The 115,343-nt window shown below is 39.2% G+C and carries 105 protein-coding genes, 2 tRNA genes, 3 rRNA genes, 1 pseudogene and 1 riboswitch (2 of these 112 only partly in view); of the genes and pseudogenes, 45 read left to right on the top strand and 66 right to left on the bottom strand.

Annotated features, from left to right (window positions below; translation table 11 throughout):
- The 6 genes from BEN71_RS15740 to BEN71_RS15765 all read right to left on the bottom strand — a co-directional run.
- Positions 1–647: the 5' portion of a hypothetical protein gene (locus BEN71_RS15740; protein WP_152033050.1), read on the bottom strand. It extends 205 nt beyond the left edge of the window; only the first 647 of its 852 coding nucleotides appear in the window; the start codon lies at positions 645–647; its stop codon lies off the left edge, out of view.
- 135 nt (positions 648–782) lie between these two features.
- A 5S ribosomal RNA gene (rrf, locus tag BEN71_RS15745) occupies positions 783–897 on the bottom strand.
- A 182-nt stretch (positions 898–1,079) separates the two neighbouring features.
- Positions 1,080–3,971: ribosomal RNA gene (locus tag BEN71_RS15750) — 23S ribosomal RNA — on the bottom strand.
- Positions 3,972–4,308: 337 nt separating this feature from the next.
- Positions 4,309–4,384 (bottom strand) — tRNA-Ala (locus BEN71_RS15755).
- A 61-nt stretch (positions 4,385–4,445) separates the two neighbouring features.
- Positions 4,446–4,522, bottom strand: a tRNA-Ile gene (locus tag BEN71_RS15760).
- Positions 4,523–4,581: 59 nt separating this feature from the next.
- Positions 4,582–6,120 (bottom strand): 16S ribosomal RNA (locus tag BEN71_RS15765).
- The 16S, 23S and 5S rRNA genes sit together here with 2 tRNA genes alongside, the layout of an rRNA operon.
- 552 nt (positions 6,121–6,672) lie before the next feature.
- Here BEN71_RS15765 and BEN71_RS15775 point away from each other — a divergent pair.
- The 7 genes from BEN71_RS15775 (at position 6,673) to BEN71_RS15805 (ending at position 12,098) form a co-directional block, all read left to right on the top strand.
- Positions 6,673–7,632, top strand: a complete 960-nt coding sequence (locus BEN71_RS15775) for an MlaA family lipoprotein (protein ID WP_068973327.1) — start codon at positions 6,673–6,675, stop codon at positions 7,630–7,632.
- A 124-nt stretch (positions 7,633–7,756) separates the two neighbouring features.
- The gene (gigA, locus tag BEN71_RS15780) at positions 7,757–8,725 is read left to right on the top strand and encodes an RsbU family protein phosphatase GigA (RefSeq protein ID WP_068973326.1); all 969 of its coding nucleotides are present in this window, start codon (positions 7,757–7,759) and stop codon (positions 8,723–8,725) included.
- A gap of 113 nt (positions 8,726–8,838) precedes the next feature.
- Positions 8,839–9,363, top strand: coding sequence for an anti-anti-sigma factor GigB (gene gigB, locus BEN71_RS15785; protein ID WP_068973325.1), 525 nt, complete (start codon positions 8,839–8,841; stop codon positions 9,361–9,363).
- A gap of 36 nt (positions 9,364–9,399) precedes the next feature.
- Positions 9,400–10,224, top strand: a complete 825-nt coding sequence (locus BEN71_RS15790; RefSeq protein ID WP_068973324.1) for a carbon-nitrogen hydrolase family protein — start codon at positions 9,400–9,402, stop codon at positions 10,222–10,224.
- A gap of 99 nt (positions 10,225–10,323) precedes the next feature.
- A complete protein-coding gene (locus tag BEN71_RS15795) occupies positions 10,324–10,911 on the top strand; it encodes a hypothetical protein (RefSeq protein WP_068973323.1) in 588 nt (195 codons plus the stop codon).
- A 99-nt stretch (positions 10,912–11,010) separates the two neighbouring features.
- Positions 11,011–11,436 carry an organic hydroperoxide resistance protein gene (locus BEN71_RS15800; RefSeq protein WP_068973322.1) on the top strand — a complete coding sequence of 142 codons (426 nt, stop codon included), beginning with the start codon at positions 11,011–11,013 and terminating at the stop codon, positions 11,434–11,436.
- Between the two features lie 212 nt (positions 11,437–11,648).
- Positions 11,649–12,098, top strand: coding sequence for a hypothetical protein (locus tag BEN71_RS15805; RefSeq protein ID WP_068973321.1), 450 nt, complete (start codon positions 11,649–11,651; stop codon positions 12,096–12,098).
- 267 nt (positions 12,099–12,365) lie between these two features.
- Here the strand turns inward: BEN71_RS15805 and BEN71_RS15810 are convergent, their stop codons facing one another.
- From BEN71_RS15810 to gspE, 3 genes are all read right to left on the bottom strand, one after another.
- Entirely contained in the window at positions 12,366–12,809 is a 444-nt protein-coding gene (locus BEN71_RS15810; RefSeq protein WP_068973320.1) for a hypothetical protein, read from the bottom strand.
- A gap of 55 nt (positions 12,810–12,864) precedes the next feature.
- Complete coding sequence (locus BEN71_RS15815; RefSeq protein WP_227542621.1) at positions 12,865–13,482, bottom strand: hypothetical protein; 618 nt, start codon at positions 13,480–13,482, stop codon at positions 12,865–12,867.
- Positions 13,483–13,678: 196 nt separating this feature from the next.
- Positions 13,679–15,166, bottom strand: coding sequence for a type II secretion system ATPase GspE (gspE, locus tag BEN71_RS15820; protein WP_068973318.1), 1,488 nt, complete (start codon positions 15,164–15,166; stop codon positions 13,679–13,681).
- 134 nt (positions 15,167–15,300) lie between these two features.
- Here gspE and BEN71_RS15825 point away from each other — a divergent pair, with 134 nt between their 5' ends.
- The 4 genes from BEN71_RS15825 (at position 15,301) to BEN71_RS15840 (ending at position 18,758) form a co-directional block, all read left to right on the top strand.
- The gene (locus BEN71_RS15825; RefSeq protein ID WP_068973317.1) at positions 15,301–16,122 is read left to right on the top strand and encodes a hypothetical protein; all 822 of its coding nucleotides are present in this window, start codon (positions 15,301–15,303) and stop codon (positions 16,120–16,122) included.
- Between the two features lie 15 nt (positions 16,123–16,137).
- Positions 16,138–17,073: a mechanosensitive ion channel family protein gene (locus BEN71_RS15830; protein ID WP_068973316.1), complete on the top strand. Its 936-nt coding sequence runs from the start codon at positions 16,138–16,140 to the stop codon at positions 17,071–17,073.
- A gap of 517 nt (positions 17,074–17,590) precedes the next feature.
- Positions 17,591–18,037 carry a VOC family protein gene (locus BEN71_RS15835; protein ID WP_068973315.1) on the top strand — a complete coding sequence of 149 codons (447 nt, stop codon included), beginning with the start codon at positions 17,591–17,593 and terminating at the stop codon, positions 18,035–18,037.
- Positions 18,038–18,137: 100 nt separating this feature from the next.
- A complete protein-coding gene (locus BEN71_RS15840; protein ID WP_068973314.1) occupies positions 18,138–18,758 on the top strand; it encodes a rhomboid family intramembrane serine protease in 621 nt (206 codons plus the stop codon).
- Between the two features lie 66 nt (positions 18,759–18,824).
- Here BEN71_RS15840 and BEN71_RS15845 read toward each other — a convergent pair whose 3' ends face one another.
- The 8 genes from BEN71_RS15845 to BEN71_RS15880 form a co-directional block, all read right to left on the bottom strand.
- Positions 18,825–19,178, bottom strand: coding sequence for a DMT family transporter (locus BEN71_RS15845; protein ID WP_068973313.1), 354 nt, complete (start codon positions 19,176–19,178; stop codon positions 18,825–18,827).
- A 186-nt stretch (positions 19,179–19,364) separates the two neighbouring features.
- Positions 19,365–20,231 (bottom strand): 4,5-DOPA-extradiol-dioxygenase, encoded by an 867-nt coding sequence (gene ygiD, locus BEN71_RS15850; protein ID WP_068973312.1) that lies wholly within the window; start codon positions 20,229–20,231, stop codon positions 19,365–19,367.
- Between the two features lie 165 nt (positions 20,232–20,396).
- The gene (locus tag BEN71_RS15855) at positions 20,397–21,383 is read right to left on the bottom strand and encodes a diaminopimelate dehydrogenase (RefSeq protein ID WP_068973311.1); all 987 of its coding nucleotides are present in this window, start codon (positions 21,381–21,383) and stop codon (positions 20,397–20,399) included.
- A gap of 278 nt (positions 21,384–21,661) precedes the next feature.
- Positions 21,662–22,147 (bottom strand): DUF934 domain-containing protein, encoded by a 486-nt coding sequence (locus tag BEN71_RS15860; protein ID WP_068973310.1) that lies wholly within the window; start codon positions 22,145–22,147, stop codon positions 21,662–21,664.
- Entirely contained in the window at positions 22,140–23,783 is a 1,644-nt protein-coding gene (locus BEN71_RS15865; protein WP_068973309.1) for a nitrite/sulfite reductase, read from the bottom strand. Before BEN71_RS15865 ends, BEN71_RS15860 begins: the two co-directional genes overlap by 8 nt.
- 228 nt (positions 23,784–24,011) lie before the next feature.
- A complete protein-coding gene (locus BEN71_RS15870; protein ID WP_068973330.1) occupies positions 24,012–24,521 on the bottom strand; it encodes a DUF1543 domain-containing protein in 510 nt (169 codons plus the stop codon).
- 324 nt (positions 24,522–24,845) lie between these two features.
- Positions 24,846–26,072 (bottom strand): tryptophan synthase subunit beta, encoded by a 1,227-nt coding sequence (trpB, locus tag BEN71_RS15875; RefSeq protein ID WP_068973308.1) that lies wholly within the window; start codon positions 26,070–26,072, stop codon positions 24,846–24,848.
- A complete protein-coding gene (locus BEN71_RS15880) occupies positions 26,056–26,706 on the bottom strand; it encodes a phosphoribosylanthranilate isomerase (RefSeq protein ID WP_068973307.1) in 651 nt (216 codons plus the stop codon). Before BEN71_RS15880 ends, trpB begins: the two co-directional genes overlap by 17 nt.
- Positions 26,707–26,849: 143 nt before the next feature.
- Positions 26,850–27,071, top strand: a riboswitch (cobalamin riboswitch).
- A 24-nt stretch (positions 27,072–27,095) separates the two neighbouring features.
- Here BEN71_RS15880 and BEN71_RS15885 point away from each other — a divergent pair.
- The 6 genes from BEN71_RS15885 to BEN71_RS15910 all read left to right on the top strand — a co-directional run bounded on the left by BEN71_RS15885 (position 27,096) and on the right by BEN71_RS15910 (position 34,080).
- Positions 27,096–28,988, top strand: coding sequence for a TonB-dependent receptor plug domain-containing protein (locus BEN71_RS15885; protein WP_068973306.1), 1,893 nt, complete (start codon positions 27,096–27,098; stop codon positions 28,986–28,988).
- A gap of 103 nt (positions 28,989–29,091) precedes the next feature.
- Positions 29,092–29,670, top strand: a complete 579-nt coding sequence (locus BEN71_RS15890; protein ID WP_068973305.1) for a cob(I)yrinic acid a,c-diamide adenosyltransferase — start codon at positions 29,092–29,094, stop codon at positions 29,668–29,670.
- 179 nt (positions 29,671–29,849) lie between these two features.
- Positions 29,850–30,572 carry a glycerophosphodiester phosphodiesterase gene (locus BEN71_RS15895; protein WP_068973304.1) on the top strand — a complete coding sequence of 241 codons (723 nt, stop codon included), beginning with the start codon at positions 29,850–29,852 and terminating at the stop codon, positions 30,570–30,572.
- A 309-nt stretch (positions 30,573–30,881) separates the two neighbouring features.
- The gene (locus BEN71_RS15900) at positions 30,882–32,045 is read left to right on the top strand and encodes an acyl-CoA desaturase (protein ID WP_068973303.1); all 1,164 of its coding nucleotides are present in this window, start codon (positions 30,882–30,884) and stop codon (positions 32,043–32,045) included.
- Positions 32,046–32,226: 181 nt separating this feature from the next.
- Positions 32,227–32,556: a DHCW motif cupin fold protein gene (locus BEN71_RS15905; RefSeq protein ID WP_068973302.1), complete on the top strand. Its 330-nt coding sequence runs from the start codon at positions 32,227–32,229 to the stop codon at positions 32,554–32,556.
- A gap of 81 nt (positions 32,557–32,637) precedes the next feature.
- On the top strand, positions 32,638–34,080 hold the full coding sequence (locus tag BEN71_RS15910) for a protein adenylyltransferase SelO (RefSeq protein ID WP_068973301.1): 1,443 nt from the start codon (positions 32,638–32,640) through the stop codon (positions 34,078–34,080).
- Between the two features lie 62 nt (positions 34,081–34,142).
- Here the strand turns inward: BEN71_RS15910 and BEN71_RS19260 are convergent, their stop codons facing one another.
- Together BEN71_RS19260 and BEN71_RS15920 are read right to left on the bottom strand one after the other, a co-directional pair.
- A complete protein-coding gene (locus tag BEN71_RS19260; protein WP_068973300.1) occupies positions 34,143–35,216 on the bottom strand; it encodes a porin family protein in 1,074 nt (357 codons plus the stop codon).
- 49 nt (positions 35,217–35,265) lie between these two features.
- A complete protein-coding gene (locus tag BEN71_RS15920) occupies positions 35,266–36,675 on the bottom strand; it encodes a hypothetical protein (RefSeq protein ID WP_068973299.1) in 1,410 nt (469 codons plus the stop codon).
- Between the two features lie 516 nt (positions 36,676–37,191).
- Between BEN71_RS15920 and BEN71_RS15925 the strand changes: the two genes are divergently transcribed.
- The gene (locus BEN71_RS15925; RefSeq protein ID WP_068973298.1) at positions 37,192–37,791 is read left to right on the top strand and encodes a L,D-transpeptidase family protein; all 600 of its coding nucleotides are present in this window, start codon (positions 37,192–37,194) and stop codon (positions 37,789–37,791) included.
- Between the two features lie 27 nt (positions 37,792–37,818).
- Positions 37,819–38,196: an MmcQ/YjbR family DNA-binding protein gene (locus BEN71_RS15930; protein ID WP_068973297.1), complete on the top strand. Its 378-nt coding sequence runs from the start codon at positions 37,819–37,821 to the stop codon at positions 38,194–38,196.
- 175 nt (positions 38,197–38,371) lie between these two features.
- Here BEN71_RS15930 and BEN71_RS15935 read toward each other — a convergent pair whose 3' ends face one another.
- Both BEN71_RS15935 and baeS read right to left on the bottom strand, forming a co-directional pair.
- On the bottom strand, positions 38,372–39,058 hold the full coding sequence (locus tag BEN71_RS15935; RefSeq protein WP_068973296.1) for a response regulator: 687 nt from the start codon (positions 39,056–39,058) through the stop codon (positions 38,372–38,374).
- Positions 39,059–39,073: 15 nt separating this feature from the next.
- A complete protein-coding gene (gene baeS, locus BEN71_RS15940) occupies positions 39,074–40,813 on the bottom strand; it encodes a sensor histidine kinase efflux regulator BaeS (protein WP_068973295.1) in 1,740 nt (579 codons plus the stop codon).
- 136 nt (positions 40,814–40,949) lie between these two features.
- Between baeS and BEN71_RS15945 the strand changes: the two genes are divergently transcribed.
- Positions 40,950–41,621 (top strand): hypothetical protein, encoded by a 672-nt coding sequence (locus BEN71_RS15945; protein ID WP_068973294.1) that lies wholly within the window; start codon positions 40,950–40,952, stop codon positions 41,619–41,621.
- Between the two features lie 75 nt (positions 41,622–41,696).
- On the opposite strand, the gene yjgA is transcribed toward BEN71_RS15945, so the two are convergent.
- The 9 genes from yjgA to mazG form a co-directional block, all read right to left on the bottom strand.
- A complete protein-coding gene (gene yjgA / locus BEN71_RS15950) occupies positions 41,697–42,236 on the bottom strand; it encodes a ribosome biogenesis factor YjgA (RefSeq protein WP_068973293.1) in 540 nt (179 codons plus the stop codon).
- A 2-nt stretch (positions 42,237–42,238) separates the two neighbouring features.
- Positions 42,239–42,508: an HPr family phosphocarrier protein gene (locus BEN71_RS15955; protein WP_004725933.1), complete on the bottom strand. Its 270-nt coding sequence runs from the start codon at positions 42,506–42,508 to the stop codon at positions 42,239–42,241.
- A complete protein-coding gene (gene rapZ / locus BEN71_RS15960; RefSeq protein ID WP_068973292.1) occupies positions 42,505–43,356 on the bottom strand; it encodes an RNase adapter RapZ in 852 nt (283 codons plus the stop codon). Before rapZ ends, BEN71_RS15955 begins: the two co-directional genes overlap by 4 nt.
- Positions 43,357–43,411: 55 nt before the next feature.
- On the bottom strand, positions 43,412–44,257 hold the full coding sequence (panC, locus tag BEN71_RS15965; protein ID WP_068973291.1) for a pantoate--beta-alanine ligase: 846 nt from the start codon (positions 44,255–44,257) through the stop codon (positions 43,412–43,414).
- A 2-nt stretch (positions 44,258–44,259) separates the two neighbouring features.
- Positions 44,260–45,069 carry a 3-methyl-2-oxobutanoate hydroxymethyltransferase gene (gene panB / locus BEN71_RS15970; RefSeq protein ID WP_068973290.1) on the bottom strand — a complete coding sequence of 270 codons (810 nt, stop codon included), beginning with the start codon at positions 45,067–45,069 and terminating at the stop codon, positions 44,260–44,262.
- Between the two features lie 60 nt (positions 45,070–45,129).
- Entirely contained in the window at positions 45,130–45,615 is a 486-nt protein-coding gene (gene folK, locus BEN71_RS15975) for a 2-amino-4-hydroxy-6-hydroxymethyldihydropteridine diphosphokinase (RefSeq protein WP_068973289.1), read from the bottom strand.
- Entirely contained in the window at positions 45,612–47,096 is a 1,485-nt protein-coding gene (gene pcnB / locus BEN71_RS15980) for a polynucleotide adenylyltransferase PcnB (protein ID WP_068973288.1), read from the bottom strand. Before pcnB ends, folK begins: the two co-directional genes overlap by 4 nt.
- A 192-nt stretch (positions 47,097–47,288) precedes the next feature.
- The gene (locus BEN71_RS15985) at positions 47,289–47,753 is read right to left on the bottom strand and encodes a ComEA family DNA-binding protein (protein ID WP_068973287.1); all 465 of its coding nucleotides are present in this window, start codon (positions 47,751–47,753) and stop codon (positions 47,289–47,291) included.
- Positions 47,728–48,540, bottom strand: a complete 813-nt coding sequence (mazG, locus tag BEN71_RS15990; RefSeq protein ID WP_068973286.1) for a nucleoside triphosphate pyrophosphohydrolase — start codon at positions 48,538–48,540, stop codon at positions 47,728–47,730. Before mazG ends, BEN71_RS15985 begins: the two co-directional genes overlap by 26 nt.
- Positions 48,541–48,646: 106 nt before the next feature.
- Between mazG and BEN71_RS15995 the strand changes: the two genes are divergently transcribed.
- Complete coding sequence (locus BEN71_RS15995; RefSeq protein ID WP_068973329.1) at positions 48,647–49,420, top strand: SDR family oxidoreductase; 774 nt, start codon at positions 48,647–48,649, stop codon at positions 49,418–49,420.
- Between the two features lie 148 nt (positions 49,421–49,568).
- Positions 49,569–49,991: a hypothetical protein gene (locus BEN71_RS16000; RefSeq protein ID WP_068973285.1), complete on the top strand. Its 423-nt coding sequence runs from the start codon at positions 49,569–49,571 to the stop codon at positions 49,989–49,991.
- 96 nt (positions 49,992–50,087) lie between these two features.
- On the opposite strand, the gene BEN71_RS16005 is transcribed toward BEN71_RS16000, so the two are convergent.
- From BEN71_RS16005 to cysM, 4 genes are all read right to left on the bottom strand, one after another.
- Complete coding sequence (locus BEN71_RS16005) at positions 50,088–52,394, bottom strand: RelA/SpoT family protein (RefSeq protein WP_068973284.1); 2,307 nt, start codon at positions 52,392–52,394, stop codon at positions 50,088–50,090.
- Positions 52,395–52,421: 27 nt separating this feature from the next.
- Positions 52,422–53,843, bottom strand: a complete 1,422-nt coding sequence (rlmD, locus tag BEN71_RS16010; protein ID WP_068973283.1) for a 23S rRNA (uracil(1939)-C(5))-methyltransferase RlmD — start codon at positions 53,841–53,843, stop codon at positions 52,422–52,424.
- Positions 53,844–53,851: 8 nt separating this feature from the next.
- The gene (locus tag BEN71_RS16015) at positions 53,852–54,673 is read right to left on the bottom strand and encodes a 3'-5' exonuclease (RefSeq protein WP_068973282.1); all 822 of its coding nucleotides are present in this window, start codon (positions 54,671–54,673) and stop codon (positions 53,852–53,854) included.
- A gap of 82 nt (positions 54,674–54,755) precedes the next feature.
- Positions 54,756–55,670, bottom strand: a complete 915-nt coding sequence (gene cysM / locus BEN71_RS16020) for a cysteine synthase CysM (RefSeq protein ID WP_068973281.1) — start codon at positions 55,668–55,670, stop codon at positions 54,756–54,758.
- A gap of 313 nt (positions 55,671–55,983) precedes the next feature.
- Between cysM and BEN71_RS16025 the strand changes: the two genes are divergently transcribed.
- The 5 genes from BEN71_RS16025 to rsfS all read left to right on the top strand — a co-directional run bounded on the left by BEN71_RS16025 (position 55,984) and on the right by rsfS (position 62,445).
- Positions 55,984–58,791 (top strand): GacS-like sensor histidine kinase, encoded by a 2,808-nt coding sequence (locus BEN71_RS16025; RefSeq protein ID WP_068973280.1) that lies wholly within the window; start codon positions 55,984–55,986, stop codon positions 58,789–58,791.
- Positions 58,792–58,950: 159 nt separating this feature from the next.
- Complete coding sequence (locus tag BEN71_RS16030) at positions 58,951–59,739, top strand: crotonase/enoyl-CoA hydratase family protein (protein ID WP_068973279.1); 789 nt, start codon at positions 58,951–58,953, stop codon at positions 59,737–59,739.
- A 432-nt stretch (positions 59,740–60,171) separates the two neighbouring features.
- The gene (locus BEN71_RS16035; RefSeq protein WP_068973278.1) at positions 60,172–61,041 is read left to right on the top strand and encodes an NAD(P)-dependent oxidoreductase; all 870 of its coding nucleotides are present in this window, start codon (positions 60,172–60,174) and stop codon (positions 61,039–61,041) included.
- A gap of 105 nt (positions 61,042–61,146) precedes the next feature.
- Entirely contained in the window at positions 61,147–61,941 is a 795-nt protein-coding gene (locus BEN71_RS16040; protein ID WP_068973277.1) for a hydroxypyruvate isomerase family protein, read from the top strand.
- Between the two features lie 102 nt (positions 61,942–62,043).
- Entirely contained in the window at positions 62,044–62,445 is a 402-nt protein-coding gene (rsfS, locus tag BEN71_RS16045) for a ribosome silencing factor (RefSeq protein ID WP_068973276.1), read from the top strand.
- A gap of 62 nt (positions 62,446–62,507) precedes the next feature.
- Here rsfS and BEN71_RS16050 read toward each other — a convergent pair whose 3' ends face one another.
- The 19 genes from BEN71_RS16050 to BEN71_RS16140 all read right to left on the bottom strand — a co-directional run bounded on the left by BEN71_RS16050 (position 62,508) and on the right by BEN71_RS16140 (position 82,102).
- Positions 62,508–63,728, bottom strand: coding sequence for an ammonium transporter (locus BEN71_RS16050; protein ID WP_068973275.1), 1,221 nt, complete (start codon positions 63,726–63,728; stop codon positions 62,508–62,510).
- Between the two features lie 267 nt (positions 63,729–63,995).
- Positions 63,996–64,640 (bottom strand): 4'-phosphopantetheinyl transferase family protein, encoded by a 645-nt coding sequence (locus BEN71_RS16055; protein WP_068973274.1) that lies wholly within the window; start codon positions 64,638–64,640, stop codon positions 63,996–63,998.
- A gap of 83 nt (positions 64,641–64,723) precedes the next feature.
- Positions 64,724–66,133: a ribosome biogenesis GTPase Der gene (gene der / locus BEN71_RS16060; RefSeq protein ID WP_068973273.1), complete on the bottom strand. Its 1,410-nt coding sequence runs from the start codon at positions 66,131–66,133 to the stop codon at positions 64,724–64,726.
- Positions 66,134–66,335: 202 nt separating this feature from the next.
- Entirely contained in the window at positions 66,336–67,484 is a 1,149-nt protein-coding gene (gene bamB, locus BEN71_RS16065) for an outer membrane protein assembly factor BamB (protein ID WP_068973272.1), read from the bottom strand.
- Positions 67,484–68,227 (bottom strand): YfgM family protein, encoded by a 744-nt coding sequence (locus BEN71_RS16070; RefSeq protein ID WP_068973271.1) that lies wholly within the window; start codon positions 68,225–68,227, stop codon positions 67,484–67,486. Before BEN71_RS16070 ends, bamB begins: the two co-directional genes overlap by 1 nt.
- Before the next feature lie 54 nt (positions 68,228–68,281).
- Positions 68,282–69,577, bottom strand: coding sequence for a histidine--tRNA ligase (gene hisS / locus BEN71_RS16075; protein ID WP_068973270.1), 1,296 nt, complete (start codon positions 69,575–69,577; stop codon positions 68,282–68,284).
- 3 nt (positions 69,578–69,580) lie between these two features.
- On the bottom strand, positions 69,581–70,699 hold the full coding sequence (ispG, locus tag BEN71_RS16080) for a flavodoxin-dependent (E)-4-hydroxy-3-methylbut-2-enyl-diphosphate synthase (protein WP_068973269.1): 1,119 nt from the start codon (positions 70,697–70,699) through the stop codon (positions 69,581–69,583).
- 21 nt (positions 70,700–70,720) lie between these two features.
- Complete coding sequence (locus tag BEN71_RS16085; protein WP_068973268.1) at positions 70,721–71,512, bottom strand: helix-turn-helix domain-containing protein; 792 nt, start codon at positions 71,510–71,512, stop codon at positions 70,721–70,723.
- On the bottom strand, positions 71,503–72,306 hold the full coding sequence (pilW, locus tag BEN71_RS16090; RefSeq protein ID WP_068973267.1) for a type IV pilus biogenesis/stability protein PilW: 804 nt from the start codon (positions 72,304–72,306) through the stop codon (positions 71,503–71,505). The genes BEN71_RS16085 and pilW overlap by 10 nt, the downstream gene beginning before the upstream one ends.
- Before the next feature lie 59 nt (positions 72,307–72,365).
- Positions 72,366–73,616 (bottom strand): 23S rRNA (adenine(2503)-C(2))-methyltransferase RlmN, encoded by a 1,251-nt coding sequence (rlmN, locus tag BEN71_RS16095; protein WP_068973266.1) that lies wholly within the window; start codon positions 73,614–73,616, stop codon positions 72,366–72,368.
- Positions 73,617–73,796: 180 nt separating this feature from the next.
- The gene (gene ndk / locus BEN71_RS16100) at positions 73,797–74,228 is read right to left on the bottom strand and encodes a nucleoside-diphosphate kinase (protein WP_016166212.1); all 432 of its coding nucleotides are present in this window, start codon (positions 74,226–74,228) and stop codon (positions 73,797–73,799) included.
- Between the two features lie 132 nt (positions 74,229–74,360).
- Positions 74,361–74,561, bottom strand: coding sequence for a Fe-S cluster assembly protein IscX (gene iscX / locus BEN71_RS16105; protein ID WP_068973265.1), 201 nt, complete (start codon positions 74,559–74,561; stop codon positions 74,361–74,363).
- A 226-nt stretch (positions 74,562–74,787) separates the two neighbouring features.
- Positions 74,788–75,339 (bottom strand): phosphatase PAP2 family protein, encoded by a 552-nt coding sequence (locus tag BEN71_RS16110; protein ID WP_068973264.1) that lies wholly within the window; start codon positions 75,337–75,339, stop codon positions 74,788–74,790.
- Between the two features lie 30 nt (positions 75,340–75,369).
- Positions 75,370–76,656, bottom strand: a complete 1,287-nt coding sequence (locus BEN71_RS16115) for a glycosyltransferase family 4 protein (RefSeq protein WP_068973263.1) — start codon at positions 76,654–76,656, stop codon at positions 75,370–75,372.
- An 89-nt stretch (positions 76,657–76,745) separates the two neighbouring features.
- Complete coding sequence (locus tag BEN71_RS16120; RefSeq protein WP_068973262.1) at positions 76,746–77,573, bottom strand: XAC2610-related protein; 828 nt, start codon at positions 77,571–77,573, stop codon at positions 76,746–76,748.
- Between the two features lie 185 nt (positions 77,574–77,758).
- Positions 77,759–78,163 (bottom strand): hypothetical protein, encoded by a 405-nt coding sequence (locus BEN71_RS16125; RefSeq protein WP_068973261.1) that lies wholly within the window; start codon positions 78,161–78,163, stop codon positions 77,759–77,761.
- A 554-nt stretch (positions 78,164–78,717) separates the two neighbouring features.
- Positions 78,718–79,734: a ketol-acid reductoisomerase gene (gene ilvC, locus BEN71_RS16130; RefSeq protein WP_068973260.1), complete on the bottom strand. Its 1,017-nt coding sequence runs from the start codon at positions 79,732–79,734 to the stop codon at positions 78,718–78,720.
- 152 nt (positions 79,735–79,886) lie between these two features.
- A complete protein-coding gene (ilvN, locus tag BEN71_RS16135) occupies positions 79,887–80,378 on the bottom strand; it encodes an acetolactate synthase small subunit (protein WP_068973259.1) in 492 nt (163 codons plus the stop codon).
- Entirely contained in the window at positions 80,375–82,102 is a 1,728-nt protein-coding gene (locus BEN71_RS16140; protein ID WP_068973258.1) for an acetolactate synthase 3 large subunit, read from the bottom strand. The genes ilvN and BEN71_RS16140 overlap by 4 nt, the downstream gene beginning before the upstream one ends.
- Positions 82,103–82,687: 585 nt before the next feature.
- On the opposite strand from BEN71_RS16140, the gene BEN71_RS16145 reads away from it, so the two are divergent.
- The 9 genes and pseudogenes from BEN71_RS16145 to BEN71_RS16185 all read left to right on the top strand — a co-directional run bounded on the left by BEN71_RS16145 (position 82,688) and on the right by BEN71_RS16185 (position 94,639).
- Positions 82,688–83,053: a DUF4124 domain-containing protein gene (locus tag BEN71_RS16145; RefSeq protein WP_068973328.1), complete on the top strand. Its 366-nt coding sequence runs from the start codon at positions 82,688–82,690 to the stop codon at positions 83,051–83,053.
- Positions 83,054–83,189: 136 nt separating this feature from the next.
- Positions 83,190–85,811, top strand: a complete 2,622-nt coding sequence (leuS, locus tag BEN71_RS16150; RefSeq protein WP_068973257.1) for a leucine--tRNA ligase — start codon at positions 83,190–83,192, stop codon at positions 85,809–85,811.
- A 225-nt stretch (positions 85,812–86,036) separates the two neighbouring features.
- Positions 86,037–86,570 carry an LPS-assembly lipoprotein LptE gene (locus tag BEN71_RS16155; RefSeq protein WP_068973256.1) on the top strand — a complete coding sequence of 178 codons (534 nt, stop codon included), beginning with the start codon at positions 86,037–86,039 and terminating at the stop codon, positions 86,568–86,570.
- A gap of 20 nt (positions 86,571–86,590) precedes the next feature.
- Entirely contained in the window at positions 86,591–87,583 is a 993-nt protein-coding gene (gene holA / locus BEN71_RS16160; protein WP_068973255.1) for a DNA polymerase III subunit delta, read from the top strand.
- A gap of 130 nt (positions 87,584–87,713) precedes the next feature.
- A complete protein-coding gene (locus BEN71_RS16165) occupies positions 87,714–89,066 on the top strand; it encodes a MacA family efflux pump subunit (RefSeq protein WP_068973254.1) in 1,353 nt (450 codons plus the stop codon).
- Positions 89,067–89,068: 2 nt separating this feature from the next.
- Positions 89,069–91,060 carry a MacB family efflux pump subunit gene (locus BEN71_RS16170; protein WP_068973253.1) on the top strand — a complete coding sequence of 664 codons (1,992 nt, stop codon included), beginning with the start codon at positions 89,069–89,071 and terminating at the stop codon, positions 91,058–91,060.
- A gap of 21 nt (positions 91,061–91,081) precedes the next feature.
- Positions 91,082–92,485 carry an efflux transporter outer membrane subunit gene (locus BEN71_RS16175; RefSeq protein WP_068973252.1) on the top strand — a complete coding sequence of 468 codons (1,404 nt, stop codon included), beginning with the start codon at positions 91,082–91,084 and terminating at the stop codon, positions 92,483–92,485.
- 127 nt (positions 92,486–92,612) lie between these two features.
- A pseudogene (locus BEN71_RS19555) lies at positions 92,613–93,570 on the top strand (formylglycine-generating enzyme family protein).
- Between the two features lie 112 nt (positions 93,571–93,682).
- Complete coding sequence (locus BEN71_RS16185) at positions 93,683–94,639, top strand: formylglycine-generating enzyme family protein (protein ID WP_068973251.1); 957 nt, start codon at positions 93,683–93,685, stop codon at positions 94,637–94,639.
- A 26-nt stretch (positions 94,640–94,665) separates the two neighbouring features.
- On the opposite strand, the gene BEN71_RS16190 is transcribed toward BEN71_RS16185, so the two are convergent.
- From BEN71_RS16190 to orn, 8 genes are all read right to left on the bottom strand, one after another.
- Positions 94,666–96,762 carry a hypothetical protein gene (locus BEN71_RS16190; RefSeq protein ID WP_068973250.1) on the bottom strand — a complete coding sequence of 699 codons (2,097 nt, stop codon included), beginning with the start codon at positions 96,760–96,762 and terminating at the stop codon, positions 94,666–94,668.
- Positions 96,743–97,902, bottom strand: a protein-coding gene (locus tag BEN71_RS16195; RefSeq protein ID WP_117276768.1) for an IS3 family transposase whose coding sequence is annotated in 2 segments (ribosomal slippage) — positions 96,743–97,668 and positions 97,668–97,902 — 1,161 coding nt in all. Because the reading frame shifts where the segments join, the coding sequence is not laid out codon by codon here. The genes BEN71_RS16190 and BEN71_RS16195 overlap by 20 nt, the downstream gene beginning before the upstream one ends.
- 35 nt (positions 97,903–97,937) lie before the next feature.
- Positions 97,938–98,969, bottom strand: a complete 1,032-nt coding sequence (locus BEN71_RS16200; protein ID WP_068976003.1) for a hypothetical protein — start codon at positions 98,967–98,969, stop codon at positions 97,938–97,940.
- A 10-nt stretch (positions 98,970–98,979) separates the two neighbouring features.
- Positions 98,980–99,195 carry a hypothetical protein gene (locus BEN71_RS16205; protein ID WP_100249711.1) on the bottom strand — a complete coding sequence of 72 codons (216 nt, stop codon included), beginning with the start codon at positions 99,193–99,195 and terminating at the stop codon, positions 98,980–98,982.
- 51 nt (positions 99,196–99,246) lie between these two features.
- Positions 99,247–101,790: a type VI secretion system Vgr family protein gene (locus BEN71_RS16210; RefSeq protein WP_171405001.1), complete on the bottom strand. Its 2,544-nt coding sequence runs from the start codon at positions 101,788–101,790 to the stop codon at positions 99,247–99,249.
- A gap of 165 nt (positions 101,791–101,955) precedes the next feature.
- A complete protein-coding gene (locus BEN71_RS16215) occupies positions 101,956–102,759 on the bottom strand; it encodes an enoyl-ACP reductase FabI (protein WP_068973634.1) in 804 nt (267 codons plus the stop codon).
- Between the two features lie 152 nt (positions 102,760–102,911).
- Complete coding sequence (locus tag BEN71_RS16220; RefSeq protein WP_068973633.1) at positions 102,912–103,646, bottom strand: Bax inhibitor-1/YccA family protein; 735 nt, start codon at positions 103,644–103,646, stop codon at positions 102,912–102,914.
- A gap of 211 nt (positions 103,647–103,857) precedes the next feature.
- On the bottom strand, positions 103,858–104,415 hold the full coding sequence (gene orn, locus BEN71_RS16225; RefSeq protein ID WP_068973632.1) for an oligoribonuclease: 558 nt from the start codon (positions 104,413–104,415) through the stop codon (positions 103,858–103,860).
- A 122-nt stretch (positions 104,416–104,537) separates the two neighbouring features.
- Between orn and rsgA the strand changes: the two genes are divergently transcribed.
- From rsgA to secB, 4 genes are all read left to right on the top strand, one after another.
- The gene (rsgA, locus tag BEN71_RS16230; protein WP_068973631.1) at positions 104,538–105,596 is read left to right on the top strand and encodes a ribosome small subunit-dependent GTPase A; all 1,059 of its coding nucleotides are present in this window, start codon (positions 104,538–104,540) and stop codon (positions 105,594–105,596) included.
- A gap of 91 nt (positions 105,597–105,687) precedes the next feature.
- Complete coding sequence (locus BEN71_RS16235) at positions 105,688–106,098, top strand: rhodanese-like domain-containing protein (RefSeq protein ID WP_068973630.1); 411 nt, start codon at positions 105,688–105,690, stop codon at positions 106,096–106,098.
- A gap of 16 nt (positions 106,099–106,114) precedes the next feature.
- Positions 106,115–106,372 carry a glutaredoxin 3 gene (gene grxC / locus BEN71_RS16240; protein WP_068973629.1) on the top strand — a complete coding sequence of 86 codons (258 nt, stop codon included), beginning with the start codon at positions 106,115–106,117 and terminating at the stop codon, positions 106,370–106,372.
- Between the two features lie 44 nt (positions 106,373–106,416).
- On the top strand, positions 106,417–106,875 hold the full coding sequence (secB, locus tag BEN71_RS16245) for a protein-export chaperone SecB (RefSeq protein WP_068973628.1): 459 nt from the start codon (positions 106,417–106,419) through the stop codon (positions 106,873–106,875).
- A gap of 35 nt (positions 106,876–106,910) precedes the next feature.
- On the opposite strand, the gene BEN71_RS16250 is transcribed toward secB, so the two are convergent.
- The 4 genes from BEN71_RS16250 to coaBC all read right to left on the bottom strand — a co-directional run bounded on the left by BEN71_RS16250 (position 106,911) and on the right by coaBC (position 110,335).
- The gene (locus BEN71_RS16250; RefSeq protein ID WP_068973643.1) at positions 106,911–107,516 is read right to left on the bottom strand and encodes an alpha-ketoglutarate-dependent dioxygenase AlkB family protein; all 606 of its coding nucleotides are present in this window, start codon (positions 107,514–107,516) and stop codon (positions 106,911–106,913) included.
- A 43-nt stretch (positions 107,517–107,559) separates the two neighbouring features.
- Positions 107,560–108,399 (bottom strand): bifunctional transcriptional activator/DNA repair enzyme AdaA, encoded by an 840-nt coding sequence (locus tag BEN71_RS16255; protein WP_068973642.1) that lies wholly within the window; start codon positions 108,397–108,399, stop codon positions 107,560–107,562.
- Between the two features lie 164 nt (positions 108,400–108,563).
- Positions 108,564–108,938, bottom strand: coding sequence for a cytochrome b562 (locus BEN71_RS16260; protein ID WP_068973627.1), 375 nt, complete (start codon positions 108,936–108,938; stop codon positions 108,564–108,566).
- 131 nt (positions 108,939–109,069) lie between these two features.
- The gene (coaBC, locus tag BEN71_RS16265; protein ID WP_068973626.1) at positions 109,070–110,335 is read right to left on the bottom strand and encodes a bifunctional phosphopantothenoylcysteine decarboxylase/phosphopantothenate--cysteine ligase CoaBC; all 1,266 of its coding nucleotides are present in this window, start codon (positions 110,333–110,335) and stop codon (positions 109,070–109,072) included.
- A gap of 114 nt (positions 110,336–110,449) precedes the next feature.
- On the opposite strand from coaBC, the gene radC reads away from it, so the two are divergent.
- From radC to BEN71_RS16280, 3 genes are read left to right on the top strand one after another with little or no spacing between them, the layout of a single operon-like run.
- Entirely contained in the window at positions 110,450–111,196 is a 747-nt protein-coding gene (gene radC / locus BEN71_RS16270; protein WP_068973625.1) for a RadC family protein, read from the top strand.
- Between the two features lie 39 nt (positions 111,197–111,235).
- Positions 111,236–112,147 (top strand): bestrophin family protein, encoded by a 912-nt coding sequence (locus BEN71_RS16275; protein WP_068973624.1) that lies wholly within the window; start codon positions 111,236–111,238, stop codon positions 112,145–112,147.
- A 36-nt stretch (positions 112,148–112,183) separates the two neighbouring features.
- Positions 112,184–112,471: an antibiotic biosynthesis monooxygenase family protein gene (locus BEN71_RS16280; protein ID WP_068973623.1), complete on the top strand. Its 288-nt coding sequence runs from the start codon at positions 112,184–112,186 to the stop codon at positions 112,469–112,471.
- A gap of 43 nt (positions 112,472–112,514) precedes the next feature.
- On the opposite strand, the gene BEN71_RS16285 is transcribed toward BEN71_RS16280, so the two are convergent.
- Positions 112,515–113,396 (bottom strand): energy transducer TonB, encoded by an 882-nt coding sequence (locus BEN71_RS16285; RefSeq protein WP_068973622.1) that lies wholly within the window; start codon positions 113,394–113,396, stop codon positions 112,515–112,517.
- 229 nt (positions 113,397–113,625) lie between these two features.
- Between BEN71_RS16285 and BEN71_RS16290 the strand changes: the two genes are divergently transcribed.
- Both BEN71_RS16290 and BEN71_RS16295 read left to right on the top strand, forming a co-directional pair.
- The gene (locus tag BEN71_RS16290) at positions 113,626–114,315 is read left to right on the top strand and encodes a hypothetical protein (protein ID WP_068973621.1); all 690 of its coding nucleotides are present in this window, start codon (positions 113,626–113,628) and stop codon (positions 114,313–114,315) included.
- Positions 114,316–114,764: 449 nt separating this feature from the next.
- Positions 114,765–115,343, top strand: partial view of a DUF3108 domain-containing protein gene (locus BEN71_RS16295; protein ID WP_086322757.1) — the 5' portion only. Its footprint extends 129 nt past the window's final position; the window shows 579 of its 708 coding nt (coding positions 1–579); it begins with the start codon at positions 114,765–114,767; its stop codon lies beyond the right edge, outside the window.

A 115,343-nucleotide genomic window follows, 5' to 3' on the forward strand; every position in this document is an offset into this window, starting at 1 on the left:
TTAGGATAAAACTTATAAACACTTCCAATTATTTCAGTATATGAGCCTAAATAATATTCGTCTTTAATGGCACTTAAATAATCTTTTGTTCCTGAATCAAAAGCGGCTATCGTTTCCCTGCCTAGCAATGGTGAACCAATACTTATCCCTTCAACGCCACCAACAGTATCTATTCTATTAACAATATTTGCCACTTCAGTATGAATAGCACCTATGAATATTTTTTTATTATCATCTTTTTCTTTCTTCAATCTTTCAATTACATCTCCAGTATAATAACCAACTATTCCTGAAATAACGTAATCGAAAGCTTTCTTTAAAATATCATTGTCTGCAATTAAAGGTACTAAAGCGAACAAATCAGAACCTTTCTTTCGCGAACCAAGCTGTAACGCCAGTTTTTCTCTTATTTCTCGTTTAGGATAGGAACCTTTATAAAGTTTATTTTCTTGTGCTAAATGTGCCTTATGAATAATTCTCTGAATTGCCAATAAGCTTTCTGATAGATCGTAAATGCTCACACCATGTTGCTCTAGGTCACTTCCAGTAAATTTTACGCTTAATAAGCTTTTTTCGAATTGTTCATTTGAGTACCAATCCACATCATCACTCCATAAAATAAAATTAGAATATAAATCAATCAGCAATTTAACACTTTATATAATAGTAAGCCCTTTTACAGGATTTTTTAATACTTTAATCAAATTTAAAATATTTATACTTTTCACCCTACAATAAAAAGCACCCCCAACCATTTCTAGTTGAGGGTGTTTAAATTTAAAAGCTGGCGATGACTTACTCTCACATGGGTAACCCCACACTACCATCAGCGCTAAGAGGTTTCACTTCTGAGTTCGGGAAGGGATCAGGTGGTTCACTCTTGCTATTGTCGCCAGCAAACTGTTTATGGATACTTGCTTAGTCTTACGTGTATGCTAAGGTTTTTTCCAAATGAGTTATTAACAGGATAATTTGAGTTGGTAATTGTATCTAGCTTTTGAACTAAATCAAGGTCAATCATTACTGATTGTTTGGTTTTGAATCGATTGATGCATACAACACAACTGTTTGGGTGTTGTATAGTCAAGCCTCACGAGCAATTAGTATTGGTCAGCTTCACATGTCACCATGCTTCCACATCCAACCTATCAACGTCGTAGTCTTCAACGGCTCTTTAGAGGACATAAAGTCCTAGGGAAATCTTATCTTGAGGTAGGCTTCCCGCTTAGATGCTTTCAGCGGTTATCCCTTCCGAACATAGCTACCCGGCGATGCGACTGGCGTCACAACCGGTACACCAGAGGTTCGTCCACTCTGGTCCTCTCGTACTAGGAGCAGATCCTCTCAAATTTCCAACGCCCACGGTAGATAGGGACCGAACTGTCTCACGACGTTCTAAACCCAGCTCGCGTACCTCTTTAAATGGCGAACAGCCATACCCTTGGGACCTGCTTCAGCCCCAGGATGAGATGAGCCGACATCGAGGTGCCAAACACCGCCGTCGATATGAACTCTTGGGCGGTATCAGCCTGTTATCCCCAGAGTACCTTTTATCCGTTGAGCGATGGCCCTTCCATACAGAACCACCGGATCACTAAGACCTACTTTCGTACCTGCTCGACTTGTGGGTCTCGCAGTTAAGCGCGCTTTTGCCTTTATACTCTACGCGTGATTTCCGACCACGCTGAGCGCACCTTCGTACTCCTCCGTTACTCTTTAGGAGGAGACCGCCCCAGTCAAACTACCCACCAGACATGGTCCTCGTCCCGGATAACGGGACAGAGTTAGAACCTCAATATTACCAGGGTGGTATTTCAAGGACGGCTCCATGGCAACTAGCGTCGCCACTTCAAAGCCTCCCACCTATCCTACACAAGTAAGATCAAAGTTCAATGTCAAGCTGCAGTAAAGGTTCACGGGGTCTTTCCGTCTAGCCGCGGGTACACCGCATCTTCACGGCGATTTCGATTTCACTGAGCCTCTGCTGGAGACAGCGCCCCCATCATTATGCCATTCGTGCAGGTCGGAACTTACCCGACAAGGAATTTCGCTACCTTAGGACCGTTATAGTTACGGCCGCCGTTTACTGGGGCTTCGATCAAGAGCTTCGCTTACGCTAACCCCATCAATTAACCTTCCAGCACCGGGCAGGCATCACACCCTATACGTCCACTTTCGTGTTTGCAGAGTGCTATGTTTTTAATAAACAGTTGCAGGGGCCTGGTTTCTGTGGCTGTCGTCAGCTCAGGAAGCAAGTTCCATCACCAACAACAGCGTACCTTCTCCCGAAGTTACGGTACCATTTTGCCTAGTTCCTTCAGCAGAGTTCTCTCAAGCGCTTTGGTCTACTCGACCTGACCACCTGTGTCGGTTTCGGGTACGATTCCTGTGTAACTGAAGCTTAGAGACTTTTCTTGGAAGTATGGTATCAGCCACTTCGCTAGTAAACTAGCTTGCTATCAGTTCTCAGCATAGAGCACCCCGGATTTGCCTAAGATGCATGCCTACTACCTTTCACCTGGACAACCAACGCCAGGCTGACTTAACCTTCTCCGTCCTCTCATCGCATTACACAGAAGTATTGGAATATTAACCAATTTCCCATCGACTACGCCTCTCGGCCTCGCCTTAGGGGTCGACTCACCCAGCCCCGATTAACGTTGGACTGGAACCCTTGGTCTTTCAGCGAACGGGTTTTTCACCCGTTTTGTCGTTACTCACGTCAGCATTCGCACTTCTGATACCTCCAGCATGCTTCTCAACACACCTTCATCGGCTTACAGAACGCTCCCCTACCACTTACACTTACGTGTAAATCCGCAGCTTCGGTACTATATTTTAGCCCCGTTACATCTTCCGCGCAGGCCGACTCGACTAGTGAGCTATTACGCTTTCTTTAAAGGGTGGCTGCTTCTAAGCCAACCTCCTAGCTGTCTATGCCTTCCCACATCGTTTCCCACTTAATATAGATTTTGGGACCTTAGCTGGCGGTCTGGATTGTTTTCCTCTTGACTACGGACGTTAGCACCCGCAGTCTGTCTCCCGGATAGTACTCATTGGTATTCGGAGTTTGCATCGGTTTGGTAAGTCGGGATGACCCCCTAGCCGAAACAGTGCTCTACCCCCAATGGTATTCGTCCGAGGCGCTACCTAAATAGCTTTCGGGGAGAACCAGCTATCACCGAGTTTGATTAGCCTTTCACCCCTATCCACAAGTCATCCCCTGGCTTTTCAACGACAGTGGGTTCGGTCCTCCAGTTAGTGTTACCCAACCTTCAACCTGCTCATGGATAGATCACCCGGTTTCGGGTCTATACCCAGCAACTATGCGCCCTATTAAGACTCGATTTCTCTACGGCTCCCCTATACGGTTAACCTTGCTACTGAATATAAGTCGCTGACCCATTATACAAAAGGTACGCAGTCACCGAACAAGTCGGCTCCCACTGCTTGTATGCATGCGGTTTCAGGATCTATTTCACTCCCCTCACAGGGGTTCTTTTCGCCTTTCCCTCACGGTACTGGTTCACTATCGGTCAGTCAGGAGTATTTAGCCTTGGAGGATGGTCCCCCCATATTCAGACAAGGTTTCACGTGCCTCGCCCTACTCGTCATCATTATATGTGCCCTTTCGTGTACGGGACTATCACCCTCTACGGTAGCACTTCCCAGAGCTTTCCGCTAAAACACATATAACTTAATGGGCTGATCCCCGTTCGCTCGCCGCTACTGAGGGAATCTCAATTGATTTCTTTTCCTAAGGGTACTGAGATGTTTCACTTCCCCTCGTTTGCCTCGTAACACTATGTATTCATGTTACGATACCTATCTTATGATAAGTGGGTTCCCCCATTCAGAAATCTCCGGATCACAGGATATTTGCCGCCTCCCCGAAGCTTATCGCAGGCTATTACGTCTTTCATCGCCTCTGACTGCCAAGGCATCCACCACATGCACTTAATTACTTGACTATACAACCCCAAACAGTCGCTCATCCCTACAAGTAGGATAATCAACATTACAGTTTGAAGTACTGTGCAACTAAGCACTGTACAGCTTCAATCTAAATTCATATACCAAAACGCTTGATTCAGTTTAATCGCTAGTAACTCATTTCATTTAACTTTCACAATTGCTTGTTAGGTTAATTAAAACGAGTATGAACAATTTATTTCAACTCAAATATATTCTGTTAATGATTAACTACCATCTCGTCGATGCGTAGTAAACTGTGATAAATCACAGAACTTAATAAGCTTATACTTACTAAATTCTATAATCTATTTAGCCCGTACTCTTTAAAATACGTGGTGGAGACTAGGAGAGTCGAACTCCTGACCTCCTGCGTGCAAAGCAGGCGCTCTACCAACTAAGCTAAGTCCCCAGCTTAAGACCAATATATCTAATTTTCTGTATTCAGCATTTTCATGCTTCGTTAGTCAGAATGGTGGGTCTGACAAGACTTGAACTTGTGACCCCACGCTTATCAAGCGTGTGCTCTAACCAACTGAGCTACAGACCCTCAGATACATCAATGAAGAACAACTTGTTGTGGATTCTTACCAATCGTCAATCTTTCGTTAAGGAGGTGATCCAGCCGCAGGTTCCCCTACGGCTACCTTGTTACGACTTCACCCCAGTCATCGGCCACACCGTGGTAAGCGTCCTCCTTACGGTTAGACTACCTACTTCTGGTGCAACAAACTCCCATGGTGTGACGGGCGGTGTGTACAAGGCCCGGGAACGTATTCACCGCGGCATTCTGATCCGCGATTACTAGCGATTCCGACTTCATGGAGTCGAGTTGCAGACTCCAATCCGGACTACGATCGGCTTTTTGAGATTAGCATCACATCGCTGTGTAGCAACCCTTTGTACCGACCATTGTAGCACGTGTGTAGCCCTGGTCGTAAGGGCCATGATGACTTGACGTCGTCCCCGCCTTCCTCCAGTTTGTCACTGGCAGTATCCTTAAAGTTCCCACCCGAAGTGCTGGCAAATAAGGAAAAGGGTTGCGCTCGTTGCGGGACTTAACCCAACATCTCACGACACGAGCTGACGACAGCCATGCAGCACCTGTATGTAGATTCCCGAAGGCACCAATCCATCTCTGGAAAGTTTCTACTATGTCAAGACCAGGTAAGGTTCTTCGCGTTGCATCGAATTAAACCACATGCTCCACCGCTTGTGCGGGCCCCCGTCAATTCATTTGAGTTTTAGTCTTGCGACCGTACTCCCCAGGCGGTCTACTTATCGCGTTAGCTGCGCCACTAAAGCCTCAAAGGCCCCAACGGCTAGTAGACATCGTTTACGGCATGGACTACCAGGGTATCTAATCCTGTTTGCTCCCCATGCTTTCGTACCTCAGCGTCAGTATTAGGCCAGATGGCTGCCTTCGCCATCGGTATTCCTCCAGATCTCTACGCATTTCACCGCTACACCTGGAATTCTACCATCCTCTCCCATACTCTAGCTTCCCAGTATCGAATGCAATTCCCAAGTTAAGCTCGGGGATTTCACATCCGACTTAAAAAGCCGCCTACGCACGCTTTACGCCCAGTAAATCCGATTAACGCTCGCACCCTCTGTATTACCGCGGCTGCTGGCACAGAGTTAGCCGGTGCTTATTCTGCGAGTAACGTCCAAGCATCTTGGGTATTAACCAAGAGCTCCTCCTCCTCGCTTAAAGTGCTTTACAACCATAAGGCCTTCTTCACACACGCGGCATGGCTGGATCAGGGTTCCCCCCATTGTCCAATATTCCCCACTGCTGCCTCCCGTAGGAGTCTGGGCCGTGTCTCAGTCCCAGTGTGGCGGATCATCCTCTCAGACCCGCTACAGATCGTCGCCTTGGTAGGCCTTTACCCCACCAACTAGCTAATCCGACTTAGGCTCATCTATTAGCGCAAGGTCACAAGTGATCCCCTGCTTTCTCCCGTAGGACGTATGCGGTATTAGCGTTCCTTTCGAAACGTTGTCCCCCACTAATAGGCAGATTCCTAAGTATTACTCACCCGTCCGCCGCTAGGTCAGTTACCGAAGCAACTCCCCCCGCTCGACTTGCATGTGTTAAGCCTGCCGCCAGCGTTCAATCTGAGCCATGATCAAACTCTTCAGTTAAAATCATTAGTGACTTAAGGTCACAATTCTGGCTCATCAATTTTCTGACAAATTCTCTCAAATAAACTTCGAGTAATTTAAACCAATCAATCAATGATAATATTTCGATCAATCAATCAGTAAAAATCCACACAAGTTGTTCTTCATATTCTCTTAATGATCTTCTCAATGCTTCGTCAGCATCAAGCTAGGTCGGCTATATTACTCCGAATCTCTTCAAAGTCAACCAGTAATTCAAATTATTTTAAACTTTCTCTCTAAAACCCAACCCAATCAATCTTAACTAAGTCACTGTTTTATCAGAAGTTTTAATCTTCATCACCGCCGATGGATGTGCATTCTACAGTATTTCAGGTCAGACGCAACCCCTTTTAGAATTTATTTTTAAAAAAGTGTGTTGTCTGTTTATTTTTCACTCATAAATCATATTTATTCACATTTTTTGATCAAATTTGTTCTAATACAAATCGAATAACTCTTGTTAGAATATAATTAGCCGTCTTTAATTTGATTATTGACTCATTTTATTTTCAAAATACTTCAAGGAATCGTATGCGTCCTTATCATACACTTTGGGCTTGTTTACTCAGCATTGGCTTAACGAGCCATGTATTTGCTCAAGAAGAGTCATCTACTCAAGAAAATGCAAACAATGCTTTGTCTACAGCGTCTGTTTCGGATGATAAGCCTGCTATAGATGACACAACTACTACAGCAACGTCAAAACATCCGAGATTGACAGCCTTAAAAGAACTTAAGCATGTTACTAAAAATGATCTCAAGGTAAATGCAAATGCGGCTCAACCTGATGCTGTAAAAGACCCATTACAACCCTTAAACCGTGAAGTTTATGCATTTAACGATATGTTAGATCGTAATATTTTCAGACCTATTGCGGTTCAATATAAAGAGAAGACTCCAGAAGATGTTCGCTCTTCTTATAGTTTATTCCGTAAAAATCTAAGTGAACCATGGAATGCAGTAAACCAACTCGCTCAAGGTCGATTTAGTCGTGCAGCAAAATCTTTAGGTCGCTTTACAATTAATACAGTTACTTCTTTAGGTATGGCTGATCCAGCGACACGTCTAGGTTTAGCGACTGAAGAAGAAAGCTTAGGTATGACTTTAGGGTATTATGGTGTTCCAAGTGGTCCTTATTTGATGCTTCCTATTTTAGGACCAAGTACCATTCGTCACGTCGGTGACTATGTTGCCGAAGGTTATGCAAATCCAATTACTTATCCAATGGATGACAATGGTCAAACAGGTTTAATCTGGGGAAATCGTGTTTTAGGCGGTATCAATACACGTGCTAAACTTCTCGATGTTGAAAGCGTATTACAAGGTGATCGCTATGCAGCAATTCGTGACATCTATTTACAACGTTTGGCTTTCCAAATTGCTGAGAAGAAAGGCAAAGGTGAGGAAGCTGTTGCCTTTGTAGATGACGAAGACGAAAGTGATGACGTTACGAGTCCAGATGATAGTACTGACTCTAACACTCAGCAATAAGCTTAATATTTTGTTAAACTTCATTGCTAGTCATTCTTATCGTTTTGCTAGCAATGTCGTGTCATCTATAGTAAATCTATTAAATCACGCTGTTTATCCCCATTAAAGGTCATTCATTTCATTCATGTATTTCATTCAGCCAAGTCGCCAAATTTCAAATCTTGAACAAGTGTTAAATACACTTCCGAGTTTGCAAATGATTACGATTGAAGATATTCATCTTTATGACCCGACCCGAATTGCGATCGCCGATGTGCATGACTTTTTACAACATCAATGGGCACTGCCCACTATTGTTATTGCGCAAGAAAATGAAGGTGCTGAATTGTCTCAAGCATGGGAATTGGGTGCTTTAGCGGGTTGGATTTGGACAAAGCTACCCATCAATCTTGAGGGTTCGCTTTTAAAAATCGATGCGCAATATAAGCGTAACCAAGACAGTCGTGATCTTCCCTCTGCTGCTGAATTACAAAAGAAACTATTACCCAACCCAATTGAACTACAAAATTATAAGGTTGAGACGTTATTTCAACCTTCTGCATATTTGTCTGGTGATTGGTACGATTATTGGAAAATTAGCGATAAAGAAATCATGTTCTATCTCGCTGATGTTTCAGGGCATGGTGTGACCAGTTCTTTACTGACCTCTTGGATGGCGGCATTTCATGGTCGCTCTAAAACACCGAGAGAATTAATCAAAAAACTCAATGGCATGCTCGTTCAAGAAAATATTGAAAAGCACATCACTATGGTTGCTGGTATTCTAAACTTAGAAACCCATGCTTTAAAATGGTCGAGTGCAGGACACTATCCTCCACCGATTATTTTGGAACCGAATCAAGCTCCTCGCGTTTTAAACACCAGTAGTTTCCCCCTCGGTCTCACAGAAGACCTTGAAGTTGAAGAATTCCAATGTACATTAACCAAACATGCTCGGTTTATTATTTGTTCAGATGGTGCGCTTGAACCTTATAAAGGTGGTTTGAACGAACAGTTCGCACAATTGGTCTATGATTTGCAAAATCAATCATTCCGCGCGCCAGATCACGTCGCAGATGATATTGCCATCCTCAGTCTCCGAAGAATGAATTAACTTTACAATCAATCACATATAATAAATTAGACTAATAAGCTATACGCAAATGCTTGAGTATAGAGTTGCGCTATGTGATAATTTTCCTATCCTTCTCTGCAAATGGCATTTATATGTCAACAGGTCATGTTGAATATGCAAGCTTGGATGGAACGCATATCTTCAAACTCATTGGTGAAGTGCGAGCCCAATCTTGTATAAGCTTAGACAAACTTTTGGCGAGGATTGAACAGCAAAAAAACGTCACTGGCGCAATTGTTGATTTAACCCAAACCACATTTATAGACAGTACAGTTCTTGGAATACTTGCCAAGCTTGGCTTAAAGCTGAAACAAGTACACCACATCCAAGCCGTGATGCTGTCCACAAATCCAGATATTACCACTCTAGCCAATAGCATGGGCTTGGGGCAGGTTTTTGTCATTTTAAATTATTGTGGCGACCCTCAGGTCTGCACCAAAGCTTTGATTGACGACAATGTGAATCATAGCACCATGTTGTGTACCGTTCTCGATGCACACAAAACGCTGATGAAGCTCAATGAAAACAACCAAAATATGTTTGAGCCATTGGTTAAACAACTTGAGAAACAGCAAGATACGATGGATTGTGTATCTTCAGATCAGCAAAACGCTTAATCTTTCCAAGTTTGTCATCATTTAAAGGGATTGCACATGACTTTACTTTCTGTTGTTCAAATGAATTCTCAAAATGACATTGAAGCAAACTTCAGTGTGATTGAGTCGTTGATACAACAAAGTAAAGCAGATGGCGCATCGTTGATTGTTTTTCCTGAAAATTTTGTCTGTTTCGCGGCAGGTAAACAGCGTGAAACGGCTGCTCGTTTTGAAGAAATTCAACAGCGTCTGGAAAATTTAGCTCATCAATATCAAATTTGGATTGTTGCAGGGACTTTGCCTTGCCCTTTCCGCCCTGATGGTTCGATCATTGAAGATGGTCGGGTGCGTACCGTCAGCTTATGTATCAGCCCTGAACGTACCGAAGCACGTTATGACAAAATTCATTTGTTTGATGTGCAAGTTGGTGATGCTGTAGGTGGTTATCAGGAATCTAAGTTTTTTGAGCCTGGTACAGACGTGGTTGTTGCGAAAACACCGTTTGGCAATATCGGTTTGATGGTCTGTTATGACTTACGTTTTCCTGAACTTGCTTTAACACTACGTGCTCAAGGTGCAAATATCCTAACTGCGCCTGCTGCTTTTACTTATACCACGGGTGAAATGCATTGGCAGTTGCTTCTTCAAGCACGTGCGATGGACAGTCAATGTCAAGTTTTGGGCGCTGCTCAACAAGGTTGGCATGGTGAAAAGCGTCAAACTTGGGGACATGCAGGTGCGAGCAATAGTCGTGGGCAAATTTTACAAATTACTGATCAAGAAGGTGCACAACTTTTAACTGTGCCTTTTGATTTAGCAGAACAAGAAGTGATTCGTGCGTCTATGCCCTTGATGCAGCATCGTAAGCTGGTTAATTTTTAGTTTAATTCTCAATATTACTTCTAAGAAATTACATCTATTGAATGGCATGAATATTTCGTTTCTAATAGCTTAATTTTTCAATATAAATCAAACAAAATAATGCGCAAAATTCTACTCTTAACTGCCCTATTCTCAGCATTCATCCATAATCCCGTTTTGGCAAAAGATAATCCGCAATATATTAAAGCCAAGCAAAACTTTGAGAAAGAATGTGTTCGTGGACTCGCAACACCTGTTTTACTCAAAAATAAAGTACAAAAACACAGTTTTCAAATTCAATATACAACGGATGATTTTCCGTTAATCTACGGTTTAGAAACAGCGCAATTAGAAAATGGTCAATCCATTCGGCTTGAAAATGTCGGATGTGAATCTTATGGTTTCGACATTCAGTTGATTTTAAATGCACAAAACATTGAAAAAGATCATAAACTTTGTCAAAGCTGTTTAATTCAAGAGTTAAAGCGAATTGCTGTATATTTTCAAACAGATGATCGTGGTTTTTATCTTTATGGAATTAAAGCCTTAGAACAACAATTCTCAAAATATAAAACGTTTAAGGTCAATGCAGAATACCAACTCAAAGGTTCTGAAGAAATGCCTCAAACTTTTTCTTTTGGTAGAATTACAAAACAAAAAAATGGACAATATCTGGTGAGTTTTTTAAATAGCGTAGGTCCGCTTTAAGGCGCAACAATATCTCGCCTAAATTTACAAAAACACTGCTTAGTCTTTCAACATTTTCAGACAGGATAATATTTTCAATAAAACATAAAGGGAAGAATGATGTCTTTAGAAAAAGCTGTTTATACCGCACATGCCAAAGCAACAGGTGGTCGCGATGGTCGTGCAACCTCTTCGGATAATATTTTAGATGTAAAATTGGCAGTGCCAACAGAAATGGGCGGTGCGGGTGGTGGAACAAACCCTGAACAGCTTTTTGCTGCGGGTTATTCTGCATGTTTCTTGGGTGCGATGAAGTTTGTTGCCAACCGTGATCATTTAAAGATTACACCTGATGCTTATATCGAAGGTGAAGTCGGGATTGGTCCAATTCCAACTGGTTTTGGGATTGAAGTGAAGTTAAATATTCATTTGGAAGGCTTGGAGCAAGCTGAAGCACAGAAGTTGGTAGATGCTGCTCATATCGTTTGCCCCTATTCAAATGCAACGCGTGGCAATATTGATGTGACGTTAAATGTGATTGTTTGATTTTTTAAGAAATAATTGGTCAAAAGCCGATTTTTGTAATCGGCTTTTGCAGATAAAGGATGTTTCCTAATTTACTAACAAATTGAAAAATAAAAACTATTTAATTATGATTTCGCATAACGCCCATTATGTTAAAATGACAGACGGCTTTAACAATATCAGTAAATGGTAAACTGCTGATCAAATAATTTTTATTAAGAAATATGTAAAAAATGAATTTTTATTATAGTCATAATGATGGTTTAACCATATTTAATAGTATTCGTGATCGTAAAGATGTACGAAAAGCTGTTGGTATAAATTATAGAGTACTTCCAAAGACCGAATATAATCAAAATTCAGTTGATTCCTTTGGAAAGCTAAGCATAAAGTGTTGGTATGACAAAAAGAATAGACTAACGGAAGTAGAGCTTCACGATTTAGATGCAATGTTTTATTTATTTAATAAACAAGTTTTAGGAATTTCCTATAAAGAATTAACAGCAATATTAAATGAAAATAATATTTGTGTGGTTAAAGATGAAGAGGGGCTAGGAGTTAATATTTTAAAAGATACTATTCGGTTTTACATTCCTGAAATCGAAGAGGAGAGAGATTTTGCTAAAGTTGAATCAATTTGGCTAAAAATTCCCAAATTATTAGATTGTGAAAACAATTGCTAATGTGATCAATTAAAAAGAAATTTAGTCTGATTGAACTTAAGATTTCCTAAAATTAACATAATACACCTTATGCGAAATGGCTATGATTTCTTATTTTAAATCATAACCTTATCACATAGCAAAATACCTAATCTTCACAGGTTAGACTTTTTTATAGATTTTTCACGTTTCGCTCATAGTATTCAACCATTGTTCCACGAATTTAAATAGGTATTTTAAACAATACTCAATCTACAATTGTTAAAAATTCAATAGTTTTGACAAAATTCAACAATCATAACTATCAGCAAAAATCATTACACCTAAACCACTAAATTTCCGAATCATTTCAACCTCATGATAATCAAAATAAGCACCTCTCTCAAAAAATATCTCTTTTTTATAATCAATATTATTTTCTGAATTTAATACTGTTATCAGTTCAGTTGAACCAGAACCTTTTGCTGGCAATGTATTTATTATTTCTAAATGATGTATTTCCGCTAACTTTAATATTCGACAAGCGCTCTTTCCCGCAAAACCTATTTCACCTCGATCATCATTCCGCCAAAGTATATTTTTACATACATAATTTTGATTCACCCAAGAAGGTCGAGATTTCAAAGAAGGATCTTCAATATAGTCATATTTATAAATTTGATAAAAACTTCTGAGAGCAAGAACTTTTAATTGATATCCATCAACGTCAACTAGATCTATCTTTAAATCCATGTATGCTCTCCAATACTAGCTTGTTAATACTAAATTTATCTCAAACACTTGCCCTTTATAACTTACAAGGATTTGGAAACTTTTGAACAAACTGAGTATCCGTTTCGTCATAACCATAATTCAAAAATAGATTACCTTTTTGATCAAAGTAGGACTTCCTTTGAAAATCACGATAAGGAGCAAAGCTATAAATATCAATTTTCTTAAAAATTTCAGAATTTAAATTAGCCAATGTATTCACTTTATTTGATTTAAGTTGACGAGCTGTCAATTTATATTTGTGCGTATCCGTTTCGATAAGACAATTAGTCTTAGGATCTATCGCAACAAATTCATCAGTAACGTCATCTTGTTTACTATTTCGACCGATAAAATTTGTCACCTGACAAGGACTACCACAAGAAGATTTCACTTTAAAATAATCTTGATTCACTTGCTCGATCCATGATTCTTTAACATCTTTAAAGTATTTTTCTTTTTTACCATCCACTTCTCGAATCACATCACAATGAAATCCTGAGTCATCAGGACACTGCTGATATACTTTAAATGTATCAGTCTTGGCAAAACTTTGTTGAGAAAAAAGAAAGACGATTCCCAATAAATTCAAAAACACAAAATTATTTCTCATAATTAAATTTCTCATTATTCTTTTATGATCCATGCCCACCATGACATGAGCGCCCTTCCTTATATTTAGATGCTATGCGAAAACACTTATTTCGAGCACCTTCAGCATTCCCTTTATAACTTACTAAACACTTCTGATAACACTGTTCCTGATTAGGCTCTGCAAACGTTGCTTGGGGCTGGACTTTACGATAACAGCCCATAAGTGCAAAAGACAAAATAAATGAATAATTTACTCATCACTCCGTAGCTTCATTAGTCACACGTAAAACTTCTTCCATTGTAGTTTTACCTGCCAAAACCTTACGCAAACCATCGTCACGAATCGAACCTGCATCACGGCGCGCATATTCCTCAAGCTCATACTCCGCAGCATTACCATGAATCAAACGACGCATTTGCTCGTCTATAGGGACAATTTCATAAATCGCAGTACGACCTGTAAATCCAGTATGCGAACAATGATCACAACCATTTGGCACGGGAAGTTTTAAATCTATTGCATTTGAAACAGGTTTAAATACTTCTTTTTCAAAATCATCCGCTTCACGCCACGTATGACAATGCGAACAAAGCGTTCTCACCAAACGCTGTGCAATCACACCAATCAACGAACTGGATAATAAGAACGGTTCAATACCCATATCTTTTAAACGTGTCACCGCACCAATCGCAGTATTGGTATGCAGTGTTGATAACACCAAGTGACCTGTAAGCGAAGCCTGAACTGCAATTTCCGCAGTTTCAAGATCACGAATCTCACCGACCATCACCACATCAGGATCTTGACGTAGCATAGCTTTCAATGCACGTGCAAAGGTCATATCCACTTTGGTATTGACCTGTGTCTGTCCAATCCCTTCAAGTTGATACTCAATCGGGTCTTCAGCAGTGAGAATATTTTTAGAACCATCATTCAGATCAGAAAGTGCTGCATAAAGTGTTGTGGTTTTACCCGAACCTGTAGGACCTGTAACGAGAATAATTCCATGCGGACGATGCACCAAAGTGGTTAAACGATCATAATCACTTTGCATCAATCCCAAATGGGTCATGTTCAAACGCCCTGCTTGCTTATCCAACAAACGCATCACCACACGCTCACCATGTGACGATGGCAAAGTCGATACACGGACATCCACTTCACGCCCTGCAAGCCTTAGAGAAATACGACCATCTTGCGGTACTCGTTTTTCGGCAATATCCAGTTTTGCCATAACTTTAATACGTGACACCAACAAAGGTGCAAGCTCACGGCGTGGCTGTACGATCTCACGTAATTGACCATCAACACGCAAACGTACCGATAATTTCTTTTCAAAAGCTTCAATATGAATATCAGACGCACCGACACGGATCGCTTCTGATAATAAGGCATTGATCAAACGCACAATCGGTGCATCATCTTCCTGATCCATCAAATCTTCAGTTTCAGGCACTTGATCTGCAAGACTCAACAAATCTGGATGATCTTCCAAACCTGCGGCAACTTGCTGAGATTCCCCAGTTTCCCCTGCATAACTAGAACTGAGCATTTGATTAAATTCAGTTTCAGAACATAACTGATGTTGCGCAACGCGTCCTAAATAGCGACGTGCTTCCTGTATTGCAATTTGTGCGGTATCCTGACGACGAACAATAAAAACTTGATCGCCCTCATAGCGCAATAACACGCCATGTCGTTTTGCAAAACTATAGGGTATTTGTAATTGTTTAAGGACTTGCATTACAACTTATATTAATGATTTAAATTGCTTTGAGTGTACTCTATGCGCATGACAGCGTGAAGTCTGTTTTTTAAAGAATTGATGATTTGCAAAGCCTATTTTTTAATGATCATTTATGTACGGGATAAACACATTTGTCAAAGAAGAATGAACATCTAGAACCTGAACTTCCCGACCTCAAGTGGTGGGGAGAACAACAGTTTGAACTGCATCAATCTAAGGCATGGCAGTTTGGCTCTATGATTATGCGCATGACGCGTGGCTTGCAAGAGTGGCGTTTAGAATATTATCGTCCACAGTTTCAATATGACTATGAACAACAATGGCATTGCATCCATGATGTGAATTTTGGTTTTCCTGAACCCTTACATGTAGAACGCTATATGTTCAGAGAAACGCACAAGACCTTTCAACTGATGCCGCGTTTAGCCGATCGTTCTGTAGTGATTCGTCCTGTAGACCCAATTTATATTCCCGCAGGGCAAAGAGGCACACTCTATATCAGTACACCGCTTTGGGTTTCAGGCTTTGTTCAAGCGCAAAAAGAGCCACTGTTTGATATTCCAGTGATTCAACCTAAAGACACATGGTTCGGTCCCGATCATCGTTTTGGTGAAATGTGCTATGCCACATCTGTGGATGGACGTACTGAATTAAACTTATTACGTCCTCGTGCTTTTCGTGCTGTGACGCCGATTGATTTTCACAATGTCAGTAATCATCAACTTCGTTTTGATCGTATGAATGTGCCTGTTCCTGCCTTGCCACTTTTCTATAGTGAAAGCACGGGGCGTTTATGGACATCACAAATCAAAGTCATTTATGAGGGGAATGATCGCCCTGCACGAGTAAAAATTGAAAATCGCACCCCACCACTGGCAGGTGAAGTGGTCTATGTTCATCCGCCTCGTTCACCAGGTGGTGCATTGTTTAATATGTTTGATTCATTTTTCTAATGGGATGAGGTAAATATGGCTGATTCCAACATCCCCAAAGACATCGCTCAAAGCCTAAAAGGCATTTTTACCAATATCAATGTCGATCGTTTAAGCGAAATTGCGGTTGCACTGGTTCTCGGTTTTGTCGGTTTTATACTGGCTCGTGTGGTATCCAATACCTTTATCCGAACCATCGGTGTACGTTTTAATGCACATCAACGCTTGGTTTGGCGACGCGGTATTTTTTACTTTATTTTCATGATTTTTGTCATGGCAAGCTTAAAAGAAGCTGGCTTTAAACTCAGTGTCTTTTTAGGTGCAGCAGGGATTTTAACGGTTGCCTTGGGTTTTGCCTCGCAGACTTCTGCTTCCAACTTGATCAGCGGACTATTCTTGATTGGTGAAGGTTCCTTTGAAATTGGCGATACTATTCAGATCACCCTGATTCGTGGACATACCATTGAGGGTGAAGTCATCTCGATTGATTTACTTTCAGTCAAACTGCTGACCATGGACAATGTCTATGTCCGTCTCCCCAATGAGCAATTGATCCGAGCACCTGTACATAACCTATCTAAATTTCCAATACGGCGACTTTCCATCACAGTTGCAATTAATTTTACCGAAGACATTAATAAAGTCCGTGAAGTTTTAATCGAACTCGCCAATGATTATTCACTGGTACTCGCTGACCCTAAACCACGTGTCACCGTGTCTTCCTTTGCTGAATCCTCTATTGAGATTCTTTTTGCACTATGGTGTAAACAAAGTAACTATCTACAAGTCAAAGATGAAATTCATGAATTGATTCAAAATCGTTTTGTGGAAAATCAGATCGAAATCCCTGTACCAAAAATTGGTTTTGTAGATCGCCCTGAAGCCCAAAGCCCTTCTCGCAATGAAGACTTAGATGAATATGCCAATGCGCAAGACTTAAAGCTCGAAAAGAAACAAGATAAATCTTTGTAATTAATGTTACCAAGTAGCATCAAAATCGAATTTTACACCTCGAAAAAGTTAGATACGCGGAAACGTCATCCGCAACGTGTTTGAGGCATGAGCCAGTTATGGCGCAAGATCTATAAGTTAATGTTTCTGCGATGTATTAATCAAGAGGTGGTGGTCGACGAGTTTTGCGGTGAGGATCCTCAAAATATATTTTGAGTCCGCAAGATGGTTTCCTTGCGCAGTTTCACTGCTCATTTTGCCAAAACAAAAGTAAGGCGAGCCGCAGGCTAGTCCGAAAATCAAAACTTTTCCATGTAAGACTCTGCTAAGGAGAATTAAAAAAATTTTAAATATAGATGACTCTTTTCAACCACGTAACATTAGATTGTAATTCAAATTTTCAACAGCAATTACTGTTGTGCTCATTGAGTGCAATAAAAAATAGCTAAAATGATTCAATAAACAACAAAATTTTCATCAAGCTTTAAGTATTCAACTGCTAAATTAATCAGATCTAAGTAACAAAATGGATTTGATCATGCAACTCAATCATTACTTAAACTTTCAAGGAACAGCCGAAGCCGCATTTAACTTTTATAAATCTGTCTTTGGCGGAGAGTTCAGCTACTTGACTCGTTATGGCGAACTGCCACAAGAAGATGGCGTGACATTTTCCGAGCAAGAAAAAAATTATATCTTACATATTTCACTACCGATCAATGATTTCACGGTGCTGATGGCTTCCGATGTGAATGATCAATTTTGTGCACCTAACAGCATTTTTAGCCAAGGGACAAATCACTACATTTCGATCAACTTAGAACCACATGAGGAAAAAGAAGCGCGACGTTTGTATGCAGAACTGTCTGTCAATGGACAAATTGAAATGCCTTTGGACAATACATTTTGGGGTGCGCTGTATGGTGCGTTCACAGATCAATTCGGGATTAAATGGATGATCAACTGCCAACTCAGTGAAGCATAAACTTGGTATCACGATTAATACATTCTGCAATATAGCCTATTGAATTACATTAAGATCGGTTATATTGCATCCAATCTATAATGAATGTGTTTATAACAATATGATCACAGGTCTTACTCATACCGTTCTGATTATTCTCATCACCATTGGGATTTCAATGGTGGCATGGCAACAACGCAATGTGATGAATCGTTTGATTTTCAATATTTCAGCGATTAAACATGGTCAATATGATCGCTTTTTGACACATGGCTTTATTCATAATGATGGTATGCATTTATTTTTTAACATGTTTACCCTGTATTTCTTTGGGCGAAATGTTGAGTTCTTTTTCCGTGGTTATCTGAGTGGTATGGGCTTTGTCCTATTCTATTGTAGTGCCATTATTATTGCGGCAATTCCAAGTTATTTGCATAACCGTAATCTCAACTCCTATCGTAGTTTAGGTGCTTCAGGTGCGGTCAATGCCGTCTTATTCAGTGCGGTGTTGTTTAATCCTTGGGGTATTCTTTACCTTTATTTCATCCCGATTCCTGCAATTATTTTTGCCACGATTTATCTCTGTTATAGCTTCTATGCCATACGTTCAGGACGCTCACCGTTGATTGACCATCGTGCGCATATTGCAGGTGCTGTGTATGGCTTCTTATTTCCTATGATTTTAGAACCATCACTTGGCACAGCATTTTTCTATAAATTTTTAAATACACCGTTATTTTAAATGCGCCTCAATTTTCAATAAGTACGGCAATGTTTGATGTTTAAGTATTTGAAGTAATCATTCGGCTTAAACATCAATATTGGAAAACTGCGCAATAATGGTTAATCCGATAGTAATAAAAGCAATCCCCACCCAACCTGCCAAATCAATATTCTGTCCAAGAAATGCTTTGGCTAAAAGTGCTGTCGCAATCACGCCCAATCCAGACCATAAAACGTAGAGAATCCCCGCTTGCATAAATTTCAAAGCATAGGCTGCACAGGCAAATGAAATAATATATAAAACCAAAGCAATCCCTTGATCTAGCTTATTGACCAAACCATTGCCTTTAGCAGAATAGAAAGTCGATAACACATCCGTTGCTATCGCGATCAGTAACCAGAACACCCCAGGATTAATTTTTGCAAACAATTCAGACATTATCTTTATAGTTCAAATTTTAGTGGCTGAAGTTTAGCTTGAGTTTGATATAAGGAATAGTACGATCATCATTTTCAATAAAATAAAGTCGTCGCAAAAGACTCAGCAAGAATCATAGTTCAATTAAAAAACAAAAAGGCGAATTATTATTCACCTTTTCAATCATTAATTTTTAGGTATTGAAAATTAACGCTGATCCAATCTAAAAGAAGTCATGGTCAATGAACCACCAACTGCACGATCATTGAAAATCGACAATTCATCCTTCTCTTCTTGTAAACCTAATGCATACAGCATTGGATAATAATGATCAGGTGTTGGAATCGACAATAAGAAATCTTGCCCTTGTTTATCCCAATCAATCAATGCCTGGTGATTATGATCGAGTAAAAAATTCTTCATTTTGGCATCGGCTTCTAAAGCCCAGTCATAACCAAACTCATCATTGATTTTATCGAATGCAACCTGTCTCAGGTTATGTACCATATTGCCACTTGCAACGATCAATACACCTTTACGACGTAATTGAGCAAGTTCTTTAGCCAAATCATAGTGATATTGCGCACCTTGGCTATAGTCAATACTGAGTTGTACCACTGGAATATTGGCATCTGGAAATACATGACAAAGTACTGCCCAAGTCCCGTGGTCTAGCCCCCAATCATGATCATGATGCACATGAATACTTTGAATGGCTTCTGTGGTCGCTTCAACCAACGCTTGATTACCCGATGCAGGATATTGCATATCGAACAGCGCTTGCGGAAAACCTCCAAAATCATGAATGGTTTTCGGCTGTTGCATTGCAGTCACTGCTGTTCCACCCTGCGTGAGCCAGTGTGCTGAAATACACAAGATCGCAGTGGGTTGAGTTTCCATTTCAGCACCAATGCTATTCCATGAACGGGTAAAGTCATTGCTTTGAATAGCATTCATCGGTGAGCCATGTCCAAGAAACAGCACAGGCATCACTTCCGTATTGGGCAGCGTTGCATTCCAACCTTTCAGTAAGGACAAATCACCTGTTGTTTGATGTAACATTTCATTCACCATGAAAATAGACTTTGCTTTATTATGCAAAGATTCTAATCATGAACATAGCTACTTTTACAACATACAACATTGCAAAAATAGAACGATGGCTGAGAAATAGAATGACGCTGAGGTAATAAAAAGCCGAATTTTCATTCGGCTTTCTGTTCAGTTTTCAATGATGTCTTAGAGTAATTCTTTACGTAATTGCTCAGGCGATTTCATTGACAATAAGCCTGGTGCAACATCAAATGCTGTTTTCGCACCATACTGTTGCATCTGATTCAAGCGATAACATGCACGTGCATACGCCACTAAAACACTCGCTGTAAATTCAGGATTACTGTCAAGTTTTAATGAAAATTCAATCACTTGATTCTGTTCATCACTGGTATTTCCACTACGAATCACAAAACCACCATGTGGCATTTTTTGGTGATCTTTTTTCAATGTTTCTTCATCAATGAAATTTACAGTGGTGTTGTAATCTGCAAAATAATCAGGCATGGTCACGATCGCTTGCTCAACCGCTTTTGCATCTGCACCCTCTGCAAGAACGACATAACATTCACGTTGATGCTTTTCTTTGGTTGTCAACGTTGGACGTGCGCCACTACGAACTTTTTCAATCGCATCCGTCGATGGAATGGTGTATTGCACACCAGCTTTCACACCCTCTACACGGCGAATCGCATCCGAGTGACCTTGGCTTAAACCTTTACCCCAAAAAGTATAAGTTTCGCCATCAGGTAACAATGCTTCACCAAATAAACGGTTGATTGAGAACATGCCTGGATCCCAACCAATCGAAATCATCGCAGTTTTCTTATTTGCTAATGCAGGTGCATCCACCGCCGCAAAATATTCAGGAATACGTGCATGGGTATCAAAACTATCTACGGTATTGAATTGGCTTGCCAAGATTGGACCTTGCTGTGGCAAATCATCTTTCGAGCCACCACATAAAATTAATACATCAATTTTATCTTGGAAATCACTTAGCGAATCCATTGCATAAACTTGAGTTTCAGCAAAGCATGGAGAAACTGTTGCAGGATCACGACGGCTGAAAATGCCGACCAATTGTAAATCAGGATTTTTTTGAATCGCAGTTTCAACACCACGCCCAAGGTTGCCATAACCCGCAATACCGACACGAATAGAATTTTGCATAAAAACAAGGTCACTTTTAAATAAAAACTAAAAATAAAAGGGCTAGAAATAAAAGACTAAAAATAAAAGTGAATGCCTAAGATTTTAAATTAGATATTCACTTTTATTTTGAATATTCCGAAAACGATAAACCTATAGTCTTAAACTTAGGTGACCTTATTCTACATGACTATGCACTAAAATAGAGCATTGTTAACTCTATAAAATATATAAATTTATGATCAATTTTTAAAAATAAAAAAGCCTGCTTAATGCAGGCTCTTGAGTGTCAAATAGGCTTAAGCACCCGTTTGATAACTTGCTTGTGCAACCGCAGTCGACGCTTGGTAAGGGTTGGTAAAATCACCCAAACCTGCCGCTGCTTCAGTAATATCTTTACCTTCTTTAATCACGAAAGTATCGAAACCTGAACGCTTCATGTAATTTAAAACGTCTTTAAATACATCACCTGTTGCACGAAGCTCGCCTTGATAGCCTTGGCGACGTAACAACGCAGCAAATGAATAACCACGACCATCGTTAAAGCCTGCAAAATCAATGAAGATTGCATCTAACTGATCAAGTGGAAATTGATTTACTTCAGGAGAAGTATCCACAGTAATAAATAAGGCTTTTTTACCTGAAACATTGCCAATTTGATCCAATTGCTCAACAGTCAGAAGCACATCACCTTGTGGTAACACACCATCTTCACCGATGATTTGATAAGTATTATCTGCAATTGTGCCATCTTTAGAGAGGACTTGAAGTGCTGTATTAAGCATATGCACGCTCCTTAAATGGCTGAATGCCGACACGACGATAAGTTTCGATAAACTCTTCACCCTCATTACGAAGATCAAGATACGTATTCAAAATTTCATCCACAATATCAGGAATCACTTCTGCTGAGAATGATGGTCCTAAGATGTCACCAAGTGAAGCATCGTGGTCTGCATTTCCACCCAAAGAGATTTGGTAGAATTCAGCGCCTTTTTTATCTACACCCAAAATACCAATATTACCCACATGGTGGTGACCACATGCATTCATACAACCCGAGATATTTAGATCAATTTTACCAAGGTTATAAATGGTATCTAAGTCATCAAAACGACGTGAAATCGCTTCTGAAATTGGAATTGATTTCGCATTTGCCAATGAACAGAAATCACCACCCGGACAGCAGATAATATCGGTAATGAAACCAATATGTGCACGAGCAAGGTTATTCTTTTCAAGAATTTGCCACAATTCAAACAAGTCTTTCTGTGGTACATCGACCAAAGAAATGTTTTGTTCGTGCGTGGTACGAAGCTCACCGAAAGTGTATTTATCTGCAAGATCAGCAATCAAATTCATTTCTTCAGTGGTCATATCACCTGGTGCAACACCTGCACGTTTCAGAGAAATCGTCACAATACGATAGCCTGCAACTTTGTGTGCATTGGTATTAATATTGAACCATTGCTTGAATTTTGGATGCTCTGCAAATTGTGCAGTGAAATCTTCATCTGCATAATTTTGATACGTAAATGGTGTGAATTCCTCATCCATTTTCTTCAAAGTATCTGCATCAACTTTTAAAGTTTTGATCGTTTCAGCAAATTCAGCTTCAACTTTTTCAGCAAATACCGCAGGGGTTAATGCTTTTACCAAAATTTTAATACGTGCTTTGTATTTATTGTCACGGCGACCATGTAGGTTATACACACGAAGAACTGCTTCAAGATAAGCAATCAACTCTTCACGTGGTAACCATTCACGAATCATAGAACCGATAATCGGAGTACGACCTAAACCGCCACCAACTTTGATTTTATAGCCTAACTCACCTGCTTCATTGCGCGTTAAATACACACCAATATCATGGAATGACGTTGCTGCACGATCCACTTCTTCAAGTGCAGACACTGCAATTTTGAATTTACGTGGTAAGAATGCAAATTCAGGATGGAAAGTTGACCATTGACGGATCAGTTCACAAGTAGGACGTGGGTCAGCAATTTCACCTGCAACCACACCTGCATATTGGTCAGTGGTGGTATTACGGATACAGTTACCTGAAGTTTGGATCGCATGCATCTGAACTGTTGCAAGCTCTTGCAACATATCTGGCACATTTTCCAATGCAGGCCAGTTAAATTGAATATTCTGACGTGTAGAAACGTGCGCATAGCCACGGTCAAATTCCTGAGCCAATTCCGCAACTTTGCGTAATTGCTTAGAGTTCATTAAACCATAAGGCACGGCGATACGTAACATCGGCGCATAGCGCTGAACGTATAAACCATTTTGTAGACGTAAAGGACGATACTCATCTTCAGTGAGTTTACCCGCTAAATAACGTTCCGTTTGATCACGGAATTGTGCAACACGTTCATTAACCAATTGTTGGTCAAAATCAGTATATAAATACATGGCGTACAGCTAGTAGTTTCATTATAACGATGCACAATATAACGAGATTTGATCTATCAGCGAAATGCTTTTTTTACATATTTTATAGCGATTTTATTGATAAGCCTTGTTGAAAGCATGAATAACTAAGGCTTTGCGAGTTTTTATCACATTTATTACGATATTGATGATTTTCTGAGATACTTATCTTATTAAGTGATAAGAAACCAAATTTCTTACTCACTCATTTTAAAGGGTTAAATAAGTATTTTCCCAATACCCTTGTGCAAACTCGCCCTCGATTAATTGCACATAACGTCCATGTACATGGTCAATGGCGATACAATCATCTACATCTAAGACACGATCGGTATGTGGTTTTTGCCAATGCTGAGCAAATTGTTGTTTGCCTTTCATTTTAGCTTCTGCCGAATCATGAGCAACAACTAAAATGTAGCGATGTAATTCACCGAATTCAAGAGCATCGTAACCACCTAAATTAATCAGCCACAACTTAGCATCTGAGCTATTCGGCTGAGCATCGGTAAAATGGATTTGATACTTCTTATTTTCAAACTCCAAACCATGTAGCTGATGCCATGCATCAATATGTAAACCTTGCTGTTCACCAAACCATGCATGTTTCAGTTGTGGTGTAATTTCTTCTAAAGAATCACCCACTGCCAAAACAACATCATGGACTTCGGTATTGGCACGTGCATGACGGCCACCAAGCATGACAATGAATAAATTAGACATTTCTACACCAAATGTTAAATGCAATGTAAATCCTTAAAATTTACATCCTATAAATATAGCTGTTCTCACAGAATCGGACGTCAAATAGAATCGTGCTATCGCGTTAGGCGACATGGATGTCGCCGTTGAGTCGGGGTTCTAGGATGAACCCCTGACGAAACAAAAGGGTTTTGTTACTTTTGCCCAGTCAAAAGTAAGGCATCGCCTACGCAAATTTATTTGATTACTCAGCATAATTTAGGGCTGTGCTTGCCATTTGACTTTAATTAAATGATATGAAAATAAAGCCCCTTCAAGGAGCTTTATTTATGATTTTATTGAGAATTACATCTCAACCATTTCTACACCATCAATACGAGCAACTGTCATCAAATCTTTATCACCACGACCAGAAACAGTCGCAATGATGATTTGATCTTTATCCATGGTCGGCGCAAGTTTAGTCACGTATGCCATCGCATGTGAACTTTCTAATGCAGGAATAATCCCTTCGATATGGGTTAAATCACGGAAACCTTGTAGTGCTTCGGTATCATTGATTGGCACATAGTTCACACGATGCATATCTTTTAAGAAACTGTGCTCAGGGCCTACACCTGGATAATCCAGACCCGCTGAAATTGAATGGGTTTCAATAATCTGACCTTGATCATCAGACATTAAATAAGTACGGTTACCATGAAGTACACCGACATGACCTGCATTGAGTGGTGCAGAATGTTTACCTGTTTCGATGCCGTAGCCTGCCGCTTCAACACCATACATTTTCACATCTTCATCATTTAAGAATGGATAGAACAAGCCCATTGCATTTGAACCACCGCCTACACAGGCAACCAGTGCGTCAGGAAGACGACCTGCTTGCTCTTGGATTTGTTTACGTGCTTCACGACCAATGATCGATTGGAAATCACGAACCAATTGCGGATATGGATGTGGACCTGCAACAGTACCAATCACATAGTATGTAGAATCAACATTAGTCACCCAGTCACGCATCGCTTCGTTCATGGCATCTTTTAGTGTTTTTGAACCGCTTTCTACAGGTACAACTGTCGCACCCAATAAACGCATACGATACACATTCATGGCTTGACGTTTCACGTCTTCAGCACCCATGAATACCACACACTCAAGACCCAAACGTGCTGCAATCGTAGCCGTCGCAACACCGTGCTGACCTGCACCAGTTTCTGCGATAATTCGTTTCTTACCTGACAATTTTGCCAATAAAGCTTGACCGATGGTGTTATTCACCTTGTGAGAACCCGTATGATTTAAGTCTTCACGTTTTAAGTAAATTTGCGCACCACCCAACTCTTTCGACCATCGCTCAGCATAATATAGTGGACTTGGACGTCCGATATAGTAGGCTAAATCACGGTCGAATTCTGCCAAAAACTGAGCATCATCTTTCATACGGAAATAGAGTTTTTCTAAATCTTCCAATGCTGCCATAAGAGTTTCTGACACAAAACGTCCGCCATGGATACCGAAATGCCCGTTTTGATCTGGGAATTGGGTATAGTCAATCTTACTTTGTTGATCCACGTTGGACTCCTTGCATAAATCTTTCTATGAGTTGTTGGTCTTTAATACCTTTTGCGGATTCTACGCCACCGCTGACATCGACTGCATACGCTTGAGTCGTTTGTATTGCATTTTCAATATTTTCAGGTTTTAAACCACCTGCCAATATTAAAGGAATATCGAGTTTGGGGAACTGTGACCAGTCAAAACTATGCCCTGTTCCACCTTTCAGTTCAGGATGCCATGCATCCAATAGCATAGCACTCGCACCAGCCTGTTGATATTGCTGAATTGTCGAAATTATTTCTACACTTGTTGCATCTGGTTTCACCTGAATCGCTTTATACCAACGGCGTTTATTATAGTGTGCAATCTGTTGGCATTGTTCTGCTGTTTCATCCCCGTGAAATTGAATCACATCAAGTGGAACTTGTTCTAAAACCTTGGCAATTTCTTGTGCTGTTGCATTGACAAACAGCCCCACAATATTGACATAAGGCGGAATCAGTTTCGCCAATTGTGTTGCAAGTTCGATATTTACATAACGCGGACTCGGTTCAAAAAATACCAGACCAATCGCATCCATACCCGCATGGACAGCAGCCTGAATATCTTGTGGTCGGGTAATTCCGCAAATTTTGGCACGGGTACGCATAGCATTAACTCGGATGTGTTCTTTATTTTCAATACAAATTTAAATATTGAAGGCGAATCATTGTAAAGCAATTTTCATAGCTTGCGTTAAAGTTCAAGATGATTATCTGTTTTACATTGTTTATACAGTTAACAAACTTTATACTGCGCACAAATGCAACAAGTCTATAGCTTAGGCTTAGGGAAGTTGGTGAAAAACCAACACTGCCCCCGCAACGGTAAAATGAAAAGCATATTATTTTGTCAATGGCTGACCATTGAACAACGCCACTGCACTTGTGTGGGAAGGTGAATCTGCCAATCAATATTGAATAACATATTGATTTATATTTAAGTCCGGATACCTGCTTGTTGTGCCCTTCAACTCAATCATTCACGGGGAGTGAATGAATGGAGCATATCATGTCTGCTATTTTTCAACCTACCACACTTGTAGGTGCTATCGCGCTTGCGATGGGGTTATCTTCTACTGCTTTTGCTGAAACTCAATCTTCTGATACGACAGCCCAATTGTCACCTATTGTTGTGACTGCCACTCGTTCGGAAGAAAGTTTAAAAAATGTTCCAGTCCGACTGACTGTAATTGATCAAAAAACCATTGAACAAAATCCTTTACTCAATGTTTCAGACATCATTCAGCGTGACCCATCTGTTTATATCAAACAAAGTGGTGGTATGGGTCAAATTTCTGAAATTGCACTCCGTGGATCAAAAGCTGTACATACATTGGTACTCAAAGATGGGGCGCGCCTAAATAGTCAAAATGAATTAGGTCCTTTATACCCTGCATTTTTAGATACAACTGATGTTCAACAAATCGAAATTCTAAAAGGTCCTGCCTCTGTTCAATATGGCAGTGATGCGATCGGTGGCGTGGTTCAACTTCTTTCAAAAAAACCTGTGAAATCTGGCGCAGAAGTGACTGGGATTTATGGTGAAAATAATACTTATAAAGCCATAGCAAAGGCAGACTTTGTTACAGAGCAAGGCTTCTACGCTCAAGTTGGTGGTCAGCGTTTAGAAAGTGATGGCACACGTATTTTTGAAAGCCAGCCTAAAAATGAAAAAGCCAGCTATGACCAAAAAGGCTACAATGCCAAAGTTGGTTATTCACAAGAAAACCTCATTGATGCGTCAGCTTCAATTAGCGAAAACAAAGGTACAAATATTTTTAGCAATGACTATATCGTTAACACTGCACCACGTGAGTTTGAGAACCGCGTGATCAATGCAAAAGTTGCTTATAATATTTTGCCTGATTTAATTTTGAATGCACAATATGCAAATGTTCAAGATAAACAAAATGTTCCATCATATGGCTCTCAATATAATACTGAAAATAATCAAGGTGACTTAAATTTAAAATGGAAATTTACGCCACAACAAAATATTTTAGTTGGTGCCACTTATAATGATGCAAATTATCAAACCAATACGATTACAAATAATGATCAAAGTGTAGAAAGCACAGGTTATTATTTACAACACCAATTTAAAAACGACTTGTTTGATACCCAAGCAGGTATTCGTGTAGAAGATAATGAACGTTTTGGTACGCATACCGTAGGACAAGGCGCTGTACGTTATCATTTCTTACCAAATGCCAGTGTATACGCCAACATTGGTAGTGCTTTCCGTTCACCAACCTTGAATGAAATGTATTCTCAATGGGGTGGTAATGACCAGTTAAAACCAGAAGAAAGCACATCATATGAGCTTGGATTTGACTACGATTTAACCTCAAATATCAGCACCAATATTTCTGCGTATCATACAAAGGTTAAAAATTTAATTACTTCTACCTGTATTGCAACATGTGATGGTGATTGGGTAACAACCTTCCCTGTCTACCAAAATATTAATATTGCTAAAGCCAAATTTACTGGTGGTGAAGCAGAAGTAAAATGGCATCAAGATGATTTATTCCTATCTACAGCCTATGCTTATGTAAAAACTGAGAATGAAAAAGACAATACTGAAATTGCTTATCGTCCTCGTCAAACACTAACACTGAGTACTGGTTTAGAAAATGGAACTTATGGTGTCAGTGCTGCCCTAATTGCGCGTGCGAAAGCATTTGCAGATACTAACAATACAAAACGAGTACCAGGCTATGCGACTGTTGATTTAAATGCGTATTGGAATGCAACGCCGAATGTAAAAGTGTTTACAAACATTCAAAACGTTGGTGATGTCGAATATCGTGAAGTACGTCAATCGAATAAAGATTGGTATATCAACTCAGGACGTCAAGCTTCTGTAGGCGTAACATTTAAATACTAAACGCTCATTCTAAAACGTATAAAACTTTTGAGGATAATGTCATGACTATGGCATTATCCTTTTTAATTTCAGATTTATGTTTTAAAACTTCCAAGGAATCCAAATGGGACATCGTTTAAGTAAAATTTACACACGTACAGGTGATGCAGGAACAACAGGGCTTGGTGATGGCTCACGTGTAGCCAAAGATGATCTACGCATTGCTGCACTTGGTGATGTTGATGAACTTAATTCGATTGTCGGTGTATTACGTTCACAAATTGCAATGAGTACAATTGAAGATAAAGCGACTTGGGATAAATCACTCAGCTTAATTCAACACTGGTTGTTCGATTTAGGCGGTGAAGTGTGTATTCCAAACTACAACCTACTACAACCTGTTTGCGTTGAGTTTCTTGAACAAGAAATTGACCGTATGAATGAAGACTTACCGATGCTGAAAGACTTCATTCTTCCAGCTGGAACAATTGTCTGTAGCTATACCCATCAAGCACGTGCTGTTTGCCGTCGTGCAGAACGTAGTTTAATGACCGTACATACACGTGACCAAAATATCCAAGCCACTGCATTGCAACTTCTCAATCGTTTATCTGATTGGTTCTTCGTTGCTTCACGTACATTACAACGCGCTGAAGGTGGTAGCGAGGTACTTTGGCAAAAGAATATTAATGAAACGATTTGATGCACTTTACCAAGAAACTAAAAAATAGAAATTTCACAATCAAATAAAATCCCACCTAACCTCCCTTTAAAAAAGGGAGGAACTTCTCGCCATAAAATTCACCTAACATTTCAATACAATATGTAGTTATGTTCAGCTTATACTTTTAATCAGAAAGGAAAATCAAAACAGAGTTCATCATGAGAATCATTGGTCATCGTGGCGCACGTGGGGAAGCCCCTGAAAATACTTTAGCAGGGTTCCAATACATCCATGACTTAGGCATTCGTGCAGTCGAGTTTGATGTACGACAGCTCAAAGATGATGAACTCATCATCATGCATGATGACAATTTTCTTCGAACTACGGGAACAGATCAAAAACTCTATGATCTAAAAAGCACAGAGCTCGAAGCCTACAACCAAGCCAATATTTGGATGGATTGGGAAAAACAAATCACACCAACTTTGCGTCAAAGCCTGAATATCATGCAAGACTTTGAACATATCGAGGTTGAAGTCAAAGCGGTTGAAACAGAAGAACACGCTGAAAAACTTGTTATTGAACTAGAAAAGCAGCTTAAAGGCTTTGAAAACACTGCTGTAATCACCAGTTTCGATCTAAAAATCCACCAAGCTTTGATTCAACAAAATAGTCATTTCAAACACGGTTTACTCATTGAAGATGACATTCAAGACAAAGCCATCGAACAAGCTTTAGCACTGAAATGTTGTCAAATTGGATGGATGAACCAATTAGCCACAGATCAACTACTCAAAGCAACACAAGATGCCGATTTAGCCATCAGTATTTGGACAGTAAACGATATTGAACGTGCAAAAAAATTACGTGATTTAGGAATTGATGGTTTGATCACCGATTTTCCTAAAATGATGCAAGTGGCACTGAATCAAACTAAATAATCATCAAGGATTCAGCTTGTTTTACTTGATTATCAACAGTCTAAACGACGACTTTTTCCAGAAAGCTATGACTAAAATTTGTATGCTTTTTTGACAAAAAAATCATACTTTTGAATCATTCATTTTTTTCGATTAAATCTTTAAAATTCATGTTTTATTCTGTTACTGTTTTATACAATACAGATGTACACTAATGCTAGTGAACACATGTTCGCCCATGATAGAATCCATGAATGTATAGCCTAGAAAAATACTGAAGCTATGCTTTCAACTTTAACCTAATTAAGGTTCTTAGGAGTGCTGTTGGAGATGAATGCTCCCCTACCCAAAGCCCCAATAAACTGGATCGGTGTTTTTGCATTGGTATTTCTACCTATAGTTGCAATGATCGCGATCCCTTTATACGCCTATCATCATGATTTTAGTGCGGCAGCTTGGATTAGTTTATTCGTTTTACTCGGTCTCAGTAGTTTAGGTATTACTGCTGGTTATCATCGTTTATGGGCGCACCGTGCCTATGAGGCGACTTTACCACTCAAAATCATTTTGATGATTATGGGTACTTTTGCTGTACAAAACAGTATTTTATTCTGGGCTTCTGGTCACCGTACCCATCACCGTCATGTGGATGATGTCGATCAAGACCCGTATTCAATCAACAACGGTTTTTGGTTCGCACACATTGGTTGGATGTTACGTAACTATCCATCTTCTGAAGCCAACTATAAAAACGCACCAGATTTATTAAACGATAAAGTCGTGATGTTCCAAGACAAATACTACATTCCATTGGTCATTGCAGTTCATGCAGGCATTTTATTGCCAATCGGCTGGGCTGTAGGAGACATGTGGGGCGTATTATTATTGGGTGGCTTACTTCGCTTAATCTTTAGCCATCATGTGACGTTCTTCATCAACTCACTATGTCATATGTGGGGCAAGCGTCCTTATACAGATGAAAATACAGCACGTGATAACTTCATCCTTGCGATTGCAACTTGGGGCGAGGGCTATCATAACTATCACCATATTTTCCAATACGACTACCGTAATGGTGTGAAATGGTGGCAGTACGATCCGACAAAATGGCTCATCTGGTCATGCTCTAAAGTTGGTTTGGCAAAAAATCTTCGCCGTATTCCAAGCTTTAATATTAAAAAAGCTGAATTGGCAATGAAGTTTAAATATGCTGAACAAGATCTTGCGATCTATGGTCACGATGTGAACTCAGATATTGCAGCGATGAAGCAGAAAGTCTCTCAAGAATATGAAGCATTTACCCATACTTTAAATGATTGGGCTGCTTTAAAAGAGCAAGAAATTCAAGCTAAAAAAGCTGCTGTTGCTGAAAAAATTCATCAAATGGATGCCAAACTCAAAGTTGATTTCCAATTGGTTGAACAAAAACTTGCTTTCCACCGTGAGCGTTTAGAAACCTTAATGCGTGGTATTAAAAAGAACGTTGTTTCTTAATCAAATTTGCATCAATTGAAAAGCTCCGAAATGGAGCTTTTCTTTTAGCATTAAAAATCCTCTTTCTCCCTCTGGGAGATGAAGATCCTCAGAAGTCATTCTGAGTCTGCAAGGAGAGGGTTATCCAATAAAAATGCCCTTGAACGAATAGAACAAAGCAACATTAAATAAGAGAATCAAAATGAATCTAAATAACATCCCTTTCGGCACAACCGATTGGGCAGAAATTTCAACTACTCGTCATGAGGGTGAACAAGGTTATGCACTATGGCGTACTCAGCAATTTGATAATATTCGCGTACGCATTGTCGAATATTCAGAAAATTATTTAGCAGACCATTGGTGCCATAAAGGACACATTCTGCTTTGCTTAGAGGGTGAGTTACATACTGAACTTGAAGATGGTCGAACTTTTACACTCAGCGCTGGCATGAGCTATCAAGTGGCAGACAATGCCGAGGCTCATCGCTCATCAACGGCACATGGAGCGAAGTTATTTATTGTAGATTAAGTCGACTAAATCACTAGGAATTCATCCCATACTTCATCAAACTTTGTTATAGTTTAACCAAAGCCCTTTTGATGTTTTGTTATGAAATTCAATCCTCGCTATCCATCTCTCAATCCAAAATTCTACCATGAACAAATGCCTGCCCCACTTAAAGGTGCAAAAGCAGGACATTTCAATGTAGCTTTAGCAGATGAGTTGCAATGGTCAGAACAAGAAAAAACTGAATGGGTTGAAATTTGTAGCGGGCAAAAAACCTTTCCCGAGTTTCACCCTTTGGCGATGGTCTATGCAGGACATCAATTTGGACAATGGGCAGGACAATTGGGGGATGGTCGTGGCTTACTCATCGCACAGGTTTTGAATAAACAAGGGCAAACCATTGATCTACACTTAAAAGGTGCAGGCTCGACTCCCTACTCTCGTATGGGTGATGGTCGCGCAGTTCTACGTTCTGTGATTCGTGAATATCTCGCAGGACATGCCCTCAATGCTTTAGACGTACCATCAAGTAATTCAGTAGGGTTTACAACTTCGGAACAAGGCGTACAACGTGAAAAGTTAGAACTTGGCGCAATGATGCTACGCACCTCAGACTGCCATATTCGTTTAGGACATTTTGAATGGATTAATCAGTATCAGCCTGAGTTACTCAAAGAATTCACTGAGAAATGTATTGAATGGCACTATCCAGAATGTTTGGAAACTGAGAATCCAATTTTAGCCTTTGCCACCAAAGTCATTCAAAACACCGCAGTGATGATTGCCAAATGGCAATTGGTTGGCTTCGCTCACGGCGTGATGAATACTGATAATTTAAATATTATGGGTTCAACACTGGACTTTGGACCTTACGGTTTTATGGAACGTTTCCGTCCAAATTGGATCAATAATCACAGTGATTATAATGGGCGTTATACCTACCAAAATCAACCAAGTATCGCACACTGGAATCTTTGGAATTGGTTGAATAATCTCATTCCACTGGCAACGCCCGAGAATAAAGAACAATTTAAAAAAGACCTTGCGGATTGCTTAGAACATTTTGAACCGACATTTTTAGAACATTACACGCATGGTTTATGTCAAAAAATGGGCTTACCTAGTTTTCACAAAGACAGTTTTGACTGCGCAATGGCATTTTTACGAATTTTGCAAAGCGAGCAATTAGACTACACCAACAGTTTTATTCGTTTGCAGAATAAACAATATGAAGCCATTAAAGATGATTGCCTTGACCGTAGACAGTTTGAAAGCTTCTTATCACAATTTGAAAGTATCCGAGAAAACCAAGATATTGACGCCTTAGATGCTGAAATGCCGAAAGCCAATCCCATCTATATTTTACGTAATCACATGGCACAAAAAGCGATTGAGCTGGCTGATCGCAATGATTTTTCAGAAGTCGATCGTTTATTTAAATTACTTAGTCGACCATTCACGAAGCAGTCTGAGTTAGAACGAGCGGAAGATTTAGCACCATTGCCAAGTGATGATCCTGAAGTGATGGTAAGTTGTTCGTCTTAAAAATAAAGCGGAGTTTATACTCCGCACTCTTTACCCATAAAGCTTACATTCAGAATGATGAATTACCAAAAATATTGCGCATATAAATATGTACTAAAACGATGCGCATCATTGGTCGCTAAATCATCTGTTAAATATTTCAAACCAAAGTTTTTATGCTGTACAGACACGCCTAAAGATTGAGTCTGTGGTTCAATGTGTACCCCATATTTGAGTGAAGCATACTGCCAAAAACCATTCATCTGTACCAAAGTAAGATACTGATTTGAAAAACTTGTTAAGCTTAAACTCCATGGTTGATCATTACGAGAATAAGTAATTTCAGAACTGATTTTATAAGGTAACTTCTGGGTGTATTGCTTGGTCTTACTTAATTGTCCTGCCAAGTCCATACGTGGACGGCTATTCTGATCGTAACGAATACTATATTTTGTAAATGGTGCATTGTCCCAATATAAATAACTGAAAATATCTTCTGCTTGTACAGCAATATCCCAATTTTTAGCTAATTTACCCTTCACCCCCAGATCTAAGGCATAACCATAACCTTTATTGGTTTGACCATTCCAACCAAGTTCATCTTCTTTTAATGCAGGTTCATCATAACTATAGTTTAAATGACCATTTAACCACTTAACCCGATCCATCAGTTCAGGCATGTTGCTTGTTTGACCTTGTGCTTGAAACTCACCATCTACATAATGCCGACCGATCAAAGCGGTTAATCCTGTCACGATCTTCCAATCAGAGTTTATATCCCAATCATAGCCAAATCTTGCACCTACAGTATCGACATGTTGAGCTTCTAGCTCCAAAGCATAATTTGAATTTGCATCAATAAGCTGATCATTTTTGATTTGATAATATAGCTTCGCCATATCCTCACTAAACCGTAATTGATAGTCATACGACCAAACCCATCCCATCGTCCAATGATCATGCTGAGTTTCAAGTTTCATTTTACCTGAAGCAAAAGCATTCTTTCCTTTTTCCAAACGTGGGCTATCCCAATCATTCAAAAAAGCATGTACAGAAACAGGATCACTATATAATTCGGCATTCAATGAAAATTTCGCTGATTGTTCAGCAAAACAGAATGACGGTAAAAGCATTAAAAATATTAGGTTTTTATTCATTTAATATAAAAGAAGACAGCGCATGCTGTCTTCTTCTCACTCGTTAAAATTAAGGTGTAATGTAAACAATAGTATTATCAGTGAACTTAACAGCGTATTGACCTGAAGACGTTTTAGTAATCGTTCCATAACTTGTCGTACCGACTTTTACGTCAGCCTGTTGGAAATTTCGAATATTATTAATTTGCACAAAAGCACCATTTTTATGCTTAATTAAACTGTCAACCACAGGTTTTTCGACAGTAATATCTTGTGATTCAAATGCAATATCCAAAGCATTTTTATCTACAGCAACCACTACATTTGCAATGCCTTTTAAATATTCAGCACGTTTCGCAGTCACATCGATACTAAATGGTGTAGGAGCAGCATTGGCACCTTTTAATTTACCAGATAACTTAACTGCCAAGTCTGCATTGATAAAGTTCAGTTTAGTTTCACCTTGGCTAATATCAATCACTTTAGTTAAATCATTATTTAATTTAATGCTAGCATCTAAATCTAATACTTCTTGCAGATATGCAACTTGCCCCTTCAATGTCAAATTATATGGAATAAGTTGTTCGTTGGTCGATTGACCATTGCTAAATTTAACTGCTTTAGCGTCAAAAGAAACTTCGCTTAACGTTGCTTTCACATCTGCACTTTCAAAGACTAAACCTTTAAGCTGTAAAGACGCTTGATTTAGTTCCGCCTCTTGGTTTTCCAAAGTGTCAGTTACTGGATATACCAACTTAGCAGTACTGTCAGCAGTAAAGCTAAATTTAGCTTTTTGCTGTGCTGAATTGGTCACTTCAATTGAGCCACCATTTGCAATTTTGAAATTATAAGTACTTTGACTTGCAACAAAAGGGGCTTCAACTACAAAATTTGTCACATTTACTTTTGCTTGATTGGCGTAAATAAAGTTGTCTTTATTGGTATACCAGTCAGGATTTCCCCATTCCCAATTATCTAAATCTTTAAAATCATCCCAGTAGGCAACATCCGCAGAACCAGTAACTTTGACAGAATTACCACTTACTTGTATCTGTAATGTGCTATTTTTTATGTCGTACCCAAGTGGATAATCATTTTGGATGGCATCATTTTTTAATAATAATTCCAACTCTGCGGCATTATATTGTTTTGCCTGACCTTTTGAATCTTCTTGTGCTAGTTCTGCTAAAGTAAGCACAATGTCAGCACCACGACTTAAATCCGAAGCTGTATTATTAATCACTTCAACAGGTGTCTTATAGTTATCTGCAATATCTTGAAAACCATCGTAATATGAAATAATTGCTTTTGTTGTTTCAATTAATTGTTTTGCTTTATCTAAATCCGAAGCCGGTGTAGTAACACTACCACCACCTGTTCCACCACTACCGTTTGAATTTTCATTTGATGATCCTCCCCCTCCACACGCCACCAAAGCCGAGCTACACATCAACACAAGCAATGTTTTTTTCAATAACATGAGATATCCTTTTTATGAACGAATTCAAAAGTAATTTTTTGTAAATATAAAACTTTTTAAAAATATCTTTTTATGCTTGAAATTTCAACATAATTTAGACAAAAATATTAATATTTTGATAATAATAAAATACTTATTCAAAATACCTAATAAGTATGCAAACCTAACATAAAATCGTCACACAAAATAAACAGCCAAAATTTATTACATAAATAAACATTTAACACATAAAATATTCATTAAAAATAAAAGTTAAATTTCCATCATTCAAAATAAACAAGAAAATCCATTACTGTTTGAAAATTTCTTTGATGCGAATAATCAATAATGAAACTAAATCCAAAGCAAAGTGAAATAAAATAGCATTAATTATCCATCAAACTTACCCACAAATTCTGTGGATAACCATGTGCTTATCCACAGGATAAATCCACAATCACAAAACAACCACAGCTTTCGCATTTAAAATGAATAAAATTTAGACAATACATGGTTTTACATTGTTTATAACTCAAAATGAATAAAAACTTTATCTTTCTCATTATCGTGATTTGCTTATTCAGCATTGCAGGTACGTTTGCCTATCAAAAATATCAGAAATACCTGCCGACAACTCAAACTGAAATTACAGTCCATAATTTATCAGAACAAGATATTGCGCAGATTCGCCAAAACACTCCGATTACAGAAGTTAAAGTCTATAAAACAGATCGTGTAGTCAAACTCATGCACCGGAGTCAAATTATTCAAACCTATCCAATGCGTTTAGGTTTTGATCCGATTGGGCATAAAGTCAAAGAAGGTGATGGCAAGACTCCTGAAGGACAATACATCTTGGATTGGCGCAATCCGAAAAGTGCATTTTATAAATCACTCCACGTCAGTTATCCAAATGCGCAGGATAAGGCAAAAGCCAAACAACTCGGTGTTTCCCCAGGGGGTGACATTATGATTCATGGCTCGGCGACGACTTCACAAATTGAAAAACTGCCTAGCCTCATGACCTATTTACCCCGAAATGACTGGACGTGGGGCTGCATTGCCGTTAGAAATGTAGATATGGACGAGATTTGGAAATTGGTCGATGATGGTACACTCATCAGTATTTTTCCATAATGATCGATTTTTAAATGTGAGGGTAAGATGACAGGCAATGATATTCAAGCGTTTGCTTTAAAAATAGCAGCACAATTAGCCAAAGCCGAGTTAGATTACCCTTTTGGCGAAGACATCCATGTGTATAAAATTATGGGCAAAGTCTTCATGCTGGTTTTTGATTTAAATGGCAAAGAAATGGTGAACCTCAAAGTACAACCTGAACATGGTGAAATGCTGAGAGATGTGTATGAATCTATCCATACAGGCTACCACATGAATAAACGACATTGGATCTCAATCTATGAGGGTGAACAAATCACAGAGGAACTGATCGAAGACCTTGTCCAAAACTCGTATGCTTTAGTCGTGAAAACTTTAACTAAAGCACAAAAACAAGTTTTAGCGATTCATAGCCAAGTTTAGGTGAATAAATCCAGTTTGACTCAAAATTTATTATTCCAAATGAGAATATATACTTTAAATATTATTTATATGTTTTATTTCTGAGCTATTAAATTACAAGTTATAAACATTTACCCACAAAAACTGTGGATAAACCTGTGTTTATCCACAAAACATATTTCAAATTGTAAATTTTTTAATCTTCTGGATACTCGAAGCGATAGCCTACTCCGTAAACAGCTTGTACCCATTCATGGCGGTTTCCAGTTTCGGCTGCTTCCGAAATTTTACGACGTAAGTTCTTGATATGACTATCAATAACACGGTCTGCAACATCAAAACTGTCTGGGTTGATATGGTCTAAAAGTTGCGCACGCGAATAGACTTGACCTAAATGTTCGAGGAAAAGCTCTAAAAGACGGAATTCAGTTGGCGTTAAATTCAACGATTTTTGTTGATACCAGATACGTTGTTGTGCTTTATCGATACGGAATAAATCATTGGCTTCAGGTTCAGCCTTGCGTTCTAAACGACGCAATACCGCTTGAACACGCGCCACCAATTCTTTAGGGCTAAACGGTTTACAGACATAATCATCTGCACCCATATTTAAGCCCAATACACGATCAATTTCCTCAGTTCGCGCAGTCACCATAATGATCGGTAAGTCTGTTTGCTCACGGACTTTACGGCAAATGGTTAAACCATCCATCCGAGGTACCATCAAATCCAAAACCATCAAACTTGGTTTACGCTGTAAATAACTGTCATATGCTTCCTGACCATCATGAAACATACTGACCTCAAAGCCTGCTGCTTCTAGATAATCTCGCACCAACTGCGCAAGTTCAACTTCATCTTCTACCAGCATGATATGCTTCATGTTGTGCTTTTCCTTTTAAACTTTTGTATGTTTTGAAAATGTCAGTTTGCAACGCAAACCACCGAGTGGTGAATGATCAAACGTCAATTGACCACCTAAAGCTTGGGCAATTTTACCCGATAACGCCAAACCTAAACCTGTTCCACCTGTACTACGTGTACGTGAATCATCCACACGATAGAAACGTTCACCCAAACGCACAATCTGCTCATCACTTAAGCCCAGTGGACTATCATCCACGATCACAGTCCATGAATCTGCATCTTGAATAGTATGCACTTGAACTTCTCCACCTGCTTCAGTGTAGCGAATGCTATTACCCAACAAGTTGACCATAATTTGCTTAAAACGATCTATATCTAATTGTAATTTTACATGTTCACCTGTTGCTGAAATTTTTAAATCCGCCTGTTCAAACTTTGGTTTAAAATTTTCAACCTCTTGCAAAACCACAGCCCAAGGGTCAATTTCAGCAAAATAACATTTCAATTGCTGTGCTTCAGCTTGCGCTAAATCGGCTAAATCCTGCGTCAATTTTTTCAGACTGGTGACTTGACGTAACATCGCTTCAAAATGCTCAGGTGTTGGTTTACGAATTCCGTCTTGCATCGCTTCAATCTGTGCTTGCAATACTGCCAATGGCGTTTTTAATTCATGCGAAGTATCTGCAACCCACTGACGACGCGAAGTTTCATGTTGATCAAGAATTGTGGCTAATTCATTAATCTCATTGGATAAATCACCCAATTCATCATTACGTTTTACAGTCACTTGATGTTGAAAATTGCCTTTGGTTAATTCTCTTGTTGCGTTCAATAAACGTTGAATTGGCTGTTTAAAATAGGTTGCCAATAATAATGCCGCCACCAAGCTAGTCAAAAAGCTCAAAATATAAATGAGAACCAAATAACGCGTTTGATTACTAAAAAAGTTAATACTGAGTGCATCATCTTGATCTAAAACTGGTTTTAAACCTAAATAACCCACCACTTTATTATTCACTGTGATCGGACGGTAAGATACTTGCTCACTCGATGGTTCGCCCAAAATAAATTGATGATTGACATCATACAGTGAAAGTCGTGAACTTAATCCAAGACGATCAGGCATGGCAATGAACATTTTTTTGCCTTTTTGAGAATCACCAGTAGTCCGCATGGTATCAGGGGGCGGCAACTCTTTAGGTGGCGGATTATCACTTTGTGGGCGAGGCTGTGACGAATTTTGTGATGTATTCTGCGATGAGTTCTTACGATCCGCAGGTGGTCTAAATAAATTTTGATTGGCACTTAAAGGGAATCGAAGACCTTCAAAAGGCTGGTATTGTGAAGGTAAATTTTCTTCAAGTATTTTTAGCTCAGTTTGATCAAGTTGCCCCTGCCCGACATTTGCATTGGCAACAACAGAATTAACAACTGTATGTTCTTTAAAATATTTTTGCTGTAACGAAATATCATACTGACGACGTAACCACCAACGAGAAAGCTTATCGTAATCATCAGGCGCTGCTTCACCCTCGATTTGTAAAATTTGTGCTTGAACAGCATTACCCCAGTCTTGATAAACACCATAAACCCCTGCCAAATTTTCAATCAAATGATCGAGTTTCTGCATCTCAACATCTGCAACATATTTGGCAAAATTCTTCTGCATCGTCCAATGCAATACCCCCAAACTCACAGTTGTAATTAACAAGGTCGTTAATAAAACTGTGAGGAATAAGCGTAGTGCAATGGGGACTCGGCGTATTTTCAAAACTGATCTCGCATTTTTCTTCTCATTTCAACATTGTACCCAACACTTGTTTAAAATACTCTCCATTGTTTCTACATCATTATTATTTAATCTTTACTGATCGACAAAACATAGAACATTCATTGGAGCAGCAACAATGAAAGCAATGACAAAAATCGCTTTAGTATCCGCAAGTGTTTTAGCAATGGGGGCTTTAACCGCTTGTCAGTCCAATCCTAGTCCTAAAGAAGGGCACGATGGTCGTGGCATGATGCATGGTGATAAACATCATAGAATGTCACCAGAACAACGTGAGCAAATGAAACAAATGCGTGCTGAACGTCATGAGTTTAAGAAATTAGCGCAAACGGCCTGTGACAATAAAGCCGTCGGTTCTACAGTTTCATTCAAAGTCAACGAAAAGTCTGTTGAAGGTACTTGTGCAATCAACTTCCATCCAGATCGTGGTGCAATGAAAGCCTTACGTGATACAGATCGTGTCAAAGATCATGATAATCGCCATGACCGTCATCACTTTAAGCGTGGTCAAGAATTAACAGCAGAGCAAAAAGCGCAGTTCGAACAACAACGTGCTGAACGTAAAGCTCAATTTGAACAAAAGCGTGCTGAACGCCAAGCAAAATGGGACGCAATCCAAAGTGCATGCAATGGACAAACGAATGGTAAGCAAATTCAAGCCAAAGTTGATGACAAATTAATTGCGGGCACCTGTGTAGTACATTTCAAACCGAATGCACGTCCAGATATGATGGGAAAACCTATGCATGCACCTGCACCAGTTGATGCACCTGTGCCACCCAAAGCATAAGCACGTGGTGATTTAAATTGCAGACATAAAAAAACGACCAAATTTGGTCGTTTTTTCTATGCAACAGAGATGTAATTACTTTGAATTATCAGAAATTAAAGCCACTTGTTGTGCATAATTCAGCAATTTTAACTTAGATGCTTCTAACTCTTCAGCAGAAACTTGTTTTGTAATATCACGATGAATACGCAAAACATGTTGACGTAAAGAATGACTTTCAGCCGCATTATACGATTTACAAAATTCTTTAATCGCAGGATCACGTTGTTCAATCATACGATCCACCCAACGATCTAATTGCGCTAATTTCTTGGCACCTTGCTTTGGCGTTAAATAAGACAAAATAATTGCCTCATCTTCATTACGCAACAATTTACCAATACGCTGAAACTGACGACGACGTGCTTCAAAAGATGTAATAAGTTGTACATCTAATAGAGCTTCGATCAAACGCTCTTCAACAGGTAAAGCTTCGATTTGCTTCTTTGACAACTCAGCGAGTTGCTCACCTAAAGCAGCCATGCGTTGCACAGCTTTCTTCTGTTCGGTTTTACTTGCACGCCCTTCTAAAGAATCAAAATCATCTTCAGTAAAACGTTGCGGACGACGTGCCACGATTATTCTGCCTCGTAAAATTTATCTGCGAATAATGCTTGAACTTCAGACAAAGCTTTTTCTTCATCTGCACCATCAATCACTAGACGCAAAGTTGTTCCTTTACCTGCTCCGAGCATGAGTAAAGAAAGGATATTCTTGGCATCGACCAATTTATCACCCTTACCAATTTGAATAGAACATTTAAACTTGGTAGTGACTTCGATTAGTTTTCCAGATGCACGCGCATGTAACCCTAATTTATTAATTACGTCAACAGTTGTGTCGATCATGACCAGTGCTTCATTTCTCTATGTAATACTTGAATGGGCCATTTCGACTCAAGAGCCTGCTTCAACCGATCCACAATATAAACCGAACGATGTTGACCACCCGTACAGCCGATTGACACCGTAATATAGTGACGATGTCCCTCTGCAAAAGCAGGCAACCACTTATTTAAAAACGCATAGATGTCTAGATACATCTCATTTGCTTGTTCGCTGGCTTCTAAAAACTTACGCACAGGTTCATCTAAACCTGAAAATTTACGCAATTCTAAATCCCAATGAGGATTCGGCAAATGCCTGACATCAAAAACAAAATCTGCATCTAATGGAATACCATGTTTATATCCAAAAGATTGTAAAATTAAAATGAGTTTATCGGACTGTCCGAGTTTGGACAATAAGGTATCTTTTAAATCATGTACACTTTTATCTGTTGTATCTATATGTACTGTTGCACGGAGTTGAATTGGCAACAGTAAATTTTTTTCTTCTTGAATACATTCATTCAAACTTTGAAAACGATTGGACAATGGATGTGGACGACGTGACGCACTAAACCGTGAAATCAATTCCTGATCACGTGTGGTCAAATAAATAACATCTACACTACCATGTCTTTGGATTTGCTGAAAAACCTGATCGAAACCCTGTAAATCTTCACGAGCACTACGCACATCGACACCGAGTGCAAGTAAATCTAAATTATTTTCTTTATCTAATTTTTCAACAATTTCAGGAAGCAATGCCAAAGGCAAATTATCAATACAGTAATAACCCAAATCTTCAAGCACCTGCAATGCAGATGATTTACCTGAACCAGATTGTCCTGTCACGATAAGTATGCGCTTCATGGCATGGCGATTCCTAATACATAGCTAAACTAAATCATTAAATCAGCTAATAAAGTTAAGCAGAATGTTTGACTTGTAAATTGTCGATCAAGCGAGTTTTGCCCAATTTTGCTGCGATAAACAATACAACATCTTGGTCAAATTGTTCAACCTTTTGTAGCATTGGACTCCGTGCTTCCACATAATCCACCACCAAACCTGCACCAGTTAGACTTGTACGGATTTGCGACAAAGTATCAAGCAATGATTTTCCCGCGTGTAGATCTTGTTCCGCAGTTTTCAAGGTCTTGTAAATCACAGGTGCCGTTTGACGATCTTGTTCAGACAAATACCCATTACGCGAGCTTAAAGCGAGACCATCTTCTGCACGTGCGATTGGTACGCCTATCACTTCAATTGACATATTCAAATCTTGAACCAACTGTTTAATCACAGCCAATTGTTGATAATCTTTTTGCCCAAAGAATGCAAAATTGGGTTGAACAATATTAAATAATTTTGTCACGACAACAGCGACACCATCAAAATGACCAGGGCGCTGTAAGCCACATAAATCATTGGTAATATCACTCACGCTAATATTGGTTAAACGTGGATGCTTACCATACATTTGTTCAACTGAGGGTGCAAAAACGATGTCGCACCCAACTTCTGCAAGCAAATGACTGTCTTGTTCTAAAGTACGTGGATAGTTATCGAAATCTTCATTTGGACCAAATTGAATGGGGTTCACGAAAATACTAACCACCACAACATCACATAATTTACGAGCTTCACGAACAAGGTTTAAATGCCCTTGATGTAAATTACCCATCGTGGGAACAAAGCCGATGATTTTACGTGCCGCTCGAGCAGGATTAAGTGATGCTGTTAATCCTTGGATGGTAGTTTCTGTTTTCATGTTTACAGCTCGACTTGGAAAGTATGTTCTTTCGCAGGGAATGACTGATCTAGCACCGCAGCATGAAATGCCTTAAATGCATCAACAATTGCCGTTTCGCCTGCTTGTTCTTTCATAAAATTACGCACAAAACGTGCCACTTTACCAAAAGTCAGTCCTAGCATATCTTGAACCACGAGGACTTGACCATCAGTCTCTACACCAGCACCAATACCAATCACAGGTACATGCGGGAATAATTCAGTGATTTCTTTACCCATTTGAGCTGGAACGCATTCAAGCAACAACATTGCTGCGCCAGCTTCAACCACAGCTTTACAGTCAGCAATCAGTTGATCCGCAGCTTCACGTGTTTTGGCTTGTAGTTTATAACCACCAAACACATGTACAGATTGCGGTGTTAAACCTAAGTGTACACAAACAGGAATACCGTTTCGTGTCAAAACTTTAACTGTTTCAGCCAGCCACTCACCACCCTCAATTTTCACCATTTGAGCGCCCGCTTGCATCACGGTTTTAGAATTGACCAACGCATCATTCAGCGTTGCATAACTCATAAATGGTAAATCACAAAGAATAAAAGAATGCTGATTGGCACGACGCACAGCAGCTGTATGGTATGCCATATCTGCAACGGTCACAGGCAAAGTGGAATCATGCCCTTGGATTGTCATCCCTAAAGAATCACCAATTAAAATAGTATCAATTTCTGCGACTTCCATGCCACGCGCCATACTTGCATCATAGCAAGTCAAGCATGAAAATTTACGTCCTTGAGTTTTGAATTGTCTTAAATCGCTTAGACTAATCATGACAATATTCCTCTATCAATGAGAGTTCTTTCAATGAAAGTGTTGTGTACATTCAACAGTTCAGTCTGCCCAAGCCTGATCTGCAAGCACGGTCAATGTTGAATGTGATACAAGTTCTAAATTTTGTAATAATTGTCCATTTACTCGAAGCTCAGCATCTAAGTCCAATAAAGGAATCACCACAAAATCACGCTCTAAGATACCAACATGTGGCACTGTGAGTCGCTCATTTATAATGTTTTTTTCAGCATAAAGCAAAAGGTCAAGATCTAAAGTTCGCTCTCCCCAACGACGTAAACGAACACGACCTGATTCATTTTCAATGCGTTGCAACTCATCTAACAAATCTAAAGGGGCTAATTGAGTGTGTAATTCTACAACAGCATTGTGATAATTCGGTTGATCTTGAGGTCCCATCGGAGGGCTTTGATACAGCTTAGAGACACTGACCTTACCCAATTTTCTAAGTTGCTCTACGGCTTCTCGTAAAATCTGCTTAGAATCCCCTAAATTACTACCTAAGCCAACGTAGGTCTTATTTATCATTGCGTTGGTCCAAAGATCACTTTGGTCAAATCACGTTGTACACGGCGACGTTTGGTGATTGGATGATCTGCTGTAATTTCACCCGTATTGACCGTAGTTTTTGCTGATCTAAAATCACCAGATGATGCAGACGAATTTGGCTTACTGCGTGAACGACGACTACGTGATTCTTGCTCTTTCACCAATGGCTCAATGTGTGTTGAAGCCGATTTATTTTCGTCCACAACAGCCTTATCACCAGTGACAGAGTCTGCAACTTTTTTACGGCTCTTGGCACGTTGACGATTGTAGCTGCTAATCGCACGCTCTTTTTCATCCGTCGACATATTTTGGTAAGCATCCCACCAAGCCCCCATCCCATTGGTCGTGGTATCGCCTGATTTTTCTCTTAACAACAAAAAGTCAAAACCTGCACGGAAACGCGCATGGCTTGAAAGTGCTTCAATTTGTTGTGGTTTTGGGCTTAGCAAACGGCTTTGCATTTCCCAAACCTCACGAATAAAGGTTTCAGCAAAACGTGGAATAATGGTACGTGTTGCTTGACGTTTTAATACATCAAGCCCTGCCTGCGCACGTGCTTCAGCAGCAACAACGCCTTTGCCTTGATAAAACTCACAACGTGCTTGGAAGTTATTCCACAACAATACCGCATAGAAAAATGCAGGGTTGATGGTTTTACCAATTTGAATACGTTGATCAGTATTTTTTGCAGCACGCTCAATGAATTGAGTAATTTCAGGAGTGATGTCAGCAAACAATTGCTTCCAAATACCAAACTCAATCAGCATCGGCATCACACGATGCAAATGCCCCATGGTAAATAATTTTTGTGATTCATCGTATAAGCGATGTGGTGATACATCACGTAACAAATTGGTCATTTCAGGGGTAAAGATTTTTAAAATTTCAGGATCAATACTGAAATTCAACTTCGCTGCGAAACGCAAAGTACGCAACATCCGTACAGGATCTTCTTCAAAACGTAAGGTTGGGTCACCTAAAAGACGTAATTTTTTATCTTTTATATCGTCATAAGCATGGCAAAAATCAAGTACTTCATCTTTACGTGGTTGATAGTACATGGCATTAATCGAGAAATCACGACGCGCAAAGTCTTGCTCAATCGTGCCCCAATTATTATCACGTAAGATCATGCCTTGCGCAGAAGTAATCGCCTTTTTTGGAGGCGCACGAAATGTTGCTACTTCAATCAACTCACGACCAGAATAGACATGTGCCAATTCAAAACGTCGTCCGATGATTCGGCAACGGCGACCAAACACTTCTTTAACTTGTGATGGTGTTGCATTGGTGACTGCATCGAAATCTTTCGGATTTAAGCCAAGCATTAAATCACGTACACCACCACCGACTATATAAGCTTCATAGCCAGCTTTGGTTAAAGAATCAATAACATCTAAAATGGAAGAAGGTAATTGAGCGGTGGATAAGCCACACTTTGACGCACGCAAAGTTTGCAAAAGACACTGTCTCCTACGTCAGGACGTAAAAATCATAATTGTGCTAATCATATCGCTTACACAACTAAAGGGCAATTTGAATCTCGAATTCTTCACAGTAAATTCAAAAAATGAACGGTGCTTGCGATGAAATTCAACCACACTCATCCCTTCCAAAAATTATGATATAAATCAATAATAAACATTAATTTACTATAAACTTAATTGGCTTTTATTTTTTTCTAACAGCTTAGGGCCTATTCCTTTTACCTTTTGCAAATCATCAATACTATTAAATTTTCCATTCTGATTACGATAATCAATGATCGCCTGCGCTTTCTTCGCACCCACACCATTCAGCTGTTGCAATTGCTCTAAATTTGCAGAATTTAAGCTAATTTTAGAACCAGAACTCAGCTGTGAAATCTGCTTTGAAGATGAAGGCTGATTTGAAGAACGGCTTGAAGATGTCGATAAACTTGGTTTTGACAAATAATAGTTATCGTCTTGCTTTTTTAACTTAGCGTCTTGAGCTTGCTGTTCAGCTTTCCATTTTAAATAGGCATGATCAAATTGTTGTGCATACACATTCGACGACATCCCCAACAATAGAAGCCATAGAATGGCGAATATATTTAATTTTTCTAAATGATTATTTCTCAACACCTGAATTTTCATGGATAACCTGTTGTTTTAGTTTTAGCTTTGCTTGATCCCAAAGTTGATCCATTTCTTCTAAAGTACAATCTTCTAATTGTTTATTTTTAAAATTGATTTGTTCTTCAATATAAGCAAAGCGAGTTTTAAATTTATGAATAGTGCCTAAAAGCGCCATTTCACTTGATATGCCTAGTTTACGTCCAACATTAATTAAAGAAAATAAACAATCACCGAATTCATCCAACATTTCATCGGATTTTCCAGACTCCATCGCTTCTTCAAACTCAGCTAATTCTTCTTTGACTTTTTCATAAGCTTGAACTGCATCAGGAAAATCAAATCCAATCTTCGCAACATTCTTTTGAATATCTTCAGCTTGCGACAAGGCAGGACCATGTTTTACCGTATCTAAACGTGATTGGAGTTTGCCCTGCTTGGCTTTTTGTTGCTTCTCTTGATGCTTAATGTCTTGCCATAAAGATGAGACTTGTTCAGGCGTTAATTGCTCAAACTTTTCTTTTTCAAATACATGCGGATGACGACGAATTAGCTTTTGACAAATCGCTTCAACCACATCATCAAAGTTAAAAGCACCTTGTTCACTATACATTTGTGATTGAAACACCACTTGTAGCAGTAAATCGCCCAGTTCATTTTTCACTTCTTCAACATCGCCAATACGAACAGCTTCTTCGACCTCATACGCTTCTTCAATCGCATAACGCGTCAAACTTTCAGGGCTTTGCTCTCGATCCCAAGGACATTCTGCACGTAACTGCTTCATAATGCTTAATAACTGTTCCATTTTATATCCTTTAAGATCAATCACAAATGACGCTTTAGAACTTGTGATCATTGTTCATTTATGTTCAACTCAATTCAATCTAAATAAAACAAAAACGGAGATTGCCATGAGTCAAAGCATTTTTATCAGTGGTTCAGCGCAAGGGATTGGCGCTGCGATTGCTCGCCTATTCTATCAACAAGGCTATAAAGTTGGTATTTATGATATCAATGAAACTCAGGCGCAGGCTTTGGCTGATCAATTGGGACACAATGCAAAAGCTGGGAAATTAGACGTCAGTGACTATGCACAATGGCAGATCGCACTAGAGGAGTTTTCTCAATGGGCAGGCGAACTCAATATTTTAGTCAATAATGCTGGTATTCTCTATTCAGGGGATTTTGAAAAAACCGACATTTCAGCCCATCATCGAACAATTGCTATTAATGTTAATGGTGTATTGAATGGGTGCCATGCCGCATTACCTTATTTGCGAAAAGCCAAATTTGCACGGATCATCAATCTTTCTTCGGCATCTGCAATTTATGGACAGGCAGATTTAGTATCTTATTCTGCCAGTAAGTTTGCTGTCCGTGGCATCACAGAAGGCTTAGATACAGAGTGGCAAAAATATGGCATTCGCGTTTTAGATGTCATGCCACTGTTTGTGCAAACTGCGATGGTTAAAAATATGGATGCAGGTACGATTCAAAAAATAGGGGTTGATCTAAACCCACAAGATGTTGCCGAGCAAATTCTGACTTTAGCCAAAGCCAAAGGGACAATTCTTACTACAACTCACACACTCATCGGTTTCAAAACCAAAATCTTGTATCAACTGTCCAATATTAGCCCGCAGATTATCAACCGCTTGACCAATTTGATGATCTCAAAAAAGTAAACAGTATGCTTGAATTTACAAAATCACATAAATATTAAGTTAATTTAATATTTTCACAAAATAATGTGACATTTGTTTAGTTTTTATTTAATATACCAACGCCTCCAGAGGGCAATTATAAATTTAAACTTTAATGTGAATAAATAATATGAAAAAAATCATTGTATTAGCAACTTCTGTAATGCTTTCTGCAACTACTTTTGCTACAGAATCTACTTCTCAAAAATTAAGCACTTCTGAACTTAAAGCTATGGATTGTGCAACACTTTCTGTTGAAAAATCTAATGCGCAACAATCTTTAGAAGCTGCTGATAAAAACCTTGCAAACATCAATGCAAAAGCTCAAGACCCTTCTGCTAAAGTTAGCAAATGGGCTGGTATTGCTGGTGGTGCGCTAAGTGCATTTGGTAAAGGTGACTCTAAAGCTGGACAACTTGCAAACTCAGTTGCTGGTCAGCAAGATACTTCTGATGCAAGCAACCCTGAAATTCAACAAAAGCTTAAAGCAGATTCACAAGCAAATCTGAATAACATTGCTGTTTACCAAAAGTCTAAAAAATGCAAAATCTAATCAATTAGATCAAGCGTAAAAAAACCTGCATTTAGCAGGTTTTTTTACGGGCTCGGATTTTAAATATATAGCGCTTTGAAATAGCCTAGAAAATCGTTAATTCCCTTGAACCAAACGACGTGCGCTAATAATGCCAGGTTGTTGCTCTAGACGTGCCAATAGACGTGACAATTGAGCTAGTCCTTTGACCTCAATCAATAATTTCATATTCGCGATACCATCTGATTCAGATATCGTATTCACTTGGCGAATATTAATCTGGTCAGAGAAAATCACTTGCGTTAAGTCTTTCAATAAACCACGGCGATCATAAGCTTCCACCACGATTTGTACACTTTGACCACGTGTTGGTTGCATTTCCCAGTCCGCTTCTACCGCACGATCAGGCTCATTTTTGATCATGCGTAGATAATCTGGACATGCAACTTTATGGATACTGACACCACGGTTCAGCGTAATATAACCAGCAATTGACTCGCCATGGACAGGCTGACAACATTGTGCAATATGCAATTCAACATTATCCAAACCATCAATCAAAATACCATGTGCAGATAGTGTATGACTGGCACGTGGATTCAATGTCGGTTTTAAAACCAGTTCAGGTTCGTCTTGATCCAAGTGCATGTGGCGATTCACTTGATTAATCAAGGCATGCAAGCTAATGTCGCCACTCACCAATGAAACCAGAATATCATCACCAGATTTCACATTGAAATGATTGCAATAATCACTTAAATCAATACTTTTTGGGTGAATTGCTAAACGTGAAAGCTCTTTATTGAGTAACTCACGCCCAACTTCCAAATTCTTGCTACGATCCTGCTGTCTGAACCAATGACGTAATTTGTCACGTGCACGTGCAGTTTTGATATAACCCAGTGAGTTCACCAACCAATCACGGTTCGGTTCACGATCTTTCTTGGTTAAAATCTCAACTTGTTCACCTGTTTTTAAGGTATAAGTCAGTGGCACATAACGTTGGTTAACACGTGCCGCATAGCACTTATTCCCGACTTCAGTATGTACATGATAAGCAAAGTCTAAAACAGTTGAACCACGTGGTAATTCTTTAATATCACCATCACGGCTAAACACATAGATTTTTTCAAAACCTTCAAAATCTTGAATTTGTTCAAAATCTTCAGGCTCATCTTCGTTCGGATGCGCACTGGTTTCTGTACGTTCTTGATAATGTTCAAGTACCGCACGTAAAGAATGCAAACGATGATTAAATGAATAATCTGTGGTTTTTGAGCCTTCTTTATAGTTGAAATGCGAACATACGCCCAACTCGGCTTCTTCATGCATTTCTTTGGTACGAATCTGAATTTCCAAAGATTTATTTTCAGCGATTACCGCTGTATGCAATGAACGATAACCATTGGCTTTCGGATTGGTAATATAGTCATCAAACTGATGCGGGATATGACGCCAGATTTGATGCACAATCCCTAAAGCGTGATAACACTCTGCAACGGATTTCACCAAAACACGTAATGCACGAATATCATAAAGCTGATCAAAACTTAGATTTTTACTCTTCATTTTGCGATAGATCGAATAAATATGTTTTACTCGACCTGAAATTTCAGCCTCAATATCATGATCAGCCAACTCACCCTTGAGTTTTTCAACCACAAATTGAATATATTGTTCGCGCTCAAGACGCTTCTCATTCAGCAATGAGGCAATCTCTTTGTAGCGTTCAGGTGCTAAGTAACGGAAAGCTAAATCTTCAAGCTCCCATTTTAACTGCGCAATCCCTAAACGATGCGCTAAAGGCGAATAAATCGTGAGAATTTCTCGCGCCACACGCTCTTGACGTTCTTTCGGTGAATGCGCCAATTCACGTAAAGCAAAAGTACGCTCCGCCAGCTTGATCAACACAACTCGAACATCTTCAGTGACTGAAATCAACATCTTATAGATGCCAGTCAAATGCTCACGTTGATTATTATTGAAGTGATCTTCTAAGCGTTTATTTTTTTCAATCAGCTCAGAAAGTTTACCCATTGCCAAAGTACCTTTGACAAGGTTGTAAACTTGTTCACCGAATTCTTGTTGAATTTCCTCTAAGGTGGTTAAACCTTCACGCACGCTTCGATACAGCACTGCTGCTGCCAGCGTATCTTCATCGACATGTAAATGCGCAAGGATGTCCGCCATCCCAATACCTGTGGCAAAAGTATTGGTTCGCGAATTTACCGTAGTCGCCAATTCTTTTTGTAATACGAGTTGCGCGACTTGTTCTAACTGTTTAAGTTCAGCACCGTCTAAAATTCCACGCACACGATCTAGCCAAGTCGCCAGAGCATGTTGCGCTTCAGCGGCATGTTCTACAGTCGCTTCCTCTGACAACTCATTTAGTTGATCAGGAAGTTGCTCACGTACTGTGACCATACCCTACTCCTATAACTCTATACTTCATTATAAATCGTTTATCTCTGTTTTCTTTTCAAATAAAGCAATGGATTCAACATGCCCCGTATGAGTAAACATGTCCATCACACCTGCTTTTTTTAGCTGATAACCGTGTTGCACCAAAATCCCAGCATCTCTTGCCAAAGTCGCTGGATTACACGACACATAAACGATTCTTTGTGCACCAAACTTGGGCACATAATGCATAATCTCTTCCGCACCTGCACGAGGAGGATCAATCAATAATGCATCAAATCCTTGATTTGCCCAAGAATAATGCGAAAAGTCTTTTGTTAAATCTTGTGAATGAAATTTAACATTGGTGATGCTATTTTTCAGTGCGTTTTCTGTACCGCGCTTCACCATCTCTTCACTACCCTCAACTGCAACAACTTTTCCTGTGACACCAACACATCTGGCGAGAGGAAGTGAAAAATTTCCCAATCCACAAAACAAATCTAAAACTTTTTCACCATGTTGCAATTCAAGCAAATCACATGCCAGCTTGACCATTTGAGGATTTACAGTCGGATTGACCTGAGTAAAATCTGTGGGATTGAACGCAAAATCGACGTTAAAATCTTCTAATCGGTAATGTAAATGCATTGCTGCTTGCGCATCATCCACGCGATGTACACTGTCTACACCTGCGGGTTGCAAATACAACTGCCATTGTTTCTGTAACGCGTATTGTTGCAATAGGTTGACATCATGCTCTTTTAATTTTTCAGTATGACGTACCAATAAAGAGATTTCACAATCTCCTTTGGCTAATTCTATATGACCAATGCTACTTTTGCCTTTTAGACTTTCGAGTAATAGCTTAATTTCTGGAAGTGCTTGATCAAGTTCAGTATCAAGAATTTTACAGGTCTGAATTTCAGTTAAATGATTGCTTTGCGCCTCACGGAAACCCATGAGTAATTTATTTTGTTTCGGTAAATAACGTACGCCAATTCGTGCTTTATGACGATAATCGACACGCGTTGAACGTAACGGCGCTAACCATTGCTCAGGTGCTAAACCTGCAAAATGGCTTAAGTGAGATTTTAAAACGTCATGCTTTAAACGGATCTGCTCATCGGGATGAATATGTTGCATATTACACCCACCACAGCTTCCAAAATGCGGGCAAATCGGTTGGATACGATGAGGATTTGGCTCACTGAGCAATTCGATACAATCTGCTTCTTCAAGTTTAGACACTTGTTTAGTGATTTGAGCCTTAACGATTTCACCAGGCAAAGCATAGCGAATAAACACTTTTTTACCGTGCTTTTCACTCGGATGTTTTGTACCACGAACATCTGCCAAATGTTCTGTGGTATTTGAATAGTGCGCAATCCCTCGCCCTTCGTGTGACAATCGTTCAACTTTAAAAATATATTGTGGAAGTTGAGATGGTCGAGGTTTGGCTCTATGTTTCAAAGGAATACCTAATCGGGTGTGGAGGGAAAATCTGCTCGAGTAAACTCAGTCTGCTGTGAAGTTTCACGCCAAACATCTAAGAACTCTTTTTGTTGCGGTTGACCTTGTAAATAATGAATCGATGCTTGAATCCACAAACGATGATCTTCTCGACTGATTTGACCTTTGAGTAAAGACCAACGTAGATAGATCAACCATGTATTCAATACATCACCTTCGCAATAGCTGGTCAGTTTGAGCCATTGCTGGTTTTTTACATATTCAGGTATAAAATAACCTGAAATACCACGTTTACCAGGATAGCCGAGTAAATGTGCTGCATCATCTAACTTCTGAAAATGTCGACCATTAAACATCGCCATCACATCCATCAAATCAACATGACGGTTGTGGTATCGGTTCTGATAGTTATTATACCTTTTTTGCGTATCAATCTCACCCTGATCGAACAAACTTGGCGCAGATAATCCATGATACATGGCACGGAATAAAATCACTGGAATATCAAACTGTGAACCATTCCAACTCACCAATGTCGGATGACGCTTATCAAAGATAGATAAAAATTTTTGTAAAATTTCTGCTTCAGAATGATGTTCACGGCTAAATGAAAACAGTTTCATTGCCCCATTTTCATTAATCCATAGCCCTGAGATACAGACAATTTCATGTAAAGGCAAGCGCTGAAAATCCATACCAGACTCTTGACGACGCAGCTTCGCTAACGCTTGCTCAAGATCTTCTTGCGGTAAATCCAAGCCATATAAATGCGCCCCAGATTTCAAATCTGTCAGGGTTTCAATATCAAAAACTAAAACAGGAAGACGCATAAAAAGCTTTACTCAATTATCAGCTTGCCATCATGAAACAAATGAACACCATGAAGCAACCATTCTTGGTGAATAATAATAATTAATCCTCAACCGAAAACAAACCTGTAGACAAATAACGATCACCACGGTCACACACGATACATACAATCACAGCATCTGGGTTTTCTTCAGCGATTTTAATCGATGCCCACACCGCACCACCAGAAGAAACACCCGCGCTAATCCCTTCTTGACGCGCTAAACGACGTGCAGTTTTTTCCGCTTCAATTTGTGGAATGTCCATAATACGATCGACACGTTTAGGCTCAAAAATCGTCGGTAAATATTCTTGTGGCCAACGACGAATCCCTGCAATATTTGAACCTTCCGACGGTTGCAAACCAATAATTTGAATATCAGGATTTTGTTCTTTTAAATATTTAGAAATTCCCATGATCGTACCTGTCGTTCCCATCGAACTGACGAAATGGGTAATTTTACCGCCTGTTTGTTGCCAAATTTCAGGGCCTGTGGTCAAGTAGTGTGCTTCAACATTATCAGGATTACCAAACTGATTTAAAACTAAGCCTTTGCCTTCACTTTGCATTTGCAAAGCCATATCACGTGCTTGTTCCATATTTTCAGATTCAATCAATTCAGCACCATAAGCACGCATGGCATCTTTGCGCTCTTGGCTCGAACCTGCTGGCATGATCAGCTTCATTTTATAGCCACGCATAGCAGCCACCATCGCCAATGCAATCCCTGTATTCCCACTGGTCGCTTCAATCAAAGTATCGCCTGGTTTGATCTGCCCACGCTGTTCAGCTTTCATAATCATATTATATGCTGGACGATCTTTTACAGAACCTGCTGGATTATTGCCTTCAAGTTTTGCCAATACTGTTGCTTGAGTATGACTCGCCAAACGCTGTAGACGCACCAAAGGTGTTTTACCTACATAATGGTCTAACAAAAAAACATCGGCTAAAAAATCAGGTTGTGTATTACTCATGGATTGCACCTATATCGAGGTGCGCATATTGTATGAAAAAATAAATGCTACTGCACAACTTTCCTAGTGATTTTGAAAGAAATGATCAAACTAAACCCAGATTATATTTAGGTAAATAAACTCAATTTAAATTATTTATTGAATAAAATTAAACATATATATAAATGCAAGAATACTTTAGAATTAGAAATGATAAAGTTATCTATAAAACAGCATAACAATACTCAAAGTTGCAAGAATTTTAATCATATTGTCATGCAGGATGAATAAAGCATGTTAATATTCTTCGCATGAGCAATGAGTTGCTGGAACCATGTCGAATTTCAATAAAAAACTCTTTAAACGCTTAAAACTGAATCACGCTTATGGTCAACTGATTGCGTTAATTTTCGTGCCAATTATGGTTTTGGCATGTGTAGGCACTGCGCTCGTCCTTTCTGAGACGTCCTCGGCTGCAAAATCAAAACAACGTTTTCAAGCGATTGCCATTCTCAGCCGTTACCAATACACCGCAGAAAAACTCACAGCGGTCATGGAAATTAATAAAACACAGCATATTAAAGCTGAAAATATTTTACAAAAAATGTTCAATGAGAAACATTTACTCAGTGCAGCTGTGATTGATGCAAATAATATCAATCATTTAAGTATTGGTTATCAAAGCAAGCGAACTTGGCCTCAAATCCCAAAATCAGGTACTTTTTTTGGTCCAATCCAAAGTAAAACCAATAATATTTATGGCATAAAACTCAATCCAATCAACAGCACAGAAAATATGTGGTTGGTGATTGAAATGGATAATCAGCCCTTAGAAATCGCTCATTACCGCGTCATGATTGTACTCATTACGACAGCGCTATTTACCCTATTGTTACTTTTATTGTGTTTGAATTTTTACTCACGTCGTTGGATCGCTCCAATGTACGAAATTCGGATGCAATTACAACGTCTAAACGCAGATACGCTTGATCAACACATGGTCATTAACAGCACAGGGGAATTGCGTTTACTGCAACGTGATATTGCCAATGTGGTGAAACGTTTACATTTTAGTTTTCTTGAACTGAAAGAACACACAGAGCAGACTGAGGATGATTTGCGTCGTACTTTGGATACATTAGAAGTTCAAAACATTACCTATAAACAAGCACGTGACCAAGCGATTTTATCGAACCAGTCAAAATCAGTATTTTTGGCGAATATCAGTCATGAATTACGTACACCATTGAACAGTATTGATGGTTTTATTCACCTGATGTTGCGTCAAGATAATTTGAGCAATGATCAAAGCCTATATTTACAAACCATTCGTAAATCTTCTGCGCATCTTTTGGCATTAATTAATGACGTGCTGGATTTTTCAAAGATTGATGCAGGAAAATTAGAACTTGAAACTGCCCCATTTGATCTCGAAGAAGCAATTTTTGATGTGATGGATATGTTGTCACCATTGGCAGCACAGAAGCATATCGAAATGGCGTTTTATTTTGCAGACAATGTTCCGAAATACGTGATTGGCGATGCTTTACGCTTCAAACAAATTTTGACCAATTTAATTTCCAATGCGATTAAATTCACCCCTGATGGTGAAATTATTGTCCGTGCCCGTATGGAGCATGATGATATTGGACAATGCTTATTACACTTTAGTGTTCAAGACAGTGGGATTGGACTGAGTGGTACAGACCGTAAAAAACTATTTGAGTCATTCTCTCAAGGGGATGCATCGGTTACTCGTCAATTCGGCGGTACAGGCTTAGGTCTAGCCATTTCCAAACAGCTTGTGCATCTCATGCATGGCCAAATTGGTTTTGAGGATAACCAAGAACGCGCACCGACTGAAAAAGGCTCGACTTTCTGGTTTACTGCGATGCTTGCGGTCAATGAAGATGAAGATATTGTTCATCCATCATTTAGCGAACAAAAAGTGGTGTCGTACTTGGCACATCCTGCGACTGCAAATGTATTGCGTCATTATCTTGAAGATTATCAAGTTCAGCACAATGAAGCACAGTCGATCCTCGATTTGTTTAGTCGCTTAAACAGCTTAGGACAGGATACAGATAATACATGGTTGATCGTCGATCATAGTGGTGATACTGAAGCATTACTGAAAGAAATTCGTGGTCGTTATCAAGGGCATTTGGCTGTTTATGGCTATCAAATGTCACTTGATCCAAATATGCTCAGTGAATATAAAGCACGTCCCTTGTATCAACCTTTAAGTCGTAGTTCGGTCATTCAACTACTCAGCAATAAACCTGTCTTTGAGCAAGAACAACACAAAGACTTTAAAGGACAAGATTTACATATCTTGGCAGTTGATGATCATTTACCAAACCTGATTGTGCTTGAAGCTTTATTGGGTGAGTTGAATGTCAAAACCACTAAAGCACAAAGTGGACAAGAAGCCTTAACCATTATCCAACAAGGCATTGAACAAGGTTCAAAACCGTATGATTTAGTGTTTATGGATATTCAAATGCCTGTAATGTCAGGGATTGATACCACCCGTGCGATTCGCTCTTTGGAATCAACTTTAGATGGTATGCGTATGCCAATTATTGCACTTACTGCACATGCTTTAGCGGATGAAAAGCAAAAATTATTGAAAGTAGGTATGGATGATTACGTCACTAAACCAATTCAAATTGAACAAATCATTCAAATCCTCACCAATTGGACATCTGATAAATTTATCCAACAGAAACAACAAACCAATGAAAATAAAGTCTATATCGAAGCATTTAATACCGATATTTTAGATTGGAAACAAAGTCTTGCTTTAGCTGCCAATAAAGAAGACTTGGCACAAGATTTATTAAAAATGTTGGTCGATAGTTTTCCAACGGAACTGGATGAGATAGAGCAACTGATCGAGTTGGAAGACTTTCCGCAACTTGAGCACGTCTTACATCGTTTATACGGCGCAACCCGTTATGTGGGTACACCAAAATTACAACGAGTCACTGGTGAATTTGAACAGTTCATTTCCACACTCCGTAAAGAACGTCGTAAAGCAGATGAAAACTTTATCCAAGAAGTTCTACGCCGTTTAGATGATCTACAAGTGGCTATTCGTGAAGTAGAAACTGCTGCACAACAAATTTTACCGAATTAGTTTCGATCAGTTCAATTGAGCAGTTTAAATTTATTAAATTGCTTCAACTGTTTTTCAGCATCGTCAATGGATAGATTTAAAATTTTCTGTGACTCTCCTGTCATGTAACTCTGCCATGCTCATGCTATGCTGATGACCAAGGAAAAAAGAGTCTAGATCATGGCACTATTACATATTGAAAAAAATAACGGCATCGCAACAGTTTCACTAAACCGTCCAGATAAACGTAATGCAATGAGCTTTGCTTTACTCAAAGAACTGGTCAAAACTGCTGAAAAAATCAAAAAAGATCGTAGTATCCGTGTGGTGATTTTAACTGGTGAAGCCAATGTATTTAGTGCTGGAATTGATCTTGCAGATTTGAACAGCCCGAACAATAGAGCTTTTGCAGCATGGGAATTGATTAAACCAGGACAAAGCTTATTTCAAAAAGCTTTTCTAATTTGGCAAGAACTACCTGTACCTGTGATTGCTGCAATAGAAGGTTTCTGTTTTGGTGCTGGGATGCAATTAGCTTTAGCCGCGGATATTCGTATTGCACATCCAGAAACTAAAATGTCGATTATGGAAAGTCGTTGGGGCTTAGTGCCTGATATGGGTTTAACCCGTTCGATCAAAGGAGTGATTGGTATTGATCTAGCCAAAGAACTCACTTTAACAGCACGAATTTTTGATGGTAATTATGCCAAAGAGATTGGACTCATTACCCATATAGATGAATCACCATTGGTAAAAGCTCAAGCCATTGCAGAAGAAATGCTACAACGCTCTCCAGATGCACTTGCGGCAGCAAAACGTGTCTTAGACGCGATGGAACACGAACCGAAAAAATCTTTACGCTTAGAAAAAATTTGGCAACTCAAATTACTCTTGGGTAAAAATAGTCAAATTGCACGTAAAAAGGATAAACATCCTGAAATGCAATTTGTGCCACGTCAATTTAAATAAACGAGCATAGATCACCTGCTTAAATTAATAACCGATGTTACGTAGTAACATAAAATTTTTGTTTCATGATAAAAATGGATACGCGATAACGTCATCCGCAACGTGTTTGAGGCAGGACTACTTTTAATCAGATATGTTTCTGCGACATATCCGATATTTTGACAGAAGTTGACGAGTTTTGCGGTGAGAAGCGAAGCTTCGCAAGATGGTTTCCTTGTGAAGCTTCGCTTCTCATTTGCCGAAACAAAAGTACCTCGAGCCTGAGCGAGTTAAAGCACTGCTTTAACGATGCGCAAGACGCAGTGGCTAATCCTGAAATTAAAACTTATGATGTAAGACTCCGCCAAAGAAACTTAACAATCTTTAATGTATGAATACGTCTTTAATCAATAAGTCATCTTAAAACACGATTCAAAATGGTTGAGTAATAAAATGAATTTTGACCGTCATAGTAAAATTGCATTCCTCGGTATGGGCTTAATGGGAAGCCGTATGGCAACCCGATTAATCCAAGCAGGTTTTCACGTTGCCGTATGGAACCGAACAGCAACTGCCTGTGAAGCATTGATTGATATGGGTGCTCACCCATTGAAGATTGAAAATATTTCAGAATATCCAATCATTTTGACCTGCCTCGCGGACGATCAAGCAGTACAAAATGTCTATGACTTGATTGAACCATACTTAACGAACAATCAAGTGATTGTGGATTTCTCTAGCCTTTCAGTCGATAAAACCAAACAACTTGCAGAACAAGCGAAAGCCAAACAAGTAACGTGGATTGATTCTCCTGTTTCAGGCGGAACAGCAGGTGCTGAAAATGGCACACTCGTCATTTTTGCAGGTGGTGATGCGGAAACGATTCAAGACTTAAGCATTGTTTACAACATACTTTCTCAACGTGTGACTTGCATGGGTGGAACAGGTACAGGACAAGCGACGAAAATCTGTAACCAATTAATTGTGGCTGCAAATAGTACACTCATTGCAGAAGCGGTGGCACTTGCAGATCAAGCAGGTGTGGATACCACATTACTTGCACCCGCACTTGCAGGCGGCTTCGCTGATTCAAAGCCCTTCCAAATCCTTGCACCACGCATGGCGACCCATACTTTTGAACCAGTACAATGGAAAGTTCAAACCTTATCAAAAGATTTAAACAACGCTGTCCAACTTGCACAGCAATTCAATTTAAATATTCCAGTCGCGCAACTCGCTTTAAGTCGATTGCAAGATCATCAAAATAATGGCTTTGCTGAATCTGACTTAGCGACAGTGATTCAACATGTCGAAGTAAAATAGGCGATGTATTTAAGATATATACGACTTCAGCATAAACATATTGAAAAATAGTCCATTGCCAACTACATTGGAGATGAAAGCCCATTCACGCAAGGAGCAATTATCATGACTAAACTCGCAGTAAATCTCTCGATGATCTTTACTGAAGTCCCACTCATTGAGCGTTTTGCTTTAGCGCATAAACATGGTTTTCACAATGTTGAGATTCAATTCCCCTATGAATTAAGCATCGAAGAGATTCAAGCTCAACTGGAACTACATGATTTACATATTTGCCTAATCAATGTTCCGGCGGGTGACTTAATGCAAGGTGGTGATGGTCTAGCAGGTATTCCAGGACGTGAAGTCGAATTTCATCAGGCACTCACACTTGCGATTGAATACGCAGATGCTTTGAATGTGCCGAGTGTGAATATTCTCGCTGGAAAGCAACCAACTGACGCTGACTTACTTCCCTGCCTAAATACTTTAGCCAATAATTTAAAACTCGCATCCCACATGTTGTCTGATCATGATATTCAACCAGTTTTTGAAATGATCAATGGCACAGATATGCCTCGTTTCTTGGTACAAAATATCGCCCAAGCACAAGAAATGCTTGAGGCAGTACAACATCCAGCCTTAAAAATGCAATTTGATTGCTACCACATGGCAATGATGGGTGAAGACGTATTAGCAGCATTACAAGAAAATATAGACTGGATTGGGCATATTCAATTTGCAGACTGCCCAGGTCGCCATGAACCAGACACCGCACAAATTGATTATTTATCTATTTTTACATGGCTAAAACAAAGCACCTATACAGGCTACATTGCTGCGGAATATCGCCCACAATCTCATTCTAATCAATCATTTGCATGGATGGATAAGTATTTCTCTAACAACCATAGCTACTAAATAAACAATTTTATCGAGCTAGAGATGCGTTCTAAAATTTGTATTTTTTAGCCAAAAGCGCTATATTAGAAGGTGAGATATTGTTTGGAAAACACACTTTATATGAATTTAGAACCATCGCCCAGCGCTTCTAATTCTCACGAACTTGCAATGAACACTCGCAATCAAGACCTAAAAACTTGTTTAAAAGTTGTACAAGAAGCCCTACTTGATGTAAAAGCAAAAGATATTCTTGAACTTGATGTAAGCTCAATCAGCAATGTTGCAGATGCAATTGTAATTGCAAGCGGTACGTCAACTCGTCATGTTAAAGCACTTGCTGACAACGTTGCTGAAGAAGCACGTAAAGCGGGTTTTCGCCCAATCGGTGTAGAAGGCGAAAGAGATGCTGAATGGATCCTGATTGATTTAGGATTTGTTGTTGTGCATGTTATGCTACCAACCGCACGTAAATTTTATGATTTAGAAAGTTTATGGCGTGTAAGCCCTGAAAGTGTTGCTTAACTTTCAATAGATAGAAATAGTTTATAAAAAGCGACGTTCATGTCGCTTTTTTAATGTGCAAATTATTCATGAATTTCAGTTATCGGGATCATCTTGCGCATCATTTGAAATACGATATAAGCGATACCAAAACTCCAAACAAAGTTGATCAAAACGCCAACCCCTTGCTCCCATAAGGTTGCTCTATTCATCAGCCCCACGACTGAATCATTGAATAAAGATACAGCAAGTGTTCCCCAAATTCCGCAGAAACCATGTACCACTATCACCTCTCGGACATGTTTTGAATCAATCCAACGTGTTAATAAATGTGGAGTTTGTATGGTCAAAAATCCAGCAACCATCCCAATAATCAATGCAGATGAAATCTGAACAAAGCCACAACTTGCTGTGATTGCAACCAGTCCACCTAAGGCAGATTTAATTAAATCTGCCCAAGAACTCTTTTTACGATAAAAGATAAGAGATAATATAAATGAAGCGAATATTGCTCCGAGTAGAGCTGAAAATGCATTAAATACAATATTACTAATCTCAATATGAATTGAAGTAATATAAATGACGTTTAGACCAGACCAAGCCAGCCATAATATAAAACCAGCCAATGCAAATGCTAAAATTTTATAATCTTCAAAAATTATATCTTGTTTATGTAGCTCTATTTTTCGCTGTGACTTAAAAATTAGATACCCTGCTAGAACAATCCATGCTGCCATAGAATGCACAACTGTAGATCCTGCAAAATCAATAAAACCAAGTTTTTGCAGCCAACCACCACCCAAAACCAAATTCCCCCAAGACCAACTTCCAAAGAAAGGAAAAATGATTGCGGAAATAATAAAACTCATGATTGCGTAAACAGAAATAGGTGCAGTATTCGGAATAATACGCCCAACGATTGTGGTAATGGTGGTCGCCATTAAGGTATAAAAAAAGACTAAATTCCAATGCCAGCCATGCATGTTATGACTTATTTGCTTAAGGTTTTCAAACCACCCCAACTCAGCAATGATAAAACAGAAAAGACCAAAGCATGCTGTACCGAGAATTGCAAAAATATAATTAATCAATAAACAAATAATGCTTTTTGCATTATTTTCATAACCGCCTTCAGCAACAGCAAAACCAGCCTGCATTAATATGACAAAAACACCACCTAGAAATAATAATTTATAATCTGTTAATAGATTAAAAGCATGAATATCACTTTCTAAATTTGAGGCAAAGCAAGCTGGCGTCAGTATGATTAAAATTAAACTGAGCAAGAATTTTAATCGAGCCATATAAAACCGCCCCAAAATTTTTAATTATTTTTTAGCAAAACTTGCGTAACAATAATGAATAATTTTGAACTTGAATAATAACAATATCGCAATTATAGACATTTTTGAGTAAAAATACACACTTACATTTTATAGTCTATATCATGAACTATTGTTCTGATTAATTTCAATCACTTGGATTTTCAGCATGTCCTAATGCCAAAATATTTTTTAAACAAATAGTCAATTTTAAACTGGTAAATTAACAATAGAGAGCTTCACACTCAGTCAATGTTGAATAATCTGAATCCGTGGAAAAGCAAAACCTTTACACGAAAGTTCAGAACGCCATGCAACTGTCAACATCACATCTGATAACTGGAAATTTTGATACGCAAAACTGCCCAACAGTGCATGTGTCGAAATTCCACCATCATTCACTTCATGCACTTTGGTATTCAGCTCATTTAAACTTAGTCGAATTCCCAAGCCTGAAGCCTTTAAAATCGCTTCTTTGGTCGTCCAAACTTTAAACCAAAATGCGGAATCAAATCCTAAATCCTCCCAACTTGCATACTCTTCAGGATGAAAAGCATGTTTTGCTAAAGCATCAAAACGGACTTTTCGGTTCAAATCTTCTACATCCACACCTAAGTCAGGTATATTTTGACTACTCACCAAAGCATAATGTTGCTGACTATGCGAATGATTCAGGTAAAACTTTGGATAATCAATTAAATAAGGCTTTCCAAATTCAGTTTTATCAAACGAGTCATTATGAATATCAGTTACAAGATAGTTGGATAATAGTTGATTACGATATTGATAAATAGCGCTTTTCAACTCTTGGATCTGACTCTTTCGATCACGAGTTTGAAAATTTGGAATAATATTCTGAATAGAATTTAGATCTAATTGAATCGTACGAGTCACAAAACATCCCTGCTGTTTTTTGAATATCTTAAAACAAAAAAACCCAAAGATCACTTTGGGTTTTCATTTCTTCATATCTGAAATTAACGTTTAAATTTCTTTTCAGCTTTCTTAAACTTCTGAATATAACGACGTTTACGTGCAGCAGTACGCTCATCCATTTGTGACTTGCGCCCTTCAAATGGGTTTTCAGAGGTTTTAAAGTCAATTCGTACTGGCGTTCCTTCAAGTTTATACACTTTACGGAATACGTTTTCTAAGTAACGACGATAATCCGCAGGCGTTTTATCTACTTTATTACCATGTACAACGATCGTCGGTGGGTTTTGTCCGCCCATGTGCGCATAACGCATTTTGATACGTTTACCACTAATCATCGGTGGTTGATGCGCTTCTGTTGCATCATTCAAAATCTGCGTCAATTTTGCAGGTGAAACTTTCAAATGCGATGAATCATAAGCACGGTGAATCGTAGGGTACATATCTCCCACGCCTGTACCATGCAAAGCCGAAATTAAATGCACTTTCGCCCAAGGGATAAAGTCAAAACGACGATCCACATCCAATTTACATTGTTTGCGATCGTATTCTGTCATGTTGTCCCATTTATTAATGGCGATCACCATGGCACGACCTGCTTCAAGCGCATAGCCAATTAAATGTAAATCTTGTTCAACAACACCTTCACGCGCATCTAAAACCACAACAATCACGTGTGCATCTTTGATTGCTTGTAAAGTTTTTACGATTGAGAATTTCTCAATCATTTCATCTACTTTACCTTTACGACGCACACCTGCAGTATCGATCAATGTGTATTGACGACCATCACGCTCATAAGGAATATAAATCGAGTCACGTGTTGTACCAGGTTGGTCAAATGCAACTACACGGTCTTCACCTAACAGGCGGTTAACCAATGTTGATTTACCCACGTTTGGACGACCAATAATCGCTAAACGTAAGCCTGTGGCTTTATCATGCTCTGCTTCATCTTCGTCTTCTGGAACATCTGTCAACACTTCTTCAAGCATTTGCTGCACGCCACGACCATGACTTGCTGCAACTTGCAGGGGTTCACCCATACCCAACTTGTAGAACTCAACCAAAGCTGCTTCAGCGTGTACACCGTCAACTTTGTTGGCAACCAAATAAACTTTTTTACCTAATGTACGCAATTCACGAGCAATCTGCTCATCTGAAGCAAGCAAACCTGCACGTGCATCTACTACAAATACAATAATATCTGCTTCATTGATGGCAGTTTTAGACTGTTCTGCCATATATGAATCAATACCACCTTCACTCTCGCCGATACCCCCAGTATCGACAACAATGAATGATTTATTTTCATATTTAGCATCGCCATATTTACGGTCACGGGTTAGACCTGCAAAGTCAGCAACGAGGGCATCACGGCTCTTGGTAATCTGGTTAAATAACGTTGATTTGCCGACGTTTGGACGACCAATGAGCGCAATTACGGGTTTCATAAAATAACCTTTATTCAAGATCAGCCAGTTTGACTGGTCTGAACATCAGAAACATATCGGAAGAAAAAAGTAGGAAAAACCTAAAATAAAAACACGGGGCATTGATTTGCAATCACCCCGTGCATGAAATTCATACGGATTTCTCTATTTTAACATAAGACTAAAAAAATAGAGAATCCTAATCGTACTTGTTAATGATGCATTAACGATTTTGCCAAATACTTAAAGCACCTTTACGTGTAGAGACAAAGAGTTGGTTATCCACCACTCTTAATGTACGGACTTCGCCAGAAGTCTTGGTACGCCCTAAAGTTGCACCTGAATTCAGGTCAACTTGATGTAAGTAACCATCTAAATCACCCACTACTAAATTTGGACCCAATGCAACAACATTACTTAAATTACGATTAAGAAGTTGTTCATTTTTCCAAAGCTCATTTCCAGTAATTAAATCATAAGCCACTATTTTGCCATCAGTTTGTGACACGATGACTTTTCCATCTACAACTTCAGGACGATTCAAACTGCTTGAATTTTCGCTCCAAAGAACACTTTGCGATGCTAAATCAAGAACAGTGACTTGCCCTTGAAAACTCGTAGTCACCACATATTGCCCAGATACCACTGGTTCAGCATCAACATCAATCAAGCGTTGAATATCTGATCGACCTTCAGACACTGCAACCCGACGCTGTAAGCGCGGAACACCAGCAATACTATCAATTGCAAATAAATAACCTGTTGATGTTCCAATCAACACAGTACGCTCATCTAAACGCACTGGTGTAGCCTGACCACGAAGGCTAAATGAAGCATTTGGTAATTTATAGGTCCACGCTTGCTGTCCAGATTCTACATCAAGCGCATAAACTGTACCGTCGTTGGCAACCACAATGACACGACCAGATTGAATCAGTGCCGAGCTAATGATTGCCCCAGACAGTTGCGCTGACCATTTCTTTTCGCCAGTGCTTTGATCTAAGGCAAATAATTGACCTTTTTGATTTCCTACAATCACCAGACCATCAGCAGCTTCTACGCCTGAACTTAGACCTTGCTTAGTCACTTTAGTTTCCCAAAGACGTTGCTTCCCTTTATAAGCAGCAACTTCACCTTTTGGATCTAGTGCAAACACCACACCATTGTCTGAATCCAAACGTATACGTAAAGCATCTTCACTATTCGTTGCAGAAACATTGGTTGAAAAAACTTGTACCAAACTTGATGCTTGCGCAACTTTAGGTAGTGGATTTGGCTTAACTTTAACTTCTTTAGTTTTATTGCTCGAACAACCGACTAATGCGATTGATAAAATTGCCAAAGCAAACGGTATTTTAAAATTTCTATCCATTAAGACTTATCCACTCGTGCTTGCATTGCTGGATGTTCAGTCACAGACTCATCCGATTGCGTTTGTAAAATTGGGCGTTCAAGATCAGGATCTTCTACTAATACACCAACACTTTCGAGTTTAATTTGTAAAATTTGGCGCTCTTGTTTACGCTCAAGAACTGAGTTCCATGCCGCTTGATATGCTTTTTTTGCGTTTTCAATATCATTTTTTGCAACATAAATATCACCTTTCAACTCTTCAGATGTCGCTTTAAAAGCAGCTTCATCCACAGTAGATAAGGTTTTCAAGGCTTCATCATATTTTTTCTGCGCTAATTGTGCATCTGCCAGCTTAAGCTTTACAACTTGTAACAGACCCGCATCTTTTAGCTTAGAATTTTCGACTTTTTTGAGTTCACGTTCAGCTAAGGCATAATCATTTTTGTCATAAGCTAATTTCGCCATGACGATTTGTGCTTGAATCGCTTGTACAGAATCAGGATTCTCTTTCACCATTTTGTCCGCAGAAGCAACCAAAGCTGCAGTGATTTTTGCATCACCATTTGCAGCTTTTTCATCATCCATCAATTGCTGAACTTTAGCCGTTGCATTTTGATTTTCTGCTAAAGTTTTCTTTTGCCAATATTGCCACCCGAAAAAGGCAATCAATGCAATGAGCACACCAGTGACCATTGCTGAGCCATATTTCTGTAAAAATGACTTCATACTATCAAGTTGCTCTTGATCAGTCATTGCGCTCATTTGATTCCCCTTTTCCTTATGTTTTAGGGTTTAAATTATGGTTTTGATTGGTCGTTACTTCGTTGAAAATTGCTCAGTGAAGAAACCAACAATATCATCAATTGAAACTTCATGTTGCTCCGCTGTCGCAAGTTCTTTCACCAAAACTTGTTTTGCCTCAGCTTCACGCTCACCAAAGATTAAAGCATAGACCGCACCCGACTGATCTGCTTTCTTCATTTGGCTCTTCATCGAACCTTGTGAACCCGTTTTCAAACGAATGCTACTATTTGCAGATTCTAGTTGATCACGGATTTGTTCAGCCAATACCAAAGCCTGACCTTGCGTTACAGGATCTGAAACCAAGAATAGCTCACACTCACGAACAGGCGTATTGTCTTCAACTTGCTCAAGCAACAACAATAAACGCTCCATACCCATTGCAAAACCGACAGCAGGTACAGATTGATCAGGCTTGCCTTTGAGCTGACCAACTAAACCATCATAACGTCCACCCGCACACACTGTTCCTTGCGAACCTAAATGTGTGGTTGTCCATTCAAAAACAGTTTTGTTGTAATAATCTAAGCCACGAACCAATTTTTGATTAATGACAAAAGTAATACCCGCATCTGTTAAATACTGCTTCAACTGCTCAAAATGTTGCAGGGTTTCTTCACTCATAAAGTCAAGCAGTTTGGGAGCATTTTCTAAAATTTGCTGTGTTTTAGCATCTTTAGAATCAAGAATTCGCAAAGGATTCGTAGTTAAACGACGCTGTGAATCTTCATCCAAATCCGCTTTATGATCATTTAAAAATTCAACCAAAGCAGCACGATATTCAGCACGTTCATCAGACTCACCTAAAGTATTTAACTCAAGTTGAACTTTATCTGCCACGCCCATGCGTTTCCATAAACGCGCAGTCAGAAGAATCACTTCCGCATCCTGATCAGGTGTCGCAACACCAAAGGTTTCCACACCAAATTGGTGGAACTGACGATAACGACCTTTTTGCGGTTTTTCGTAACGGAACATTGGCCCAACATACCAAACACGCGGGTTTGCACCACGAAGTAAGTTATGTTCAAGCATCGCACGTACACAACCTGCTGTTCCTTCAGGACGCAAAGTCAAAGACTCAGGTGGATTACCTTTGTCCAAGAACGTATACATTTCTTTTTCAACAATATCTGTCGCATCACCAATTGAGCGTTTAAACAAATGAGTTTGTTCAACAATCGGAAGACGAATTTGTTGATAACCATAAGCATCCATTAACGATGCTAAATGTTGCTCTAGACGTCTCCATGCAGCTGTTTGTGATGGAAGAACGTCATTAAAACCTTTAATTGCGACAATTGAACTCATGAACTACTCAGAACTTGTACGTATAATCTCTTTAGCTTTTGCTTCTTCGTGTGCTTTCACACGTTGACGAACCATAGTTTCGATTTCATCAACTAACTGATCGGTATCGATTAAATGACTCTTTTCGCCATTACGATACACCAGTGAACGCGGGCTTGCACCTACCACACCAATATCAGCCTCTTTGGCTTCACCTGGACCATTCACTTTACAGCCAATAACCGATACATCCATCGGTGTACGAACATCTTCTAAACGCTCTTCTAAAGCCTGCATAACTTTGATCACGTTAAATTCCTGACGTGAACAACTCGGACAAGCGATAAAATTAATGCCGTTAGAACGAAGACCTAATGATTTTAAAATATCAAAACCAATTTTAATTTCTTCTTCAGGCTCTGCTGCCAATGAAATACGCATGGTGTCACCAATGCCTTCCATTAACAAACCACCTAAAGCGATCGCAGACTTCACTGAACCAGTACGATATATTCCAGCTTCAGTCACCCCCAAATGCAATGGATTATCAATTTGTGCAGAGAGTAAGCGGTATGCATCCATGGTTAAAAATACATTAGACGCTTTTACCGAAACCTTGAACTCATGAAAATCTAAACGATCCAAAATATCAATATGACGCATCGCAGATTCAAGCAAGGCTTGACCTGTAGGCTCACCATATTTCTTTTGAATGTCTTTTTCCAAAGAACCCGCATTGACACCAATGCGCATCGAAATATCATGATGACGTGCTGCTGCAACCACTTCACGAATTTTGGCTTCAGAACCAATATTACCTGGGTTAATACGAAGACAATCTGCCCCCATATCCGCAACTTTCAGCGCGATTTTATAATCGAAATGAATATCTGCAACCAACGGCACTGTCACGCGCTTACGAATTTCACCAAATGCTTCAGCTGCTTCCATCGTTGGGACAGAAACACGCATGATATCTGCACCAACATCTGCACAACGTTGAATTTGAGCAACTGTAGCATCAACATCGCATGTTTCAGTATTGGTCATACTTTGGATAGTAATCGGCGCATCACCACCGACATAGACTGAACCAACACGAATTTTACGCGTTGGGCGTCGCTTGATTGGATTCTCAATCATGATTTTATCTACTCTCGTCCATTAACGTGATAAACGGAATTCTGCTTTTCCGTTCACTGTATATGGAGACAATGAAATCTGTTCATTATTAAGGCTTAATGACACAGCAGTTGCATCATCCAGTCGAATTTGAAATGGCGATTGACCACTAAGATTTAGGGTTGCACTTTGACGACCAGTTGCTAACACTTTACCAGTACTATCAATAATATGCACTGAAGTCGGATGGCTAAAATTCAATACCATTTGATCGCCTGAAGTTGCAGTCGCATTGTTTAAATTCAATACTTCTACTTCTGACTCTTGTGGTTTAGCACCAGTATCATCGCCACTTTTACTTGAAGTGAACTTTTGAATGCCTGCAATAATTGCCCAAATAATGGCGATCGCCACGATCGCAATCAAAGCACGTTTTAACCACTTTTTATTACGATCACTGTTTGAACCAGGAAGTTTCCCCATAATTTTAATGGGTGAATTATTCAAGGCATGGTTCGGCATAAGTCCTGTATCATTTTGATAAATTTCATCAAAACGTTGAATCAATGCAGTTGCATCAACATTCAAGAACTTCGCATACGAACGATAATAACCTTTGATAAATGTTGCTTCAGGTAAAGACTTATACTCATCTTGCTCTAATGCTTGTAGGGTTTTTACAGGCATTTTCAACTCTTTCGCAACATCGGCGATATCTAAAACTTTAGATACACGAATTTGACGCAGGTACTCACCTGGGCGTTGAATATTTCCTAAACCATTAGATGCTACGTTTGAACCTGTAGGTTGCTGTGAATTAGGATTTACTTCCATACGGCCTCAGTACTATTCTGCAATTGCAGATAACGTTGATATTCTTTACTGTCAGGGAATAATGCACGAAGTTGATTCACCAACACTTGCATTCCCATCTGGTCTTGATTGGCACGTGCAATACGCAATCCAATCCAAAGTGCACGTGCACCTTGTTTATCCTGACCTACTAAACGAACATATTGCTCATAGAGTTGACGTGCTTGTGCATTTTTTTGCTGCAAATAAAAAATCTCAGATAACTCTACCAAAGAAATGACTGAATCGCGATTCACTTGCAAGGCTTGTTTGAATGCTTTTTCAGCATTGACCACATCGCCTACCTTCAAATACACGCGACCCAAATTTTCTAAAGCTTTGTAACGCTGATCATATCCTAATGCAGCACCAGCTATGCTCAACTGTTCGATGGCATCATTATAACGCTCACTAATAAATAAATATGTTCCATAATTATTACGAGCTTGTGCATTTTTTGGGTCACTAGAAATTGCACGCTTAAAATAGCCATCTGCTTTTTCCATACTGATTTTACTGCCTTCTTGTTGCAGTAAAACACCCATCATCATATTGGCAGCTGAATCCCGTGAATCAGTTTCAAGCGCTTGATCTAATGCACGTTTTGCTGCATCCAAATCACCTGAACGGATGTATTCTGCAGCAAGTTGGGTACGTACTTTGACGGCTTTCTCTGGATCTTTTTTACTTATTGGACCAGTACTTGTCGTCTGACAACCTTGAATAGCCAATGCGAATAAACCAATTGTCAACATTACAATTGCTTTTGAATACATCGATTTTTTCAAAGCTCGCCCCCATTTACATCTAAAATAGATTATGAATACAACAAGTCTCAACCTTGCGAACGTATAATTTCTCCACGCTCTGCAACTTTCTTTTTCCATTGTTCCGCACGACGGGTACGATCTGCCACTTGTCCCACCAATTGACCACAAGCTGCATCAATATCATCACCACGTGTCTGACGAATCGTACACACAAAACCTGCATCAGACAAAGTTTTTTGGAAAGAAATGATACGATTTCGGCTTGAACGCCCATATGGTGCGTGCGGAAATGGATTGAATGGAATTAAATTAATTTTACTTGGTAAATTTTTCAATAACTTAATCATTTGCTGTGCATGTTCAGGTTGATCATTCACACCTTCCAACATCACATACTCAATGGTCACGTGTTTACGCGAGCTCTCATTACCATCTTTGGCAATATAACGCTGACATGCAGCAATCAATTGCTCTAATGGATATTTTTTATTAATTGGGACAAGTTCATTACGTAGCTCATCATTCGGCGCATGCAATGAAATCGCTAAAGCGACATCAATATCTTTTGCCAATTGATCAATTTTAGGAACAACCCCTGAAGTTGACAATGTTACACGACGCTTAGACATACCATAAGCAAAATCATCCAGCATGATATTCATTGAACTTAATACGGCGTCATAGTTGAGTAATGGTTCCCCCATACCCATCATCACCACATTGGTCACTGAACGTTCACGGTCTGCAACAGGCACTTCTTCCATATAAGAATAATTTGCCATCCACAATTGACCAATGATTTCATCAGGCGTTAAATCACGTTGAAAGCCTTGTTTACCGGTTGAGCAGAATGAACAATCGAGCGCACAACCGACTTGCGAAGAAATACATAAAGTCTTACGCGCACCCGTCTTATCTTCAGCGGGAATTAAAACCGTTTCAACCAAAGAACCCGCGCCATCACCAACACGGAACACCCATTTACGTGTACCATCTTTGGAATAGTTACGGTGTACTACTTCTGGTGCTTTAATTTCACAAATACGTTCTAATTTTTCACGCAATTTTCCAGAAATATTGGTCATTTCCGCAAAATCAGTCACAAAATACTGATGAATCCATTTCATCACCTGTCCCGCGCGGAATTTTTTCTCCCCCATTTCTTCGAAGAATTTTTCCAATTGCGGACGTGACATGCCAAGTAAATTCACTTTCTGCACATTTTCAGCCTGAATACGTTCAGCCTTTACAGATTTGGATTGTGTAGGCTGTTGTTCATCTTGATTTGACGATGAAGCGACAACTTCAGAATTCATGTGATTACTACCTAAAACATATCATGGGATAAAATATATTGATCAATATTCGATGGAAATATAGTCAATAAAAATAAAAAAACCAGACAAGCAGTATATCACTTATCTGGTTTCGGGTCTGTTATCAATTCATAAATCTAAGATTTAATCCTTTTTAGCCTTGACCCTAAATACATCGAATTAACGAGTACGTGGGCAAACTTCAGTTTGAGCGAAGAAGTAGTTTACTTCACGATCAGCAGAAGCTACAGAGTCAGAACCGTGAGCAGCGTTTTCATCGATGCTTACAGCGAAATCTGCACGGATTGTACCAGGAGCAGCTTCTTTAGGGTTAGTTGCACCAAGAATTTCACGGTGAGCAAGAACTGCGTTTTCACCTTCAAGAACAGATACAACAACTGGACCAGAAGTCATGAATGCAACTAAATCAGCAAAGAAACCACGTTCTTTATGTTCAGCATAGAAACCTTCAGCTTCAGCTTGAGAAAGGTGTTTCATTTTAGTCGCAACGATTTTAAGACCAGCTTTTTCGAAACGAGCAAAGATGTCACCAATGTGGTTTTTAGCAACTGCGTCTGGTTTTACGATAGATAAAGTACGTTCAATAGCCATGATTGGCTCCTTAAGTCAAATTGACACGAAATTTTGGGCGCATTATACCGAATAATGAGCAATATTCTGCTTTTAATCTGTAAAAAAATTAGATTTTTCGATGTGCTGTGTTCTAAGCAGGCTCAATAAGGATTAATTTGACTCGTCAATCCAAGCCATTTGAATCGCTTCAAGCAAACCTTCGGTCGATTTTGTTGGGTCATCACTAAAACCAGGTAATGCACAAATCCATGCATGCAAATCAGTAAAACGCACCCATTGTGGATCTACATCTGGATGCGCTTCGGTTAATTCTATTGCAATATCAAGAGTATCTGTCCAACGTAAGCCCATACAGGTCTTCCTTTGCTCAATTTAATCCGCTTACTGTATCAAATCTCGGCCGATTCAGAAACTCGATTCATTCAGAAAAAGTACGCAAGACATTTATTATGAAACATTCATTTCTTTACTCTGAAAGATAATTATTCACTCACAGCTCATTCAAAGTTAAAACCTTGATGATCAAAATCATCTACTTCTTTAACAATGAAATGGCGAGTTAACATCAGAAAAATCATCATAGTATTACTCCTAAATACGGCGCACTAATAACAATCAAACTTGCCACACTTGCACCAATCAATGCACCGACAATCACGTCACTTGGATAATGTAGCCCCAAAACCATACGTGATAAGGCAATTAACACTGTAAAAGGCATCATAATGAATAGCATTACGGGTTCAATATAGCCAAATACAATGGTTACCATCACCGCATGTAGAGTATGTCCAGATGGAAAACTAAAATGATCCAAAGGACGTTCACCTAAAACAATGACTTGATGAACTTGATAAGGTCTAGGTCGTACGGTTTTATGTTTTAAGAACTTATAGATCCCTGTACCCAATAAACCTGCAACAACCACAAAGAGAAGTTGCAAACCATAGGCAAAACCCTTCTGCAACCAAATCAAAAGCAACATGGTCGCCCAGAATGCGCCATCACCCAAGCGACTCACCACTTTAAAAAAAGTCGCAATGCCTTGGGTATGCGATAAATTATTGAGATACAAACAACCTCTAAGGTCGAGATCAAGCATTTTTATTTTGGTATTTTTTAAATTCATTTTCACTCTCCTCTCATGATTTGAGATGAACTACATCATCAGTCTTGCATTTTGCTTGACCTGATATAACGCTTCTTCGAATTGTTGTACTGGATGCTGCCACCCGATACTTTGTACATTTTGCATTGCTTGCTGCCCCATACGTTTCAGCACAGTGTTGTCTGGCAGTTGTAAAACGTGTTGCGTAAGTTGTTGAATATCACCGATCTTACACAACCACCCTGTTTGAGCATGTATGGCATGAAGCTGTGCGCATGCGTAATCATAGGCAATCACAGGTAAACCACTTGCCATTGCCTCAAGCACCACATTGCCAAAAGTTTCAACTTGGCTCGCGAAGACAAAGACATTGGCACTTGCATAAGCTTCAGCAAGTTGCGTACCACTTAAACTGCCCATAAAAACAATATGTTCTGCACCTTGCATTTTCTCTAAACGAGCACGGTCTGGACCATCACCAACCAAGACCAATTTCACTTTACGTGATGATTGTTTTCGTAGGGCTAAATATGCATCCATCACCACATTAACTTCTTTTTCAGAAGATAAACGTCCAACATAAATCAGCACTGTGGTATCAGCATCTGCGCCCCATTGCTTTCTTAACGCTTCTGAATAACGCGTTGATGAAAATCGTGCTGTATCAATGCCACGTCCGACCACGACCAATGGGCAAGTCACACCAAACTCACGCAAGGCAAGTTCAGTATCTCGACTCGGTACACAGGTCAGTTGCGTGGCATTATGAAACCACTTTAAATAGCTTTGAATTGGCTTAACTAAAAAAGCCAAATCAAAGAAACGACTAAACTCTTGAAACTGTGAATGAAAGCCACTTGAAACAGGGATTCGTCGAGTTTTCGCTGCATGCAATGCCGTAAAACCAAGAGGTCCTTCTGTCACGATATGCACCACATCTGGTGAAAAAGATGAAATTGCCTGAGAAACTTTGAGAAATTGTGGCCAGCCAAACTTCATATCAGGATATTTAGGAATGGATTGTCCATTCACCAAACATTCTTTGTTGGGAGAAAAGTCAGTACATGTGCTTTTTTGCGCAGGACGAATCAGTAAAATCTTATGTCCTTGCGCTTGCAAGCCTTTACAGAGTTGCATCAAGGAAAGCGCCACACCATTAATTTCTGGTGGCCACGTCTCTGTGACAATGGCAATTTTTAAACGAGGGCGAGAAAGATCACGAATAAAGTTTTCTTCAATCGTTACGGTTTTTTTCTTATTTTGTTTAAAAAAGAACTTCAAACTTTCTGGAAAATCTTGTTGTTTATATTGCAAGGTGTTCGCGAACGGCTTATTCATACGCTACCTAATCTATTCATTTTGATTATAGATTAGGCAATTTTGTTTACACTTTAATGTTTATTTGATGACAGTTTTTTGAACAATTACTACTCATTAGAAATTTTATTCAGCAATCCATTTTCTACTTGATAAATCTGCCCATTACCAAAATCAATCTGCTGTTTTTCACCATGCAAGTTTGGCAAACCGACGATTTTTTCAAGTTGTGGTGAACGCTGAAATTGTTGCGTCTTTGGATTGTACATCCAATAAATATAGCGTTTATCTTCTACACGTCGACCATTTGATATATCTGAAACAAGTACGTCATAGTAACCATCAAAGTTGATATCCATATAACCTATACTATTTGGATAGCCTGTAAAAGCTGTCAATGTTTGTGCCACTGTATTATTGTTTTTATTGATGACATCTATACGCTGCAGCGTTTTTCCATAAGGATTCGTGGCATCATTTTGACCATAAAATTTAAAGACAAATACAGGCTTATTGGCGACTTTAAATGCAGGCTCGAACTGTATCGATGTTCCAAATGTATTCTTTTGATCTGACAAAAGTGCTTTAAATAGTCCAGTATTCGCATTAAGCACGCCACTCAATTGATATGTGTCTGTAGAATCTTCACTACTGACCGATTTCAAATTAAGCTGATCACCTTTTTGTGTGCCTTTAAATTTAGTTGTTTTACTCTCCACTAAATCATAAAGTTCCGCATGTGGGTTATTAATTCCCGCATAGAGACTCATGAAATAGCGCCCTTCATTGGATTTCACCATACGTTGCATCGAAACACGTACACCTGTGATTGGCTGCAAACCCTTTGAATCGGCAATGGTCTGATTTGGAATGTTTTCAGCAAAACTAAAGCATGAAATTGACAATGCAGCCATTGCGACAATAAGTTGAGTTTTCATGTTTCAGCCTCACACATTTCTTAAAGAAAATAATGTGTAATTTATCACAAAAATAAAACATCACCCACAAAGTTAAAACTATGCTTTATCCAATTCCAATTTTTAAAGTTTAATCGTGACCACACAAATACTGCTTACATATAGTACACAACTTAATATAAGGATATTTTCATCATAAATATTAACTAGTTATCACTTTCCTTCCGTAAATTAAAATTCAAAATAGCATAAAATGGTTTTTCATCAATGCTATATAGTTTTTGCCCGTAGAACACCTGCTTAGCGCATTGCCCAAATTGCGAAGGTGTCATTGTCCAATTTTTTTCTGCAATGCCATCCTTGTTCACGTATGAAATAACCTCAAAAGAAGTTGGTCTAGCAACGGGCACACACTGCTTAAAAACCTCAGCTAAAATAGGCCCATAAGAATGATTTAATTGTGAATTAATTTCTGGAGGTAGGCTATTCTCAAAATCAATCGCCTTTTGCTTTAATGTGCTATATTCCAATACATCCACATCCTTAGCCGAAGCAATAAAGGCAATTCCACTAAAGTGTAAAACATTTAAAATTTGTATAATTTTTTTCATAGCATTTCTCATTATCTATTTTCGCAAAATAATATTTCAGCAATATCTTTATAATATATCATCCCATTAAATCAGTCTCATAACAGCACTGAATTGAATTCGCTACTTTTTCATTTAAGACACACGGTACCCTTTAATCTTAAAAAACCCACTCAATCGAGTAGGTTCTTTAAGATCAAACTAAAACTTAGTTCTTTTCTTTGTCTACGATTTTGTTCGCTTGAATCCTGAGTAGGATCTCCTACGCAAGTGAAGATAATTAGCAAAGCACCGCTTTGCCCGAGTGCAAGAGTGAAGTCGCACTTCACTGCACACACAGAAACTCAAATAAAAAACCCTTGTTATAAAACAAGGGTTTTCTGACTTAGAAACTAAAACTTAGTTTTTCTCTTTGTCTACGATTTTGTTTGCTTGAATCCTGAGTAGGATCTCCTACGCAAGGGAAAAGGATTAGTAAAGCATCGCTTTACAACTTTGAGGCACGTAATTTTACTTTATCAAATACCATAAAAAACCCACTCAATCGAGTGGGCTCTTTAAGATCAAACTAAAACTTAGTTCTTTTCTTTATCTACGATTTTGTTTGCTTGGATCCAAGGCATCATCGCACGAAGTTTACCACCAGTCACTTCGATACCGTGAGCAGCGTTTTGACGACGACGAGCAGTCATAGAAGGATAGTTCAACGCACCTTCTTGGATGAACATTTTCGCATATTCACCAGATTGGATACGTTTAAGCGCATTGCGCATCGCTTCACGAGACTGTTCATTGATTACTTCAACGCCAGTTACGTATTCGCCATATTCAGCATTGTTTGATACTGAATAGTTCATGTCCGCGATACCGCCTTCGAACATCAAATCAACGATTAACTTAAGTTCGTGTAAGCATTCGAAGTAAGCCATTTCTGGAGCATAACCTGCTTCAACCAAAGTTTCGAAGCCCATTTTAACCAATTCAACAGCACCACCACAAAGAACTGCTTGCTCACCGAATAAATCAGTTTCAGTTTCTTCACGGAAAGAAGTTTCGATGATACCTGTACGACCACCACCTACGCCTGAAGCATAAGAAAGCGCAACATTACGTGCATTACCAGAAGCATCTTGGTGAATCGCGATTAGGTCAGGAACACCTGAACCACGTTGGAATTCTGAACGTACAGTGTGACCAGGCGCTTTTGGTGCAACCATGATTACGTCTAAGTCAGCACGTGGCACAACTTGGTTATAAAGAACAGAGAAACCATGAGCAAATGCTAAAGTTGCACCTTGCTTGATGTTTGGCTCAATCACGTCACGGTAAAGTTGTGATTGGAATTCATCCGGAGTCAAGATCATTACTAAATCAGCTTGAGCAACAGCAGCAGGAACTTCAGACACTTTAAGACCTGAATTTTCAGCTTTTTTCCAAGAAGTAGAACCAGCACGTAAACCTACAGTTACGTCAACGCCAGAGTCTTTAAGGTTAAGCGCATGTGCGTGACCTTGTGAACCGTAACCAATGATCGCTACTTTTTTGCCTTGGATGATAGAAATATCTGTGTCTTTATCGTAAAAAATTTGCATTGCTGTCTCCGCTAAAATGCTGTGTTTCCTCTTCTTATCCTAAAGATTGTTTATTTTAAAAATCTTCTAGTCTAAGTCCCTCTCCACTTAAAGGAGAGGTTATACATGAGGTTATTAAAAATCAAATAAATTAAAATTAAGTGTCAGTGAAATTAAAGTGATAATACTTTTTCACCACGAGCAATACCTGATACACCAGAGCGCACAACTTCGAGGATTGTATTCTCAGAAAGCGCATCGATAAAGCCATCAATTTTCTCAGTGGTACCAGCAATCTGAATCGTATAGCAGGTTGGTGTTACATCCACGATCTGTGCACGGAAAATATCAGCAGTACGCTTAATTTCAGCACGTGCTGAACCCAATGCTTTGACTTTAATCAGCATCAGTTCACGTTCAATGTGTGCACCCTCAGACAAATCAACAACTTTTACCACTTCTACCAATTTGTTCAATTGTTTAGTGATTTTCTCAATTTGATGATCATCACCATAAGTGGTCAAAGTCAAACGAGATAAGGTTGGATCTTCAGTCGGTGCAACATTTAACGTTTCAATGTTATAACCACGTTGTGAAAACAAACCCACTAAACGAGAAAGCGCACCTGCTTCGTTTTCAACGAGTACGGAAATAATATGTCTCATTCTGTACGCTCCCCTTTAGACAACCACATATCTTTCATTGACTGACCAGCAACTAGCATTGGATACACATGCTCTGAACGGTCAACCATGACATTGATAAACACACATTTATCATTAATCGCCATTGCTTCTTGAAGTTTAGACTCCAACTCATCTGCATGATCGATTTGAATACCAACATGCCCATAAGCTTCCATCAGCTTGGCAAAATCTGGCAATGAGTCTACGTAAGAACTTGAATGACGTCCTTCATAGTTCATATCTTGCCATTGCTTAACCATACCTAAAGCACGGTTATTTAAGCATAAAATCTTAACATTCATACCGTATTGCTTACAGGTAGAAAGCTCTTGGATACACATCTGAATCGATGCTTCACCGGTAATACATACCACCTGTTGATCAGGGAATGCGAGTTTAGCAGCCATTGCATATGGCAAGCCCACACCCATCGTACCTAGACCACCCGAGTTGATCCATTGACGTGGACGTACGTAAGTATAATAAAGCGCGCCAAACATCTGATGCTGACCAACGTCAGAGGTAATAATTGCCTGACTATTTGTAACACGATCAAGCGCTTGAACCACTTGTTGCGGCTTCATTACACCATCGGCACCCGCTTCATAACGTAAGCCATGAACCTTACGCCACTCATTAATTTGAGACCACCATGCTGCAATATCTTCAGGATTTGGTTTAGAAACATTCAACTGTTTCAATTGAACCAACATTTCTTGAAGTACAGGCTCTACCGCACCCACGATCGGGATGTGCGCCATAATGGTTTTAGAAATGGTTGCAGGGTCAATATCAATATGAATGACTTTCGCATTTGGACAGAACTTAGCGGGGTTATTGGTCACACGGTCATCAAAACGTGCACCAATTGCCAAGATTAAATCTGCATTTGCCATAGTCATGTTGGCTTCATAGGTACCATGCATCCCCAACATACCCACAAATTGCGGATCGTTCCCTGGGAAAGCACCTAAGCCCATCAACGTATTGGTCACTGGGTAGTTCAATAGATGAGCAAGCTCTGTTAAAAGCTCAGAAGCATTGCCTTGAACAACACCACCACCTGTATAGATGATTGGACGTTTTGCATTAATCAGTTCATCAATCGCCTTACGGATTTGACCTGAGTGACCACGATGCGGAGGTTGATACGAACGCATCTTCACTTTTTCAGGGTATTCGTAAGCAAACTTCTCTGCTGGATTTGTTGCATCTTTTGGAATATCAACAACAACAGGACCTGGACGACCCGAAGATGCAATATAAAATGCTTTTTTAATAATTGCAGGAATTTCACTTGCATGACGCACTTGGAAACTGTGTTTTACGATTGGGCGTGAAATACCCACCATATCCGTTTCTTGGAATGCGTCTTCACCAATTAAATGTGTTGCAACCTGACCAGACAAAATCACCATCGGGATTGAGTCCATATAAGCCGTTGCAATTGGTGTAACAGTGTTGGTTGCACCTGGTCCAGAAGTGACCAGTACCACACCAGTTTTGCCTGTTACGCGCGAGTAAGCATCAGCCATATGACCAGCTGCTTGCTCATGGCGTACGAGGTAATGATTGATTTTATCTTGTTTAAATAGCGCATCATAAATATGTAATACAGCGCCGCCTGGATATCCAAAAACATGTTCAACGCCTTCGTCCGCTAATGCGCGAACAAGCATGTCACCACCAGATAAAAGTTCCAACGTATTCACCCTAATCTTTTTTCCACAGCACTATGGGAGACATAGACTGTGTTTCATTCATTGATTGTGCGCTCTGTTATAGCACACATATTTACTCGTTTTTGCAGCAATAGAAAAATAAATCTTCACACAACCGTTTGGGTTATATGAATCACAGAAATATGTTGGGATAAACATCTTTCGGTATAGGTCACTTTCTCGGCTTAGAGAAAATGCTATTGCTCGCTTTGATATTCTTAATCGAAGGGTGATCGAAAAAAACATCTGAAACTAAAGCAAGCATTTTTGTAGTTTTAGCGAACAATGTCAAGGTTTCTCATGGTGTTTTTATTGATTATTTACCAAGCGACTATTTTTAAAACTATTCCTTTTTTTTTGACATTTTATAAATAATTTTTCAATGACTTATAAGCCAATAAATTTGCAAAAGAATTATTTTCAAATTTATATTTTTGTATAAAATATACACATTATTTTAAATACTTCATTCAAGCTCAATCATCTCATGTATATTCAGAATTGAATGATTTATAATTTCTTTTGAACTGTAGTTTTGAACAATAATATTGGGAAATGGGTTTTCAAATGAAACAACTTCAGCGCTTTTCAAAAACGATTTTACTCTCTGCCATTTTTACAACTGTTACGATGAGCACAACAGCGACGCATGCGAAGCAGTATTATAAATGGGTCGATAGCAAAGGCTCTACGCATTACACCACCACACCACCACCAAAAAATGCACGCAGTAAAAGTAAAGTGAACACCTATGGTTATCATGGCAGTTCAACCTCTGTGACTGCACAAAACACTCAAACCAATACCAATCAAACCGCACCACAGAATATTCCACCAAATCCTGTTCAAACGGGACAAGTTGCAAACCAACCTGCAAACGCTCCAATTCAAAACAACACCCCAGCAGAACCTGTAAATTCAGAAGCAAGATAATATTTTCAGTTCAATGTTGGCATAAAAATAATTTCTACATTTTTCAGTCTTAAATCGAGCGCAAAATTCACTTTTCTGTGCATTTTGCGCTATGCTGTAGCACACAGTTTTTTAACCATTACGCTCAAATACATTTATGACTACTCATATTGACCCTGAATATCAAGCAAGTGCGATTGAGCCCCAAGTCCAGAAAGACTGGGAAGATCGCAAATCGTTTAAAGTTGCCGACACTGTAGAAGGTCCACGTCGTTATATCCTCTCGATGTTCCCTTACCCAAGTGGCAAACTGCATATGGGTCATGTGCGTAACTATACCATTGGCGATGTGATTAGCCGTTTCCACCGTCTCAAAGGCGAAACTGTTCTACAACCCATGGGTTGGGATGCTTTCGGCTTGCCTGCTGAAAATGCTGCAATTGCCCATCAAGTTGCTCCTGCAAAATGGACCTTTGAAAATATCGCATACATGCGTGACCAGCTGAAAAAACTGGGACTTGCAGTCGACTGGGATCGTGAATTTGCAACCTGTACACCAGAATACTATCACTGGGAACAATGGTTATTTGTTCAGCTTTATAAAAAAGGCTTAATTTACCGTAAATTATCGACTGTCAATTGGGACCCTGTAGACCAAACTGTTTTAGCAAATGAACAGGTTGAAAATGGTCGTGGTTGGCGTTCAGGTGCATTGGTAGAAAAACGTGATATTCCAATGTACTACTTCCGCATCACCGATTATGCACAAGAATTATTAGACGATTTAGATACTTTAAAAGATGGTTGGCCACAACAAGTCCTCACCATGCAACGTAACTGGATTGGTCGTTCACAAGGGATGGAAATCACTTTCCCTTCAGCACAACCTGATGTTTATGCAGATGGTTTGACGGTTTATACCACACGTGGCGATACCTTGATGGGTGTGACTTATGTTGCGGTTGCAGCAGAACATCCGATGGCGTTAAAAGCAGCAGAAAATAATGCAGAACTCAAAGCATTTATTGAAGAATGCCGAATGGGCTCAGTTGCTGAAGCTGATCTTGCCACTGCTGAAAAGAAAGGTATGGCAACAGGTCTTTCAGTTAAACATCCAATCACAGGTGAAGAAGTTCCTGTTTGGATTGCCAACTATGTATTGATGTCATACGGTTCAGGTGCAGTCATGGCTGTTCCTGCGCATGATGAGCGTGATTTTGAGTTTGCTAATAAATACAACTTGCCAATCCAACAAGTCATCGATGCCAAAGGTGCGGATGATGCAGAGTATTCTTCAACTGAATGGCAAGAATGGTATGGCTCGAAAGAAGGTAAATTGGTCAATTCTGCTGAATTTGACGGTTTAGACTTCCAAGCCGCTTATGATGCAATCCTTGCAAAATTAGAACCACAAACATTAGCAAATGCGAAAGTTCAGTTCCGTTTACGTGACTGGGGTGTTTCCCGTCAGCGTTATTGGGGTTGTCCAATTCCAATGATCAACTGTGACAAATGTGGTCAAGTGACTGTGCCTGAAGAACAACTTCCTGTTGTTTTACCAACGGATGTGGTTCCAGATGGTTCAGGTAACCCGCTCAATAAAATGCCTGAGTTCTACCAGACTACATGTCCATGTTGTGGTGGCGAAGCACGTCGTGAAACCGATACTTTGGATACGTTTGTAGAATCTTCTTGGTACTACGCACGTTATGCTTCTCCTGACTTTACTGGCGGTTTAGTTAAGCCTGAAGCTGCACAATCATGGTTGCCTGTGAATCAATACATCGGTGGTGTTGAACACGCGATCCTGCATTTACTTTATGCACGTTTCTTCCATAAATTGATGCGTGATGAAGGTGTGGTACAAGGCAACGAGCCATTCACCAACTTGTTAACACAAGGCATGGTACTTGCGGATACTTACTATCGTGAGTCTGAGTCAGGTAAGAAAACGTGGTTCAACCCTGCTGACATCGACTTGGAGCGTGATGAAAAAGGTCGTATCACTTCTGCGAAATATCAAGGTGATGGTCAAGAAGTGATTGTTGGCGGTCAAGAAAAAATGTCGAAATCGAAAAATAACGGTATCGACCCACAAGCGATTATTGACCAATACGGCGCAGATACTGCACGTGTATTCATGATGTTTGCTGCGCCACCAGACCAATCTCTTGAATGGTCAGATGCAGGTGTTGAAGGTTCAAACCGTTTCTTAAAACGTGTTTGGCGTTTAACCACTGGCTTCCTTGAAAAAGGCAACAATGCTGCTGCGATTGATACAGCAAAATTATCCACTGAAGCGCAAGACTTACGTCGTAAGACTCATGAAACTATCCAAAAAGTGGGTGATGACATCGAACGTCGTCATGCATTTAATACCGCCATTGCTGCGTTGATGGAATTATTGAATGCAAACAATAAGTTTGAAGCAAAAGATGATAATGACGTGGCAGTTGCTCGTGAATCAATCATCACCTTGCTTACTTTACTTGCACCATTTGCACCACATTTAAGCCAAACTTTATTGGCTGAGTTTGGTATTGATTTAACTTCAGTATTATTCCCTGCTGTAGATGAATCTGCGCTTACTCGTAATACCCAAACCATCGTGGTTCAAGTGAATGGTAAGCTTCGTGGTAAGTTAGAAGTATCTGTCGATGCCTCTAAAGATGAAATCTTGGCACAAGCAAAAGCATTACCTGAAGTTCAACAATTCTTAACTGGTCCAACCAAGAAAGAAATCGTTGTACCGAATAAGTTAGTGAATTTGGTGGTTTAAAATATACCTCACCCTAACCCTCTCCTTTAAGGAGAGGGAAACTCCTTCTCCCTTTGGGATGAGGAATATATTCCGCAAGGGGATGAGGGTAATTAAATTTACTCTTCCTTCTGGATGAGGAACTAAAAGCCTACAAAGCCCGTTGTCATTCAACGGGCTTTGACTTTACAATCCAACTTAAGATTTTTAAATTATTTTCCATTGTGGAAATTTTGAGGACACCACATGCATTTAGTTCAACGTGTTGCAGCAGTTGTATTAACTTTGGGTCTAAGTGCAGGCTTAGTCGGTTGTGGTTTCCATTTAAAAGGAACCAATCCACAAGCAACGCCTTTGGTTTATACCAAACTCCAATTGGTACTACCTAAAAATACTGAAGACTTAGAAAAAAAACTCAGTGTCTACTTAACTGCGACAGGAGTACAACTGAGTAATGCCAATGATGCTTATGTACTCCGTGTACTTGACTATAAACCTGTGCGCCATGAGTTAAATGGTAAATTAGTTGAAACGATTTTACGTCTTTCTGTGACTTTTCAAATTGAAGATAAACAAGGCAATCCGATTACTGAACCACGTACCTTAAACGCTTCACGCAGTTATCAATATGATGTAGCCACAGTTAACACGGATGACCAACAATATAAATACCTAAGTCAAATCGTGATTGATGATATTGCACAGCAAATGTCACGTCAGATTGCAGCCAATCGTTTGCCAAAAGCGCGCATTACGCCAACTCAATCTGTTGCTCAATAATTAAAATTTAAGAAATATCTATGAAACTTGACTATTTACAAGCCCTCAAACGTGTCGACGAAGCGCGAGGCGTTTGGATTTTACATGGTCAAGAACCCTTATTAGAACAAAACCTGCTTGATGCCTTGAGAAAGAGTTGGACAAAGCATGAAATTGAACGACAACGCCATGATTTAAATAGTGTTTCAGACTGGAAAAATGTCTTTAATGCTTTAAATAGCTTGTCGCTTTTTTCTCAACATCTGGCTTTAGAAGTTCATGGCAATATCAAACCTGATGCCAATGGGCTTAAACAACTTAAACAATATATTCAGCACAATGAACATAATCTATTGATCATTGTATTACCGAAGCAAGATTCAAATAGTTTAAAATCTGCTTTTTTCCAAACCGTTGAAGCCAATGGCGTGGTTGTTTCGTTAACAGCCACTTATGCACAAGACCGCCAACGCATTTTAAGCATTGAAGCAGAAAAATTGGGCATCCAACTCAATCAAGATGCATGGACATGGCTTGAACAACACCATGAACATAATTTATTGGCTGCTAAAAACAGCTTAATGCGTGTCACAGACACCTTTCCAGATCAACAAACCATTGAAATAGAACATTTACAACAATGTCTACAAGATCAATCTCGCTATAGTACTTTTGATCTCAGTGATGCTTTGATCCAAGGGAATCTCGCATTATCCATAAAAATTTTTCAATATCTTTTAGAATCTGGCGAACCTGATAGTTTAATTCTGTGGACAATCAGTAAAGAAATGCGTCTATTGATGCAACTCTATGAGCAACCGCAAAATGCCTTACAACTCGGCATTTGGAAAACCAAAATTTCTTTGTATCAACAAGCACTTAGACGCCTCAATCCACATTCTTTTTTAGCATGGCCACAGCTTTTATTGCGTGTAGATGCTGCGATTAAAGGTATCAGCAAAGAGCGCCCTGAGCATATTATTCAGCAATGCATTGCAGAACTCTGTGGAAAAACGCTATTTATAAATCACTGATCAGCTTAGAATTCAATATATTATCATTATATAAAATAATTCTCATTTTCATTCATTTAAAAAAATCCACGCTTTATCCTTATTTACTCATTATAATTTGATCAATTTTTCACTTTACCTACTTATTGCTATGCCTAAAATAAAACCTGCAAAAATCATTGTTATAGCGGTCTGCCTTGCTATTGTTGCAGCAGCTGCATGGTACTTCCTCAAACCCAAAAATGTTCAACCTCAATACATTACTGCTGAAGTTACCCGTAGTGATATTGAAGACTCTGTCCTTGCAACAGGTGATCTAGAAGCCACAAAAATGGTCAGTGTCGGGGCACAGGTGTCTGGTCAGGTGAAAAAGATGTATGTGAAATTGGGCGACCAAGTCAAACAAGGTCAACTGATTGCACAAATTGACTCTGTTCGTCAGACCAATGATTTAAAAACAGCAGAAGCAAGCATTAAAAATCAGCAAGCACAACTTGCCACCAAGCAAGCCAACTTAGCCAAAGCAGAAGCAGAATATAATCGTCAAAAAAATATGTATGCTCAGGATGCAACATCAAAAGCGGAATATGAAAGTGCTCTAGCTGCATTTAAAACTGCTCAAGCCGAGATTGCATCGATGAATGCGCAAATTGAACAATCGCGCTTAACCCTCGCAACTGCCAAAGAAGATTTAGGTTATACCCAAATTAGCGCTCCGATGGATGGAACCGTCGTGGCAATTGTGACCGAAGAAGGTCAAACGGTAAATGCCAATCAAAGTGCGCCAACCATTGTAAAATTGGCTAAATTAGACACCATGACCATCAAAGCTCAGATTTCTGAAGCAGATGTAATGAAAGTTGAGGAAGGACAAAAGGTTTATTTCACAACTTTGGGTGATAGCGAGAAAAAACGTTATGCAACTTTGCGTCAAGTTGAGCCTGCACCTGAATCAATCAATACCGAAACAAGCTCAAATTCTTCTTCATCATCAAGCACCGCAATTTACTATAATGCACTGTTTGATGTGCCAAATGATGATGGAAAATTGCGTATTGATATGACTGCTCAAGTTTATATTATCTTGGCTGATGTGAAGAATGCGCTTTCAATTCCAGCAGCGGCTTTGCAAAATTCAAATCGTCCACAACGAGCTAAATCTAGCAACAGTTCTAATGCAAATGGCACAAATGCTGATTCATCCAAATCTGCTTCTGCACCGAATAAAGATGCTAAAAAATCAGATGATCGTCCTGAACGTTTAGAATTGACTGCCGATGAAAAAGCATTGGTTGATCAAGGCAAAGCTTCTGTTTCCGTTGTTCGTGTCTTACAAGCGGATGGTTCTGCAAAACGCAAACAAGTTTTAGTGGGTTTAAACAACCGTGTTACGGCGCAAATCATTCGTGGTCTAAAAGAAGGCGAACAAGTGGTCATTGCCGATGGCTCTGATACCTCGAATGATTCTGCAAAACGTAGTAACCGTGGTGGGATGAGATTTTAAATATGGATCATAACAATCAGAGTAATCGCCCATTATTAGAGGTGAGCAATCTGATTCGTGAGTTCCCCGCTGGTGAATCTACGATTCAGATTTTAAAGAGTATCAATCTCAAGATTTATGCTGGAGAGTTGGTTGCCATCGTCGGACAATCAGGTTCAGGTAAATCTACATTAATGAATATTTTAGGCTGTCTGGATCAACCGACTTCAGGCAGTTATCAGGTCAATGGACGCGAAACACGTGAACTTGAGCCTGATGAATTGGCGCAATTGCGTCGTGAATATTTTGGTTTTATTTTCCAACGTTATCACTTGCTTGGTGACTTAACTGCTGCTGGAAACGTTGAAGTTCCTGCGATTTATGCAGGGATGGATCCGTCTGTGCGCCAACAACGCTCACAGGAAATTTTGACTGAGCTGGGTTTAGGTGAAAAGACGCAGAACCGTCCCAATCAGCTTTCAGGTGGCCAGCAACAACGTGTCTCTATTGCCCGTGCCTTAATGAATGGTGGTGATGTAATTCTTGCCGATGAACCAACAGGTGCATTGGATAAGAATAGTGGTGTTGAAGTGATGCGGATTCTGCGCGAGCTGAATGCCAAAGGTCATACCATCATTCTGGTTACCCATGATATGAATGTGGCGAAAAATGCCACACGTATTATTGAAATCAGTGATGGCAATATCATTGCCGATAACCCCAATACACCACAGCATGATGATGAAATTGAAGTTGTTGCTGAACCAGAATCTAAGGTAAATCGCAAAAAATCATCGAAATGGCGTTCTGCGATTGATCGTTTTGCTGAAGCATTTAACATGGCTTTATTGGCCATGAATGCCCATCGCATGCGTACCTTCCTCACCATGCTCGGGATCATTATCGGGATTGCATCGGTAGTATCTGTCGTCGCACTCGGGAATGGTTCACAAAAGCAAATTTTGGAAAATATCAGCAGTTTGGGAACCAATACCATTACGGTATTCCAAGGACGTGGCTTTGGTGACAACTCCAAAACTGCACAATTTAAAACATTGATTCCTGCCGATGCTGAAGCACTGGCTGAACAGCCTTATGTGGAAGCGGTTAGCCCAACAGTAAATAGCAGTGTCACGGCGCGTTTTAAAGATACTGAAGCCTCAGCGACTGTGAATGGTGTCAGCAATGATTTCTTTAATGTCAGAGGGTTAGAATTTACATCGGGGCAAGCTTTTGACAAACAAAGTGTCACCCAACAAGCTCAAGATGTGGTGATTGATTCCAATACCAAAAATACTTTTTTCAGCGATGGTACAGATCCTCTCGGACAAGTGATTTTACTCGGTAGTGTACCAAGTCGAATTATCGGTGTGGTCGATGCCCAACAAGGCATGATGGGAAATTCTGACAGTTTAAATGTCTATTTACCCTACTCGACTGTGATGAGTCGTATGCTCGGGCAAGCCAATGTGCGGAGTATCATTGTCCGTGTTAAAGATACTTATCCGACTGCGGTTGCGGAAAATGCCATCTTAAGTTTGTTGGAACAACGTCATGGTGCGCAAGATGTCTTTACGCAGAACTCGGACAGTATTCGCCAAACCATTGAACAAACTACGCAAACCATGACTTTATTGGTATCTGCAATTGCGGTGATTTCACTGGTTGTTGGTGGTATTGGCGTCATGAATATCATGCTGGTTTCAGTCACTGAGCGTACTCAAGAGATTGGTGTACGAATGGCTGTGGGGGCACGTCAAAGTGATATCCTGCAACAATTCCTGATTGAAGCAATCCTTGTTTGTATCTTAGGGGGAATTCTGGGTGTACTACTCTCTCTTGGAATTGGACAATTGATTAGCCATGTTGCCAAAGGTAGTTTCCAAATGGCGTATTCAACCACGTCAATCATTGCTGCCTTTGTATGTTCAACCTTGATCGGTGTAGTGTTTGGATTTATCCCTGCACGCAATGCAGCGCAATTGAACCCTGTTGATGCACTTTCACGTGAATGATTAAAGAATAAGGAAAATATAATGCAAATGAATTTAACGAAGCTTGCAACTGCCTTGATTCTTGGAAGTTCGTTGGTCGGTTGTGCAGCAGTGGTCAAAACACCATATCAAGCGCCTGCGGTACAAGTGCCTAGTGGTTTTGCTTATGACAATGCAAAATCTAAGCAAATTCAAACCGATTTGTATGCAGACCAATGGTGGACATTGTTTGGTGATGCTCAATTGAATCAGCTGGTCGATCAAGTCATTCAAAAAAATGCTGACTTGGCTGTGGCTGGAATTAATTTACAAACTGCGCGTTTAAAAGCGGGTTTGGCACGTGATCAACAAGGACCTCGTGTTAGCTCAGGTGTTTCGACTGGACATTCGTTTGATTTAAATTCTGGTGATGATTCTGCAAAAGGGCTATCCCTTAGTGCTGGTGTCAGCTATGAAGTCGATTTATTTGGAAAATTAGCACGTCAAACTGAAGCCGCAAAGTGGGAATCTTTAGCAACTGAACAAGATTTACAAGCCACTGGTCAAACATTGATTGGTACAACAGCAAATTTATATTGGCAATTGGGTTATCTCAATGAGCGTTATAGTACAGCGCAACAAAGCCTTGCTTCAACGCAAAAAACTTATGAATTGGTCCGTACTCAATATAAAGCTGGCGCAGTTTCTGGTTTGGATTTAACTCAGGCTGAACAATCTGTTCAAAGCCAAAAAGCCAGTTTAAGTCAGATTGAACAACAATTGGTTGAAACACGAACAGCCTTAGCGGTGTTATTGCAAATTCCTGTTCAACAGTTAAATATCCAAGAACCGAAAAAATTACCACGTATAGCTTTACCGAATATTTCTGCGGGTTTGCCTGCGGATATTTTGTCACGTCGTCCTGACTTAAGAGCTGCGGAATTACGTTTACGTGAATCTTTAGCAAATAAGGATGCCACTAAAGCCAGCTACTACCCTTCAATCAGTTTGACTGGAAGTTTGGGTTCGACCAGTACGTCTTTGGCGAATTTATTGAAGAATCCTGCGTTGACTTTAGGTGCGAGTTTAAGCCTACCTTTTCTACAATATAATGATATGCAAAAAGATTTAAAGATCAGTGAATTGGATTATGAAAAAGCCATTATTCAATATCGCAATACTTTATATCAAGCTTTTGCCGATACTGAAAATGCACTTTCGAATCGCACTGAGTTGGACAAGCAAGTGGCTTTGCAACAGCGTAATTTAGAGCTTGCGGAGAAAACTGAAAGGCTGACTTTAGTGCGTTATAAGAATGGTGCGATTGCGTTGAAAAACTTATTAGATGCACAAGAAACTACACGTAATGCACGTTTGTCTTTGGTGCAAACCAAGCAGAGTCAGTACAATGCTTATGTGACTTTAATGCAGGCTTTGGGTGGCAGTCCGATTAAACAATTACCTTAATATTTAAAAAAAGCCCGAAAGGGCTTTTTACATTTCTAGGATTTAAATAACAAGAACTTTCTTTTTGATATATAGAATATACTCTATCCTTACACCATATATAAACAACTCTATAATTTTAAAGAATATGATCAATCAAAACCTAGCCATTATTTTATTATCTACTTTTGCTTTAAGTGCTTGTGCAAAAAATACTAATGATCAACAAACGTCGGCTACTAATAATCAAAAAAATGCTTCGCCTGAACTACAATCAAAAATTCAAAAATTGATTGAAAAAACCCAAAAAATATGATTTTTGTAGAAGGTGGCACCTTTATGATGGGCGACTTTGATTACTATGATAATAATATTGACAGCAAACCTGTACATAAGGTGACTTTAGACAGTTTTAGTATGAATGCTTACAAAACGACTTATGAGGATTTGGATATTTATAGTGAAGTCGCCAAAACACCAAAAGTCGTGTCAAAAGACTCACACTCTTCCAAATACAGATATTCGGTTTCAGCTGCAGATGTTTGATAGCAAGAGGGACGAAATTATTGCCAATGGTTGGGTAAACAACTCAATCTAAATATGGACTTGCCTACTGAAGCCCAATGGGAGTATGCAGCACGCAATAAAGATCAAAAGATTCACTTTCCAACCAATACTGGAAAAATTGAGGATGGTATTAATGTCTGGAGTTATGAGCAAAGAATTGAGTTACGCCATAAAAATAAAGCCCCTAAATCATTATTTTCTGAAATAGGTCAATTTCCACCCTCAGCTTTAGGCTTTTATGATTTAATTACAGATAACTATGAATGGATGCTTGATTGGTATGCTACAGACTACTATCAGCATTCTCCTGAAAAAACCCACAAGGCCCTAAGACAGGGACTGAAAAAGTATTACGTAGTTCTAAACCTCTAGATGGTCAAACCTTACTAATGGGCGAAGGCTTAACCGCACGACGTAGTCACGCTCACCCAATACAGCCCTCAGAAAGTGATTTTCCACAAAAATTCAAAGGTATTTTAAATCCTAATTTTGAAAACTCGGTGCGTTGTGTAGTAAATCAGCAAAAACCGATTTTATAAACATTAAATATCATGAATTGATCAATTATGCTTACTGTTTTAACAAAATCAATCTTTATCAACATGGTACATCCATCTAACATAGAAAAAATGATTCGTTTGGATATAAGAAATGCTAAAACAAAATATAATTGCGATCTTCCTATCAAGTGTTGCTTTAACCGCTTGTGCAAAAAACACGTCTGAGGCTCCTCAGACTAAAGCACAACAAGCAAATACCGAGATTAATCCTGAGCTACAAACAGAAATAAATAAATTATTAGAAAAAACAAAAAAGAATATGATCTTTGTCAAAGGGGGCTCCTTTATGATGGGGGACTTTGATTTCTATGATAATAATATTGACAGTAAACCCGTACATAAGGTGACTTTAGACAGTTTTAGTATGAATGCTTACAAAGCGACTTATGAGGATTTGGATATTTATAGTGAAGCCACCAATACACCAAAAGTCGTGTCAAAAGACTCACACTCTTCCAAATACAGATATCCAGTTTCAGCGGCAGGGGTTTCATGGCAAGAGGGACGAAATTACTGCCAATGGTTAGGTAAACAACTCAATCTAAATATGGACTTGCCTACTGAAGCCCAATGGGAATATGCAGCACGCAATAAAGGTCAAAAGATTCACTTTCCAACTAATACTGGAGAAATTGAAGATGGAATCAATGTTTGGGACTTTGACCAAAGAGAAGCACTAGTGAGAGAATTTAAGTCTGTGGGTGCCAATATTTCAGTCATTGGTCGATATCCTCCTTCTGCTTTAGGTTTTTATGATTTAATTACAGATAACTATGAATGGATGCTTGATTGGTATGCCGCAGACTACTATCAGCATTCCCCTGAAAAAAACCCACAAGGACCCAAAATAGGTTCTGAGAAAGTCTTACGTAGTTCTAAACCTCTAGATGGTCAAACCCTGCAAATGGGTGAGGGCTTGACTGTACGTCGTAGCCATGCTCACCCAGTACAACGTATTGACTATCCAGATGATTTTAAAGGAAGTATAAATGCAAACTTTAAAAATGCTGTGCGTTGTGTAGTAAATCAGCAAAAACCGATTGTATAAAATTACTAGAAATAGCTATATCAAGTCTAAACCTGATATAGCTGAATTTCCTTGTCATCAAAAGGTTCCAACACATCTAAATTTGAAGCCAAAATAGCATCATTCTCAGCATAACCTTCGATATAATCTAACTGCTTAAATTGTATATCATCCTGATTTCGGACAATCAAATGATTTAGAGGATATCCTTTAATCGGCTTCGCCTGTTTACGATATTTTAAATAGTCTTTTAACCATTTGTTTTCTCGACCTCCTTCATAATCAAAACCACTATTTAAGATTCGAATAATATCTTCAGCGATGCTTTTATCTTCACCATAGTTGAGAAAACGAATAATATCCCCTTCGATTTTCTGCATGGCACTTGCCGACTGGGACGTTGCCCTTGGATGAACATGCTGAATCACATTCATCCATTCACGGGTTGAAATGCAGGTTTTAAAAATATTAATTATGGCATTTTTTCGTGCTACAAAACGATTAACCTCGAGATCCAGATTATTAAGGCTAATTGTCATATCAAATAATGAAGCCGTAGGGGTCGACCAATGTGTCACCCCATAAATCAATATCCCCTTGCTTTCAGGTGAGGCTCTCACCAAACCTTCTAATCCATTCGGAGAGTTAACATTCATGGCAACTCTATATCTTTGCTGATCTGAAGATATACTATCAATCCATCTACCATACCCTTCGACTAAAAATTCAACTTGTTGAGTAAGGGGGTGATCATCACCAATGCAATAGGCCAATATTTGAGCCAATGTACTAAAAGCCAATTTATGTATATAAAGTAATTGCTTAAACGAAGCTTGCAATAGTTGGCTTCTGACAAACAGGGCAAAATGCATCATTTGTTTAAAATCCACTTCAAAATCAAGTGAACCTTTGGCACCAATTCCCCAACATAAATGCAAAGCAACACGAAATTTAAACTTACCTCCCTGAAGAAATATTTGGAATTTTCCTTCAAATCCACCACCAATACTTCCTCCTAAAGTAGGAGCTGCAGAGGCAATATTGACAAATTTAGGTGGACTCTCTGTTTTATCGTTATACCACTCCAAGGATGCCATAACTGTCACCCCCAATTGAGCACCAGCAAAGGCTTTTACTTCGGCAGCAACTTGGTTTTCAGTGGTCTTATCAAAGTCAGCATCTGTAGGTTCTAATCTACCACCAGAGTTAGCATTGGTTCGACTTGGCTTTCGAGTGGTAGGGTAAACAACTTGCGGAGCACCAACTCTCATCGGCAAATCCACTGATAAATTACCAGTCAAGCCAATATTAGCTCCTGAAAAACCGTGTAAGGTACATCCACGTATAAAACGTATTGTCCCTAATGCCATATCACCAATAGCTAGATTCCACCCATTCTCACTTGGGCAAAAGCTTCTCCATTCTTTTTGTTTTTCAAACAAAACGAATTTTGCAGAAAGATCACCTTTCGCCCGTATTGACACACCTTTATTTGTGGCATGTATAGAAGCTTCTCCACCATTTCCAGCAACCAATCTCATCCACTGAGACTCAACACTGACATTGGTACCATTACTGTTTTGATATTGTTTCGCAAGTTCGCCACCTATTCCCCCAATCATGTCATAAATTGCTTTTTCATCACTACCAAATTTCTTTTTATATATTTCTAAACTTAACTTATCCTTTAATTCCTCGAAACTTTTATTCAGTTCCTTTAAATCAATTTCGATATCTCCATCTTCCTTATGGTTTCTTGATTTTATTGCACCTCCTTTAATTTTAACTTTCATTTCACTATTTAAGCGTTTGGATTTTAACTGATCATATTCTTTAGCAGTTAAATATTTCCTTAACAAATTTTTCTGTCCAGTTTTTGTATCACCAGTAGTTTCTAACACTAAAACTTCGCGTAAATCTGCCTTATCAGAAAACTTTTCGTTTATCTTTTCTACTGCTTTTTTCTGATTTATATTTAATCTTTTCTCGATTTCCTCAATTTCCTCTGGAGTTCTAGCGATATACTTCATTTTTTCATCTAACTCATATTTAGTTCGATGAACATTTTTGATTGATTCTTCCAAATCTCTTGTAATTTTTTCAAATGTATTAAAAACTTTGATCCTAGACAGTATCGTGGACAATCGATCCCTCTAAATTCTTGAAATATTTCTGTTCAAAGGCTTCTGGACTTAACCAGCCGTTTGCAGAATGCCTTCTGACCCGATTGTAATAAATCTCAATATAATCAAACAAGACCGCATTCGCCTCTTTTCGAGTCGAAAACACACTGCCATGTACCACATGACCTTTTAATGTATGAAAGAAGCTTTCAGTCACTGCATTATCCCAACAGTTTCCACGTCTAGACATACTCTGAGTACAATCATTTTTCAGTAACAGCGCTCTAAAATCACGACTACAGTACTGTGAGCCTTGGTCCGAATGAACCATAACACCAGTTGGATAACCCTGACGAGCCATTGCATAGTTAAACGTATCACACACCAACTGGCGGTCTATTCGATGGCTGGTTTGCCACCCCACGATACGACGGCTAAATAAATCTAGCATCACACATAAATACAACCAACCTTCTTTAGTGCGGATATAGGTAATGTCTGTTGTCCAGACTTTATTAGGCTGAGTAACTGTAAATTGGCGATCCAACAAGTTGGGTGCTGTAGGCAAACGATGGGTTGAATCAGTCGTATGCTTGTATTTACGCGCAATCCTGCTACGTAAACCAAGCTTTTTTAGCATCCTTCCAATAGTACGTTCGCTCATGTTGTAACCTAAATCATGCATGTCATGTACTAATGAAGGTGCACCCAATCGTGCATGATGCTGCCAATATACGGCTTTTAAGTCATTATATTTCTGTGCCGTATTGGCTTGACGTTTTCGCCAGGCATAATAGCCTGAAGTGCTGACACCTAGGTATTTACAGGCAGAAGATACGGTGACTTCATTCATATCTAGATCTTGAATTACCGTGTACTTTTCTTGGCATGATCTGTTAGAAAGTACACATGCGCTTTTTTTAAGATGTCATTGGCTTCCTTGAGCTGTTTGACTTCTTTCTCTAATTCCACGATCCGCTGTTGTTCTGGTGAAAGTTGACGTTTGCTTGAACCTGCCGGATTGGTTTCACGAATCCATTTATCTAATGTTGAATAACCCACACCTAATTTCTGGGCGATTGCAGCTACAGACTCGTGTGAGTTTGAAAGTGCATAATCAATCGCTTGCTGTTTAAATTCGGGACTAAAACGTTTAGCCATTTCTTGAATCTCCAAAGATTAAAGTTACGTTATCTTTAGAGGGACGTGCTGTCCATTATTTTGTCTAGGATCACTTCTTGTGGCAGGATAAGCAATTCATCAGTGTGCGGATTTACAATAATTGGTAATTTTTGTGCTTTACCTAAACCCAAAGTTTTATTCGGATCAGGAGCTGTTCCTCCCATAGATACACCTATTTTAATTTGTTGAATTTGTTTATCATCTACGCAAACTACAGGTGAAAAAAAATCGCCAAATATATCACTACTACCAATTTTATATTTCACTTGATTTTCTTTATAAGTAAATGCAACTCCTGTTAAACCATTTTTCTCAACACTTTTAGGCATATTATTTAATATCGGCTCTTTATTATTTTTCTCAAAAATTTGATATTTTAAATAACTAATAGGTTTACCTTGACCATCAATAAACTGATAGACAGAATATGATTTAAAATACAAAATACTCTGCTTAAGAGTTAGTTTTATTGTACATTTTTTCTTATAGTCATTATATGACTCACCTAAATCTTTAAGAGCTTTCTCTGCTCCTTCCAACCAAGGATCTCGTAGACTATTTTTAATTAAATTTTTATCGATTTTTATAGGTATTTTGCTTTTGGGAAAATCGATAGATTTTATCTCTTTATTAGAAATCTTAGAAGTAGACTTTAGAATATTTAACGAATAAGTTTTTATTTGGGCAACATGTTTCTTAGCAAGCTCCTTCTTAACATTGTATTGCTGTTCCGTAGGGAATTTTAGGTTTTCAGATAATTTTTTATCATCTATTGTTATTATATTTTCACCTTTTGACAAAAGCGGTGGCATCCATTCTTTTTTATTCAAGAATGGTGTTTTATAGCCTTCAACCAAAATTCTAAGTTGACTACTCGAATCAACAGAAATTTTTTGAGTTTGCCCTCTCTCATCTGTAAAGTCAGCAATCTCTTTTACTACTTTATTGTTTTGTAAAATATAAACCTTATATTTTATTTTTTTCAATGCATCGCCTCTTTGTCGACTAAATTGAAAAAAACACTCTTTAATATAATACTTATCCATTTTTCACCTATTAATTTTGTATAATTTTATATTTCGATCCATTTTTATCAGAAATATGAATTCCTATTTGCTCTGGTCCTTCAGTTTGAAATCTTTCAGTTTTACCATTTGCATCTGTCTTACCAATTTTTTGAGTACCATCTTTACTAAATGCTACATATTCTATATTTTTTGCAGGGTTGCCTTTCTCATCAACTATTTCAAATGTTAAATAACATGGTGACAAATTTAATTTTAAAGGAGGTATCTCAACCTTGGCTCCGCCCGTAAACTTCTGCTACCCTGACTTCACCTCAAACAAACCACCAGTTGTTGGAAATATTCCTGAACCATTGAGCTTCACTTGAGAACCACCAGCAGTCAGATTAATTTCTTTAGGACTGGTGATATACACTGTATCCTCAGTTGAAATAATTTGAATACCTTTTCTTGCAATCAAATCTGCCCCATCACCCTGTGCTTGAATCTCAACTTTGCCTTTCCCTGCAAAAAGTCGTGCACCTTCTTGCGCTGCAAATAAACTAATCTTAGAACTTGCATGACCAATCAAAGATTTCTGCGTAGAGATATTGATACTTTCACCAGCACTATGACTGATCTGCTTATCCGCTGATATATGGATATCTTCATTGCTTGCTAATGCGATTGAATTCGGTGCTGCAAGTACCATAACTGCAGATTTAAATGCGTCTGCCTTTTTCGGATCTTCTTTGGCTAGGTTGTCGATAAAACCTTTTATATCCTCTAGCACTTCAAGCGGATCAGTCTGCTGATTCTTGGCAACTTCACTTAAAGCTTTTGAGTTGTTGAGGGAGTTTTCAAGTTGTTGTTTGGCTTCTTTGGCATCAAGATGTGTGCCTGTTGCTTGATCTTGTTTGTATGTACTTAGGAGTAAGCCTTGCCCTGCACGTACTGCTCCCCATTGGTCTGTTCTCAGTTCAAAGCCTTCTCCTCGTCCATCACTGGTGTCTTTGTCTTTAGGATGACTCAGGTTGCCTAGGTTGAGTTGGCTTGCTCCATGGCTGTTTTGCAGTTGGCTGCTGATTTGTCCTGTAGTGTCATCAAAGCGCAGTTGTCCAAAGCCTTCGCCTTGGTATTCTTTGGAACGGATGCCTGCGAGTTTTTTGGTGTCTGGGAGTTGTCCTTTGTTGTCGAACTTAGTCGGACTGCGTTGGGCTTCGTGGATTCGTCCGACGACAAATGGTCGGTCGATGTTGCCATCAAAGAAGTCGATTACAACAATTTCACCGATACGGGGTAGGAATCTTGCTCCGTAGCCTTCGCCTGCCCATGGAGTAAGGACATCTACCCATGCTGAGTCGGTATCGTTGTCGTTTGTGCCCGCACCACCATCGTGTCCATGATCTTCTGTTCGAGTGAAGAGGAATCTGACTTTAATACGCCCCCATTCATCGACATGGATTTCTTCTCCACTCGGTCCTACTACTTTGGCACGTTGTGGATGGGTTGTTGGGCGGTGTTGGAGTGGATTGTATTCGGGTACGGTGGTGATGTTGCGTCGTTGTACTGTTAGGCTATTGGCTTGACGTTCTGCTGTTGTGTTGTCTGTGCTATTTGTATTTTGAGTTGTGCTTTGTTGGGTATGTTTCGGTACCCAATTGCTTTCTTGTAGCAGTTTGTTGATCTGTTCTGTTAGATCTTTGGGTAGGTTGTTTTGGTTGTAGTAGTTTTTTTCGGTGATCAGAAATTCTTGATCTGAGCCACTGTGTTGGTCGATCTCTGGGTGTTCGGTGAATTTGAACCAGTAGCCGACTTGTGCATCGCGTACGGTTGAGTTGGCAATAAATTGTTTGGATTGGCTGTTGTAGTAGTCACTGAGGTTTTGATTCAGTTTTTCAATTTGGCTGTTGTTGGATGCTGTAGCTTGGTCTTCACCATTGAGGTCTTGCATCCATGCAGGGCTGATATGCCATGCTTGTTCTAAGCCTAAACTTGCATTGTCTTGGTTGTTGCTGTGTTGGTGTTTGCTTTGGACACTACCTGCGCCTTCTTCTTGTTCAAGTACATCGGCTTGCCAGCGTTGGACGTGGACGGCTGTGGGTTGGATACTGCGTTGTCCAATGAAACTGGTGATGCTGTCTTGTTTTTCTGTAGCACTGCTTCGGTGGTAACGAATGTTTCTTCGATCTAGGGCTTTGTATTGGCTATTGTCATCAATTAAGCGAAGTTTCTGTGCTTGGATTTGTGTTGCACTGTTTGGGACTTGGAGTTGTGCTTCGTCAATGAGCCAGTTGATGCCTTCACTGCGCATCAAGCGAGTTAGAAAGTCATAATCGCTTTCATTGCTTTGCATGATGAATGGACGAATGTCGTAGTCTTGTTTGAGTCCGCTTTTATCTAAACTTAAACTTGATGCGAATAAAGGGCTTTTGTCTTGCCATTCTTTAAAGATGGTTTCGATGACTTCAACTGCCGATTTATTCATAAACACACGACTATTACGGCGTTTATTCCATAGTGAAGTTGCATCTTGAAGTTTGAGTTTGTAAATCGTTAGTGAACCATCACTTTGTCCTTGGGCTGCTTCGGTGATGATTCCTGTAGTACGGAACAGTTGTCCTGCATCGGTGACTTGATCAATTGCAACTTGTGTACCAATGAATTGTTTCAGAGGAATCGTTGCAGATGTTGATAGGCAAATCAGTTCAGCAGACACGCCTTGGTTCAACGCGTGTTGTCCGTCGATGCGTTGTAAGTAGACTTGTTGGTTTAAGTCTGTATTTGTAAATTGGATATGAATGGCACGTTTTTGGGCGGTTAAACCCAATTGTTCTAGTGCCGAAAATATAGTGGCGAACATAATGATATTCTTATAATTAATTTAATCTTAAAATTAACCAATATTTAATCAAATTTAACGACAAAAAACTACAAATGATACAATTTAACTAATAAATAAAAAATCAGCACCAAAGTGCTGATTTTAAAATAAATTCAATGCTTTATTTTTAAATTGAGTAAAAAATTACTCGGCATCCATCATTGATGTGCTCATACCTACAGTATTAAAGCCTGCATCAACATAAAGAATTTCACCTGTAATCCCATTCGCCCAAGGTGAGCAAAGGAACAATGCAGCATTACCTACATCTTCAATCGTCACATTACGTTTTAATGGTGCAATTTTTTCATTGGCATCTAACATTTTACGGAAAGATTTAATGCCTGAAGCTGCCAAAGTACGGATTGGGCCTGCTGAGATTGCATTAACACGAATACCTTCGGCACCAAGGCTAGAGGCCAAATAACGCACACCCGCTTCCAAAGATGCTTTTGCCATACCCATCACATTGTAGTTCGGCATCACAGACTCAGAACCTTGATAAGTTAGGGTCAATAAGCAACCTTGGCGAGCCAATAACAAAGGTTTTGCAGCACGTGCCATCGCAACAAAGCTATAAGCACTAATATCATGTGCAACTTTAAAGCCTTCACGATCAGTTACATCAGTAAAGTCACCGTCAAGGGTATTTGCAGGTGCAAATCCGATCGAGTGAACCACACCATCTAAACCATCCCAATGTTTTGCAAGTTCAGCAAAAGCATTGTCAATGTCTGCATCGACAGCAACATCACAAGGAAAAACTAAAGTTGAGCCGAATTGTTCAGCAAACTCATCTACACGTTTTTTAAGTTTGTCATTTGGATATGTAAATGCAAGCTCTGCACCCTCACGGTGAAGTGCTTGAGCGATACCAAATGCAATTGATAATTTACTCGCAATACCTGCAATTAAAAAACGCTTACCTGCCAATAGTCCTTGTGCCATGAAATTCTCACTTGATCAATTTTGTAAGCATAATGCCAAGAGTTGACACAGAACTAAATTGCATAATGCATCTTTTTTTAAAAGATTACCAAAAACATAAAAAAACGCGCTATATCAAGCGCGTTTTATTTTGGTCAATAACAATATAAAAATTAGTCATCACCAGAAATTAAACTGAATAAACGTAGGAATGAATAATACATCCAGACCAATGTTGCGAGTAATGCGATACCACATAACCATTCGTATGATTTAGGGGCGCGTTGTGCTGCTGCCGATTCGATTAAATCAAAGTCTAAGATCAAGTTTAATGAAGCAATCACAGCAACAAAAGCAGCAAAACCAATGCCTAACCAAGAGCTTTCAAATAGACCTGGAATGCTGCTTCCAAATGCTAAACGCATGATGATCTGCACAACAAATACCAAAGCAATCGCAATTGAAGCAGAGATCACGATCGATTTAAATTTTTCAGTTGCACGAATAATTTGGAACTTATATAAAGCAAACAAAACCAGTGTCGTCACAAATGTTGCCAATAAAGCTTGTAAAGGTACGCCTGGAAATTTCATCTGAAAAATAACAGAAACACCACCTAAAAATGCACCCTCAAAAAATGCATAAGGAATCGCTAAAACACGAGCTGTATTCGGTTTAAACGTGGTAATCAAACCTAGAATTAGACCACCCACTGCACCGACAATAGCAGATGCAACAGCAATTCCTGCATTTAAGGTGAACATACAATAAAAGAAAATACCTAAACCAAGTACTGCTGCAATCACAGTCAATAAAACTGACTTTTGAATTGCACCTTGAATCGTCATTGGTTGTTCATAATCCGCATAGGTTTCCGCACGGCTTAAAATCGGGTTATTACTTTGCATAAGCGATCTCTTTGTAATAATTCAAATATATAAAAGGATATTAAAACGTTTTATATGCAAACAAATGTACTGCTTGCTATTTTTTGTAACGAGTTGTCGTAAATGATACGCACTCAGTATAACTGAAAATTCCAGAATACAAAGTGAATAAAAAAGAGGCAATAAATGCCTCTGATTTAACTTTACGATTTAAACCATCATTACTGTAGATTTAGTCTTGATTCGCAATGAAAAAATATTGACGATAATATTTCAATTCTGCAATCGAATCACGAATATCATCCATTGCCAAATGTGATGCGTTCTTTTTCAAACCACCCATAATTTCAGGTCTCCAGCGTTTCGCCAACTCTTTAACAGAAGACACATCTAAATTACGATAATGGAAGAATTGTTCAAGCTCTGGCATTAAGCGATGCATAAAACGACGGTCTTGGCAGATCGAATTCCCACACATTGGTGAAGACTTCGCATTTACCCATTTCTTTAAGAATTCTAAAGTCTGTTGTTCCGCATCTTGAGCTGTCAATTTACTACGGCGAACACGTTCAATTAAACCCGACTGACCATGTTGTTTGGTATTCCACTCATCCATTGCGTTCAGAATAATATCTGATTGATGCACAGCCAGCACAGGCCCTTCCGCCAAGATGTTGAGATTATCATCGGTCACAATTGTTGCGATTTCAATGATCTTATCATTATCGGTATCCAACCCTGTCATCTCAAGGTCGATCCAAATCAAGCGGGTATCTGGAGTGCTGCTCATATCGTGCAATCTTATTGGGCTAATAAAACAAGAATAGTAGCAAATTTCTTGCAACTTCGCTGTAATTCATTCGCCCATCATGGTATTTTTGCGTTCTAATTTTCAAGGTTTTTAGGATATGAATGGCTTTAATTCGTAAACGTCGTTTAACTGAACAGCAGCAACGTCGCATTCAGAAACAACATCAAACACGTCAAGAAGACCTCGATACCTCCAATGACCTTGAAGGTCTAGTTGTTCAACATTATGGACGACAACTCGAAGTACAAGCCCTTTCTACGCCTAGCCCACATCCGCAAAAGCCGATTGTCAATAACGGCGAACCTGAACCGTTTTGGAAGCCTATCGAGCTCAATAGCGTTTGGCGCTGTCATACCCGTACCAATTTAGAACTTTTGGTCACAGGTGATCGCGTCAAATGGCAAGCTGATCCCAATACGGGTTTAGGCATTATCACTGCGATTCAACCAAGAAATTCATTGCTGACACGCCCAGATCGTTATCATAAAGTTAAGCCTGTGGCTGCCAATATCAGTTTAATTGTCATTGTATTTGCACCACTTCCAGAACCTGCACCGACATTGATCGACCGCTATTTAGTGGCATGTGCAGATGCAGATATTCCAGTTTTATTGGTCTTAAACAAATCAGACTTGCTCAAAGAAAATGATCCAATTCTAGATATGCTCAAAGAATATCAAGACTTAGGCTATGAAGTGTTAATCACTCAATCTGAGGGCGATATCAGTGAGCTTGAAAAGCGACTAGACAATGAAACAGTTGCATTTGTTGGACAGTCTGGTGTTGGTAAAAGCACCTTGATTAATATCATTGTTCCTGACGCAGCACAAAAGACCAATATTATTTCTGAAAACTCTGCACTCGGACAACATACCACCACCTCAACCCGTTTAATTCGTTTTGGTGAAAATGGTGCATTGATTGATTCACCAGGAATCCGAGAGTTTGGTCTGTGGCATTTAGATTTAGAAAAAATTGATGCAGGATTCCCAGAAATTTCAAACTTAATTGGACATTGCCAATATCGCAACTGCACCCATACTCATGAAAAGCAATGTGCAATAAAAAAAGCCGTGCAAGAAGGTGAAATATTGGGCAGACGACATGAAAGTTATTTACGATTAATTGAAGAAATAACTGAGGCACAACAAAAAAATTAAATTTCTTTGTTGCTGACCTTGAAGCGGTGATTTTGATCACCATATATATACGCTATACTCGACGCAATTTTTGATTGTAATTAGGTGACTTGTGGAACGTTGGTTTGAGTTTATGGGGAATCACCCCTTCTTATTTGGTATTTTAGGGGCACTGATTATTTTGTTCTTTATTTTTGAAGGGCAACGTAGTGGTCGTAAAATTTCACCACAATCACTCGGTATTTTAGTAAAAGCTAAAAATGCGATGTTAATTGATTTGCGTGATGCTAAAGACTTCCGTGAAGGGCATGTCAGTGGTAGCCGTAATATTCCATATAGTCAAATTGCAACGCATATTGAAGAGTTAAAAGCTGCGGATCGTCCGTTGGTGTTCATCTGTAACTTGGGTCAAGTTGCAGGAAGTGCCTTACAACAAGTCGGTCATGCAGACAGCTATCGTTTAGATGGTGGTATTAGTAACTGGAAAGCCCAAGGCTTACCATTGGTTAAAGCTAAAAAATAAGCTATAGGAGCTCAACATGACTGCTGAAGTAAAAGTTTATTCAACAACTTTCTGCCCTTACTGTGTACGTGCAAAGTCTTTACTTGAGCGTAAAGGTGTAACTTTTTCTGAAATCAATCTTGATCAGGAAGCACCAGAAGTTAAGCTTGAGCTCATGCAAAAAACCAAGCACCGTACCGTGCCACAAATTTTTATTAATAATGAATTTATCGGTGGTTTTGACCAGCTTTATGCTTTAGAAAAAGCAGGCAAGCTCGATGAATTACTTGCATAATGAATTGTTTTACAAATCACTTCTGAGAATTTAAGGAATAAAGAATGAGTGAAGAACAACAAGCTCAACCACAATTAGCTTTAGAACGTATTTATACAAAAGATATTTCTTTTGAAGTGCCTGGGGCTCAAGTTTTTACCAAAGAATGGCAACCTGAACTCAACATCAATTTGTCTTCTGCTGCTGAAAAAATTGATGAAACACACTTTGAAGTATCTTTAAAAGTTGTGGTTCAAGCGAATAATGCGGGTGATACTGCATTTATCGTCGATGTAACTCAATCTGGTATTTTCTTGATTGATGGTATCGAAGAAGACCGTCTTCCTTATATCTTAGGCGCTTACTGCCCGAATATTTTGTTCCCATTCTTACGTGAAGCGGTGAATGATCTTGTGACTAAAGGCAGCTTCCCACAATTACTTCTTACTCCAATCAACTTTGATGCCGAGTTCGAAGCAAATATGGAACGTGCTCAAGCCGCTGCTGCTGAAGGTCAAGCTTAATTCTATTGGATTAAGTTTTGATTCAAAAGACCGCTTTATGCGGTCTTTTTTTGCTTTGAAATAATTGTTCTAAACGTCAGATTAATCCGTGATGTCTTCACTTTCTTCGTCGGTGGTAAACGGTGTAACCAAAAGCTTTGGGTACAATCTTTCATGACCAATAAACTGCCATGTTCCAATAAAACTTCAACTTTTTCTTGCGTATTCTTATGCTTAAATAAAAATCTTCGTTCCGTACCAAAACTCAACGAAGCGATCGCTCCATTCTTTTTTAAATCTGTTTCACCATCACTGTGCCATGCCATCCCTTCTTCACCAGAATGATAAAGATTCAATAAACAAGAATTGAACGTTTCCCCTGTGTTAACTTCAATCAACTGCTTTAATGCCAATAACTCACTCGTCCATGGCAATGCATGTTTTTCCGTTCCAGAATAACGATAAGAAAAATCCTGTTCTCCATACCAAGCCACTTTCCGCTTCGTTACAATCATTTTTCCAAAAATAACTGCACGATCATGTTGCCACTCTATAGTTTGCAATAACTGATTGAAATAATGGTTTGCAGTTTCATGATCTAATATTTTGCCAAAATAATTCACTGTTCCATCTTGAGACAATAAATTTTTATTGATACGCATTTCAGTGTTTTCTAAATCAAAGCCGATCTGCTCTGAAATTCTTTTAGACTGGCTCATGACTGTGCCCTGCTTCCCAACCGATCATTGCTGTTTTTCGAACTTTTCCCCAATGATATTCACCTAGCACACCCGTTGCTTGAATCACACGATGGCAAGGAATTAAAAAAGCCACAGGATTTGAACCAATGGCTGTACCCACTGCGCGAGAGGCTTTTGGGGCAACTATCTGTTTGGCAATTTCCCCATAAGATGACAACTGCCCCATTGGAATTTTCAGTAAGCATTCCCAAACTTTAAGCTGAAAATCTGTGCCTTTCAGGTGTAATTTAATTTGTGGTAAATCTACATTCTCCAATGAAAATATGGAGAGCGCATTTTCTTGTAACTCATCTGATTGCCAAATAAATTGAGCTTTTGGAAATTGTTCAACTAATTCATTTAATGCCTCTATATCAGCTTCAATAAAAGACATTTTACAAATGCCTGTTGAGGTTGAAGCAATTAAAACTCTGCCAAATCGAGTATCTGTACACTGATAATTAATTTTAAGATTTTCCCCACCATTTTTATATTCAGTAGGCGTCATGCCTTCAATTTGTACAAATAATTCATGTAAGCGACTGGTACTGGATAGCCCAGTTTCAAAGGTCGCATCAAATACACTACGATCTTGTTTTAGAATATTTTTAGCATGCGTCAAACTGATATATTGCAAAAATTTCTTCGGGCTAGTTCCCGCCCATTCCGTGAATAAGCGTTGAAAATGCGCGGGACTTAAATGCAAATGCTCGGCAACCTCATCTAAATTCGGCTGATCTTTAAAATTGTTTTGAATATATTCAATGGCTTTAGTAATACGTTCAAACTGAATCTGTGCTTGCATCATATTTCCCTCATCTTCTTGTTTTAACTTAGCAGTAACATCGAAAAGAAAAAATCCGAATCATGTGCAGTTTGAATATTTTTATGTTTTAGCCTTAAAAAATAAAAACCGCTAGTAATCCAACTAGCGGTTTTTGAATTATCACAGGCAAGAATTGATATCAATTAATGATAAATTTTATGCCCTTGATCACGAATCTCTGCAATTTTCTTGCCTTCCATTTTGGCATGATCTAAATGCCCTGCTTTTACCACAGCCTGTGTTTTGTCAATTTGAGCAATCAATTGATCATATAACTGTGTTGAAGTTGGTGCTTTGGCATCACCCCGACCTTTCAACTTCACTTTTTTTGCATCCGTTGCAGCAGCACGCATATTATCGAGTGCTTTATTGGCTTCTGCAGCATTATTGGTTTGGTTAAACGCTTTATAATTTTTTCCAAGCGTTTTCATATTGTCTTCTAAACTTGCAGCAAAACTCATTGAACTGATTGCAACAGTTGAAACAAGCATCATCGTGGCTAACGCTTTTTTGATCATTTTGATCTTCCTTAAAACTTTGGCTATTTGAATGATTATCCATTTTTAAGATTAAACATAATTTAAAAGTTCAAAAAACACCAATAAAAAATGCAACGGATTCGTTGCATTTTTATATCTAAAATTCAGTACTAAACAGGCTCTATTTCATTGTGCAAAGCATCATGAATCGCTTCCACCAATTGCTGTGCGATTTCTTGCTTAGAGGCTTTTTCAAGATCACGTTTTTCCATTTGATACTGCTCTGCGAAGAACACAATCATGGCATTTTCATCAGAAGCAAATCCAATGTCTGCACGGGACACATCATTACACGCAATCATATCCAGTTTTTTCGCAACTAATTTCCCAGCTGCGTATTCTTCTACGTTACGTGTTTCTGCTGCAAACCCCACCATAAATGGGCGCTTTTCTTGCTTGGCAATGGTTGCGACAATATCAGGGTTTTTAATCAAAGAAACATTCAGCTCATCGCCTGCTTTCTTGATTTTATGTTCAGCCACTTCTGCCACACGATAATCAGCCACCGCTGCTGTTGCGATAAATACATCACAACCTTCTTCGAGTTGATGCAAACTTTCATCTAACATTTTAATAGCAGAAGAAACATTAATTCGTTTAACACCATTTGGGGTATCTAGGCTCACTGGACCTGCCAATAGAGTCACTTTTGCCCCTGCGCTATAACATGCTGCGGCAATCGCAAAGCCCATTTTCCCAGTACTGTGGTTAGAAATATAACGTACAGGGTCAATTGCTTCTCGTGTAGGTCCAGCGGTAATCACCACACGCTTGCCTGCCAATAAACCAAACTTTTCAGCAATCGCACGTTGCGCTTGATGGAAATAATCTTTGACTTGTTCTGCCAAATCTTCAGGTTCAGGCATACGTCCCAAACCAACATCACCACATGCTTGTGAACCTGATTCAGGCAAGATCACATGCACACCATCTTCAACCAAAGTATTTAAATTGCGCTGAGTTGGTTTTGCCGCCCACATTTGTTGATTCATTGCTGGTGCAACCCAGACAGGTGCTTTGGTGGCTAAGTATATGGTGCTGAGTAAATCATCCGCCAAACCTGCGGCAAACTTGGCAATCGTGTCACAACTTGCAGGCGCAACCAGAATCAAATCCGCCCATCGTGCTAACTCAATATGCCCCATACCTGCTTCCGCTTCTGGGTCTAATAATTCAGTATGCACAGGATTGCCAGATAAGGCTTGAAAGGTTAATGGCGTAATAAATGCTTGAGCGCCTTTGGTCATGACCACGCGTACGTTAAAGCCATAATCCTTTAAACGGCGTACTAGAATGGCACTTTTATAGGCAGCGATACCACCAGTAACAGCGAGAATAATGTTTTTATTAGAAAATACACTGAGATCGAAACTCACGATCAAGTCACCTTTCTGTTGCAGTGGCGCTCACAATAGCATTAAATAGAGCATCTCCCAAGCAGTTCAGAGGAGAAATATGAAAAGTAAAATAATTTTAAAATGTGAACAATAATGAATAATTCCACAACATCCTTGCCTCATCAGTCCATTAAACAATGGCCAGAACAAGAACGCCCGAGAGAACGCTTACTCTTACAAGGTGCGCACAGTTTATCCGACGCAGAACTATTGGCTATTTTTCTACGCTCAGGCTCTAAGCAACACTCTGCGGTGGAGTTGTCACGTTTATTGATCCAACACTTTGGCAATTTAAATGCAGTCTTTGATTCATCTTTAGAAGATTTAAGACAATTTCATGGCATTGGAGATACCAAATATTCACAACTCATGGCAGTGAAAGAACTTGGTCGACGTTATCTAAAACATCAGTTAGATCAAGGTTTAGATCTCAGCCGTTCTGATTTAATTCGTGATTATTTACGTTATGAATTGCTCGGTGAAGCACAAGAAGTTTTTGCTGTACTTTGCTTAGACAGTCAGTTACGCAAAATCAGTTTTAAGAAATTATTTTTTGGTTCCATCAATTATTGCAATATTTCCATTAACCAATTATTGCGTTATGCCATTCAAAATCATGCCACCTTTATTGTGATCGCACATAATCACCCTAAAGGTTTTGCCAAACCTTCACGTGAAGATTACGATTTAACTCAACAAATTTTGACTGCATGTCAACTGCTTGAAATAGAATTATTGGATCATATTATTATTGCTTCTGAGCAAAGTTATTCGTTTGCTGAACATGCGCTTATCAAATCTAAGGCTTTCCCTGCGAATACTGTTGACAAGTGCCCATGAAGCAGTGAAGATCACTTAAAAAATATAGATACAAATGCAATGATTGTTCGTGAACAAAACGACACCCTAAAACTGTTATTTTCTTGGCGTGGAACGATTTTACCCAAGGTTTTACCCCCGCTCGGCTTTGTGATGCTGATTTCAGCAATTGTCGGTGGTATTGAATATACTGACATTTACCGTTTTCCGGAACTTCCACTTGTCGGCTTCACCCTGATCGGTGTAGTGCTGTCGATCTTTTTGGGTTTTAAAAATACCGCCTGTTATGACCGTTGGTGGGAGGCTCGTAAGCTCTGGGGCATGCTCATTGCCAATGCACGACACTTTGACCGTGACTGTCGTATCTTTCCGCAAGGTCGTCGTGAGCGAATCATTCAACATGTCATTGTCTATGCCAATGTGTTACGTGATCGCTTAAGACATCAAACCATGAATCCTGATGCGCTTGTACAAACCAGTGGCATGAGCCAACAGGCTTTAACACAGCTGTACCAACAGAATAATGCACCACAATACACGCTCAGTTTGATTCAATGGGAACTGATGCAAGCACTGAAAGAAGGTGAAATTTCCGATATTATTTATACGCAGTTAAATGAGCATGTCAATGAACTCAGCCTTGTTCAAACGGGTTGTGATCGTATTGCAACAACGCCACTGCCTTTTGCGTATTCAGTATTACTCAACCGTACAGTGTATTTCTTCTGCTTTATGTTGCCATTTAGCTTAGGTTCTTTATTGGGTTTAGCGACACCACTTTTAGTCGGAATTTTGGCTTATACTTTTTTAGGTTTAGATGCACTGAGTTCAGAAATCGAAGAACCTTTTGGCACACAAAGTAATGACTTACCGCTTGATTCGATGGTACGTATGATTGAAATTGAATTGCTAGGAACGCTCGGAAAACCAACCCCGCCACCAATTCAAGCACATGATAATAATTTGTTGTAGTCAAACCATTATCTGAGTCTGCAATAAGGAATCATTGTGAAATATGTTGTGATTTTTAAAGCCAAAGTAAAACAGCTAGATCCTGAATATTTTCAAACAGCGCAACGTTTACGTGATAAAGCCTTAAGCCAATTTAATTGTAAACAGTTTGAATCTATCGCTGAAAATGGTTTTGAAATCGCACTGTCTTATTGGGACTCACTTGAAGATATTCAGGCTTGGCATAAAGATGCAGAACACCAAGCAGCACAAGGCATCGGTAAAGAAAAATGGTATGAAAGTTTTAGTGTTGAAATCTGTGAAGTTTTAAGACGTTATCCTTAATAATTGACTCAATTAGATTGATGAATGAATCATTATTCATCAATCAACGCACTTCAAACTCAGCTTCCGCAGGATCAAAGCGCCAAGTTCGAATAATACGAAGTTCTGAAATATCCTTCATTTTCGCATCAAAGCGCCCAAACGGCGCACCCTTACGGACTGAGTTCTTGGCTGCTTCATCCAAGATTGAATGCCCTGAGCTTTCTACCAGACGGATTGCTCGTATTCCACCTTCATTATTTAAAATCACCATCAAACGAACCTCACCAGAAAGGCGTTGTTGCTTCGCAAGATCAGGATAATAACGGTTGCCATACATTTCGACTTTTTCACGAAACTTATCTAAATAACCAGCTGAAGCATCTTGTTTGGCTTGTATACCATCGAGGGTTTTAATTTTCTGTTGCTTACTAAAATTTTGTTGTTTCTGTAAATATTGCGCCTCTAAGCTTGCCACCATTGCAGCCTTAGCTTGCATTTGGCTTTGCAACTCTTCCATGGCTTTTTTACGATCATTTTGTTCGGCTTGTTTCTGCCAACTTAAAACCGTCATCAATACTTTTTCTTCAAAGTTTAATTCACGCTTTTGTTGCATTTGTTCCAAAGCTTGCAACTGCTGATCCCCAGCACTTTGATCTTCTGCTTGAGCAGGCATATCGCTCGACATACGATGCTCTTTACGGAATGTACCTGAACCCTGCTGATCTTCTTGAGCGAGAAAGTCCGCATCTTTGACTTTGTCTTCACTTGGTCGAATTGAGATCGCGATTTCTTTGGTCGCAGCATCATTTTGTTGAGGCATGCCAAATTGGATCGATAAAAAAAGCAGATGCGTAATGACTGCAACTGAGACGGCACCGATAAATAATGGATCTTGCCACCAATAGTCTGAATGCTTGGTATCTGCATATAATTTTTTTATCATGACATTTATCCGACAAAATTCCCCAACCGCCAAATTTAAAACGCATTAAAATAAGCTTAATCTGACATTATTCAGCAACTTTGCGACTGAATGAGTGTAAATAACGACGTAATTTTAAAACACTAAAAATGGTGCAATGTTTTTTGTTAAACTGCAATCCTTAGACTTAATTTTTTTAATGATCGACAAGTTTATCACCTTAAAATGTTGATGATTTGGGACAATACTTATGCCGACGCTGCTTTCTAACATTGCTAAACGTATTCGACAAGTATACCAAAAAGCCGAAGGTTTTATAGAAGAAGAACGCGAGTTTCCAGTTTCTCAAGTATTTTTAAATGCAACCTTTCAGCGCTATGTCACAGACAACGTAAAAATTTTAGAAGACTTACACGCTGACCTACATGATGATTGGTTAAGACTTTATGCGACACTGAATGTAAAAGGCATGCATCTGGTACTTTCTGTAGATCTAAAATTGATTCAAATGGAACTCAATAAAGATATGCAACTGATCGTATTTGAACAAATCAGTAATACCCAAGTGATTGAAGCCCAATATCCAAGCTGGCTCTATAAAATTGGGGTTAAATCGGCGCTATTTTTCTATCAGAAAATATTAAAAAAAGATCCACTCGGTATGATCTTAGAGAAATTTGAAGTCGTCACAGTTAAAGATGAATTACTTCATTTAGACCTGAATCGCTGGTTAGGCAAAAACCGCTCTATCATCGATGCCTTAAATAAAGTTCATGTCAATCATGCTGAGTTACGAGAAGCTGAATTGGTGGTGATTGGCAATGTCAATCTCACTGCGCTCTTTAGTAAATTCCGTGAAGATCGTTTTGATGATTGGGAAGATGATGACGACTATATCGATAGCGAAGTCACACCGATCAAACAAAAGAATGATGATTAACTGATGTTACGCAGTAACATCAAAATCACAAATTGCATCTCGATAAAAAATAGATACGCGATAACGTCATCCGCAACGTGTTTGAGGCAGGACTACATCTGTAAGTTAACGTTTCTGCGATATATCAATCAAAAGATGGTAGTTGACGAGTTTTGCGGTGAGGAGCAACGCTCCGCAAGTTGGTTTTGCTTACTTTTCCCGAAAGAAAAGTAAGTCCAGCGGAAGGCCAATCCCTAAATCAAAACTTTTGATGTAAGACTCCGCTGAGTAAGCTTCAAAACAGTTTAAAACGATACTTTACTTTTGAAGTACGTAATATCGGTAATTAAATTTCAAGGTTAAATACTCAAAACTTATACATAAGTTCACAGTTTTAATTAAAAATTTGATATTTTATACCGAATTAGCCTCCATAATAGACTCAGACTTTTAAATGCATAGGACATTTAATGATGGCAAAAACATTATTCAAAACATTGAGCATGGCAACAAGTCTTTCAACTGCAATGCTTTTAGTGGGATTTTCAAGCAATGCGCTTGCCATGAGTCCATTCCAAGCAAGTTATCAGTTTGCTTACAATGGTAAAAACTTAGGTTCAGCTACACGTACTCTGAGCCAAAGCGGTAATAATTGGAAATATGTCTTTACTGCCAAAGCGATTGGTATGGCATCTGCCAGTGAAACCAGTAACTTTAACTTTAGTAATGGTCAAATCACTTCAAATAGTTTCAGCCGTACCAGTAAAATTTTGGTACATAGCGATACCATGACCATTAACTTTAATCCAAACAGCAAAACCATTAACACCAAGAAAAAAGACACGCCGCGTTCTTTTGCTTGGAAAGCAGGTGCATTGGATGAGTTAAATGCTGAACTTCAAGTTCGTGAAGACTTAAAAGCGGGTGGTTTAAAATCAAGCTATTTGATCGCGGATGCCAAAGGTTTAGATACGCGTCACTTTGTTAAACAAGGCACTGAAACAGTAAAAACACCTGCGGGAACATACAACACCATTAAAGTTGTACTC

The organism is Acinetobacter wuhouensis (assembly GCF_001696605.3).
Taxonomy (GTDB): Bacteria; Pseudomonadota; Gammaproteobacteria; order Pseudomonadales; family Moraxellaceae; genus Acinetobacter; species Acinetobacter wuhouensis.

Excerpts from the sequence above, each read along its gene's own strand:
- rlmN (WP_068973266.1), bottom strand. The coding sequence starts at position 73,616 with ATGAATTCTGAAGTTGTCGCTTCATCGTCAAATCAAGATGAACAACAG.
- mazG (WP_068973286.1), bottom strand. The coding sequence starts at position 48,540 with ATGGAACAGTTATTAAGCATTATGAAGCAGTTACGTGCAGAATGTCCT.
- ndk (WP_016166212.1), bottom strand. The coding sequence starts at position 74,228 with ATGGCTATTGAACGTACTTTATCTATCGTAAAACCAGACGCAGTTGCT.
- gspE (WP_068973318.1), bottom strand. The coding sequence starts at position 15,166 with ATGCAAGTCCTTAAACAATTACAAATACCCTATAGTTTTGCAAAACGA.
- BEN71_RS15795 (WP_068973323.1), top strand. The coding sequence starts at position 10,324 with ATGCGCAAAATTCTACTCTTAACTGCCCTATTCTCAGCATTCATCCAT.
- BEN71_RS16110 (WP_068973264.1), bottom strand. The coding sequence starts at position 75,339 with ATGAATTTAAAAAATACCAAAATAAAAATGCTTGATCTCGACCTTAGA.
- BEN71_RS19260 (WP_068973300.1), bottom strand. The coding sequence starts at position 35,216 with ATGAATAAAAACCTAATATTTTTAATGCTTTTACCGTCATTCTGTTTT.
- BEN71_RS16255 (WP_068973642.1), bottom strand. The coding sequence starts at position 108,399 with ATGCAAGCACAGATTCAGTTTGAACGTATTACTAAAGCCATTGAATAT.
- BEN71_RS15985 (WP_068973287.1), bottom strand. The coding sequence starts at position 47,753 with ATGAAAATTCAGGTGTTGAGAAATAATCATTTAGAAAAATTAAATATA.
- BEN71_RS15880 (WP_068973307.1), bottom strand. The coding sequence starts at position 26,706 with ATGCGTACCCGTGCCAAAATTTGCGGAATTACCCGACCACAAGATATT.
- rsfS (WP_068973276.1), top strand. The coding sequence starts at position 62,044 with ATGAATTTAGAACCATCGCCCAGCGCTTCTAATTCTCACGAACTTGCA.
- BEN71_RS15900 (WP_068973303.1), top strand. The coding sequence starts at position 30,882 with ATGAATGCTCCCCTACCCAAAGCCCCAATAAACTGGATCGGTGTTTTT.
- BEN71_RS16015 (WP_068973282.1), bottom strand. The coding sequence starts at position 54,673 with ATGCGTCTTCCTGTTTTAGTTTTTGATATTGAAACCCTGACAGATTTG.
- BEN71_RS16155 (WP_068973256.1), top strand. The coding sequence starts at position 86,037 with ATGCATTTAGTTCAACGTGTTGCAGCAGTTGTATTAACTTTGGGTCTA.
- gigA (WP_068973326.1), top strand. The coding sequence starts at position 7,757 with ATGTATTTCATTCAGCCAAGTCGCCAAATTTCAAATCTTGAACAAGTG.
- BEN71_RS15890 (WP_068973305.1), top strand. The coding sequence starts at position 29,092 with ATGGGACATCGTTTAAGTAAAATTTACACACGTACAGGTGATGCAGGA.
- BEN71_RS15830 (WP_068973316.1), top strand. The coding sequence starts at position 16,138 with ATGGCTGATTCCAACATCCCCAAAGACATCGCTCAAAGCCTAAAAGGC.
- BEN71_RS15955 (WP_004725933.1), bottom strand. The coding sequence starts at position 42,508 with ATGATCGACACAACTGTTGACGTAATTAATAAATTAGGGTTACATGCG.
- BEN71_RS16145 (WP_068973328.1), top strand. The coding sequence starts at position 82,688 with ATGAAACAACTTCAGCGCTTTTCAAAAACGATTTTACTCTCTGCCATT.
- BEN71_RS16030 (WP_068973279.1), top strand. The coding sequence starts at position 58,951 with ATGGCACTATTACATATTGAAAAAAATAACGGCATCGCAACAGTTTCA.
- BEN71_RS16275 (WP_068973624.1), top strand. The coding sequence starts at position 111,236 with ATGATTGTTCGTGAACAAAACGACACCCTAAAACTGTTATTTTCTTGG.
- secB (WP_068973628.1), top strand. The coding sequence starts at position 106,417 with ATGAGTGAAGAACAACAAGCTCAACCACAATTAGCTTTAGAACGTATT.
- BEN71_RS15865 (WP_068973309.1), bottom strand. The coding sequence starts at position 23,783 with ATGTATTTATATACTGATTTTGACCAACAATTGGTTAATGAACGTGTT.
- cysM (WP_068973281.1), bottom strand. The coding sequence starts at position 55,670 with ATGAGTAATACACAACCTGATTTTTTAGCCGATGTTTTTTTGTTAGAC.
- BEN71_RS16220 (WP_068973633.1), bottom strand. The coding sequence starts at position 103,646 with ATGCAAAGTAATAACCCGATTTTAAGCCGTGCGGAAACCTATGCGGAT.
- BEN71_RS16285 (WP_068973622.1), bottom strand. The coding sequence starts at position 113,396 with ATGATAAAAAAATTATATGCAGATACCAAGCATTCAGACTATTGGTGG.
- BEN71_RS15885 (WP_068973306.1), top strand. The coding sequence starts at position 27,096 with ATGGAGCATATCATGTCTGCTATTTTTCAACCTACCACACTTGTAGGT.
- BEN71_RS15860 (WP_068973310.1), bottom strand. The coding sequence starts at position 22,147 with ATGCTTAATACAGCACTTCAAGTCCTCTCTAAAGATGGCACAATTGCA.
- BEN71_RS15895 (WP_068973304.1), top strand. The coding sequence starts at position 29,850 with ATGAGAATCATTGGTCATCGTGGCGCACGTGGGGAAGCCCCTGAAAAT.
- BEN71_RS16210 (WP_171405001.1), bottom strand. The coding sequence starts at position 101,790 with ATGTTCGCCACTATATTTTCGGCACTAGAACAATTGGGTTTAACCGCC.
- holA (WP_068973255.1), top strand. The coding sequence starts at position 86,591 with ATGAAACTTGACTATTTACAAGCCCTCAAACGTGTCGACGAAGCGCGA.
- leuS (WP_068973257.1), top strand. The coding sequence starts at position 83,190 with ATGACTACTCATATTGACCCTGAATATCAAGCAAGTGCGATTGAGCCC.
- BEN71_RS15945 (WP_068973294.1), top strand. The coding sequence starts at position 40,950 with ATGAAAGCAATGACAAAAATCGCTTTAGTATCCGCAAGTGTTTTAGCA.
- BEN71_RS15815 (WP_227542621.1), bottom strand. The coding sequence starts at position 13,482 with ATGGTGGGCATGGATCATAAAAGAATAATGAGAAATTTAATTATGAGA.
- BEN71_RS15790 (WP_068973324.1), top strand. The coding sequence starts at position 9,400 with ATGACTTTACTTTCTGTTGTTCAAATGAATTCTCAAAATGACATTGAA.
- panC (WP_068973291.1), bottom strand. The coding sequence starts at position 44,257 with ATGAAAACAGAAACTACCATCCAAGGATTAACAGCATCACTTAATCCT.
- rsgA (WP_068973631.1), top strand. The coding sequence starts at position 104,538 with ATGGCTTTAATTCGTAAACGTCGTTTAACTGAACAGCAGCAACGTCGC.
- ygiD (WP_068973312.1), bottom strand. The coding sequence starts at position 20,231 with ATGGTGAATGAAATGTTACATCAAACAACAGGTGATTTGTCCTTACTG.
- BEN71_RS16185 (WP_068973251.1), top strand. The coding sequence starts at position 93,683 with ATGCTAAAACAAAATATAATTGCGATCTTCCTATCAAGTGTTGCTTTA.
- BEN71_RS16175 (WP_068973252.1), top strand. The coding sequence starts at position 91,082 with ATGCAAATGAATTTAACGAAGCTTGCAACTGCCTTGATTCTTGGAAGT.
- BEN71_RS16250 (WP_068973643.1), bottom strand. The coding sequence starts at position 107,516 with ATGCGTATCAATAAAAATTTATTGTCTCAAGATGGAACAGTGAATTAT.
- BEN71_RS15905 (WP_068973302.1), top strand. The coding sequence starts at position 32,227 with ATGAATCTAAATAACATCCCTTTCGGCACAACCGATTGGGCAGAAATT.
- BEN71_RS15805 (WP_068973321.1), top strand. The coding sequence starts at position 11,649 with ATGAATTTTTATTATAGTCATAATGATGGTTTAACCATATTTAATAGT.
- grxC (WP_068973629.1), top strand. The coding sequence starts at position 106,115 with ATGACTGCTGAAGTAAAAGTTTATTCAACAACTTTCTGCCCTTACTGT.
- hisS (WP_068973270.1), bottom strand. The coding sequence starts at position 69,577 with ATGAGTTCAATTGTCGCAATTAAAGGTTTTAATGACGTTCTTCCATCA.
- bamB (WP_068973272.1), bottom strand. The coding sequence starts at position 67,484 with ATGGATAGAAATTTTAAAATACCGTTTGCTTTGGCAATTTTATCAATC.
- BEN71_RS16040 (WP_068973277.1), top strand. The coding sequence starts at position 61,147 with ATGACTAAACTCGCAGTAAATCTCTCGATGATCTTTACTGAAGTCCCA.
- BEN71_RS16200 (WP_068976003.1), bottom strand. The coding sequence starts at position 98,969 with ATGGATAAGTATTATATTAAAGAGTGTTTTTTTCAATTTAGTCGACAA.
- ilvN (WP_068973259.1), bottom strand. The coding sequence starts at position 80,378 with ATGAGACATATTATTTCCGTACTCGTTGAAAACGAAGCAGGTGCGCTT.
- BEN71_RS16290 (WP_068973621.1), top strand. The coding sequence starts at position 113,626 with ATGCCGACGCTGCTTTCTAACATTGCTAAACGTATTCGACAAGTATAC.
- BEN71_RS16260 (WP_068973627.1), bottom strand. The coding sequence starts at position 108,938 with ATGATCAAAAAAGCGTTAGCCACGATGATGCTTGTTTCAACTGTTGCA.
- BEN71_RS15995 (WP_068973329.1), top strand. The coding sequence starts at position 48,647 with ATGAGTCAAAGCATTTTTATCAGTGGTTCAGCGCAAGGGATTGGCGCT.
- BEN71_RS16085 (WP_068973268.1), bottom strand. The coding sequence starts at position 71,512 with ATGGAAGTAAATCCTAATTCACAGCAACCTACAGGTTCAAACGTAGCA.
- BEN71_RS15810 (WP_068973320.1), bottom strand. The coding sequence starts at position 12,809 with ATGGATTTAAAGATAGATCTAGTTGACGTTGATGGATATCAATTAAAA.
- BEN71_RS15855 (WP_068973311.1), bottom strand. The coding sequence starts at position 21,383 with ATGCAAAATTCTATTCGTGTCGGTATTGCGGGTTATGGCAACCTTGGG.
- BEN71_RS16170 (WP_068973253.1), top strand. The coding sequence starts at position 89,069 with ATGGATCATAACAATCAGAGTAATCGCCCATTATTAGAGGTGAGCAAT.
- BEN71_RS15845 (WP_068973313.1), bottom strand. The coding sequence starts at position 19,178 with ATGTCTGAATTGTTTGCAAAAATTAATCCTGGGGTGTTCTGGTTACTG.
- BEN71_RS16070 (WP_068973271.1), bottom strand. The coding sequence starts at position 68,227 with ATGAGCGCAATGACTGATCAAGAGCAACTTGATAGTATGAAGTCATTT.
- panB (WP_068973290.1), bottom strand. The coding sequence starts at position 45,069 with ATGATTAGTCTAAGCGATTTAAGACAATTCAAAACTCAAGGACGTAAA.
- pilW (WP_068973267.1), bottom strand. The coding sequence starts at position 72,306 with ATGTATTCAAAAGCAATTGTAATGTTGACAATTGGTTTATTCGCATTG.
- radC (WP_068973625.1), top strand. The coding sequence starts at position 110,450 with ATGAATAATTCCACAACATCCTTGCCTCATCAGTCCATTAAACAATGG.
- BEN71_RS15870 (WP_068973330.1), bottom strand. The coding sequence starts at position 24,521 with ATGTCTAATTTATTCATTGTCATGCTTGGTGGCCGTCATGCACGTGCC.
- BEN71_RS16050 (WP_068973275.1), bottom strand. The coding sequence starts at position 63,728 with ATGGCTCGATTAAAATTCTTGCTCAGTTTAATTTTAATCATACTGACG.
- BEN71_RS15800 (WP_068973322.1), top strand. The coding sequence starts at position 11,011 with ATGTCTTTAGAAAAAGCTGTTTATACCGCACATGCCAAAGCAACAGGT.
- BEN71_RS16115 (WP_068973263.1), bottom strand. The coding sequence starts at position 76,656 with ATGAATAAGCCGTTCGCGAACACCTTGCAATATAAACAACAAGATTTT.
- BEN71_RS15935 (WP_068973296.1), bottom strand. The coding sequence starts at position 39,058 with ATGAAGCATATCATGCTGGTAGAAGATGAAGTTGAACTTGCGCAGTTG.
- BEN71_RS15835 (WP_068973315.1), top strand. The coding sequence starts at position 17,591 with ATGCAACTCAATCATTACTTAAACTTTCAAGGAACAGCCGAAGCCGCA.
- BEN71_RS15930 (WP_068973297.1), top strand. The coding sequence starts at position 37,819 with ATGACAGGCAATGATATTCAAGCGTTTGCTTTAAAAATAGCAGCACAA.
- folK (WP_068973289.1), bottom strand. The coding sequence starts at position 45,615 with ATGATAAATAAGACCTACGTTGGCTTAGGTAGTAATTTAGGGGATTCT.
- BEN71_RS16005 (WP_068973284.1), bottom strand. The coding sequence starts at position 52,394 with ATGGTCACAGTACGTGAGCAACTTCCTGATCAACTAAATGAGTTGTCA.
- der (WP_068973273.1), bottom strand. The coding sequence starts at position 66,133 with ATGAAACCCGTAATTGCGCTCATTGGTCGTCCAAACGTCGGCAAATCA.
- BEN71_RS15920 (WP_068973299.1), bottom strand. The coding sequence starts at position 36,675 with ATGTTATTGAAAAAAACATTGCTTGTGTTGATGTGTAGCTCGGCTTTG.
- iscX (WP_068973265.1), bottom strand. The coding sequence starts at position 74,561 with ATGGGCTTACGTTGGACAGATACTCTTGATATTGCAATAGAATTAACC.
- orn (WP_068973632.1), bottom strand. The coding sequence starts at position 104,415 with ATGAGCAGCACTCCAGATACCCGCTTGATTTGGATCGACCTTGAGATG.
- BEN71_RS16000 (WP_068973285.1), top strand. The coding sequence starts at position 49,569 with ATGAAAAAAATCATTGTATTAGCAACTTCTGTAATGCTTTCTGCAACT.
- BEN71_RS16025 (WP_068973280.1), top strand. The coding sequence starts at position 55,984 with ATGTCGAATTTCAATAAAAAACTCTTTAAACGCTTAAAACTGAATCAC.
- ilvC (WP_068973260.1), bottom strand. The coding sequence starts at position 79,734 with ATGCAAATTTTTTACGATAAAGACACAGATATTTCTATCATCCAAGGC.
- BEN71_RS15840 (WP_068973314.1), top strand. The coding sequence starts at position 18,138 with ATGATCACAGGTCTTACTCATACCGTTCTGATTATTCTCATCACCATT.
- BEN71_RS16215 (WP_068973634.1), bottom strand. The coding sequence starts at position 102,759 with ATGGCACAAGGACTATTGGCAGGTAAGCGTTTTTTAATTGCAGGTATT.
- gigB (WP_068973325.1), top strand. The coding sequence starts at position 8,839 with ATGTCAACAGGTCATGTTGAATATGCAAGCTTGGATGGAACGCATATC.
- BEN71_RS16035 (WP_068973278.1), top strand. The coding sequence starts at position 60,172 with ATGAATTTTGACCGTCATAGTAAAATTGCATTCCTCGGTATGGGCTTA.
- ispG (WP_068973269.1), bottom strand. The coding sequence starts at position 70,699 with ATGATTGAGAATCCAATCAAGCGACGCCCAACGCGTAAAATTCGTGTT.
- BEN71_RS15925 (WP_068973298.1), top strand. The coding sequence starts at position 37,192 with ATGAATAAAAACTTTATCTTTCTCATTATCGTGATTTGCTTATTCAGC.
- BEN71_RS15910 (WP_068973301.1), top strand. The coding sequence starts at position 32,638 with ATGAAATTCAATCCTCGCTATCCATCTCTCAATCCAAAATTCTACCAT.
- BEN71_RS16120 (WP_068973262.1), bottom strand. The coding sequence starts at position 77,573 with ATGAAAACTCAACTTATTGTCGCAATGGCTGCATTGTCAATTTCATGC.
- rapZ (WP_068973292.1), bottom strand. The coding sequence starts at position 43,356 with ATGAAGCGCATACTTATCGTGACAGGACAATCTGGTTCAGGTAAATCA.
- BEN71_RS16165 (WP_068973254.1), top strand. The coding sequence starts at position 87,714 with ATGCCTAAAATAAAACCTGCAAAAATCATTGTTATAGCGGTCTGCCTT.
- BEN71_RS16125 (WP_068973261.1), bottom strand. The coding sequence starts at position 78,163 with ATGAAAAAAATTATACAAATTTTAAATGTTTTACACTTTAGTGGAATT.
- BEN71_RS15775 (WP_068973327.1), top strand. The coding sequence starts at position 6,673 with ATGCGTCCTTATCATACACTTTGGGCTTGTTTACTCAGCATTGGCTTA.